The 115,343-nt window shown below is 56.3% G+C and carries 87 protein-coding genes (1 of these 87 running past the window's edge); 44 read left to right on the top strand and 43 right to left on the bottom strand.

What is annotated here, in order from left to right; all coding sequences use genetic code 11:
- Window positions 1-241: the final stretch of a glycosyltransferase family 9 protein gene (locus NHH03_RS09975; RefSeq protein ID WP_253155765.1), read on the top strand. 881 nt of this gene lie to the left of the window's left edge; 241 of the gene's 1,122 nt are visible here — the last part of the coding sequence; the start codon falls outside the window, past its left edge; the stop codon is at window positions 239-241.
- A gap of 26 nt (window positions 242-267) precedes the next feature.
- Window positions 268-627: a nucleotide pyrophosphohydrolase gene (locus NHH03_RS09970; RefSeq protein ID WP_390895550.1), complete on the top strand. Its 360-nt coding sequence runs from the start codon at window positions 268-270 to the stop codon at window positions 625-627.
- Here NHH03_RS09970 and NHH03_RS09965 read toward each other — a convergent pair.
- Entirely contained in the window at window positions 609-1,769 is a 1,161-nt protein-coding gene (locus NHH03_RS09965) for a GTPase (RefSeq protein ID WP_253155763.1), read from the bottom strand. The two genes, NHH03_RS09970 and NHH03_RS09965, sit on opposite strands and share 19 nt — an antisense overlap.
- A 91-nt stretch (window positions 1,770-1,860) precedes the next feature.
- Between NHH03_RS09965 and NHH03_RS09960 the strand changes: the two genes are divergently transcribed.
- Together NHH03_RS09960 and NHH03_RS09955 are read left to right on the top strand one after the other, a co-directional pair.
- Entirely contained in the window at window positions 1,861-2,883 is a 1,023-nt protein-coding gene (locus NHH03_RS09960) for a putative zinc-binding metallopeptidase (protein ID WP_253155762.1), read from the top strand.
- Window positions 2,880-3,908: a D-alanine--D-alanine ligase family protein gene (locus tag NHH03_RS09955; RefSeq protein ID WP_253155761.1), complete on the top strand. Its 1,029-nt coding sequence runs from the start codon at window positions 2,880-2,882 to the stop codon at window positions 3,906-3,908. The genes NHH03_RS09960 and NHH03_RS09955 overlap by 4 nt, the downstream gene beginning before the upstream one ends.
- 3 nt (window positions 3,909-3,911) lie before the next feature.
- Here the strand turns inward: NHH03_RS09955 and NHH03_RS09950 are convergent, their stop codons facing one another.
- Together NHH03_RS09950 and NHH03_RS09945 are read right to left on the bottom strand one after the other, a co-directional pair.
- Complete coding sequence (locus NHH03_RS09950) at window positions 3,912-4,643, bottom strand: CPBP family intramembrane glutamic endopeptidase (RefSeq protein WP_253155760.1); 732 nt, start codon at window positions 4,641-4,643, stop codon at window positions 3,912-3,914.
- Complete coding sequence (locus tag NHH03_RS09945) at window positions 4,630-5,808, bottom strand: ribonuclease D (RefSeq protein WP_253155759.1); 1,179 nt, start codon at window positions 5,806-5,808, stop codon at window positions 4,630-4,632. The genes NHH03_RS09950 and NHH03_RS09945 overlap by 14 nt, the downstream gene beginning before the upstream one ends.
- A gap of 7 nt (window positions 5,809-5,815) precedes the next feature.
- Here NHH03_RS09945 and NHH03_RS09940 point away from each other — a divergent pair, with 7 nt between their 5' ends.
- Entirely contained in the window at window positions 5,816-6,847 is a 1,032-nt protein-coding gene (locus NHH03_RS09940; protein WP_253155758.1) for a (5-formylfuran-3-yl)methyl phosphate synthase, read from the top strand.
- A gap of 607 nt (window positions 6,848-7,454) precedes the next feature.
- Window positions 7,455-8,402 carry a hypothetical protein gene (locus tag NHH03_RS09935; RefSeq protein ID WP_253155757.1) on the top strand — a complete coding sequence of 316 codons (948 nt, stop codon included), beginning with the start codon at window positions 7,455-7,457 and terminating at the stop codon, window positions 8,400-8,402.
- A 46-nt stretch (window positions 8,403-8,448) separates the two neighbouring features.
- Here NHH03_RS09935 and NHH03_RS09930 read toward each other — a convergent pair whose 3' ends face one another.
- The 7 genes from NHH03_RS09930 to NHH03_RS09900 form a co-directional block, all read right to left on the bottom strand.
- Window positions 8,449-9,141, bottom strand: coding sequence for a lysophospholipid acyltransferase family protein (locus NHH03_RS09930; RefSeq protein ID WP_253155756.1), 693 nt, complete (start codon window positions 9,139-9,141; stop codon window positions 8,449-8,451).
- A 114-nt stretch (window positions 9,142-9,255) separates the two neighbouring features.
- The gene (locus NHH03_RS09925) at window positions 9,256-10,266 is read right to left on the bottom strand and encodes a zinc-dependent alcohol dehydrogenase family protein (protein WP_253155755.1); all 1,011 of its coding nucleotides are present in this window, start codon (window positions 10,264-10,266) and stop codon (window positions 9,256-9,258) included.
- A 58-nt stretch (window positions 10,267-10,324) separates the two neighbouring features.
- Window positions 10,325-11,524, bottom strand: a complete 1,200-nt coding sequence (locus tag NHH03_RS09920; protein ID WP_253155754.1) for a hypothetical protein — start codon at window positions 11,522-11,524, stop codon at window positions 10,325-10,327.
- The gene (locus tag NHH03_RS09915) at window positions 11,524-12,609 is read right to left on the bottom strand and encodes an MlaD family protein (RefSeq protein ID WP_253155752.1); all 1,086 of its coding nucleotides are present in this window, start codon (window positions 12,607-12,609) and stop codon (window positions 11,524-11,526) included. Before NHH03_RS09915 ends, NHH03_RS09920 begins: the two co-directional genes overlap by 1 nt.
- Entirely contained in the window at window positions 12,606-13,355 is a 750-nt protein-coding gene (locus tag NHH03_RS09910; RefSeq protein WP_253155750.1) for an ATP-binding cassette domain-containing protein, read from the bottom strand. Before NHH03_RS09910 ends, NHH03_RS09915 begins: the two co-directional genes overlap by 4 nt.
- Before the next feature lie 5 nt (window positions 13,356-13,360).
- Complete coding sequence (locus tag NHH03_RS09905; protein ID WP_253155749.1) at window positions 13,361-14,245, bottom strand: ABC transporter permease; 885 nt, start codon at window positions 14,243-14,245, stop codon at window positions 13,361-13,363.
- Window positions 14,246-14,452: 207 nt separating this feature from the next.
- Window positions 14,453-15,760 carry a hypothetical protein gene (locus NHH03_RS09900; RefSeq protein WP_253155747.1) on the bottom strand — a complete coding sequence of 436 codons (1,308 nt, stop codon included), beginning with the start codon at window positions 15,758-15,760 and terminating at the stop codon, window positions 14,453-14,455.
- A 322-nt stretch (window positions 15,761-16,082) separates the two neighbouring features.
- Between NHH03_RS09900 and NHH03_RS28500 the strand changes: the two genes are divergently transcribed.
- Window positions 16,083-17,021 carry a fasciclin domain-containing protein gene (locus NHH03_RS28500; protein ID WP_253155746.1) on the top strand — a complete coding sequence of 313 codons (939 nt, stop codon included), beginning with the start codon at window positions 16,083-16,085 and terminating at the stop codon, window positions 17,019-17,021.
- A gap of 206 nt (window positions 17,022-17,227) precedes the next feature.
- Here the strand turns inward: NHH03_RS28500 and NHH03_RS09890 are convergent, their stop codons facing one another.
- The 5 genes from NHH03_RS09890 to NHH03_RS09870 are packed head-to-tail and all read right to left on the bottom strand — an operon-like array spanning window position 17,228 to window position 22,525.
- Entirely contained in the window at window positions 17,228-18,007 is a 780-nt protein-coding gene (locus NHH03_RS09890; RefSeq protein ID WP_253155744.1) for a DUF1295 domain-containing protein, read from the bottom strand.
- Entirely contained in the window at window positions 18,004-19,080 is a 1,077-nt protein-coding gene (locus NHH03_RS09885) for an SAM-dependent methyltransferase (RefSeq protein WP_253155742.1), read from the bottom strand. The genes NHH03_RS09890 and NHH03_RS09885 overlap by 4 nt, the downstream gene beginning before the upstream one ends.
- A complete protein-coding gene (locus NHH03_RS09880; RefSeq protein ID WP_253155740.1) occupies window positions 19,059-20,354 on the bottom strand; it encodes an SAM-dependent methyltransferase in 1,296 nt (431 codons plus the stop codon). The genes NHH03_RS09885 and NHH03_RS09880 overlap by 22 nt, the downstream gene beginning before the upstream one ends.
- A 20-nt stretch (window positions 20,355-20,374) precedes the next feature.
- The gene (locus NHH03_RS09875; protein WP_253155739.1) at window positions 20,375-21,196 is read right to left on the bottom strand and encodes a DUF1365 domain-containing protein; all 822 of its coding nucleotides are present in this window, start codon (window positions 21,194-21,196) and stop codon (window positions 20,375-20,377) included.
- A gap of 6 nt (window positions 21,197-21,202) precedes the next feature.
- Entirely contained in the window at window positions 21,203-22,525 is a 1,323-nt protein-coding gene (locus NHH03_RS09870; RefSeq protein WP_253155737.1) for an NAD(P)/FAD-dependent oxidoreductase, read from the bottom strand.
- A 264-nt stretch (window positions 22,526-22,789) separates the two neighbouring features.
- Between NHH03_RS09870 and NHH03_RS09865 the strand changes: the two genes are divergently transcribed.
- The 7 genes from NHH03_RS09865 (at window position 22,790) to NHH03_RS09835 (ending at window position 30,933) form a co-directional block, all read left to right on the top strand.
- Entirely contained in the window at window positions 22,790-23,653 is an 864-nt protein-coding gene (locus tag NHH03_RS09865) for a sigma-70 family RNA polymerase sigma factor (protein ID WP_253155735.1), read from the top strand.
- Window positions 23,654-23,655: 2 nt separating this feature from the next.
- Window positions 23,656-24,606, top strand: coding sequence for a SelL-related redox protein (locus tag NHH03_RS09860; RefSeq protein ID WP_253155733.1), 951 nt, complete (start codon window positions 23,656-23,658; stop codon window positions 24,604-24,606).
- Window positions 24,606-24,950, top strand: a complete 345-nt coding sequence (locus tag NHH03_RS09855) for a DUF1475 family protein (protein WP_253155731.1) — start codon at window positions 24,606-24,608, stop codon at window positions 24,948-24,950. The genes NHH03_RS09860 and NHH03_RS09855 overlap by 1 nt, the downstream gene beginning before the upstream one ends.
- Window positions 24,951-25,043: 93 nt before the next feature.
- Window positions 25,044-26,456, top strand: a complete 1,413-nt coding sequence (locus NHH03_RS09850) for an arylsulfatase (RefSeq protein WP_253155730.1) — start codon at window positions 25,044-25,046, stop codon at window positions 26,454-26,456.
- A 238-nt stretch (window positions 26,457-26,694) separates the two neighbouring features.
- Window positions 26,695-27,576, top strand: coding sequence for a PEP-CTERM sorting domain-containing protein (locus NHH03_RS09845; protein ID WP_253155728.1), 882 nt, complete (start codon window positions 26,695-26,697; stop codon window positions 27,574-27,576).
- A 672-nt stretch (window positions 27,577-28,248) separates the two neighbouring features.
- Window positions 28,249-29,064, top strand: coding sequence for a formate/nitrite transporter family protein (locus NHH03_RS09840; protein ID WP_253155727.1), 816 nt, complete (start codon window positions 28,249-28,251; stop codon window positions 29,062-29,064).
- A 42-nt stretch (window positions 29,065-29,106) separates the two neighbouring features.
- Entirely contained in the window at window positions 29,107-30,933 is a 1,827-nt protein-coding gene (locus NHH03_RS09835) for a bifunctional protein-serine/threonine kinase/phosphatase (RefSeq protein WP_253155725.1), read from the top strand.
- Between the two features lie 56 nt (window positions 30,934-30,989).
- Here the strand turns inward: NHH03_RS09835 and NHH03_RS09830 are convergent, their stop codons facing one another.
- Complete coding sequence (locus NHH03_RS09830; RefSeq protein WP_253155723.1) at window positions 30,990-31,634, bottom strand: class I SAM-dependent methyltransferase; 645 nt, start codon at window positions 31,632-31,634, stop codon at window positions 30,990-30,992.
- Window positions 31,635-31,731: 97 nt separating this feature from the next.
- Between NHH03_RS09830 and NHH03_RS09825 the strand changes: the two genes are divergently transcribed.
- Together NHH03_RS09825 and NHH03_RS09820 are read left to right on the top strand one after the other, a co-directional pair.
- Complete coding sequence (locus NHH03_RS09825; protein ID WP_253155721.1) at window positions 31,732-31,881, top strand: hypothetical protein; 150 nt, start codon at window positions 31,732-31,734, stop codon at window positions 31,879-31,881.
- 58 nt (window positions 31,882-31,939) lie between these two features.
- Window positions 31,940-32,422: a pyridoxamine 5'-phosphate oxidase family protein gene (locus NHH03_RS09820; protein ID WP_315861440.1), complete on the top strand. Its 483-nt coding sequence runs from the start codon at window positions 31,940-31,942 to the stop codon at window positions 32,420-32,422.
- A 9-nt stretch (window positions 32,423-32,431) separates the two neighbouring features.
- On the opposite strand, the gene NHH03_RS09815 is transcribed toward NHH03_RS09820, so the two are convergent.
- From NHH03_RS09815 to lpxD, 4 genes are all read right to left on the bottom strand, one after another.
- Window positions 32,432-33,739 (bottom strand): mechanosensitive ion channel family protein, encoded by a 1,308-nt coding sequence (locus NHH03_RS09815; RefSeq protein WP_253155719.1) that lies wholly within the window; start codon window positions 33,737-33,739, stop codon window positions 32,432-32,434.
- Window position 33,740: 1 nt separating this feature from the next.
- The gene (locus NHH03_RS09810; protein WP_253155717.1) at window positions 33,741-35,177 is read right to left on the bottom strand and encodes a mechanosensitive ion channel domain-containing protein; all 1,437 of its coding nucleotides are present in this window, start codon (window positions 35,175-35,177) and stop codon (window positions 33,741-33,743) included.
- A gap of 284 nt (window positions 35,178-35,461) precedes the next feature.
- On the bottom strand, window positions 35,462-36,409 hold the full coding sequence (locus NHH03_RS09805) for an LpxI family protein (RefSeq protein WP_253155715.1): 948 nt from the start codon (window positions 36,407-36,409) through the stop codon (window positions 35,462-35,464).
- Window positions 36,406-37,470, bottom strand: a complete 1,065-nt coding sequence (gene lpxD, locus NHH03_RS09800; protein WP_253155712.1) for a UDP-3-O-(3-hydroxymyristoyl)glucosamine N-acyltransferase — start codon at window positions 37,468-37,470, stop codon at window positions 36,406-36,408. The genes NHH03_RS09805 and lpxD overlap by 4 nt, the downstream gene beginning before the upstream one ends.
- A gap of 464 nt (window positions 37,471-37,934) precedes the next feature.
- On the opposite strand from lpxD, the gene NHH03_RS09795 reads away from it, so the two are divergent.
- From NHH03_RS09795 to NHH03_RS09775, 5 genes are all read left to right on the top strand, one after another.
- Window positions 37,935-38,657, top strand: a complete 723-nt coding sequence (locus NHH03_RS09795) for a hypothetical protein (RefSeq protein ID WP_253155710.1) — start codon at window positions 37,935-37,937, stop codon at window positions 38,655-38,657.
- 532 nt (window positions 38,658-39,189) lie between these two features.
- The gene (locus tag NHH03_RS09790) at window positions 39,190-41,604 is read left to right on the top strand and encodes a CehA/McbA family metallohydrolase (protein ID WP_253155708.1); all 2,415 of its coding nucleotides are present in this window, start codon (window positions 39,190-39,192) and stop codon (window positions 41,602-41,604) included.
- A 96-nt stretch (window positions 41,605-41,700) separates the two neighbouring features.
- Window positions 41,701-43,275: a sulfatase family protein gene (locus NHH03_RS09785; protein WP_253155706.1), complete on the top strand. Its 1,575-nt coding sequence runs from the start codon at window positions 41,701-41,703 to the stop codon at window positions 43,273-43,275.
- Window positions 43,276-43,342: 67 nt separating this feature from the next.
- Window positions 43,343-44,881: a sulfatase-like hydrolase/transferase gene (locus NHH03_RS09780; protein WP_253155704.1), complete on the top strand. Its 1,539-nt coding sequence runs from the start codon at window positions 43,343-43,345 to the stop codon at window positions 44,879-44,881.
- A 13-nt stretch (window positions 44,882-44,894) separates the two neighbouring features.
- Window positions 44,895-47,072 carry a glycoside hydrolase family 32 protein gene (locus NHH03_RS09775; protein ID WP_253155702.1) on the top strand — a complete coding sequence of 726 codons (2,178 nt, stop codon included), beginning with the start codon at window positions 44,895-44,897 and terminating at the stop codon, window positions 47,070-47,072.
- Window positions 47,073-47,095: 23 nt separating this feature from the next.
- Here the strand turns inward: NHH03_RS09775 and NHH03_RS09770 are convergent, their stop codons facing one another.
- Together NHH03_RS09770 and NHH03_RS09765 are read right to left on the bottom strand one after the other, a co-directional pair.
- Window positions 47,096-48,775 (bottom strand): hypothetical protein, encoded by a 1,680-nt coding sequence (locus NHH03_RS09770; protein ID WP_253155700.1) that lies wholly within the window; start codon window positions 48,773-48,775, stop codon window positions 47,096-47,098.
- A gap of 14 nt (window positions 48,776-48,789) precedes the next feature.
- The gene (locus tag NHH03_RS09765; RefSeq protein WP_253155698.1) at window positions 48,790-49,779 is read right to left on the bottom strand and encodes a hypothetical protein; all 990 of its coding nucleotides are present in this window, start codon (window positions 49,777-49,779) and stop codon (window positions 48,790-48,792) included.
- Between NHH03_RS09765 and NHH03_RS09760 the strand changes: the two genes are divergently transcribed.
- Window positions 49,778-50,524 (top strand): TVP38/TMEM64 family protein, encoded by a 747-nt coding sequence (locus NHH03_RS09760; protein ID WP_253155696.1) that lies wholly within the window; start codon window positions 49,778-49,780, stop codon window positions 50,522-50,524. The genes NHH03_RS09765 and NHH03_RS09760 overlap by 2 nt on opposite strands.
- A gap of 29 nt (window positions 50,525-50,553) precedes the next feature.
- A complete protein-coding gene (locus tag NHH03_RS09755; RefSeq protein WP_253155695.1) occupies window positions 50,554-52,119 on the top strand; it encodes a mercuric reductase in 1,566 nt (521 codons plus the stop codon).
- A 45-nt stretch (window positions 52,120-52,164) separates the two neighbouring features.
- On the opposite strand, the gene NHH03_RS09750 is transcribed toward NHH03_RS09755, so the two are convergent.
- A complete protein-coding gene (locus NHH03_RS09750; RefSeq protein ID WP_253155693.1) occupies window positions 52,165-53,085 on the bottom strand; it encodes a WD40 repeat domain-containing protein in 921 nt (306 codons plus the stop codon).
- Window positions 53,086-53,583: 498 nt separating this feature from the next.
- On the opposite strand from NHH03_RS09750, the gene NHH03_RS09745 reads away from it, so the two are divergent.
- A complete protein-coding gene (locus NHH03_RS09745) occupies window positions 53,584-54,285 on the top strand; it encodes a GntR family transcriptional regulator (protein ID WP_253155692.1) in 702 nt (233 codons plus the stop codon).
- 50 nt (window positions 54,286-54,335) lie between these two features.
- On the opposite strand, the gene NHH03_RS09740 is transcribed toward NHH03_RS09745, so the two are convergent.
- Entirely contained in the window at window positions 54,336-54,923 is a 588-nt protein-coding gene (locus tag NHH03_RS09740) for a hypothetical protein (RefSeq protein ID WP_253155691.1), read from the bottom strand.
- A gap of 208 nt (window positions 54,924-55,131) precedes the next feature.
- Here NHH03_RS09740 and NHH03_RS09735 point away from each other — a divergent pair, with 208 nt between their 5' ends.
- The 6 genes from NHH03_RS09735 to NHH03_RS09710 all read left to right on the top strand — a co-directional run bounded on the left by NHH03_RS09735 (window position 55,132) and on the right by NHH03_RS09710 (window position 61,913).
- Window positions 55,132-55,299, top strand: a complete 168-nt coding sequence (locus tag NHH03_RS09735; RefSeq protein ID WP_253155689.1) for a DUF1328 domain-containing protein — start codon at window positions 55,132-55,134, stop codon at window positions 55,297-55,299.
- Window positions 55,300-55,650: 351 nt separating this feature from the next.
- Complete coding sequence (locus NHH03_RS09730) at window positions 55,651-56,019, top strand: hypothetical protein (protein ID WP_253155688.1); 369 nt, start codon at window positions 55,651-55,653, stop codon at window positions 56,017-56,019.
- A gap of 191 nt (window positions 56,020-56,210) precedes the next feature.
- A complete protein-coding gene (locus NHH03_RS09725; protein ID WP_253155686.1) occupies window positions 56,211-57,824 on the top strand; it encodes a ribulokinase in 1,614 nt (537 codons plus the stop codon).
- A 501-nt stretch (window positions 57,825-58,325) separates the two neighbouring features.
- Window positions 58,326-58,469 (top strand): hypothetical protein, encoded by a 144-nt coding sequence (locus NHH03_RS09720; protein WP_253155684.1) that lies wholly within the window; start codon window positions 58,326-58,328, stop codon window positions 58,467-58,469.
- A 146-nt stretch (window positions 58,470-58,615) separates the two neighbouring features.
- A complete protein-coding gene (locus NHH03_RS09715; RefSeq protein WP_253155681.1) occupies window positions 58,616-59,827 on the top strand; it encodes a DUF1559 domain-containing protein in 1,212 nt (403 codons plus the stop codon).
- Between the two features lie 106 nt (window positions 59,828-59,933).
- Window positions 59,934-61,913, top strand: coding sequence for an FG-GAP repeat domain-containing protein (locus NHH03_RS09710; protein ID WP_253155679.1), 1,980 nt, complete (start codon window positions 59,934-59,936; stop codon window positions 61,911-61,913).
- Between the two features lie 63 nt (window positions 61,914-61,976).
- On the opposite strand, the gene NHH03_RS09705 is transcribed toward NHH03_RS09710, so the two are convergent.
- Both NHH03_RS09705 and NHH03_RS09700 read right to left on the bottom strand, forming a co-directional pair.
- A complete protein-coding gene (locus tag NHH03_RS09705; RefSeq protein WP_253155678.1) occupies window positions 61,977-62,816 on the bottom strand; it encodes a hypothetical protein in 840 nt (279 codons plus the stop codon).
- A gap of 99 nt (window positions 62,817-62,915) precedes the next feature.
- On the bottom strand, window positions 62,916-63,224 hold the full coding sequence (locus NHH03_RS09700) for a hypothetical protein (protein WP_253155676.1): 309 nt from the start codon (window positions 63,222-63,224) through the stop codon (window positions 62,916-62,918).
- Window positions 63,225-63,517: 293 nt separating this feature from the next.
- Here NHH03_RS09700 and NHH03_RS09695 point away from each other — a divergent pair, with 293 nt between their 5' ends.
- Window positions 63,518-65,575 (top strand): hypothetical protein, encoded by a 2,058-nt coding sequence (locus NHH03_RS09695; protein ID WP_253155674.1) that lies wholly within the window; start codon window positions 63,518-63,520, stop codon window positions 65,573-65,575.
- Window positions 65,572-66,426, top strand: coding sequence for a hypothetical protein (locus NHH03_RS09690; RefSeq protein ID WP_253155672.1), 855 nt, complete (start codon window positions 65,572-65,574; stop codon window positions 66,424-66,426). The genes NHH03_RS09695 and NHH03_RS09690 overlap by 4 nt, the downstream gene beginning before the upstream one ends.
- Here the strand turns inward: NHH03_RS09690 and NHH03_RS09685 are convergent.
- A complete protein-coding gene (locus NHH03_RS09685) occupies window positions 66,392-67,180 on the bottom strand; it encodes a YqgE/AlgH family protein (protein WP_253155671.1) in 789 nt (262 codons plus the stop codon). The two genes, NHH03_RS09690 and NHH03_RS09685, sit on opposite strands and share 35 nt — an antisense overlap.
- Before the next feature lie 125 nt (window positions 67,181-67,305).
- Between NHH03_RS09685 and pdxH the strand changes: the two genes are divergently transcribed.
- Entirely contained in the window at window positions 67,306-67,950 is a 645-nt protein-coding gene (gene pdxH / locus NHH03_RS09680; protein WP_253155669.1) for a pyridoxamine 5'-phosphate oxidase, read from the top strand.
- Window positions 67,951-68,111: 161 nt separating this feature from the next.
- Here the strand turns inward: pdxH and NHH03_RS09675 are convergent, their stop codons facing one another.
- From NHH03_RS09675 to NHH03_RS09660, 4 genes are all read right to left on the bottom strand, one after another.
- Window positions 68,112-69,419 (bottom strand): DUF3472 domain-containing protein, encoded by a 1,308-nt coding sequence (locus tag NHH03_RS09675; RefSeq protein ID WP_253155667.1) that lies wholly within the window; start codon window positions 69,417-69,419, stop codon window positions 68,112-68,114.
- Window positions 69,420-69,426: 7 nt separating this feature from the next.
- On the bottom strand, window positions 69,427-70,326 hold the full coding sequence (locus NHH03_RS09670) for a hypothetical protein (RefSeq protein WP_253155665.1): 900 nt from the start codon (window positions 70,324-70,326) through the stop codon (window positions 69,427-69,429).
- 45 nt (window positions 70,327-70,371) lie between these two features.
- A complete protein-coding gene (locus tag NHH03_RS09665; protein WP_253155664.1) occupies window positions 70,372-70,938 on the bottom strand; it encodes a YceI family protein in 567 nt (188 codons plus the stop codon).
- Window positions 70,939-71,090: 152 nt separating this feature from the next.
- On the bottom strand, window positions 71,091-72,416 hold the full coding sequence (locus tag NHH03_RS09660; protein WP_253155662.1) for a Gfo/Idh/MocA family protein: 1,326 nt from the start codon (window positions 72,414-72,416) through the stop codon (window positions 71,091-71,093).
- Between the two features lie 300 nt (window positions 72,417-72,716).
- On the opposite strand from NHH03_RS09660, the gene NHH03_RS09655 reads away from it, so the two are divergent.
- Window positions 72,717-73,466: an SDR family oxidoreductase gene (locus tag NHH03_RS09655; RefSeq protein WP_253155661.1), complete on the top strand. Its 750-nt coding sequence runs from the start codon at window positions 72,717-72,719 to the stop codon at window positions 73,464-73,466.
- A gap of 41 nt (window positions 73,467-73,507) precedes the next feature.
- Here NHH03_RS09655 and NHH03_RS09650 read toward each other — a convergent pair whose 3' ends face one another.
- Window positions 73,508-74,974, bottom strand: a complete 1,467-nt coding sequence (locus tag NHH03_RS09650; RefSeq protein WP_253155659.1) for a copper oxidase — start codon at window positions 74,972-74,974, stop codon at window positions 73,508-73,510.
- Between the two features lie 3 nt (window positions 74,975-74,977).
- On the bottom strand, window positions 74,978-76,444 hold the full coding sequence (locus tag NHH03_RS09645) for a TolC family protein (protein WP_253155657.1): 1,467 nt from the start codon (window positions 76,442-76,444) through the stop codon (window positions 74,978-74,980).
- A 268-nt stretch (window positions 76,445-76,712) separates the two neighbouring features.
- Here NHH03_RS09645 and NHH03_RS09640 point away from each other — a divergent pair, with 268 nt between their 5' ends.
- Genes NHH03_RS09640 through NHH03_RS09630 form a run of 3 tightly spaced genes read left to right on the top strand, consistent with a single transcriptional unit; the run spans window position 76,713 to window position 80,018 of the window.
- The gene (locus NHH03_RS09640) at window positions 76,713-78,530 is read left to right on the top strand and encodes a CotH kinase family protein (RefSeq protein ID WP_253155655.1); all 1,818 of its coding nucleotides are present in this window, start codon (window positions 76,713-76,715) and stop codon (window positions 78,528-78,530) included.
- 32 nt (window positions 78,531-78,562) lie between these two features.
- Window positions 78,563-79,345, top strand: a complete 783-nt coding sequence (locus NHH03_RS09635; protein WP_253155653.1) for a polyphosphate polymerase domain-containing protein — start codon at window positions 78,563-78,565, stop codon at window positions 79,343-79,345.
- Window positions 79,338-80,018: a DUF4956 domain-containing protein gene (locus tag NHH03_RS09630; RefSeq protein WP_253155651.1), complete on the top strand. Its 681-nt coding sequence runs from the start codon at window positions 79,338-79,340 to the stop codon at window positions 80,016-80,018. The genes NHH03_RS09635 and NHH03_RS09630 overlap by 8 nt, the downstream gene beginning before the upstream one ends.
- A 282-nt stretch (window positions 80,019-80,300) precedes the next feature.
- Here NHH03_RS09630 and NHH03_RS09625 read toward each other — a convergent pair whose 3' ends face one another.
- The 4 genes from NHH03_RS09625 to NHH03_RS09610 form a co-directional block, all read right to left on the bottom strand.
- Window positions 80,301-82,703: a serine/threonine-protein kinase gene (locus NHH03_RS09625; protein ID WP_253155649.1), complete on the bottom strand. Its 2,403-nt coding sequence runs from the start codon at window positions 82,701-82,703 to the stop codon at window positions 80,301-80,303.
- The gene (locus NHH03_RS09620) at window positions 82,700-83,335 is read right to left on the bottom strand and encodes a sigma-70 family RNA polymerase sigma factor (protein ID WP_253155647.1); all 636 of its coding nucleotides are present in this window, start codon (window positions 83,333-83,335) and stop codon (window positions 82,700-82,702) included. Before NHH03_RS09620 ends, NHH03_RS09625 begins: the two co-directional genes overlap by 4 nt.
- A 90-nt stretch (window positions 83,336-83,425) precedes the next feature.
- On the bottom strand, window positions 83,426-86,881 hold the full coding sequence (locus NHH03_RS09615; RefSeq protein WP_253155646.1) for a hypothetical protein: 3,456 nt from the start codon (window positions 86,879-86,881) through the stop codon (window positions 83,426-83,428).
- Entirely contained in the window at window positions 86,874-87,968 is a 1,095-nt protein-coding gene (locus tag NHH03_RS09610) for a hypothetical protein (protein ID WP_253155644.1), read from the bottom strand. Before NHH03_RS09610 ends, NHH03_RS09615 begins: the two co-directional genes overlap by 8 nt.
- Window positions 87,969-88,324: 356 nt before the next feature.
- Here NHH03_RS09610 and NHH03_RS09605 point away from each other — a divergent pair, with 356 nt between their 5' ends.
- Genes NHH03_RS09605 through NHH03_RS09585 form a run of 5 tightly spaced genes read left to right on the top strand, consistent with a single transcriptional unit; the run spans window position 88,325 to window position 101,055 of the window.
- Complete coding sequence (locus tag NHH03_RS09605; protein WP_253155643.1) at window positions 88,325-89,224, top strand: DUF4132 domain-containing protein; 900 nt, start codon at window positions 88,325-88,327, stop codon at window positions 89,222-89,224.
- The gene (locus NHH03_RS09600) at window positions 89,221-94,338 is read left to right on the top strand and encodes a DNA-binding protein (RefSeq protein ID WP_253155641.1); all 5,118 of its coding nucleotides are present in this window, start codon (window positions 89,221-89,223) and stop codon (window positions 94,336-94,338) included. Before NHH03_RS09605 ends, NHH03_RS09600 begins: the two co-directional genes overlap by 4 nt.
- A gap of 7 nt (window positions 94,339-94,345) precedes the next feature.
- The gene (locus tag NHH03_RS09595) at window positions 94,346-95,509 is read left to right on the top strand and encodes an ATP-binding protein (protein ID WP_253155640.1); all 1,164 of its coding nucleotides are present in this window, start codon (window positions 94,346-94,348) and stop codon (window positions 95,507-95,509) included.
- A gap of 13 nt (window positions 95,510-95,522) precedes the next feature.
- Window positions 95,523-99,218, top strand: coding sequence for a DUF5682 family protein (locus NHH03_RS09590; protein WP_253155639.1), 3,696 nt, complete (start codon window positions 95,523-95,525; stop codon window positions 99,216-99,218).
- Window positions 99,211-101,055: a hypothetical protein gene (locus NHH03_RS09585; protein WP_253155637.1), complete on the top strand. Its 1,845-nt coding sequence runs from the start codon at window positions 99,211-99,213 to the stop codon at window positions 101,053-101,055. The genes NHH03_RS09590 and NHH03_RS09585 overlap by 8 nt, the downstream gene beginning before the upstream one ends.
- On the opposite strand, the gene NHH03_RS09580 is transcribed toward NHH03_RS09585, so the two are convergent.
- From NHH03_RS09580 to NHH03_RS09560, 5 genes are all read right to left on the bottom strand, one after another.
- Window positions 101,036-101,752, bottom strand: coding sequence for a hypothetical protein (locus tag NHH03_RS09580; protein WP_390895548.1), 717 nt, complete (start codon window positions 101,750-101,752; stop codon window positions 101,036-101,038). The genes NHH03_RS09585 and NHH03_RS09580 overlap by 20 nt on opposite strands.
- Window positions 101,753-101,962: 210 nt before the next feature.
- Window positions 101,963-102,913, bottom strand: a complete 951-nt coding sequence (locus NHH03_RS09575; RefSeq protein WP_253155635.1) for a type II and III secretion system protein — start codon at window positions 102,911-102,913, stop codon at window positions 101,963-101,965.
- Between the two features lie 126 nt (window positions 102,914-103,039).
- Entirely contained in the window at window positions 103,040-108,652 is a 5,613-nt protein-coding gene (locus tag NHH03_RS09570; RefSeq protein WP_253155634.1) for a S8 family serine peptidase, read from the bottom strand.
- 245 nt (window positions 108,653-108,897) lie between these two features.
- Window positions 108,898-110,268 (bottom strand): sulfatase family protein, encoded by a 1,371-nt coding sequence (locus NHH03_RS09565; RefSeq protein WP_253155817.1) that lies wholly within the window; start codon window positions 110,266-110,268, stop codon window positions 108,898-108,900.
- Window positions 110,269-110,485: 217 nt separating this feature from the next.
- Window positions 110,486-111,094: an RNA polymerase sigma factor gene (locus NHH03_RS09560; RefSeq protein ID WP_253155632.1), complete on the bottom strand. Its 609-nt coding sequence runs from the start codon at window positions 111,092-111,094 to the stop codon at window positions 110,486-110,488.
- Window positions 111,095-111,275: 181 nt separating this feature from the next.
- Between NHH03_RS09560 and NHH03_RS09555 the strand changes: the two genes are divergently transcribed.
- Together NHH03_RS09555 and NHH03_RS28150 are read left to right on the top strand one after the other, a co-directional pair.
- The gene (locus NHH03_RS09555; protein WP_253155631.1) at window positions 111,276-111,851 is read left to right on the top strand and encodes a sigma-70 family RNA polymerase sigma factor; all 576 of its coding nucleotides are present in this window, start codon (window positions 111,276-111,278) and stop codon (window positions 111,849-111,851) included.
- A complete protein-coding gene (locus NHH03_RS28150; RefSeq protein ID WP_253155630.1) occupies window positions 111,848-113,587 on the top strand; it encodes a serine/threonine-protein kinase in 1,740 nt (579 codons plus the stop codon). The genes NHH03_RS09555 and NHH03_RS28150 overlap by 4 nt, the downstream gene beginning before the upstream one ends.
- Window positions 113,588-113,614: 27 nt before the next feature.
- Here the strand turns inward: NHH03_RS28150 and NHH03_RS09545 are convergent, their stop codons facing one another.
- Complete coding sequence (locus tag NHH03_RS09545; RefSeq protein WP_253155628.1) at window positions 113,615-115,078, bottom strand: arylsulfatase; 1,464 nt, start codon at window positions 115,076-115,078, stop codon at window positions 113,615-113,617.
- Window positions 115,079-115,343: the final 265 nt, after the last annotated feature.

Genomic DNA, 115,343 nt, shown 5'->3' with positions numbered 1-115,343 from the left:
TACCGGCCCATTGCACATGGCTGTTGCCGTGGGCACCCGCACCATCGGCTTGTATGGTGCCACCAAACCCGGTGACAGCGGCCCCTATGGTCAAACCGCGATCCAAATGGCGTACGAATCTGGATCGTCGCGGCAGCGCCGCAATGCATCCAATGCCGCGATGTGCGCGATCGGAGTCGAACACGTGTGTGCCGCAATCGACCAGTTTGAACAACAGCGCCAGCTGCCGGTCGCCGCCTAGATCCCAAGGAAATGAACCAACGACCAATGATCGATTCCAACAGCCGCGATGATTCGACCAGCGTGCAACAGATGCGCGCACTGGTCGAACAGTTCGTATCCGAGCGCCGTTGGCATCGCTTTCACAATCCCAAGAACCTGGCGATGTCGCTGGGAATCGAAACCGGCGAGTTGATGGAGCATTTTCAGTGGCTGACACTGGAACAGGCTGCGGCGGTCAAAGAGGACCCCGTGAAGAAACACGCCGCCGGCGAAGAACTAGCCGATTGCCTGGCTTATGTGTTGGCGATCGCCAACACGATGGAGATCGACCTGAGTTCTACGCTGGCCGCCAAAATGGTTCGCAACGCGGAAAAGTATCCGGTCGATCAAGCCGCAGACAGTTGACGTTTCATTCGTGAGGGATCGTCCGCCAGCGCTGCAATCGAGCGGATCCAATCCAGCTGGCGTTGATTGATCGGCACCGGGCTGCCGGCCGCGGGTTGGTCGACCAGCAACCTGGCGATGATTTGGGCCAACAGCTCACTGACACCCTGACCCGACGTTGCGACGGTTTTGAATGCCGCCTTTGCAGTGGACTCCCCCAAGTCGCTCTTGTTTAGAACGTCCAGAACGGGGACCGGATGCGGCAGTTGATTGATCGTGTCGGTCAGGATTTCGCTGCTGAATTCGATTCCCGGCTGACTGACGTGCAACACCAGATCCGCCGAACGAATCGCCTGGATGGCACGCTCGATTCCCTGTTGTTCGATCGCTTCGTCACTACGGTGCATTCCTGCGGTATCGCGTAGCCGCAGCGGCCATCCCTGGAACACCGTTTCGGCGTCTAACACGTCGCGTGTCGTGCCGGCGATGTCCATCGTGATGCTGCGATCATAACCCACCATCGCATTGATCAGACTGCTTTTTCCGACGTTTGGTGGACCGGCTAACACGATGTCAAACGGGCGTGACAAACGAATACCGATGCGGCCGGCAGCGGCGATTTCAACGGCTTGGTTTGCGATCAGGGCCGCCTGGGAGTCGTCGACGGCAAGTGCTGCGATGGATTGATCTCGCCAATCGCGTAGCGCCCCACGCACTTGATCCATCGCAATCGCTGCGGTGCGATCGGTCGTGCAGGCGACCAAGACCTCGACGGCTGCTACGATCAGCGGATCTTCGTCGGCCGCCACCGGTCCCGATGCAGATGCTGATTCGACAACGCCATGTGCCGCCAGATCGTCCATCACACGCTGCGTCGCGGCACGACCGCCGTGACAATGAATTTCAAACCGATCCGCGGCGATCGGCAGCACCACGATCGATTCCCCCGGATGCTGCTGGGCGGAATGAAGCTCGCTGCCGTCGGATGTCCCGACCGCTGCCCACGTGCCATAGCGAATCTGGGTCGGTTGAAGTGGTGCGTCGCCCGCCGGCCGAAACAACGCGGTCAACGTGGATGCGGCGTTTGGTCCCCACAGTTCAACCACCGCGACAGCCGCGCGTCCCGAACCGGTCAACACCGCGCATTGTGTCGTTTGTTTCATCGACCGATCGCAGTTAAACTCGCCGGACCGAATTGGTAACGTATCATTGTCGGGATCGGGCATTCGTTTCATTTCTCCTGTCGCAAGAGCCATGGCAAACGCAGCGCCAAATTTGTCGTCGATGACCGACGACGAATTATTGGACATGCGAATCTGTGATCTAAAGCTTTCCATTGCTGGCACGCCATTGGAAGCCCGGATCAAACAACTCGGCAGCGAATTGGCCCAGCGAGGCCTAAATTTCCGTCCCCACTGCTGGTTGAGCGACGACTGGTTTTCCCCAGACGGGATCCCAGGGATCGCAATTCCGTTCTATTTGGCGCACCCCCGCCTGATTCGTCTGGAACGCAAGCAATTGCTGGAAGTCGAAGGCGGTACCAAACAATGGTGCATGAAAATATTGCGGCATGAGGCCGGCCATGCGATCGACAGCGCCTTTCAACTGCGGCGAAAAGCCCGCTACCGAGCGCTGTTCGGCAAATCATCGCAGGCCTACCCCGAGTTTTACAAACCGAATCCGCAATCGCGAGATTACGTGCTGCACTTGGAAATGTGGTACGCCCAAGCGCATCCGCTAGAGGATTTTGCGGAGACCTTCGCGGTCTGGTTGCCAACCAGCTCGCGCTGGAAAACGCGATATCGGAACTGGCCGGCGCTGCGAAAATTACAATATGTCGACGAATGCATGACACAGATCGCGGGCAAGACGCCGCCGGTGACATCCAAAAGACAAATCGACAGCCTGTCCCAAATTCGCCGCACCCTGCGGACCCACTATCAACGCAAGCGCGAACACTATGGGATGAATTACCCGAACGTGTTCGACAAAGATCTTCGCAAGCTTTTTTCCTGCGATCGGAATCACCGTCGTAATCCCACCGCCGCCGCATCGCTGTCGCGCTGGCGTGGGGAGATTCGGAGGGTCGTCGCGAACTGGACCGGCGCATATTCTTACATGATCGACCAAGTGTTACAGGAAATGATCGAACGGTGCCGAGAATTAAAACTGCGGTTGGGCACCCCACCAGAAATCTGCAAACGTGATGCCATGATTTTGGTGGCCCTGCGGACAAGCAACTATCTCAATTCGGGCCATCGACGGGTAATGATGTGAGCAAATTGCGCGTATTGGTGCTGGTCCGCTCCGGGCATGTCCCACCGGAATCTCTCAAAGGCGTTTCCGAGAAAGACTTGGACGCTTGGAAAGCTGAGTTCGATGTCTGTGACACACTTCGCGGACTCGGGCATGAAGTGTTGCCACTGGGCGTCTATGACGACCTGGCGCCGATCCGCAATGCACTGACCGAATTCCAACCGCACATCACGTTCATGCTGTTGGAAGAATTCCACGGCGTCGTGACCTATGACTTTGCGATCATCAGCTACCTGGAACTGATGCAACAGCCCTACACCGGATGCAACCCGCGGGGGCTGTTGTTGAGCAAAGACAAGGCGCTGAGCAAGAAAATCCTGACCTACCACCGGATCCAAACCCCACGCTTCACCGTCTTTCCGGTCGGCCGTACGGTGCATCGTCCCAAGCGGTTGGAATTCCCGCTGTTCGTCAAATCGGTCTCCGAAGATGCTTCGTTTGGAATCGCCCAGGCTTCGATCGTCCACAATGACGAACAGTTGGGCGACCGGGTCGCATTTGTCCACGAAAAGACACTGGACGATGCAATCGTCGAACAATACATCGAAGGCCGCGAAATCTATGTCGGCGTGTTGGGCAACCAGCGACTGCAAACCTTTCCGCCCTGGGAAATGGACTTTGGAAAGATGCCTGCCGATACCGCCCGGATCGCCACCAGCCAAGTCAAATGGAATCGCAAGTACCAAGACAAGCACGGGATCACCACCCACGAAGCCAAAGACCTGCAGGAGGAGCTTGGCGATAAGATCAGCAAGCTCTGCAAACGGGTTTATCGGGCGCTGAACCTAAGTGGTTATGCACGCATGGATTTGCGGCTAAACGCCGCCGGGGAGATCTATGTGCTGGAAGCCAACGCCAATCCGAACATCGAGTACGGCGAAGACTTTTCAGAATCCGCCGAGATCGCGGGCGTGGACTACGAAACACTGATCCAGCGAATTTTGAATCTAGGACTGCGTTACAAAGCGGCCTGGATGACCAGCTAATACCTACTCGGTCGCCGTCTGCGCCTGCTCGGCTTCTTCCTCTCGCTTGGCCATCAAGAACTGCACCGCATCATAGGCGGCATGGGCCACGATTGGCACCAACAAACTGTCGGTGACGACCAGCAACATGGCAAAATAGATGCCCATCAATGTGGCCACCAGCACATACAGTTTGGTGATCGGATGCAGCATCCCGAATGCGATCGATGAAAACAGCACCGCAGTGGCCAACAGCGACGGGTTAGCCAGTTGAAAGGAATCGCCGACGGTGAACGGATTGATGGTCGTCGCGGTGGGATCTTGAAGTGCCGTCAACCAGGGCAACAGACAACCACGAAAGGCCAGTTCTTCGCCGATCCCCGCGCAGATACTTAGCATCAGCAACTCGGCGCGCGAGAGCGACAGCAGGACCTTCATCGTCGGGTTTTCACTCAGCCGCTTGATGGCCGAGATCGACTCGTGTGGGATCTTCATCAACAACGCGATCACGATCAACATTGGGATCGCCGCCAGCACGCCGATCCCGGATTGGATCGCGATCGAGCGCCAAGCGATTTCATCGATCCGATCGATGTACGCACGGGCATCAAAACCGACCACCCAGGCGATCGTCAATCCGACCAAACCGATCGCCAGTTCGAAACCGCAGGCCCACACGAACAGGAATTCGTCAGGCGGATCTTCGGCGGGGCTGGTGTCTTCGTTCAATTCAATCCCGGTCTCAATCCAAGTCAAAAAATTCGAGCGGTTGCTCTTGGCGAACATTGGCGACGCGGATCGCCGCCTGCCCGCTCAATAGTTTCCGAAACGTCTTGCCCACGATTTCACCCCGCCATCCGGTTAACAACGACGGTACCTGGTCGCCCTCTTTGGGATCCAATTCGTAGCCCAACACCTCTTTGACGTCATCGGCATTGCCGACGATCGACGGCGCCAATTTGTTCTGACGACTGATGCACGCCAGCGACGTCGACAGGAACTGACTGAGCATCGGCGAAATCACCGATCGAGAGCGGCGGGTTCGCCGCGGCAGGTCTTCGTCTGGAACTTCGATCGCCGCTTGGATCGCCGCCGAGATGTCATCGTAGTTGGAACTGTAACCACGCCAGTCCATCCCGCGGATGCTGCGAATTTTCTTCACATCGGATGATCCGCGTTTGGCCAATTCGACCATCAAATCATCTCGCATCACTCGACGGACCGGGCGATCTTGGGCCTCGGCGCGCTTGTCACGCCAACGCCACAGGTGTCGGATGATCTCCAATTGCCGTGGTGTCATTCCCGTGCAGCCACTGACGCGTCGCCAATTTTCGGTCGTCTCCTGTTCGATGACCTTTTGCTGGCGGATCTCGGTCTCCTCCACCAACCACTGCTCGCGATCGAGTTGTTTGATTGCATCGAGTTGCATCCGATACATCGGCTGCAGATCAGTCACGTCCTGCAGTGCATAACGCAGTTGGTCGGTCGACAGCGGTCGGTGCCGCCAATTGGTTCTCGATTCCCCTTTGGTCAGGGTCTTGCCGGTCAACCGATGGACCAAGTTTCCCAGTGAAATCGGGAACTCCATCCCGCTGAACCCGGCCGCCAGCTGTGTGTCAAACAGACCCGCAATCGGTTTGCCAGTGAACTGGTAACAAAACCGTGACTCTTCGCGAGCGGCATGGGCAATGACAGTCCGACCGGGTTGGATCAATAAATCCCAAAACGGATCGGTCGACTCCATTGCCAACGGATCAATAATTGCCAGCCGATCGCCGGCTGCGACCTGAATCAGGCACAACTGCGGGCGGTAACGGTCCTCCGAGACGAATTCTGTGTCAAAGCCGATGACGGGCGCATCCGCCAATTCGTCGCAGAATTGACGCAGCTCCTCACTCGTACTGATCGATTCATATTCCAAGGGAACGGTGGACTCTCTTTCTGCATTGAAACGGGCGGGCGGGCGGCAACAATCGCTAGCGGTGACCGGCCACAGCGATTTGCCGCAAGCGTGCTATAACTCTAACCGCCGCGAACTACAACGACCATCCGACATGACTCTAATCGATCGCCCCGCACCCGAATGGCTTGTCAGTGTCCGCGACCTGAATGAGGCCGAATTGGCCGTTCAATTTGGGGTTTCCATCCTCGATTTCAAGGAGCCCAGCGCAGGAGCATTGGCGGCGGTGGGCCCAGCGATCTGGCGAGCCGCCAGCCACCGGGTGCGGCAATTGGTCCACCCCGGCGATCAGCAGCCAGCCGGCCCCTCAGGCCCCCAGCCAGCTCGACCGCTCCGGCTCTCCGCAGCACTGGGCGAACTCCCCACGGCAGCCGCCCTGGCCGCTCAGCTGCCAAGCGAATTTGAGTTCGCCAAAGCCGGACCGGCGGGTTGTTCCGGCGAGGCCGAATTGCTAGGTCATTGGCGCGCGGTCGGCATGCAATTGCCGCCATCGGTGCAGCTGGTCGCCGTCGCCTATGCGGATCACCAGCATGCCGGTTGCCTGCCAGTGGAGACCATTCTGCGAATTGCCATCGACGCCGGTTTCCAGCGGTTCCTGATCGACACCAGCGGCAAAACGGGGCCGACATCGATTCAGATTCTAGGCCCGGATCGCTTACGCGCATTGGGGCGACTGGCCCACCAAAACTCCATCTGGTGGTCGTTGGCCGGTTCGATCAAGCTATCCCAACGACAGCATTTGGACGGCATTTTCAAGCACGGCAGCGATCAGCAACGCGCCCATGGCCCCGATTGCATCGCGGTCCGCGGCGATGTCTGTCGATCCGATCGCACCGGGACGCTTTGTCCCGATCGGCTGCGGGCGTGGCGTTCGTCGGGGTGGGTTAAACCCAATCCAAGCCTGTCATTTTCCGCAACCGCTCTTCAAAGTTCCCGATCAAGCCGCCCACCAACACCCATTCCGATTTCCGCCGCAATTCGATCTCGCCGAAGCGATTGATGCGGACAATCGAATCGCCAGTAACGCCAGCGTCGTGCAATTGCTTGAAATCGATTTCGCCTTCATTGACGACATCAAGCAAGGTTTTTCCGGTCAGTTCGATAAATTCCATGACTCTAAATTCCGTAACGCAAGGCTCAATCGGCGGCAGCAGGTCAATGGTGAGTGAAGGCCACAATTATTTCTAGACGGTTTACCGACATCCAACAACCATGCAACTCGGGCGACCGTTCCCCACCAATCGCGCCCGATTCCCCTCAAGATCGTCAGCAACAGTCACTGTCGTAGCGGATCCCGCCAGGGCCGGCGATTACCCACACGTTTTGTTTGATCATTCGCTAAATCCCTCGCTGACGCGGTTTGAAGTTGCGTTTTTTATCACAACCCGACGCGTGAGCGAGGGATTTAGGGTGTTCACGGGATCCCTCGCTAACGCGTCGGGTTACCAAGGAAGTCGGGTTACCAAGGAACACGTGTGCAAGGAAACGGAACCGTGGCCGGCCCAGCTACGGCAACACCGTCAATGAACCGTCCTAAGTTGCCGCCATCGGGCCGCCGCGCTATGCTACAGGTATCCGTTTCGTCAACAATTTGCCTGGGTTTTGCTATGCGTGTGATCATTCTGTGTCTGTTCGTTGCGATTGCCGGCGCTGGAGCGCTGCTGGACGCCGCTTACAGCTTCGCACAAACCGTCGTTGCCGGTACTGAAAAAACAGCGACGGCGGAAACGGCCAAACCTGCCGATGGCCAGGACGACGAAGCCGACGACCCGGTCTATCTGCGGATCAAGACGGACGACAAAGGCAACAAGGTCGCGCTGCAAACCGCCATCGTTCGCTACACCGGCAAACCAGGCACTCGCTACGACGGCGCGATCGTCGATTTGGTGGGCGTGGTTCACATCGGCGAAAAAGCCTACTACGACGACCTGGATAACCGACTGTCAAAATACGACTCCGTGCTGTACGAACTGGTCGCTCCCGATGGCACCCGGATCCGGCCGGAAGACCTGAAAGATCGCCGCTCGATCATCGCGTCGATGCAAACCGGGATGAAAGACATGCTGAAACTGGAATACCAGCTGGAGCGGATCGATTACATGGCCGAAAACTTTCGGCATGCTGATATGAGCCCCGAGGAATTCAGCAAAGATCTGGCGCGGCGCGGCGACAGCGTTCTAAAAATGGTCGCACGAATGATGGGCGCCGGATTGGCGTCCCAATCGAAAACCGGTGGCGACATGGGCGTGCTGATGGCAATGTTCAGCCAAGACCGTTCGACGGCAATGAAGAACGCCATGGCACGTCAATTGATCGACATGGAAGCGGTGACAACCGGGATCAACGACCACAACGGCGAAAACACTTTGATCAAAGGACGCAATGCCAAAGCTTTTGCGGTGCTCAAAGAAGAACTGGACGCCGGCAAGGTGAAACTGGCGGTGTTCTACGGTGCCGGACACCTGTCCGACATGGCCGAGCGGCTGGAGCAAGACTTCAACATGCAAGCCGGCGAAACGACTTGGTTGAACGCCTGGGATTTGAACGAAAAGTAAACCCGGATCGGAAACACAGCTCAACCGCGCTCAACCGCGCGATTGGCTATGCCGCGCGGTTTGCTGCGGTGTCAGACTTGATCGGCTCCGTAGCAGGCTGCTGAGCGATCGCGGCTTCGACCGGATCACATCGTCGCTCTAATTCCAACAGGGCCGCCTGGATTCGCAGCGCGTAGTCTTGAACCGATTCGTCCTGGCGAGGGTAGATCGGTTTCGCAAATGTGCCATCAATGCGGCTAAATGGCATTGGTAGCTGGGTGCGGTCCCACGTTTTTGGAAAAATCTTTCGCCAATGCGCGTATAACGAAATCGGCAACACCGGCGCCCCGGTTTTCTGTGACAGCAACGCGATCCCAGGGTTGACCACTCCGCGTGGCCCCTTGGGACCATCAACGGCCAGGCAGGCGGGCAGCCCTCCGGCAACATGATTGACCAAGCCACGCAGCGCCGTCACACCGCCTTTGCGTGCGCTGCCACTGCTGCCTCGGATCGGAACCGCACCGACGCTTTCGAGCGCCTTGGCAATCAAATCCCCATCCTTGCTGCGTGAAACCAACGAACCGGCACCATTTTCCGCGTAGGTCACCATGGCGATCTGTTGTGCATGCAGCCCGGCGTAAATATAGGGCTGGCCGGCGGCCCGCAGTTCATCTCGAGGATCGTCCACCGGGCGAACACGGCAGGTCACACGCAATAGTTTGATGAACGCCAAGACCAAATAGGGCATCACTCTTTTCATCGTCAGCATCCGAGCTGTTTTGCAAGCATTTACGATTGAGATCGGTTTGTGAAACACGTCTCAGCCAGTAAATAGGTGTCCCCGGCAGGCCAAGGCAAGATCGATTGCGACGAATCAAAACTCAATCACAACCTTGCCGACGTGTTTTTGCTGGGCAAAATAACGATAGGCTTCCAAGGCCTGATCAAACGAAAACGAGCGGTCGATGACCGGTTCGATCGCGTTTGCATCCATGGCCGCCAACGTCTTTTCGTGCATCGTGCGACTGCCGACATAAATCCCCCGGATCGTTAGCAGATTGAACACACTTAACATCGGGCTGATTTTTGCCGCTGGAGAATCGAGTACCCCGATCAAATGAATTTTCCCGGCGACGGCAGCGCTCTTGATCGACCGTTCCAGTGTGCCCGGTCCGCCGACTTCCACCACGTGATCGACGCCCTCACCGGCGGTCAAACGACGCACTTCTTTGTGCCAGTCGGGATGGGCTTTGTAGTTGACCAACTGGTCGGCTCCCAACGACTGAGCTTGTTCTAGTTTTTGGTCACTTGAGGAGGTGATGATTGTCCGCGCCCCGGCGGCTTTGGCCAGTTGCAGAGCGAACACCGAAACGCCGCCAGTCCCCAACAGCAAAACCGTCTGCCCGGCTTGCAGCTCGCCCGATTCAAACAGCGCGTGCCAGGCAGTCACTGCCGCACAGGGCACCGTTGCCGCTTGGGCAAACGACATTCCATCGGGAATCGCAACCAGCGACTGTTCGGGTAGGACACGGTATTCGCACAGCACACCATCAACGCCACCGCCGAGACTGGATTTCAGCTTGGCGTCGCTGGCCGGCCCATCGATCCAATCCCGCACAAAGATCGGGCTGACACGATCGTTTTCCTTCCAACGTGTGACTCCTGGTCCGACCGCGACCACTTCACCGGCACCATCGGACAACGGCACCACCGGCCGCGTGTCGTTGCGCAGGTAGCCGCCGGCGGCGACGCCCAGATCGCGGTAGTTTAACGATGCGGCGCGGATTCGTACTTTGACCTCAAACGGCCCCGGTTCTGGCTCCGCTGTCTCACGTCGTTCAATCGCATCGATGCCCTGGTCGGACTCTATCAAATATGTCTGCATGTGGTGGATTCCAATCAGCTCGATCGTGTGGATTCTGGACGGCTACGAAACAGCCGATTCATTCTAGAGAAAGGAAATCCCCCAAGACGGACTCACTGGCTGGCGGATCGATAGGCGCCGAATCGATAGGCGGCGGATCAACAGATGGTGGATCAACAGGTGGTGGGCATGGAGCATTGCGTTTGGCGTCGACCAATGCGTCCTCGATCAATTTTGCGGTCAATCCCAACCGGATTTCGACTGCTTCACAATCGTTCCACTGCACCAGTTCAGCCGCGTCGCGAATTCGTTGCCAGGCCTGTTCCAATTGACCGCGAGCCAATCGGATACGTGCCGATCGAATGATTCGATCGATTGCCAAATCGAGACGCTCGGCCGAGCAATAGGACTCGGCCGCCGCATCCAAGACATCAGGGATTTCACGATACATGCCGATGCAACGTAGCAATTTGACCTCACGATCGCGATGCGCGCCGGCCTGCAAGAAGTTGGCCTGTGCGTCATGGATCAGTGCTGCAACATCATGGCGATCTGCCTGCAAGGACAAATCACAGACCTCGGCGGCCAACTCGCTGGCCAGCGCCAGATGCCTGGTCGCGCCACCGACGTCGAACTGTTTGGCCGCCAGTTTTGCTCGCGTCAATTCCACGCGTGCCTGATAGCCCTGCTGGCAGTCGCGATCGGATTGCTTGTCACGTATTTTCTTTCCCACACAGGGGATGCGAACCAAACAGCATTCATCGCATTCCTCCGAACGGCAATCTCCCGCCGGACCGCACAAGCAATTTGCTTCGTCGATCTCACAGGGCGGACATGCCAAGGAGGCATAATTGACATAGCGCTCGGCAGTTTCGAAACAGTGCTGGGCCATTGCAATTTCGGCCGACAGCAACCAGGTGTTGCCGGCGGACGACTGGGCGCGACACAGTTCCACACGGGCATCGATCAACCAGTTCTCCGCTTGTTCCCACTGGGACCGCGCGGTCAAGCAAGCTGCCAAGTTATAGGCCATCGTGCCGGATTCGTAGGGATCGTCAATCGCCCAGGCGCGGATCAGCGCCCGTCGATACTTCTTTTCCGCTTCCTGCAAATCCCCTTCATCAAATGCCTCACGCCCCGCGCTGACTTGACGAATCAGTGCGGCATCTTTGGGGACAACTTGCTTCGGTTGCGAGGCGCATCCCGGGCAAAGCATCCACACCGCCAATAGTGCCAGGCGATGGAAACTCTCTCTTGACGTAAATCGTCGTCCACGCATCAGCGAACGCCCCCGCTGCGCAGGGATGATGGCGAGACCTGTTTGCTCGGATCTTGATCATCTCGTAACCGTCGCAGCAACCAATGATCGCGAATGTCACCGACCAAATCTTGCGTGTCATCCACCGTGTCGTTGACGCGTTCTGCCGTGCCCGGCAAATCGTCCGCCTCGCGACGCACAATCCGTACAACGTCGCGTGATTCATTGGTCAGACGCTGGACCAGCGTTGCCGTTTCACGCAACGTTTTTAGCGTCAGTGCCACATCGTCATTGGTTTGTTCACTTTTCGATTCGATCGTCGCAGCGGTCTTCTGCACGCTGGCCGCGGCCGCGGTGGCGGCCTGGGCGGATTGCTGGATCCTCGCGACGGTCGCACGAATGTCTTCGTCGACCAACTGGTCAATCCGTTCGGTCAACTGAGTCAACTGCAGTTCCAATTGCAGTGTGGTGTTGCGAATTTGGGCGAGCGTCCGGTCTGTTTCCTCACGTAACGTTTCGCTGGTTTCCAACCATGATTCAAAGGTTTTCGAACTCTGCTGGAACGCCGGATCGATCGATTGCTCCAATGACTCGGTCAACTTCTTGGCTGCGACGTCGATTGACCCGCCCGCGGTTTCGACGTCTGCGGCGATGTTTTCGATGGGGTCGCCGTCACCGCGAAAGGAACCGATCGCCTGGCCCGGTTGCAACGATCCAGCCGCCCCGCTGCGTTGCCCGGGCGGCTTGCGGCGGATCGAAAGCACGGGCGCCCCGACGCCGAACCGGCGTTTCAAAGTGACTTCCGAGTCACTTGTGATCTGATCACTAAACTGCGAATCGATAGCCAACTGAACGCGGACTTGATCGCTGTCGGGCACGTATCGCAATTGTTCGACCTGGCCGATCGTTTGTCCCAGCACGATCACGTCCGTTCCGGTTCGCAGTTCACTCGCTTCGGCTTCACTGACGTTGACAAAAAACGTCTCCTTGCGGACCAACAGCTGGCTAAACAACAACACCGCCACCGCAGTCGTGATGACAAACACGATCAACAAAAAGAAACCAACGATTTGGTTGGTGTAGCGAAGCCGATAGGGCTCATTCATGACGTGGCCCTCCCATCGCCGATCAACACATCATTGACAACGGGCCAATGCCGGATCGGTCCACGGAAGGCGAGTTCGTGATCGGCACCGTCGCCGGCGAACCACACCACCCCGGTCCCCTTGCTTCGCAAATCATCAATTGCCGTGACAAACCGGTCATACAGATCATCGACCAGAAACCGAAACGGACGTTCCAGTAACAGCAGACGTGGCTGGTTACAGACGGCTCGAACAAACTGGCAGATCTGCAGAATCGAGGGCTCCACAGATGACGGGCGTTTCCGCATCGCTTGGTGAACCAAAGCGCCCCGCGGACCAGCGAGTCGCTGGACCCATCGTTTCACGTTTACTTTGATTCGCCGAGTCGCCAGACCATGGTGTGACATCGAGAGCCAGAGGTTTTCACGCACGGTTAAATTGTGAATCCAAGCTGAACCGGCAAACACGCGACCGATTTGACTGCGCATCTGAAAGTGCCGTGTGTAATCTCGGCCCAGCCAATCCTGACCGGCATAGCGAATGGAGCCTGCCGGCGGATGGTGCAGCCCGATCAGCAACGAGGCGGCATCGCGCGGATCGTGACGCCGTTGCAAAGAGACTTTGACCAATTCGCCGGCGCCAACGGTACTTGAAAATTGATTCATCGAAAGCGACATCTCGCCCTGGCCTTCGAAACGAACCGCTTCGATCTCCAGGATAGCCGGACCCGCCGGCAACTCTCGTTTTAGATTGGAATGCTCGTTCACGACTACTATCCGAATTTGAACACTAGGAATTTGTCGTAGAACAAAATCGACAGAATCGCCGACACAGCAAACACCGCTGTCAACGCGCGAATCCCCGCACGGCTGGTCGCCCGCGGTACATCCGTGATCGCACCGTGAACGCTGATCCCTTCCAGGCAACAAATGACGCCCGCAAATCCGCCCGCGATCAATGTCTTGGAAGCAAAAAAGATAAGATCTTGAACGTCAAAGTTACGTGAAATCTCGCCAAAGAAATCGCTCCACGTCGTGCGAATCGCACCCATCATCGCGCCCACCGCGTACCCGGTCACCACCATCGTCACGGCGATCACCACGGCCAAACAAAACACACTTAACATCACCGCCAATACCCGCGGCATCACCAAGAATGTCATCGGGTCGATCCCCTGTGAATCCAACACTTCCACTTCGCCGCCGGCTCGCATCGTTCCTAATTCCGCGCTGATCGCGATTCCACTGCGACCGATCACAACCAGGCAGGCCAGCAACGGAGCGATCTCGCGCACGATCGAGCGCCACAGGAATGGCGCAATGATATCGATCGAGACGCCGACCATGTCGATCCACATCATGGTCTGCACGATCAACAACACGCCCACCGCGGCTGCAAATCGCAGGGCCGATGGGATGGCATCGACCGCGGTGAACAGCATTTGACGCAAAAACACCGCGCGGACGGGAACGGTCCAACTGCGGGGCTGCACCGCCAAGGCCAGCGTCGCCCACAAGGCGGCCATACTTGAAGCAATCTTGTTGGTTTGTCGCAGAAAAATCCCGCCGATCGTTCCCATCAATTGCCACAGCATCCCGATCGCGCGTGCAGCGATCAGGTCGACGCGTTTTATCGTTCGGGAGGCGGTTGCAGGCACGGCGATTTGGATCACTGAAGGGCAATAGGCATGCGAGACGGTCCAGTTGCTTCAATCGGCCGAAGCCGGACGATGATCCCGGGGAACCGTTCCAACTGTTGCATGCCGCACCCTGCACCAACGCGCAACCGTTCCAATCGCTACCACCGGACACCTTCACTCTTTGTACAGCCAGCTCGCCTGCTATCGCGAATCGACGGTGCCTCGTTAGGCGTGCAGCGGTAATTGATCCGGCCAAGAAACCCTGGGTGAATTCAAATAAAGCCCGCTGCCGGATTGAATCTGGTACCCCATGTCAGCGACCAACAATTCCTTGGCCATCAACGACTGCGCGATCTCGCCGCCCGGCGAATTGTTCAATACGCGGAACAAGTCGGAATCAATTTTTGACACTAACTGCGGTTGCCCGCCGCCGATCGTTTCAAAAATGTAGTTGTAGGCTTTAGGAAATGCGGCTTTGAAACAAGCCCGATGGTGCTCATTGATCCAGTAGCCGCCTTTCCCACCTTTGGTGTAGGTGTCCATTTTAGAGGTGGTGGCAAATTTTCGTCGACGAAACGAACCCTTTGCTGCACCACGTCCAGCGAACGTATTTTGGGTTTGGTACCGCTTGTGTTCCGACAGTGACAGGACCAGCCTCGCATAGGCCTCGGTCATTTTGACCGCGGATCCCAAGGAAGGTTTTGGTTTCTCGGTGAGACCGGTCCCCAGAAAGTTCAGAAATGCGTAGGCAAGGCTGCGTGTGATGTGCGCCGAATCAGCCGGATTACTTGCGATGACTTGGGCGTTGTGCACACCCGGCATCGGCAGCATGATCGCAGAGGTTGTGTTCGGGGAAACAGACAGCCTGCTCCAGTCCTGGGGTTTGAACGTCGACCGCATCTCGTGCATCGCCAAGATCGCGATGTAGTTTTTGACATTCGCATTTAGAATGCGAGTGTCCATCATCTTGATGCCTGCGTTTTGTCCGGCCACCGGATCTACCGCAAAGATGTTGCAGTCAATGGAGGTGCCAAACACCTGGTGCATCAACGCAGCGATGCGGATACAGGTCACTGCGCCGCGACTCCATCCAACCAGGTTGACCCGGTCGATCGCCTGGTTCTTCTCGAACTGTAAATCCTGCAAAATATTCACGGTGCGAATGACGTTTTCATCCCAACCGTGACCGCTAATATTGCCACGGATCTTAGCCAATGTCTCCTTGCCGCCAGTGTCCCCGACAAGATGCGATTTGAAGCTCGGTGACGAAAAGGGATTCATCCGCTTCTTTAAGGGTCGATTTCGCCGCTCATCACCGGTCATCGGATTGACGTTTTGCGGCTGTGCGATGCCGTTGCCCCCGTGGCCGGGTCCGTCATTGATCAGGTAGTTGCCGGCTGTGACCAGCGACCCCGACAAAGTTGCTTCAACGCCGATCGTGTGGTTGTGGAACCAAGCAACCAGTTCGTCACTTTGGCCACCTTTGATACGGTTAAAACCAGTGCCATGACAGTAAACAGTGAATGTGGCCAACAGACTGCTCCGAATGGTTCGAGATCATCATTAAGTCGCGGGGATCGCAGGTGGCGATCGCGTGGGCAAAACGCGAAACCAGATAATCTGGATCGGCTCAGCATTATCAGCCACTTGGCCGGGGATCCGCAACTGTTGCGACCATCGTATTGGCTACGACCCGATTCGCTGATCGGGTGTGAGCGCTCGACAAACGCGATCTGTTGGATGAATTGTTTTTATTTTGCTGGTCATTCCACTTGCGGTCTCTACCAACAAGTTGTCGGCCAGAGTTCACGGCCGACCGCACGACTGCCTCCACCCGTTCAAAGAGACTTTTGAGATGAAGAAAACAATCTGCCTAATCGCCATGCTTTCAACGACCAGCGCGATGGCGGGCGAAAAGTGCCCTCTATCAACTGCCGCCGCAAATCACCAAGCCACCGTGCTGGTGGCAACGGCCGCACAGCAAGACATCGTTGACACCGCTGCTGCCGCCGGCCAATTCAATACCCTGATCGCCGCGGTCAAGGCCGCAGGCCTGGTGGACACCCTGAAAGGTGATGGTCCGTTCACCGTGTTCGCACCGACCGACGCGGCTTTCGCAAAGCTTCCCAAAGGCACCGTTGAAACGCTTCTGAAACCGGAGAACAAAGCCAAATTGCAAAGCATCCTGACGTTCCATGTCGTGCCCGGAAAGGTGATGGCCGCGGACGTCAGCAAGCTCAGTGGCGCCACCACGGCCCAGGGCCAACAGGTGTCCGTCAGCACCAAAAATGGCAAGGTCATGATTGATGGTGCAAACGTCGTCAAAGCAGACATCGCTGCCAGCAACGGCGTGATTCATGTGATCGACCAAGTGTTGATGCCCGCTGACAAGGACATCGTGGCGACCGCTGCCGCCAACAAATCGTTCTCGACTTTGGTCGCTGCCGTTAAAGCAGCCGGCTTGGTCGAAACGTTGCAAGGCGAAGGTCCCTTCACCGTGTTTGCCCCCACCGATGAAGCGTTTGCGAAACTTCCCGAAGGAACGATCGCAACGCTACTGAAGCCGGAGAACAAATCAAAACTGGTTTCAATCCTCACCTACCACGTCGTACCTGGCAAGGTCATGGCCGCCGATGCCGCCAAGCTCTCGTCCGCTGACACGGTCAACGGCGAAGGTCTGGCCATCAAAACGTCCGGAGGCAAAGTCATGATCAACGACGCAACCGTCACCGCCGCAGACGTCGAAACGACCAATGGCGTGATCCACGTGATCGACAGTGTGTTGATGCCGTAAACAAAGTGCTGAATCATTTCGTCAAGCACTGATTACAAACGATAAGGGATCGATTAACACTCGGTCCCTTTATTGTTGGCAGGCACAGCCGCACAACAGTCCGCGTCAATCATCTAGGACGCGGCAGTGTCCAATTCTTGCGGCTCCGCAAGGCGGATAAGAAGAGACCGTGGTCCAGCGTCCAACGGCTGATAAAGCAGCCGCGGCTAGCGTGGAGGCCCGGGGAAAAAGGCATTGGTCCGTTCGATGTAACGCTGATAATCCGGCTTGCTGTCCTTGAGTGATTTTTCCAACAACGTGACTCCGGACACTCGCAACAGAAAAACCGAAATGGTGATCGGTCCGACCACTGACCACCAGACATGACTCGATGCGACGGCAACCAAATACAGCCCCCACCAAACCAGAAAATCGCCAAAATAATTGGGGTGTCGGGTGTAACGCCACAAACCGGTATCAAGTACCTGGCCGGCGTTGTCGGGATCAGATTTGAATCGAGCGAGTTGCCAATCGCCAACCGTCTCGAACCCAAATCCAACCGTCCATAGCAACAGCCCAATGCCTTGTATCCAGGCGCTGGTCGGTTCAGCACCAACAAACGCTGTTTGCAGCGGCAACGACACCACCCACATCACAGCGGCCTGCAGCAAAAATACAGTGAACAGGCTGACCAGCGGAAACGAGCTTCCCCAACGATCCCGCATTTTTCGATAGCGATGATCTTCCTCGCAGCCGTGGTTTCGATAGGCCAAGTAAGCGGCCAAGCGAACGCCCCACAACGTGGTCAGGCCAATAACCAGCCAACCACGGTCTGGTTCTGCATGGAACAGGAACGCCGTCCAGACAACCAGCACGAAACCCAAACCCCAGGCGATGTCGACAATACTGACGTCGCGAAGCGGCAGACTGATCAACCAGACACAAACAAACAGCGACACAATGGCGGCGGCGCAGGTCCACAAACTTTCAACAAGCGGAGCATTCATTTTTGAAACAATGTGTGCGAGACGAACCACTCACGCCCACCCCGGGTCGCAAAGAGTTCTTCACAGGCCATGAAAAACATTCGCCAGCGATGGTGCCAACGATTGGCATCGGGGCGTCCGTAGGTTTTTGCAAGAATCGGACGCAGCGTCTCTGTTGCGGCGTCTTGATTGGACAGCCACGCGCGACAGGTTTTGGCATAGTGTGTTCCATCCCACGTCCATTGCTCGGCCGGCGTCAGGGAACTGCTGCAGGATGACAGCCAATCGACGCTCGGCATCATCCCGCCGGTAAAGAAATGCCGTCCCATCCAGTCTTGGGATCCGTCCGTCTCAAACAAATAGGGCGTCGTGCGGTGGCAGAACACGTGCACCAGCAATTTCCCCTCTGGTGTTAACCAGCGATTGATTTGCGAGAGCAGCGCAACATGATTGCGAACGTGTTCGAACATTTCTACCGAGACGACCCGGTCAAATGTTCGGTCGGTTTGAAAATCGTTGATATCTGCGGTTTGAACATCCAGATTGCGCAGTCCCAGACGCTGGGCATGGGCGGTGATGAAGCGTCGTTGTGTATGCGAATTTGATATCGACGTGATGCTGCTGTCGGGAAACGCCTGGGCAAGCCACAGTGACAGCGATCCCCACCCACAGCCGAGCTCCAAGACGTCCATGCCATTTTCAATCTGGGCATGTTCGGCGGTCATTCGCAACGCATTGCGTTCGGCGTCGTCAAGTGTTTTGGTGTCAGCGTCCCAATAACAACAACTGTATTTCAGGTGTGGCCCGAGAATCTGCTGGAAAAACTCGGTCGGCAGCTCGTAGTGTTGCTCGTTGGCGTGATGCGTTGCCACGGCGATTGGTTGGCTGCGAATCTGATCGCGCAGTCGCTCGGCGGCGCTCTGCGGCGGTGTCGATTGCAATTCACGCAATCGTGTCCGCAACAGGCGTCGAATCCCCAAACGCACGATCCAATCGGGCAGACGCCCCTGTTCGGCCTGATCCAGTAGGCTTGAAAAGAAGCTCGAACCAGACGGTCGGACGGTGGCGTGATCTAGTTCGTTGGTTTGTCCCAAACAATCTGAACAACTCTGACGGTCTGTTCTCGAAACGCGGCTTCGCAATAACACAGGTAATACTCCCACATCCGAATAAAACGGTCGTCGAAACCGAGCGATCGGACTTCGTCGAGTTGCGACAAGAATCGCTGACGCCAATGCCCAAGCGTCTTGGCGTAATGAGTTGAAAGGTCTTCGATTGAGTCCAGTCGCAGCGTGGAAGCACGACCGACAGACTGTTGAATCGCAGCAACCGAGGGCAGAAAGCCACCGGGAAAAATGTATTTTTGGATGAAGTCGACCGACCGCCGATAAGATTCATAGCGTCGTTCGGGCATCACGATGGCTTGCAAGACACAGCGGCCACCCGGTTTAAGCAACCGGTCGCACTGGCGAAAGTAGGTGTCAAGATGTTGCTCACCGACCGCCTCGATCATCTCAATCGAAACCAGCTTGTCGAATTGCCCACTCAGATCGCGGTAATCGTCGCAACGTGTTTGAATCCTGTCGCCCAATCCGGCCTGCCTGACGCGGTCGCTGGCTTCACAGTACTGGGCTTTCGAAATCGTCGTGGTTGTCACCTGGCAACCGAACTGCTTGGCGGCGTGCAGTGAAAATCCACCCCAGCCCGTCCCCAGTTCGACGACGTGATCGGTCGACTGGAGATTCAGCTTGCGACAGACACGATCCAATTTAGCGATCGACGCATCTTCCAACGTTGTCGTTTCGTGGTCGAACCAGGCCGCCGAATACATCATGGTGGGATCGAGAAACAACGCAAAAAATTCGTTGCTCAGATCGTAGTGGGCGGCGATGTGACGCTGACTTCCGCTGCGCGAATTATCATCGAACCGAAACGCCGCATAACGCAGTCGCTGGGCCATCGCAGAGATCCTGGTGGTTGCCGAATCGGCTCGTTCCAAGTTGCGACAGAGCACTCGCAGCAGTGTCAGCAAGTCGTCACTGTCCCAGTGTCCGCGCAAGTAGGACTCTGCCATTCCCAAGCTGCCATCAAGTGCCATCAACCGATAGAAATCGTGGTCCGACACGTCCCAACTCGCTTGCAAATCGGTGTGGACCGAGCCGAACGTTTGCCGCAATGAACCATCGTTGAAATGGATTTGGCCTCCCCCCAGATCATTCAACCACGCGGCCATTTTGCGCCGCGTCAGCTTGCTGATTCCCGTGTGTTGCCACCAACCGACGGCGGCCTGACGCTGCAGATCACTGTGTGTGGACGTCGGCAACCTGTCTGACACTCGTTGCGTTTGACGTTTCATTCCAATGGACATGTTGCTTTTCAATCGATGAGTCAAAAAGTTCGACGGGATGGCATCGAAACAGGGTTGGCTGGATTCGCCGACGACGGGTTGGGGAAGACAGGCAGCTTCTTCAACCACAAACGCAGTGCCTGCCAATAGATTCCGACAATCGTTTGCCCGGTCATCCAAGGAAAACGAACGAGCGTCTTGGACAGCTGCAATGCCGTCAGCGGCTTTCGTTTCAAAATCAGGGTGGCGTCGAACATCCTGCCCTGCACATCATGATTTTCCAAATGAACCGACAGGTTGGTTTCTGGTGCACTCAGTTTCCATTGATAGTCCATCTGCATCGGCATGAAAGGAGAAACATGCAATGCCTTTTTGCACTGGTAGTGCTGCAACCGTCGCTGGCCAGGCTGGTCATTTCCCTGCCATGGAATCACATAGCAATGTCGTTGCCGCCACGGCGTGTTGGTGACCTCGGCCACCACCGCTTGCAGTGTTTTGCCGTCTGGATGAAAGCAGTAAAACAGAGAGATCGGGTTGAAGATAAACCCATAGCAGCGGACTTGGGCGAGCATCCGAATGGGGCCCCGAACGTCGAGGCCCGATTGCTGGCTGACGATTCGGCGAACCGCAGCCGCGAGCGACTCGTCGGCTGCCTCGGGATCGCCATCTAAATAATCACCGCGGCAAAAGCGAAGCAAACTAAAGCGTCGCTGCGACCACCAAGGGGCATTGGCAAAAACGTCATCAACCTCGTCCAAGTCCAAATAGAACAGGAACATACGGTTGATGAATGAATGCGACTTGGGTCGATAGCGGCGATGTCGGACCAGGCCTTCATACAGGCAGCTGTGTGTGGGATCCATTGGCAATCAACATGCCTCCGACACAAATTGCCTAGCAACGGCTGTCACGGAATCGTCATCGCCCGGGCCGGCATTCCATTGACGCACGCCAAATTTCCGACAGACCGCCAGCGCACTGACAACTCCGTCCTCGTGGAATCCATTGCGCCAATAGGCACCGCAAAACGAAGTGCGTCGTCGTCGAATGACCTCGTCGTGCCGCGACTGGATTGCTGCCCGCCGCGTGGTGAAGACGGGATGGGCATACTGAAATTTGGCCAACACGCGGGCGGGGTCGATGCGGTCGTCTTGATTGAGCGTCACGCAATAGGTGTTTGCACTGCGAATGCCCTGCAACAGGTTCATGTTGTAGGTCACCGCAGGTCTGATTTCCGGTTGGTCAGCAAGGCAATAGTTCCAACTGGCCCAGGCCCGGCGCCGTCGGGGCAACACGGATTCATCGGTATGTAGCACCGCCGAGTTCAAACTGTAGGGGAACGCGCCCAAGAGTTCCTGCTCCAACGCATCCGTATCCTCCAGGATCCGCAACGCTTGGTCGCTGTGGCACGCAAAAACGACTTCGTCAAACTGATCGACGCCTTGAGCATGTCGAACCAACACCTGTTGGTCCAATCGCGACACCGCATGCACCGGACAGGCAGTGCGAATTCGATCGCGAAACGGAGTCGCCAGGCGTTGGACATAGGACTGAGATCCACCGACGATCGATCGCCAAACAGGGCGATCGGTGACACTTAACAATCCATGATTGAGATAAAACTCCAGGATGAACCGAATCGGAAAGGAAGCAAATTCGGCGCGGGGGCAGGACCAGATCGCTGCGCCCATCGGCAACAAATAGTGATCGCAAAACTGTTGGGAGTAGTTGCCCTGACGCAGGTATTCCGCCACGGTCTGTCCAGCGGGAACGCGATCCCAATCGTCGGCACCACGGCGATTGAATCGCAGAATCTCACTCAACAGTTTCAGAAACTTGGGTCGAAGCAAATTCTGCCGCTGGGCAAACAAGCCGTTCAAAGAGGTTCCGTTGTACTCCAACCCCGTTCGATCACAGCGGACGCTAAAACTCATCGATGTCGGCATCGTATCGACGCCCAAGTCGGCAAGGATCCGGGAGAATTGGGGATAGGTGCGATCGTTGTAAACGATGAACCCCGTGTCGATCTGGTGCTGCGTTTCGCCATCGCGAACCGTCACCGTGTTAGCGTGACCGCCCAGACGCTGATCCGATTCGAACAGTGTCAGATCATGTCGTGCAGCCAACAGTCGGGCACATACCAGTCCGGAGATTCCCGATCCGATCACCGCAATTTTCAACGAGGATTCCACGTCGGTTAAGGTCGCATGAGTTGAAGTCCGTCCCTGTTCTAGGCATCTGCAGCGCGATGACCACAACATTCTGGATTTTTATCGGGCTGGATGACGTTCTGATCCGACTGTGCCAGATGCCGTGGAAAAATCACGGAAAAAACAGTGGTCAAATCCGTGACGCTGGCTACAAAGCTTTCGGTCCTAAAATCCGCTGATGCTGACGCCTGCCCACTTGGGCAGCTCCATTGACAAAAACCCATTATTCCCCGGGCGAAAGCCGGCTTGGTCGACTCCGACATCCCCTACGTTCCACATGCCGATTTCGACTCGGCCACAGAGCAGGATTTCGTTGAAATCGACTGCGATCTGTACGTAGACGAAGACGATCGCCCGTCGCAAAATTCGCAACACGCCGCCGACAACTTCATACTGGCGGTCGAAGAATGTCGCATCCTGACCTTCGAGGGAGAACAATTCCTGTTCAAGCGGCTGAATTTTTTGCGGTTTCGTGCCAGTGCGCTCAAGGCGACGCTGCGAAACCAACGACGCCCGGCCAAGACAGAAAAAGAGATCCAGCGATTGCTCGGTGAAGCCACTGACACTCGGGAATCGATCGCCAGAGCCAACCTGCGTCTGATCACCTTTGTGGCCAGAAAACGCTCGACCTCGAACGATGAATTTGACGAGTTCGTCGCAGAGGCCAATACGATCCTGCTGAACGCAATCGACAAATTTGACTTTGCTCGCGGCTACCGCTTCAGCACCTATTTGACCCATGCCGTCCAGCGACACTTCAATCGCTTGATCAATCGCAATTGCAAACGCCGTGTCCGGGAGTCGAACGACGCCGACGAAACCTTATTGGCAGCCGCCGATCAGAACGACGCCGACCAACCATCTTCGACAGAGATTTCCGTGGCAGCCGACACCGTGCTACAGCAACTTGACCAGTTGCTCGATCCACGTGAATGCTTCATCGTTCGCGGCAGGTTCGGATTAGATGGGTCGGGAAAGGGGAAGTCGCTGCGGGCACTGGGCGACGAAATCGGAATCAGTAAAGAACGTGCACGGCAGATCCTGTACCGCAGCTTGGAAAAACTCGCGAAAGTGGCTGAACCGTTCGAATCCATGTTTGCGGTAAAATGACAATGAACTATCAACCAAAATGGTGGATGCGGCTGGTACTGTTGCTGGGCGGTTTGGCAAACCTGTCGTGGGCGCTGCTGTCGCTGACAATACCCGGGACCGTGCTGAACTGGAGCGGTCTAGAAAACACTGCGACTACGATTTTACTGTGGCGATGCATCGGCATGATCATCGGCGTGTACGGCATCGGATTCTTAATCGCATCGCGACATCCCTATCGCCACTGGCCAATCGTCTTGCTTGGTTTTGTGGGCAAATTACTGGGAGCCATTGGTTGTTTGATAGCGATCCCCGCGATCACATCTGCCACCCAAGCCGGATGGTTGATTTTGGCCAACGAAGCCCTGTGGTTGGTCCCCTTCGCGGTCATTCTGTGGGGAGCGCTGCGTTATCAATACACTGCCAACTCGGCGTACGAGATGCCCGAGGCCGATGCACCGATCCAGGATCTAAGAACCAACGCCGGCCGACGGCTGGATGATTTGGCCAATCAACGACCACAACTGGTCGTGTTTCTACGGCATGCCGGATGCACTTTTTGTCGTGAGGCGATGGCAGAACTATCACGTCGTCGTGACCAGATCGAAGCCACCGGCTGTGGGATCGTGCTGGTGCACCTTGGAAAAGGCGATGGGGAATCGTTTTTCCAGCAATACGCGATGCAAGATGTCCCCCGGATCTCGGACCCGGAATGCCGCTTGTATCGGCAATTCGGTTTAGATCTGGGTGGGTTCCACCAACTGTTTGGACTGCGAGTTTGGTTGCGTGGCATTGTCGCTGGCGTCTTTCATGGCCATGGAATTGGGCGTGCCCAGGGCAACACATTCCAGATGCCCGGCGTGTTCACCTACTATCACGGCCAGGTGATCGAAGGCTACCAGCATGAACTCGCATCCGACCAACCCGATTATCTCGAGTTGGCTCGACGCGCAACCCAACCGATGGCCGCCTAGTGACTACCAAACGAGTGCTCGCAGTGGGGTTTGGATTTTTGTTCGTCTGTATGTTGGTTGCCACGCTGCGGGCCAGTTGGGTGCGCAGCGTTTTTGATAACCAAACGATGATCACGGACGTCTGGTTCCAAGCGACCCTGATCGATGCCTACATCAGTTTCACCATTTTCTACCTGTGGGTGGCATGGAAGGAACGAACGCTCGGCGCACGCGTCGCCTGGTTCGTGTTGATTGTTTCACTGGGGACAATGGCCATGACCGGCTATCTGCTGCTGCAACTGCTGCGACTGCCAGAGGACGCCGACATCGCGGATTTGTTGACTCAACGACATGCGTCGACTTAATTCCAAGGGCGGGGGCAACGGTCCATCTTTAGGATGACTTTGGTACGCTGGTGCAGATGAGATGCCACTTGATCAGATGCCCACCGGAACCCCATGACCGTGATTCAGAACTTTTCAACATCGCTATCCGTCCGTTGTCTTGTTGCCTGCTTCGCTTGGGGGTTGGTTTACCAGTTCGACAACACTGTTTTCAGCGATGAAACAGTTTCGACGCAGCCGCCTAACGTGATTCTGATCTTGGCCGATGACCTGGCGATCGGTGATTTGGCTTCCCAAAACGGTGGGATTAGTCGGACGAAAAACTTGGATCGATTGGCAACTGACAGTGCATCGTTCCGGCAAGCGTACAGTGGTTCATGCGTCTGTGCCCCGGCACGCGCGGCGTTGTTGACCGGGCGCTACCCACACCGCACCGGCGTTGTGACGTTGAACATGAACAAGTTTCCGAAACTGACCCAGTTGCGACTCGATGAAACGACGTTGGCTGACGTTTTGAAATCACAGGGCTATGCAACGGGTCTAATCGGAAAATGGCATCTCGGCAAAGGGGCTGAGTACCATCCGATGCGGCGAGGATTTGACGAATTCGAAGGCTTCAGCGGATCGCAAGAGCTGAGCTACTTTCGGTACACGTTGGATGTAAACGGCAATCTCCTAGAAGTAAGCGATCAATACCTGACGGACGACTTATCCAATCGAGCGATCGAGTTTGTCCGCCGTCATCGTGCGCACCCTTTCTTTCTCCACCTTGCACATTATGCGCCGCACCGACCGATCGAAGCACCGGAACCAAGGGTTCAGTTCTTTCGTGATCGAGGACTCGATCAAACCACAGCGACCATCTACGCGATGATCGAGAGCATGGACCAGGGGATCGGTCGACTGTTGGATGAACTGGAGCATTTAGGCTTGGCAGACAATACGATCGTGGTCTTTGCCAGTGACAATGGTCCCGATCCGGTGCCCGGAGAACGTTTCAATGGCTCCCTCCGGGGCACGAAGTACCAGGTTTATGAAGGCGGAATTCGAGTGCCACTCTTTGTCCGTTGGCCGGGAGTCGTTCCGCCGGGCTCCCGCGATGGGGTAGCCCACTTCGTTGACTTGATGCCAACGATTTTGGATTGCTGCGGGATTCCAATCGATCCCAAACTGGCGATAGATGGCGCGAGCTTGCGACCGCGATTAGAGAACCCCGCGCTAGATGCCCGGCCGAAACGGTTCTTTCAGTGGAATCGTGGTGTCCCCAATTACACCCACAACGCGGCCGTGCTTCACGGGCGTTGGAAGCTGGTCCGGCCGTTTGTCACACGCGGTTTAAAGCTTCAAGACTCTTTGCTTCCGCCCGAGTTGTTCGATTTGAAAAACGATCCGAGTGAATCGACCGACGTGACTTCCAATCACCCAGAGATCGCGGCTGCGTTGGAAAAAGACTTGGCGGCTTGGTGCGACCGGGTCGAGGCAGATCGCCTTCGCCCACAGCAGGCCGACGGATCGGCTGAGCATTAGAGACCTGCAAGCGTAGTCAAAGTGACTAAACGGGGGTATCCAGAGTCGACAGCGCAATCGGTTCGATAACGCTAAATGGCTTCTGTCAAACGACTTGCTCAGATTTTCTTATTTTTTCTGGGCGAATGACTTCCGATTAGGAGGACACCTGAATACTGTACATGCGCGACTTAGATTCACAGACCACCTGGGATCCATGAACCACTCAGTCGAGCGGTAACCCTGGTCGACTTATCCGATGAATGAACTCGCTGCGTGGAGTCGTCTTATGAAAACTGCATTTTGTGTTTTGCTCTCGCTGGTAATGACCAGCAACTGCTCTGCCGGCCTGATCGCCGATAGTGGCTTCGTCACCGACGTTTATTACGGTCACAACGGTCACGGCCATGGTGACGTTGTAGCGGCCAACAACGATCACCGATTCGATATCCATTCGTCTCGAGTGCAGGTCTTCGACGACGCCCTTGAGTTCACGATCGTGACCAATTTTGCCGCCACTCCAACCGCTTTGAATGCGCGATTGGGGGACCTATTTTTTAGCGTTGACGGTTGGGATCCGAACGGGACACCTGCTGACAATTACCTCTTCGACAATGCAGCCACGGGAACAACTTGGACACATGCCATCACTCTGAACGGAACGCCGAACAGCAATGGGAGTGCACTTCCAGCGTCCGGAGATGGGGCCCTCTATGATCTAAGGGGCCTTGATAGTACCGCGTACAACTCCGCCATCCTGACTTCGACCGAAGTCTGGACTTCGGGAGGAACCATTCGCGACGGGCAAGAAGTCCGGTTGGATACAAACGGGTTAACCAGCCTAAACGACCTCACAACCACTGCCAATTGGGCATTGGGGCAAGTTGATGTCGACGGAGTGATGAAGGATGCCCTCATGATCGTCCTCAACGGTGACATCTTCGCGAAACTCGGACTCTCCTCTTCGTCCAGTTTTGACCTTGCCTATCACTGGGCGATGACCTGTGGCAATGACACGGTCGAATCGGAACTTCGTTATGAAGCACCACTCGGAGATCCAGGCACGGTACCCGAGCCCGCCACCGCCGCGATCTTCGCATTGGGTATGCTGGGTGCCGGACTGGTTCGCCGTCGTCGCTAAGGCGACAACCTTCTAAAATCGAACAGCGCCATCAGAGTCGTAGCTGGGCCCGCCAGAGCTCAGAGCGACTGAACCCTGGTGGGCCCAGCTACGGGAAACACCCGCATTGGCAACATGCGTTGCTGGATCACGCCCGCCAGATTTCTCGACTCCCACCGCGTGCTCCATGCACGACAGTCGAGCCCTCTCCGTCGGCGGCTTCTCCGCCCCCTCTGATACGCCACCGATTGCCTAATAGTCGCGCAGTCATTGCTGACTAACTTGGCACAACAAATCTGTGAGGGCGTGAAAACACGAGCGAAACTCACTTTTCAGCGATTGGCATTGATTTTGCGTAGAGGCGTCGCGCGGGTTCTCGAAGAGTTGCGTTTCTGCGAAAGGCTTTGGTCTTTCCTGACCCGACGCGTCAGCGAGGGATTCTGTTAACAAACCGAATCCCTCGCTAACGCGTCGGATCGTGATGAAAAGGCAACTTCAAAACACGCGGGCGGTGCATACAGCAGACGAGTGGTGTGCATCGAAGGCGACCGTTTCTTTCATGGCGATGTGAGCGTGGTTGATCAGAGGCGGTCTCGAGTTACCGCCACCAACGATGCAAGTGCGAATTGCATTTTAAACCGGAACCTCACGCTCACCTTGATCACTCCCTTTCCAATCAGGATTTAGACCTAGATGTCCTACCTTGCTCCTTCTGAATTCGTGACCAAGATGGTCGATTCCGGCGAATCAAAAATTTTCATGTCGACGCGCGACACCGTGATCCGTGCCTTCATGGCCGGAGCTACGTTGGCGCTTGCGGCTGTGTTTGCTGTGACGATGACCGTGCAAACAGGGTATCCGTTGATCGGGGCGATCTTGTTCCCCGTCGGATTTTGCATGCTCTATTTGATGGGCTTTGATTTGTTGACAGGCGTGTTTGTTTTGTCGCCGCTGGCTTTGATTGACAAGCGTCCGGGGGTGACCCTCGGTGGTGTGTTGCGCAACTGGGGATTGGTCTTCATTGGCAATTTTCTTGGGGCGTTGATGGTTGCCATCATGTTCGCCATTATTTTCACCTTTGGATTCAACGAGGAACCCAACGAAGTTGGCAAGATCATTGCCGGAATTGGTGAAAAACGAACACTCGGCTACAAAGAATATGGTGCCGGCGGAATGTTGACGCTGTTCATCCGTGGTATTCTTTGCAACTGGATGGTGTCGATGGGTGTGGTCGGGGCAATGATCTCAACCACCGTCACCGGCAAAGTCCTCGCCATGTGGATGCCGATCATGTTGTTCTTTGCCATGACGTTTGAACACTCGGTCGTCAACATGTTCCTGTTCCCATCGGCGTTGTTGATGGGCGGCAAATTCTCAGTCATGGATTACTTGATTTGGAACGAGATCCCAGTGGTTTTAGGGAACATGATCGGAGGCATCGCGCTGACCGGGCTGACGCTGTACACGACCCACGTCCGCACCGCCCCCAACCGTAAGTCAGCTGCGTAGGCAATTGCCCGACACGCTCAAGCGTCAGCGGGGAAAGGTGGTATGGACATCGCTTTCCTCGCTGGCGTTTTTTTGATGGGTCTTTCGACGGATGCATTTCAGCGTCTCTCACTTCACGCCAGAGTTCACCACGCGATGCCCGATCAGCTTGACGTTGCCATCGGGCAGTTTTCTAGCAAGGGGCGCAAACCGACCAATCAAGATTTCCACGGGGCTTGCTTGCCCGGCCAGCCGCTGCGAACCACCAAAGGCATCCCGGTCGGACTGGCAGATGGAATCAGTTCCAGCGACGTCAGCCAAGTCGCCAGTGAAACGGTGGTGAAAGCGTTTCTGGACGACTACTTCTGCACGTCCGAGGCATGGTCGGTCAAGCATTCTGTCTATCAAGTCCTGACCGCAACCAACTACTGGTTGCATTCGATGACCCGCCAGAGCCAATATCGCTATGACCAAGATAAAGGGTACGTGTGTACGTTCAGCGGCATCGTTTTTAAATCCACCACCGCGCATTTGTTCCATATCGGCGACACAAGAATTTACCGGATGCGTGGTGAAAAAATCAAACTTCTGACCAGCGACCATCGGTTGAGAGTCTCGCAAGACACCAGCTACCTGACACGGGCGATGGGCTTTCGTGATGAACTTGAAATCGATTACCAAACGATCGCAGTGGAACAAGGCGACGTGTTCTTTCTGCTGACCGACGGAGTCTACGAATTCGCCGACGACGACTGCTTGCGGCAAGCCGTCGCCCAGCACGCCGCCGACTTGGATGCCGCGGCAAAACAGATTGTCACTCATGCACTCGATCACGACAGCGACGACAACGTCACGGCCCAAATCGTTCGCATCGAATCGGTCCCCCGACAAAGCCTGGACGAAGCGTTTCAAAAGCTGACCGAACTTCCATTTCCACCGGAGTTAATCCCGCGGATGGAGTTCGAAGGTTACAAGGTGATTCGTGAGTTGTATGCCAGTAGTCGCAGCCATGTGTACCTCGTGACCGATTTAGAAACGGAACAGCCATTTGCACTCAAGACATTGTCGGTCGAACAGCAAAATGACCCCGCGCATCTGGACCGATTCTTGACTGAGGAATGGATTGCGCGACGATTGAATCACGCCAACGTATTGAAAGCGTTTCCATCAAATCGCCAACGGCATTCGCTGTATACGATCACCGAGTTTATCGAAGGCCAAACGTTGACTCAGTGGATGATCGACAATCCCAACCCGAACTTGGAGACGGTACGATCGATCGTCGAGCAGATCGGAAAGGGGCTGCAAGCATTTCACCGATTAGAGATGTTGCACCAGGATTTGCGTCCAGAAAACATCATGATCGATGCACAAGGCACCGCAAAAATCATCGACTTTGGTTCGACTTGGGTTGCCGGCTTGGCCGAACGAACCACTCCAATCCAGCGCGATCACGCACTCGGCACGGTCCAATACATGGCACCGGAATACCTGCTAGGGCAATCAGGCACCTCGCGCTCAGACGTCTTCTCACTGGGTGTGATTGCCTATCAAATGCTGACCGGTCGGTTGCCGTATGGATCCAAACTGGCTCGTGCTCGAACTCGATCAGCACAAAACAAACTAAACTACGAAACGGCAATGGATGTCGAACGTGAGATTCCGGTTTGGATCGACGGAGCGCTCAAGAAAGCAGTGCAAATCAATCCCAACCGGCGTTATGAAGAACCGTCAGAGTTCGTCTACGATCTGCGACACCCCCGCAAAGAATTTTTGCGTGACGGACAACCGCTGTTGTTGCGAGATCCGGCAGCCTATTGGAAACGCGTCGCGCTGACACTGCTGTTCTTGCTGATCACTGTCTGTTTCGCTTGGATCATCACGGGTTAGACGCGGATGATTCAATTGCGATGGGGCGCAAGCTCGCGGCTGTGTCGGGCCATCGGTCAGCGGGCAGAGTTACGGTACATTCCGCTCTCAATTTTCTGCCAGGCGTAAACGTTCAAGGGCGGTATGTTCAACGGTACACTTTCGCGCCGCGAGGGACCAAAGTAGGGGCGGGCAAACGACTCGACATCGGAACGCAATTGATACGCGATGAAGGTTCCTCCGCAGTGCAGTGAAGCGTGGATTGACTGCGTGATTTTCTTGGCCGTGTCCGCTGGCAAAGCACTGAAAGGAATTCCCGACACCACGACATCGGCATGAGCAATTCCTTGATCCCGAAGAATCGTCACCAAGTTCACTGCGTCACCGTTGATCACGGTTAACCGTGGATCCTGAATTTGGTGCAGTGATTCCATGAACGCTTCCGTCTTCTCAATCGCTATCAGACGACTATCGGGTTTCATGTTTTGCAACAGAACCTCGGTCGTTCCGCCTGCCCCCGGGCCCAGTTCAACGACGATCTGCGCTTCGGCGATGCATTCCCTTTGACCAATGTTGTCCATTAAAAACGATGAACTCGGCAACACCGTCGCCACTTGCAAGGGCTGTTTTGCCCAGGCTTTCAACACACACAGAGCGCGCTTCAGAAACGAAGGCGTCGACGGTTCGGTCGGCGCCAACGGAGAGTGGATCGAAACGGCCATCGGTCAACTACCTCGGTGCGGTCATGTGGCTCTGGGAATGCAAATCAAACAACGCTGACCAGATTGTCAATCGTGGCTTTCCGTTTGAGCAAACGCCATGCCAAATCTTCGTTTCAAAGCACTGGCGTCCAATGCGCGACTGCTGCGCGACCAAGACGTCTTCGAATCGACCAACGCCAACGACCGCCGCACAGCAACCCAGACCAATTCTGTGCCGCAAATCACAAACGCTGGCAATGGCACGTGATCTGCAAACTGGACTGCTAAACCCATCTTCAATGAATGACATACCCAAGGACAACAACATGAATCCTCATGACAAACTCATCGATCTGATTCAAGATTTCGACAACGCCATGCTGATCACCAAAGCGAACGGCGGTAAACTCGACGCCCGGCCAATGGCAATCGCCGAAGCGACCGACGATGGTGAAATCTGGTTTGTCACTGATCGAAATTCGGGCAAGATCGCGGAACTAATGCTCGACAGCGATGTCGCGGTGACTCTCCAGGGATCAAAGACATTCGTTTCACTTAGCGGTGTCTGCCGCGTCGTCGACGATCGGGCAAAGATCGAATCGCTATGGAACGAAGCTTGGAAAGTCTGGTTTCCGGCCGGTAAATCCGACCCCGCGATCACACTGCTGAAGGTACAACCGGAGCGTGGCGAGTACTGGGACAACTCGGGATTCTCGGGATGGAAGTATCTGTTCAAAGCCGGCAAGGCTTACTTGCAAGGCGAGCAACCCGAGAAGGATGACTCAATCAGTGCCAAGGTGACACTGTAGGAAAATGAATCAATCCTCCACCGGGGCGTCGGCGTCCGCAGGGCTTTCCTCCGACTGCCGCTGCCCCGAGTGCTGAGGTGTCGCCTGCGGGGGTGTCATCGCCAGTATCTGCCTGGGGATCTCAGGATTTTGGAACGTGAGCGTGCGATAGGGGAATGGAATTTCAATGCCCGCATGATCCAACGCCAATTTGATTGCGGTGACCACCTCGTCACGGCTGCGGCGGATGTCGATCGGTTTGGAGCCGGTCCACCAAGCGACTTCGAAATTGATGCTGCTGCTAGCGAATTCCTTTGCAAACACTTCGACCGTGCGTTTGCCCTGCACCGAATCACACGATTGAACAGCGGCGGTGATGACCTGGCGTGACTGATCGACATCTTCACTGTATGCCACACCACAAATCACGCGAACACGACGTTGTGGCTGGCTGGTCAGGACGTCAACATTGTTCTTGAACAGCGTCGCGTTGGGCACAACGGCTAGCTCCCCATCCAGTTTGCGAATCATCGTGTTGCGAACCGTAATTTGTTCCACTTTGCCGCTCAGGCCGTCGCAACTGATAAAATCGCCGCGATCAAACGGGTACCCCCAAAGGATCAAAATGCCGGCAAAGAAGTTCTCGAAGATATCCTTGAATGCAAAACCGATCGCGACCGACCCGAGCCCCAATACGGTCAGTGCTTTGGAGGGCGTCATACCAGGAAACGCGACGACGGTTGCAATCAACAACCCGACGATCCAGACAGCGATCGAAGTCAGTTGAAAAACCAAGTCTTTTAAACTGTGGCGCAGCGATCGATTGTCGAGCAGGCGGTAGATCGACCAGCCGATCGCTTTGGCCAACAGAGCGGTGAGAGCAACGATCACGATCGCGGTAAAAATCAACGGGGACCGCACCAAAAAGTCTTTCCATAGACGATTCAGACTCTCGTGGACCACCAGCTTGGTGGATTCCAAGTCGACTTCGCCAGCGACCTCGACTTCGTTGATGACAACGACCACATCTTCGGTTTTCCGAGCGACATTGGCAGCCCACTCACGGTGTTCTTCGTTGTCGGCGATGCCTTCAAGGGTGACCACACCGCTATCAATCGTGACGTTCGTGTCGGTGAGCCAGCCGGCTTTGGTTGCGGCATCAAAAATCTTCGTCAGCCGTTCCAAAATCAGCGAGTCATCGGAAACGTTGTCGACCGCGACCGTCGCGGCGGGAGCATTGTCGGGCTCAGTGGTCTCCACCGCAGCCGGATCTTGCGCCGGCGCATTGGCAAGCACGACCAAAGAGACCCCTATCAGAAACAGCAGGCGTGTTTTCATTTCAGCTGATCAAGTTTGCTTCGTCGTCGATGGTCTGGTCATTCGCGGTTGCACGAATCACGTCGGATTGCTCGGTACCCAAATCGCCTTCGCCAACGTTCACAGTTTTCTCTGGCGCCGTGGATGACGGCGGCGATTCGATCGCTTGCGTGGTAGTGGTCGATTCCAACAGTTGCACCGGCACCCCGTGCGGGAACACCAACTCGCGAGCTTCGTCGGGCATCGTGATCTGAGCTTCTGTCAGCACCTGTTTGACTTGGCGAATGATCGAACTGCTAACTTTCAACGGCGAGAACTTGGTTTGGTCGAACCAGTAGTACACACACAGATTGACAGTCGCGGCACCCAGCGATTCCACGATCACCATCGGCTCGGGATCGTCAACGACCGCAACGTGTTCGCCCAGCACCTGCATGATCAATTGTTGCGCTTCGGTTACCGAATCATCGAATCCGATCCCCACGGTGAAGTCCAACCGACTGAGCGGCGTGGCTGTGAAGTTTGTGATCTTGCCTTTGTAAACGGTGCTATTGGGCAATTGAATCTGATTGCCCTGCAGTGTGTTGAGCACCGTGCCCCGCGTGGTGACCTTGCGGACGAATCCTTTGGCACCCTCGACTTCGATCAAGTCACCGACCCGAAACGGATGGTTGAGCGAGATCAGAATGCTGGCCAAGTAGTTTTCCGCGATATCCCGAAAGGCAAACCCGAGTGCCAGTCCGATCAGGCCGGTACCACCAAGTAGTGTCACGGCCAAACGCGTTAACCCCGAGACGCGCAAAGCAATGTAGATTCCGATCACAAACATCAACACACCCACCACGTTACCAGCGACCTGGCGCAGCAACGTGCTATCCAAGCGGCTGCGGGTCAGCCAGCGAGTCAGACGGGCACCGCCGATCGCTACGTAATACGAAAGCAATCCGATCAGCAGCGCGACGACCACCAGCGGCAGAATCCCCGTGGCTTCGCGACCGAGTTGCTTGAGTGATGCGATGGCCGGAGCGAAATTCCAAAGCGGTTTCTCTGCCACCTGAATGCGGTTGATCACGGCCACGACATCCGAGGTCTTCATCGCAGTCGCTTCGGCCCATTGCTGGTGCTTCTGCGTGTCTGAGGTGCCGGCTAAGAAGGCGACGCCACGATCGACGGTGACTTGGGGGGACACAAACCATTGCGTCGCTTCCAAGATTTCTTGCAACCGGTTTTCAATCTCGTTGTCGCTGCTGGTCGGATCAACTTGCACCCGTTCGGCGACGTCGATTGCGACACTGGAATCATCGGCGGCGGAGCCCGGGACCACTTCGGCGGCCACATCATCCGCGGTCGTCGTCGGGTTTGCGGCCGGTCTCGCAGTTGGCGGCGGCGACTGGGCTGCCAATGGCAGTGACGGCAGTGCAATCCACAACAAGGCCAACAAAGAGAGACAGACTGTCATGGACGCGAAAGGACTGTGCTATGGGGGGACGAGTGTTCGGCTGTTTAGCCGTCTTCATCAACCTGCAAACCACGTTCCAACAACAGAGGCCACGTCACGCCCATCACTCTATCAACACAATCGTCGCGGTAATGTCGGAATCGACCAGACGAAACCCTCGCTCCGGCTCCGCTCGGCGGACTGGACGTCTAGCGACCAGGCTGACGGAAAACCGCGCGTGAGTGGAGCGAGTCAGATGGTCGAAGAATGCTCAGGCCTTGTAGCATTCTGGCCTGGTCGTCGGCTCAAGCCGCGGCCACGCGCTGACTCGGATTGGTCAATGCGACAATCGTCACGCCATGTTGCTTGGCCAACCGCAGCGTCGTTTCGCGTTCGACCAGAATGGTTTTATCGGCTTCCACGGCGATCGCGACACCGCCGTTCTCGGCCACCCGCGTGACGGTCTGTGGGCCGATGGTGGGAACATCAAAACGCATGTCCTGATTCGGTTTGCTGACCTTGACCAATGTCCATCCGCCGCGCCGACACAACTGCCCCGTGCGTTCGATACAAGCATCGGTTCCTTCAACCGCTTCGACCGCCAACACCGTGGAGTCTTTGATGGTGATGGATTGGCCGATGTCCATGCCGCCCATCTGTTTCGCGACCTGCCAACCAAATTCGACGTCTCGAGACTGTTTGGCCGTCAGTGGTTTTCCAATCAAGTGTCCTTGGTTCACGAGTAGCTCCGGAGCGAAATCGGTGGCGGGACAAATTGTCAATGACTTTTTCGCATAGGTGTTGGTGACCGCTGTCAACAAACTGTCGTCGCGCGAATCGGGACGGCTACCCAACAGGCAGGGGCCGAAGGTGCGAATGGCCGTCAGATCGGGGCAATGCTTGATCCACACACTGCCTTGGAATAGCAATTCGGATTTGAACAGCTTGCCCGCCATCGTGACCTCGCGAACGCCATGCCGACGAAAGTACGCGATGTGTGATCCGATTTTGCCGACGCCTGACCATTTGACATGGTCACAAATCGATTCCAAATCGGATTGCGCGTGATCAGTAATCGCCACGCAGTAGATTCGCCGCCCGCTGGCAACCACTTGTTCCGCGACTTCGACAGGGAAACTTCCCCAGCCGGCGATCAATCCCAGTGGCGGCGGCTGGTCACTCGGGCGCGATGTCGAGAACCGTGACGTCAACTGCCGCAATAATTCTCGACCGTATCCTCGCCGCTGGATCATGCCGCCCGCCCCGTCTCGGTCTGGTCTTGATCCGAATCGGCTTCGGCGAGTTGCTCAGTCAGCGCTTCGAGCTGTTTACGAAGCTGTTTGAGTTCCCGGCGCATTTCAGGCAACCGACGTTGCACCGCAAAGATCTGCATCTGGTCACGCTGCGGCATCGCTGGTGAACCGAGATAGACTTGGTTGCCCGCACAGTCATCCATCACGCCCGCCTGGGCACCGACGATGGTGTGATCCTCCAAGGTGATGTGATCTTTGACCCCCACTTGGCCTGCCAAGATCACGTAGTCGCCGGTGGTGCATGAGCCCGCAATTCCGACTTGGCTGCAAATCAAATTGTGTCGACCAATTTGACAGTTGTGGGCAATCATCACTTGATTGTCGATCTTGGTTCCTTCGCCGATGCGAGTCGCGCCATAGGTGCCGCGATCGATCGTCACACTAGCACCAACTTCAACATCAGATTCGATGACGACATATCCCAACTGAGCGGTCGGCCGATGTCGACCCGATTGTTGTCGGTATCCAAATCCGTTGGCGCCGATGACCGTGCCGGCATGCAGCACCACGCGATCACCCAGTTCACTGTATTCGTAGAGCGTCACGCCAGGATGCAGGACACAATCGTCACCAATCTTGCAGCCGGGCAAGATCACCACGCCGGGCATGATCAATGTTCGTTGGCCGATCGTCGCGCCGGCACAAATCGTCGCCGTCGGATGGATTTTTGCTGAACTGGCAATCGATGCCGACGAATCAACCCCCACGCCGGGCAGCGCCGATGCGATGGGAGGGCGAAACACTGAAACGATCTTGGCGAACGCTGCGTGCGGATCCGCCACAACAATCTGCGGAAATTGGCAGGTTTCGATCTGCTGCGGCGTGATCAACGCCAGCGCCTGTGCGGCATGCAGTTGTTCGAGCTGTTGTGGATCAACGATCAGTGTGATCTGGTCGGCGGTGGATTGCCCCGGCGGATTCGCCCCGCGGCAAATCAGAGCTGGGTCGCCGTGAAGCGTTCCGCCAACGCTGTCGGCGATTTCGTCGAGTCGGATTTCCACGGCGAAGTCCTTTTCGCATGTTTTGTCGTCGATTCGGCCAATCCGAATCCTGCATCGGTCAGGTATACCGGCCGACCCGAGTTGACTGCAAGTGAAACTTTTCCGCCCCCCCACCCGTCTCAGATACGAACAACAGCGCAGTCATTCCGACAACACCTACCAGCAAAGCAGCAGCGCCCAATTGCTGCCACCCACCAATCTCCACTGCCGCTTCGACCTCATTAGCGTCAGCGAGGGAATTTGGCGGGTGATCAGAATCCCTCGCTGAAGTGTCGGGCTGGGAAAAACCAATGGCTCACGCAAACATGTGAGTAATCGATAGCTCATAGAGGCCAGCTACAGCTTCGACGCCGATGGAATCGTTCGGATCCCTGCGGTTGGCATGCCGAGTGCAATCATTTCCCCTGAATCAAGAACACAGGGCCGCTCCGCGTCTCAGCCATCATCTCCAGGGAGAAATCGAAGTGAGTCGACACCACCACCTCGCCATTGCCGTCATCACGTGCACGACCGTCTTCGTCGCAGCAGCACCGTCCGCCCGTGCCGGGCATGAATCACCGGTGTATTGCGCCGCCGACCAATATCGCGAAGCGGTGCGGAAATTTGAGCGATTGGTGCTACGGACTCGATACGTCGAACGATATGACGAGCGTCTTGCCGACGATTTGGAGGACAGTACGAGTCGGCTGAAAACCGCGGCTCGCGACCCCCGTCGGCTGGACCGATTGTTCGAACGATTTGCACACACCCAGATTCTGCATTGCCGTGTCGAAGAGGTCTTTTTCCTACGAACAGTCTATCCACCCAACCCCCAATGGGATGCCTGTTGGCAGATCGTCAACCTGACCTATCAAAATCTGGTTCAAGAAATGCGATGTCTACAAAGCGTCCGTCACGCCGGCCACGGACATGCGATTTATCAGGAACCGACCGAAATCAAGATCCAGGTCCCGGCGGTCCTCCCGCGGCCGCTTTATCAAAATGACTACCCCTATCAGTACCAATCTCAGCCGTCTTTACCGGCACCGGTTGCTCCGCCACGACCGGCTGCATTCGACACCCGCGGCGAGCCCTTGGAAGTCCGTCTGGATCGAGACGATTTGCCGTCGTCACGGCTGACGCGGCGAACGATTCAGACGCACCAGGAACTGCGAGAAGCGGTGATCGGAGCCCTGCTGGAGCGTTAGCCAATGGACGCCCGTTTATTTATATATTCTTTACAATCGTTTCACCCAGCTATCGACTTCAGCGGTGCCAACCAGTAATCTTTAGTTGGGTGCTGAGCAATGCTCGCATCAAGCGCTCGGGATGTTTTGCCCCAATGTCCCGGGCGCGCTTTTTCCACCCTCTCTGGTGATTTGGCGAGCCGGGATTCGTGCGTGTACTGGGATCGGTACGCGCTGCCCGCCTCCGCCTCGCAGTGGCGACTCGATCAGCCTGCGTTTTCATAAAGTCCGCATGAAGAATGCCTGATCCAGGCTGCTGTGCGCTTGGCGACTTGCGCGTGGCTTTGCGTTGCTCGATATGATGCCCTCCCATCACAGAACTGCTTCCGCTGATTCTCTCCCGCCACGGTGCCGCCCGATCATGAACGTATCGCGTCTTCTGTTCTCCTTCGCTGCAATTGCCAGCTGCCTATTCAACATCGCCCCGCCAGAGTTTTGTGCTGTGGGCACGGCCGCAGAACTGCACGTCATTTCCGCTGACGAACCTGCCCAAATGGATGGAAAGGAAGTCGATTGGATCTACGGCGATTATGAAATGAGCAACGACCTACTGTCGCTAACCATTGCGGCGCCGCTTGCGACCCGCGACGCCAATTTAACGGTTCGCGATATCGGCGCATCGATTCTGGACCTGACGCTCAACACGCCTTCCAACGATCAACTCAGTGCCTTCATCCCGGCCGCAGCACGTTACCAGTTTCATGATCCGTCGCTGGTCGAAACCGGGGGCGATGAACATGCCGTGTACTGGCGTTGTCAATCTTCGCGGTCATTAAAAGAGGACGAGACGACAGCCACGGTGACCTACCGATTGGTTGATGGAGAACCGTTCGTTCGCGTGATGGTAGTGATCGACGGCGAGACTGCATCGGCGGTTAAACCCTATGACGGTTTTCGCGCTGATCGGACATTCAAATTTGATTCGCTCGGCCGGATGGCGACCTGCAGCGATTCGTTCTTTCGACAAACATTGGGCGTCGCCGTCGAAGCCGCTTCGACGCCGCCCAGCTGGGTTTCCAAACGCCCCGCCGAACTGCACTACAGCGCCGCCCAAGTCCAAAAAAGTGACAACCAAATCAGTTGGTCGATCCGACTGTATCCGGCGACTTCGCTGCTCGATTTAAACTCCGTTGCCGACGCGGAGTCGCAACCGGTGGCGATGCAGACGCTGCAAGTCCAATCGGCGCTACCGGCCTTTGACGGCCAAGCCATGATGCGGGCGTTGTTGTCGGTCACTGGTCCCGGTCAAACCGAAAATGACCAAGCGTCGCGAACGCTGGAAACCGATGACCAGGGTGTTGCCCATGTTCGCTTGGCTCCCGGGACCTACAGCATCAAAACATCTGCGATCGGGTTTCAGTCATCGACCACCTCCATTGAAGTCACCGAACAATCCCAATCCTTCCCGCTTCCGCTATCGGGATTCAGTGGAATCATCGCCACGGCAACCGATGGCGATGGGCAATCCATTCCAACCAAAGCCACCCTGTACCGGGTCGATGGCGACGCCCCCGATTATGGGCCGGACAGCACTCGGACGTTCATCAAAAATGTCGTCTATTCGGTGCACGGGCGGATGCGATGCCCGCTGGATCCCGGCAACTACGAGATTTATTTCAGCCACGGACCGGAGTTCAACAGCGTCAAAAAAGCGATCACAGTCAAGGCAGGCCAGGTCAGCGAAATCGTGGTGCAGCTCCAGCGAGTGGTCGATACAACCGGTTGGGTCAGCGTCGAACTTCACAGCCACAGCAGTCCCTCGGGCGACAACGTTTCGGACCAATTCGGGCGTGTCGAGAACCTGTTGTGCGAGCATCTGGAATTTGCCCCCTGTACCGAACACAACCGGATCAGCAGCTACGTCCCCCACCTCAAAGCCATGCAACTGCTCGACCAGATGGCGACTTGCAGTGGAATGGAATTGACCGGCCGACCACTGCCGATCAACCACCAAAACGCATTCCCGTTGCACCACCATCCGCACACTCAAAACGGCGGTGGACCACGTACCGACGCCAACCCAGTGGTTCAGATCGAACGGCTCGCGATGTGGGACAACGGCTCTGATAAATTGGTGCAACAGAACCATCCCAACCTGCACCAAATCCACGGCGATTTAGACATTGACGGCACTGCCGACGAGGGCTTTCGCGGCATGCTGCAATGGATGGACGTTGTCGAAGTACACCCGCTGACCACAATCTTTGACGACATCGTCAGCAAACCGCCCAACGTGCGGGAAATGAAAATTCCATTGTTTCAGTGGCTGCAGCTACTCAATCATGGCTACCGAATCCCCGGGGTGATCAATACCGACGCGCATTACAACCATCACGGCAGCGGTTGGCGGCGCAACTGGTTCCTGAGCAGCACCGATGACCCGGCAACGATCAGTACTGAAGAAATGGTGCGGCAAGCCGAAGCCGGGCACATCATCATGTCGACCGGACCATTTCTAACCGTGGAAGCCAAACCCGCCGGGTCCGCTGTCACGGCGATCCCCGGTGACGATTTGTCGGCCGCCGGTGGCAAGGTCGCTATGAACGTGCGTGTTCAATGCCCCAACTGGTTGGATGTCAATCGCGTGCAACTGTTCATCAACGGCCGCCCGAGTGTCGATCACAATTGGACACGCAAGACCGCTCCCGGAATGTTTGCCGATTCGACGGCGGTGACCAAGTTCGATTTGTCGTTCGCGGTCAAACTTGACAGCGACGCGCACCTGATCATCGCGACCATCGGCGAGGGCATGACCATGGACAAGGTGATGGGACCACAGTACGGCAATCGTCCTCCGATCGCGGTTAGCAATCCGATCTTCGTCGACATCGATGGAGATGGCTTTCACGCCAACGGCGACGATTTGGGACTGCCTTTGCCCGGTGCGATTGCGGGGCATCAACACTAACAGACTGCGAATCGGCCGCGCGAGTCGCTGAATCGGGGTAAACTGTGTGCCCCGATTGGACCGCAACACGCCCCGCCCCCATTGCAGCGACTGAACATGATGGCTGATTCTGTTCGAACTCGACCACACAGGCTTCAAACTCTCCCGCGTGCACTCGCCTTGCTGTTGGTCGCGCTGGCCGGTGTGTTTGCTGCCGGCCAGACGCTGGCCGCCAAACCGAACGTTTTGATTTTGTACGCCGATGACCTGGGCTATGGCGACCTGCGAGTCAATCAACCGGATTCGAAAATCCCGACTCCGAATCTGAATCGACTCGCTCGCCAGGGGATGCGATTCAGCGACGGGCATTCATCGTCGGGTATCTGTACGCCCAGTCGATATGCGTTGCTGACCGGGCGCCATCACTGGCGTGACTTCCACGGCATTGTCAATGCATTTGGTTCATCCGTGTTCGCCCCGGATCGACTGACGCTGCCGGAAATGTTGTCCCGACAAGGCTACGACACCGCAGCGATTGGGAAATGGCATTTGGGCTGGGACTGGGCCGCCATTCGCCGCCCCGGCGCCAAGAGCAGCAAGCAAGGACGCACCCAGGTCTGGGGTTTTGACGCCTTCGACTGGACCCAATCGATCCCGGACGGGCCCCTGGCGCACGGATTCGATCATTACTTTGGCGACACCGTGATCAACTTTCCACCCTACGCCTGGATCGAAGATGATCGTTTGGTGACACCACCGGACACGATGATGGACACCACCAAATGGAAACCGATCAAAGAAGGCAACTGGGAGTGTCGTCCCGGTCCAATGGTCAGCGACTGGGATCCGTATCAAAACATTCCCACGATCACTCGCCGCGGCGTTGACTACCTGCGATCGCGCAAGGACACCGACAAGCCATTCTTCCTGTACTTTGCATTTCCATCGCCGCACGCACCGATCATCCCCAACGATCGATTCGACGGCAAATCAGGGGCGGGTCCCTACGGTGACTTTGTGTTTGAAACCGACGACGCCGTTGGACAACTGCTATCGGCACTGGATGAATCAGGACAAGCCGAAAACACCATCGTTGTATTCACCGCCGACAACGGGCCAGAAAAGTACGCTTATGCACGAGATGAAAAATACGACCACTGGTCGAGCAGTCCGTTTCGTGGACTCAAACGCGACACCTATGAAGGTGGTCATCATGTGCCCTTCCTGGTTCGTTGGCCGGGAGTCACACGACCTGGTTCTGTTAACGAGACGCTGGTATCCCAAATTGATTTGATGGCGACACTCGCGAACGTTGTTGAGTTTGAATTGCCGACCGACGCCGCCGAAGATTCGCATGATCTGACGCCATTATTACGGGGATCAACAAATCCCGTCCGATCCACTCACGTTCACAACACGCGCACGAACGAGTATGCGATCCGGGATGGTAAATGGTTGTTGGTCGCCGCCAAAAATGGTTATGTCAGCGGGCGCAATGCTGCTTGGGAAACAAAACACCAATATCCGGCTGATGATCAACAATCGGTTGAACTGTATGACATGCAAACCGATATCGGCCAGCGAAACAACGTTGCCAAGGATCACCCCGAAGTGGTGAAACGCTTGCAAACGCTACTCGCCAAGATCCGCCAGCAGGGATTTTCTGCGCCACGTTTGGTTGATGCGGAGTAAGATTCAGGATCAAATCAGCTTTCCCCGTTGATTCCTCCCGCTCGCTGTCCCACCGGAGATGTCTGCCATGCGTAGATTGGCCGTTTTGTTTTTTGCCGCCTGTGGATTCGTGCTGTCACTCGGCAACATCCATCCGGCCGTTGCCGACGACGCCACACCGAAGCGGCCGAATGTATTGTTCATCCTGGCCGATGACCAATCACCGTTTGATCTTCAGGTCTATAACAAAGATTCTATTTTAGAAACACCAAACCTGAACCAGTTGGCTGCGCGTGGCATGGTGCTCGACGGCGCCTACCACATGGGCGCCTGGTCGGGCGCGGTCTGCACTCCATCGCGTCACATGATCATGAGCGGTCGCAGTGTTTGGCACATTCCCGATCGCGGCAAACGCAAACAAAACCCAAACCACTCAGACCCCAAACTCGTACCACCGGGATTGGCACAGCAAACGATGCCAGCGGTTTTCAATCGCAACGGCTACGACACCATGCGGACGTGTAAACGTGGCAACAGCTATGACGCCGCCAACAAATTGTTCAGCGTGGTTCAAGAAGCCAGCAAACGAGGTGCGACAGACGAAACGGGCAGCGCCTGGCATGCCGATCGGGTGCTGGAATACTTGGATGAACGCCAGGCCGCCGCTGACAGCGATCCGTTCTTGATCTACTTCGGTTTCTCACATCCGCACGACACCCGCGACGGCAAATCCGAGTTAAACGCTAAATATGGTGCGGTCAATCACACCGACCCCAACCAGCCACCACCGGCCAACCCGAAACAACCTCGGTTGCCGATCAACTACTTGCCCGAACATCCCTTTCCCCATGGCCACCCAGGACTGCGCGACGAGGAGAAAGTCAGTGGGGTGTGGAAGCGACGCGATGAGCGGACCATTCGCAATGAACTGGGCCGCGAGTTCGCTTGCAGCGAAAACATCGATGTCCAAATCGGACGCGTGCTCGACAAACTGCGTGCCGCCGGTGAACTGGAAAACACTTACATCTTCTACACCTCCGATCACGGGATCGCGATCGGACGACACGGGTTGCAGGGCAAACAAAACCTGTACGAACACACCTGGCGCGTGCCCTTCATTGCCGCCGGCCCCGGCATCCCCGCTGGAAGTCGTGCTCAAGGAAACATCTACCTGATGGATGTTCTGGCCACCCTGTGTGATTTGACGGGTATCGATGCACCGACGACCAACGAAGGCACCAGTTTTGCGCCGGTGTTGCGGGGCAAACAGCAAACGGTCCGCGACACGCTGTACGGCGTTTACTGTGGCGGCACCAAGCCCGGCATGCGGAGTGTGCGTCAGGGTGATTGGAAGTTGATCAAATACGATGTCCTTGACGGTCAAGTCCGGGAAACTCAATTGTTCAACCTAAAACAAAATCCGAACGAATTCCTGCAGCAACATCACGCCAGCGATCTGGTTTCACAAGTCGGCATCTCCCCCACCGACCAACAAGTGAACCTGGCTGACGATCCGCAGTATGCCGATCGACTGGCACAGATGGAACAACTGCTGTTGCAACAAATGCAGCAGCACGACGATCCCTATCGATTATGGAATCAGCAAGATTCCCAATCCAACCCATAGCCGAACTGAACCGATGACCCAACTTGGCTTTCCACTCTCACTGTTGATGGCAACACTACTTGCCGCACAGGTCACTTCGCCGGTTGCAGTCGCCGAGGACGTTCTGCTGGCTGATTTCGAAGCCAGCAACTATGGAGATTGGCAAACCACCGGGACGGCATTTTCCGATGCGCCGGCCGAGGGCACTTTGCCGGGTCAGATGGATGTCAGCGGCTATCAGGGAAAACGGCTCGTCAACTCGTTTGCTGGTGGAGACCGGTCGGTGGGAACACTGACGTCACCGGCGTTTGAAATCAGCCGTGACTACATCCATTTCTTGATCGGCGGCGGAGGATTCGCCGGCAAGACGTGCATGCAACTGATCGTGGACGGCAAGGTGGTCCGCGAGGCCACGGGACCAAACACGGTGTCCGGCGGCAGTGAAACGCTGGCACCTGATTTCTGGGACGCGCGCCCCTGGCAAGGCCAAACAGCGCATATCGTGATCGTCGACTCGGCGACCGGTGGCTGGGGCCACATCAATGTCGACCAGATCGTGTTATCGGACAGGCGACCGGCGACGCGAGCGTTTGATCGCGAGTTCATCGTCGATCAAGACTACTTGCTGATTCCAATTCGAAATGGCGCAGCGAAAGTCAAACTGGAAGTCAGCGTCAACGGTAAAGCCGTGCGTCGCTATGACACCGAATTGGCCACCGACCCAAATCAAGTCGACTGGTTCGCCTTTTTCAACCTGAGTGAATTTCGAGGACAACCGGCGAGCCTGTCAGTTAGCCGTGCCACCGAAGAGGGCTTTGCTGCGATTCGGACCTCCAACGAGGTTCCCGCGATGGCTGTCGGCCGCGATGAACCCCAGCGCCCTCAATTGCATTTTTCGCAGTGGGTCGGCTGGATCAACGATCCCAACGGAATGGTTTATCTGGATGGAGAGTGGCATTTGTATTTCCAACACAATCCAGTCGGCTGGGCATGGGGCAACATGACCTGGGGCCATGCCGTCAGCACAGACCTGGTGCACTGGGAACAACTTCCCAATTGTTTGTTTCCCGGAACGATGGCCAAAGGCGCCTGTTTCTCGGGCGGTGCTGTGGTCGACAAACAAAACACCGCGGGATGGAAGTCAGGCAGCAACGACGTCTTGGTCGCTTTCCTGACCGACACCGGCGCCGGCGAGTCGGTCGTCTATAGCAATGACAACGGCCGCACGTTCACTTGGTACAACGACAACCCCATCGTTGAACACAAAGGACGTGATCCCAAAGTGGTCTGGTTTCGGTACCGCGAACAGGACACCCCGCTGGACCAGACTGCGTCTGACCTGGGCGGTCACTGGGTGATGGCAGTGTATGACGAAGACGATCAGCATGGCCAGAACACCAGCTTTCATACCTCAACGGATCTCAAGCAATGGACTTTCCAAAGTCGGCTGGCTGGCTATTTCGAATGTCCTGAACTGTTCGAGCTAGCCATTGATGGATCGACCGACAGATCGAAATGGGTCACCTTTGCCGCCGATGGTCGTTATGCACTGGGCAGTTTCGACGGACGGACGTTTACGCCCTCTCACGAGGGAAAGCACCAACTGCATTACGGAAATTTCTATGCCTCGCAAACATTTGAAAACGCGCCGGATGGTCGACGTATTCAAATCGGCTGGCTGCGTGGCGTTGAATTCAAAGGCGAGGCGTTCAACCAAGCGTTTTCGATTCCCAATGTTTTGACACTCAAAACGACGGGTGCCGGGCCAAGAATTTTTGCGGCACCGGTTCAAGAAATAGAACGCCTACGCATCAAAACAAACACCTTGGCCGATCAACCCCTTCCCAGCGGCAAACCGGCTGCTGTGCCGGTTTCGGGTGAACTGTTCGACATCACAGCAACCTTTGAAATCGGCGATGCCAAGCAGGTGGGTTTAGACATCGGCGGCAACCGTGTGGTCTATGACGTTTCCACAGGTACCTGGAATGGTGCCAAGACCCTGCCCACCGACGACCGCGTTTCGCTGCGGGTGCTGGTTGATCGTTCGTTGATCGAGATCTGGGGCAACGGCGGCGAGGTGGTGATCAGTGGTGCTCGAAATACACGGGGCATGGTTTCCGAAATCAAAGCTTTTGCCGACGGTGGTTCGGCGACACTGATCGATCTACAAGCTCACGAGTTAAAATCAATCTGGAAGCAGTCCACGAATTGATCGACGCAGCCCTCAACAACCATTCATTGCCGTTGAATCTCCAGCCAGATCGGTCGATCGGCGGGCATCGGTACGGTCACGCGAACGTTGGAGATGACTGCCCCACCGGGGATGGCAGCTTGAGTCCCCGGATAGACGGTTGCAGTTTGAATTTCTGCCTGGATTGCATCGTCGACTGATTGCCCATCGGTGACTTGCGCCCCGCGTCGTGGCAACAACCATTTCTGGCCGACCGGCAGCCCTTTGTAGTCCCACTGACCACGGGTACCTGCCGGGTAAGTGACTTGGGAAAAATCCGCGACGTCCGTCGTCAACTTCAGTTCGCTGAGAGCGTCTTCGTCGATCGTGTCAGGCGCCGTCGGCATTTGCTCGGCAGGGATCGCCTGCCACCCATTGGGCGATTTCTCTTGAGCCGCAAGTTTCTGGAGCGTGGTGACCTGCGGTACAAGCTGGCTTTCGGATTCCGCTACAGAGCCGTCTTGATTCACTGGCAGCAGGTCGATGCGTCGCCACTGGAACCGACTGTCAAATCGCGTCTCGAACTGACAGGCTTTGATCGGCGGGCTGCCTTGAATTTGATGCGGCAGAAATCCGATCCGATCGGGATGATCGCTGTCAAAAATCACTTCAACCGCGATGAGTGCTCCCGAAGGCAACGAGGAATAGTGGACGAACACTCGCATCACTTTCCCATTTTCCGAAATCACCCCGCTGGCCAAATTCCCCGAATCGCGTGCATCAGGTTGCAGTGAATTGGTGACCGTCAATGTTGGGATTTTTGTAACCGGTGAATCAGCCGACATGTTGTTCGTTGAAGGCTTGACCGACCGAGAATCATCAAGCAGCGGCCGAACCGATATCGCATTCAACACTTTTCCCCACCGGTTCCATCCGTCATCCATGATCGCGCGGGCGTCGGGTTGGATTCCCAGCAAACCATTCAGCTGATTGGTGATCCCCACGACCAGTCGCGTGCCTTGGCGATTGCCCCAGGTGTTACGAAACGCCCCATTTTTTGGCGTGACAAACCGTGGCGCCGGTCGAGAGACGTAGCCACGCGGCACCAAGCACAGCAGGTTTCCCTTGGCATCGTATTCCTGCGGCGAATTGAAGGAACGGAATCGTGTTTGTGGATTGGATTCTATCAAACGCATCTGACGCAAACAGACCGGCTTGTCTAGCGGAAACGCCTCCGAGGTGGACTCGACCGGACTGCCACTGCTGGTACTGCCGGACGATTCAAGCCATTGCTCGGGATGAATTTGGCGCAGGACCTGTTTGTCATCCAAAAAGACCTCTGTGATGTATTCGCGATCGTGAGAACGAGTGTTTTTTAGATGGACCGTGTGGATGCCACTGGGCACGTCGACCGATTGAAATTCTTCCGGGTCGCCTTGACTGTTGATGCCTTCGGTAGCAAGTCGCAACTCCATTTCAGCACCGGCGGGCAAATAATATTTCCAGCCGTGGATATTGTGCCAGATTCCAGGCAGAGTTCGGATGCTCCACTCATTTTCATCAATGATCGACAAGTCACTTGTCAACGCCCGCATTTGTTGGACCTGATTTTCGAGCGATGGTATTTCCCGCGCAGCAAAAAAGGTCGGCAACCATACAGCAACTATTCCGGTGACCACCATCAGTTCCAACAAGCTGAATCGCAGACCGCGCCGCTTGGGCGTCGCTACCGGTTGATCGTTCATGTCCCCTGTATCCGTCACGGCTGGACCTCCGGCATTTGATCGACCCTTCCATTAGCCCATTGCTCGAATGCGGCACGGCGATCGGTTTCAATCAGATAGGTGACCAACCCGGGGTACAGATCTGGCTGGCCGGGCTTTGACGGCTTTGGCTCGGTTGCCCGCACGCGCAGTAGGCAGATCGGCTGATCAGCGGAGAACGATTTCGATGGATTCTCGGCGGTGACGACGGTTTCGACGATCCATTGTTCCATCGATTCAAAATCCAACTCATCGGATACCGACGATGAGCTGGCTGACCCTTGGTTGTTGCGACTAAAGAGCCAACCGGTTTCCGTCTTGATCAACGCAACCGTCAAATACGTTTCCACGGGATCCGGTTTCTTGCCGCCCCAACTACTGTTGCTGCCACCATCGCTGCGTGGCGAATCCGCAGTCACCGCACCACTGCTGCTGATAAAACAGGGGCTATATCCGGCTGGCAAGTACAACCGAAACTTCCAGAGATGCGCCGCCTGTACGCCAGGTGGAATGTCATCCGGTCCAGTCGGTATGCGGCTGATGTAAACACGGCTCGGATCAGCAACCTCCAGCGTCCCGACCTGTACCGCCAGTTTGTTACGCTGTTGCCGCAACTGCACCAACTTGCGGTTATAGATCAGCGAACTCACCATTCCGCTGATGGCGATCAGCACCAGTATCCAGACCAAGGGACGACGAAGCGGAGAATTCGAAGGCAATGCGGCGCCCCAAACGAAGAATAGAAAGGGTCTCGACAGTCCTGGTTCGGCAACGGTCCTTTGCGTCCCAACCAGCACAAACCACAAACGAGTCAACCAGTGATGTCGTACCACCAGTGTAACGCCCAGCCGTCCGTCGTTGTCCCCGCCTTCGCCAACTGCCGATGTGGCTCGAGATTTCGGCTGGGCGGCGGAGCAGTGGGCTGAAACTTCATTGACGTAGTAGAATGCCGCGGATTCGATCGACTTCAAAAAAACAGCAGACATGGAAAACACGGCTGACTCGCCAGCAAAAAACCGATCGGCGACCTTGTTGCGCTGGGCAATGATCGTGCTGGCGATCGTGGCGCTGATGGTGCTGCTGCGTTTCTTACCGCTGGATCAACTGATCGTTTCTGTCAAAGACTGGATCGCAGGACTGGGATTCTGGGGTCCCATTGTATTGACGGTCTTGTACATCGTAGCGACGGTACTGTTCGTCCCCGGCACTCTTTTGACACTCGTCGCGGGCGCTCTGTTTGGATTGGCCATTGGCACCGCCATTGTCTCCATTGGGTCGACCGTGGGAGCGGCACTCGCATTTTTGATCGCCCGTTATGCCGCCCGTGACAAAGTGGCGGCGATGGCAAAAGGCAACCGACACTTCAGCGCCATCGACCGCGCCATCGGGGAAGGCGGTTGGAAAGTGGTGGGGCTGTTGCGGTTGTCGCCGGCGATCCCGTTCAACGTCCAGAACTACCTGTATGGTTTGACGTCGATCAAATTTTGGCCCTGCGTCCTAACCAGTTGGATCGCCATGCTGCCCGGAACCTTTCTCTATGTCTATTTGGGACATGTCACCGGTGCGGCGATCGGTTCCGATCGGCAACGCACGCCATTGGAATGGGTGATGTTGGCCATCGGACTGTTGGCAACCGTAGCCGTCACCGTCTATGTCACTCGACTGGCAAACCAAAAGCTAAAGGACCAGGTTGACGATCTCGACTCGGTTGATTCATCCAACGACCACTAATCGCACAACTTGGAATCGCACCTCCTTCTATGAAGACTCAACCCGCCGACGACGCCGCACCAGTTCCAGACTTGACCCCACTGCAACCACTGGACGAATTCAATCGGCAATTGCAGGCCAACGTTCATCCACCGACCTGGAACAATCCAACGCCCACCCAACCCTATCATTTGGTCGTGATCGGTGCTGGAACGGCGGGTCTGGTCACCGCTGCGGGTGCCGCCGGTTTGGGCGCACGCGTGGCACTGATCGAACGCGAACTGATGGGCGGCGATTGTTTGAACGTCGGCTGTGTCCCGTCGAAAGGATTGATCAGCTGTGCGCGAAACGCCGCGGCGGTCAACAACGCCTTGGATTTTGGCGTCAATGTACCCGCGGCCCCATCGGTCGATTTTGCAGCTGTGATGCAGCGAATGCGGCGGCTGCGGGCCGGCATCAGTCACAACGACTCCGCGGCACGATTCCGTGATTTAGGCATCGATGTCTATTTCGGCCAAGCGAGTTTCGTCGACAATCAAACCATCCAAGTTGATCAGACCAAGTTGCAGTTTAAGCGTGCGGTCATCGCAACCGGCGCTCGTGCTGCGGCTCCGCCGATTGACGGTTTAGCCGACGTCGACTACTTGACCAATGAAAACTTGTTCTCGCTGACCGAATTGCCCAAGCGTTTAGGCGTGATCGGCGCCGGTCCGATCGGTTGTGAATTGGCCCAGACGTTTGCCCGCTTTGGGTCGAAAGTGATGTTGGTTGAAACCGATCACGGCGTGCTACCGCGTGAGGATCGCGACGCGGCCGAGATCGTTGGCAAGTCGCTGCAGGACGCCGGCGTGCAGGTGTTGTGCTGTGGACGTGAGCTGAAAATCAAGAATGACGGCGGAATCCGTTTGACGGTCCAGTCACACGACCAAGCTTATGACGAACCGGTCGACCAACTCTTGGTCGCAGCCGGTCGCACGGCCAATGTCGAACACTTGAATTTAGCAGCGGTCGGCGTGCAGTTTGACGACAAGGGTGTGACGGTCAACGACCAGCTACAGACGACAAACCCGCGAATCTTTGCCGCCGGAGATGTCTGTTCCAAATACCAATTCACGCACGCAGCCGACTCCATGGCGCGAATCGTGATCCAGAATGCCCTGTTTGCGATTGGCCCGTTTGGCAAAAAGAAAGTCAGTGATCTGGTGATTCCCTGGGCCACGTACACATCGCCTGAAATCGCCCATGTCGGCATGTACGACCAGGATGCCGCTACAGCCGGGATCGAAATCGACACCTACGTTCAACCGCTTAGCGAAGTCGATCGGGCAATCCTGGATGGCCAGGACCAAGGGTTTGTGAAAGTCCACACGCGAAAGGGAACCGACACCATCGTGGGCGCAACGATCGTCGCCGAAAATGCCGGTGACCTGATCTCGGAAATCACGATGGCAATGACCCAAAAGATCGGCCTGTCCAAAATCGCCGCTGTGATCCATCCCTACCCCACGCAGGCCGAATCGATTCGCAAGCTAGGCGATCAATTCAACCGGACACGATTGACGCCGCTGAACGAAAAACTGCTAGGAGTGTTGCGACGTTGGAATGTCGGAAAGTAGCGATCCACAACTGTCGCACCAACTTCGGCGATTGATGGTTCAGTTTCAATCGGGCGACGGAACCGCTGCGACACGGCGGATCAGTCCGCTTTCCCCTGCCAAGATCACAGGAAGCCCGCGCCGATGGAGCGTTAGGCAATAAGCCGGTCCGTCCAGCACTTTCAGCGGTTCGCCGGTTGTGACCGTTTGGGCATCAATTTGCACCAGCGAGCCATCCTCGCAACTGGCCAGGATGGCTGAACCATCGGTCGTCCACGCGATATCCAACGGAATCGATTCCAGTCTGGCGAATCGAACCATCCGCCCGATCGTCGGTTGCCATAAACGGACGCTTTGGTCGCGAGATGCCGATGCAATCATCGGTAACTCGTCGGCGATTGGACGTACCGCAAGACTGGTGACAGCACGGGTATGGATCGTCAGGCTGCGTGTGAGTTCTCCGGACTGCAGATCCCAAACCCTCAAACTGTTGTCCAAGCCGCCACTGACCAATAGCTTCTCTTCGGGCAGCAAACTCAACGCGCAAACGCCGCCTGAGTGCCCTGCCAAGGTCTGCTCAACTCGCTTGGTTTCAAGATTCCAAATGCAGACTTGGTGATCCAGCGAAGCGGAAGCGAGACGGTTTTCTGCAAGCCATTGCAGCTTGATGACACAGTCACTGTGTCCATGCAACCGTTGGATCATCTCACACTGCGGCCAATTGAGAATCTCGATTGACCCCGACTCGCCGGGTTCTCCCCCAGCAATGGCAAGTCTCGAGCCATCCGCGGAGAACACCAGATCGTGGACGTTGTCGGCGTGAAGCTCGACCCGTTTCTCCAAGCCAAGTCCCGGCCAGCGAAACACCTGCAGCCCTGCTTGCGAACAAGCAACGACCGAGTTGCCATCGGGCGCAAACGAAATCGACGTCAACGGAGGATCAACGGCATCCACCGAGGAGAACGAAAGCAGTGCAGCCAGAAGCATCCCAATAATTCGAACCATTCGTTGCCTGTGGATGGATCAGGAATCGAGACGCTGTCGCAAACCGCCGCGTCGGTTCGTCTGGGCGTCGATGGTGGCGACGTTCATGTCGATGTTCTTTGAACTTGGAGAAAAGAGCGATTGAGTCTGCCAGAGCTCAAGCGATCAGAAGGCATCGCGACGCAGGTCAGCGCAACAACCAACACGATCGAAGACCAGGAAAAAAGTTTCTGTGGTGTGAAAAAGTCATTTGCAATGGCCCTGTGTGGAGGTCGCCGTCTCGCTGGCTGATGAATCCTATCATCATAGGTGAAAATCAGCCAATCAGTACGATCGGTCGCGGACCAATCCGCGGCGGTGAGGTCCCCTGGCTGAGGAACGAAAACCTGGTGGGAGTTTTGTTGCCGCACCCTCCGCAAAGATGGCTGGAAAAGCTAGACTTGGAACGACCGCTTTCGGTCGCAGGAAGTGAGATTTCCGTAGTTTTGATGGACAAATCGAATGACGATTGAGACCAACGCCAGCCGTGCCTATCAGCATTTGCGCAACAAGCTGATCGCTGGCGATTTTGAACCCGGGTCTCGATTGCTGTACGGACCAATCGGCAAAGAGATCGGGGTCAGCGCGACCCCCGTGCGGGAAGCCGCCGGGCAACTGGCAAAAGAAGGCTTGGTCGACTTGGTCCCCAACATGGGCGCCATCGTCCGTAGCTTGGATCGCAATGACCTGATCGAAATCTACGAGTTACGCGAGATCATCGAACCGGCCACGGCATCGTTGGCCGCCCAGCGGGCCAGCCCAGATCAGGTCGCGCAAATTGAATCGGAACTGGAGACCATGCGCGAGTTGACCGCTGAGCAACGAAAATCGAAGCAGCAGGTTGCAGGAAAGCGGATCATGAGCCTGTTCGATAAAGCCGACTACCAGTTTCATATGCTGGTCATCGAAGCCACTGGGAATCAAGCGCTGGTTCGAACCGCTTCCCAATCACATGTGTTGACACGGGTCTTTGGCATCCGTCGACACGTCTACACGGCCAAGGGGATGCAGCGAACCTGCGACGAGCACAAACGCATCATCGATGCAATTCGAAACGGCAATGCAGATTCCGCGCGGGCTGCTGCGGCTGCCCACATTCAACACGGCCTGATCGACTCGCTGGCAGCCATTGACGCACACACCGAAAGTGAGAACGTCGGCTGATCAACACGCTATTCAACAACTCAGGCGATTGCTGATCGGCGCCCGCTTAGCTAGGCGTCTTCGACCGGGGGTTGCTCTGGTTGACTTGCTTTGGCGTCCAAGTCATTTTCGTCGGCAACGCGATCCTCGTCGGCGACGTCAATTTCGTCGCTGGCAACACCGTCATCGGATTGCAATTCAGGATCGGCATTTTTACGTTCGACGCGACGCTGTCGTTTCTCCTCGGCCTTGCGCTTCTTGTCCATCTCACGCTGGCGTTTGGCGAATGCATTTTGATTTTTTCCGATGATTCCACTCGTTGGTAGCAAGACAATCTGAAGCGCGACAGAAATGGAAACACGAGCTTCCGATCGGGATTGCAATTCTCGGTCGACTTCGACCTTTGAGGGAGAAACGGCGCGCCGGTCGTCCTGTACGTCACCGAGCAGCATGAGCTCGTCGGTCCAGTGGGCCAATACCAATTGCAAAGAAAGATTGGTATTAAACCTGCGATGACTCGTATCGGCCGCTTTTTGCATCAGCGGCAATCCTGGGCATTTTGAAAGATATTTCTGGAAAACGGAGTGAAAGTACGACAAACTGCGATTGGACGATTTGCTGCCATGACGTTCGGTTGGCGATCGGAGCGACCAGGGCATCGCGAAACACGTCCTTTCGTGACTCGCAATGCCGCTCTGAACCCATCCATTGCCCGGCCTTGAACTGTAGTGGTGGATCGTGCGGGACAGAATTTTTGTTGCCCCTACGCGGATTGGCACAACATTCGCTTCCCTGCCTAGGGTTCGACCGCGTGGAGAGTGATGTTCACACCACGTGAAATCGCTTTTTCAACACCAAGGAAACGTCATGTTAAGCTGGGCACTCACCTTTTTAGTCATCGCTTTGATCGCCGGCGTACTCGGATTCGGCGTGGTAGCGGGCACCGCAGCCTACATCGCAAAGATCCTGTTCGTCGTGTTTTTGATCCTGTTCATTATCGGACTGATCATGGGCCGACGTGGACCGGTTGCGTAACGACGGTGCGCGGCGGGGGCGGGCGAACGATCTGCAAGCAGACCAAAATCCACGACTCCCGCGCTTCCTCGCATCACTTGGTTCCGGGCCTTGGTCAGCGTCGCGCTTGTACTCGTACTCAGCATCGCGGCGATGTATTAGCGCGGATCAGTGCAACAATGGGTTTCTGTCGACAACCGGCAGAAACCGGATCGATCGATTGGAATGTTGGCTCGCTTGGTACGCGTTTTGCCTTTGCAGCCCCTTCTTTGACATTTCGCTCTTGCCCCGTAACGCCAAACTAGTTTGACACTGTCAGATCGGTGGAAGGCGAGCGGCGCAGCCAGCTATCAGCCACGGATAGGTACTACAGTGGGATTCCTCCAAACCGTAAAGGATAACTACCAGACACTTCGCGAAGGAAAACCCGGCGAACGCTTTCGAGGGTATGTCCACCAGCGACGAAAACGACGTGGTGGCAACTTCACCATCGGACGCGTCCTGAACTTCGGTGGCGGCATCGCCTTGATTCTCACTGGTCTGGCGATTGGCTGGCTGCCCGGCCCCGGCGGATTCCTTGCCATCATCGGACTCGCATTGATCGCACTGGAATTACCGTTCATCGCCGACATCCTGGATCGAACAGAAGTGGTGATTCGCAAGCTGCTGAATTCGGTCAAACGATTCTACCTGGCGATCGTCGTCAAATGCCGTCGACTGACCGCGCGAAGTAAACCTTAGATCGTCCGCGCGTCAGTGTGAAAGTTGCAAGTTCTCGGAAGATCGCTAAAGAGTCTTTGGTACGAATGGTTGCAGCAAACCACCAACGGTTGCCAGGCAAAAATCTATAGATTACGGTCGGTGCCGTCGCACAGCAGTAGCGCGACAAATCAGAATTGGAATTCAACTTGGACTACGGCGGAGCAATCGGAATGAGTCGACCTATTTCGTTGGGACTAGATTTTGGCACCGAATCGGTGCGCGCAATCCTTGTTGATGCCGCTGGCAACCAGTTGGGCCTGGCCACCAGCGACTACACCAGTGGCCAGATCACTCAATCATTGCCTGGATCCAGCGAACGGTTACCGGCGCGTTTCGCACTCCAAGATCCAGCCGATTGGATCGAGTCGGCTGCGGTTGCCACCCGTGCCGCACTGGACCAAGCGGGTATCGAAGCAAAGGCAGTGGTTGGAATCGGCGTCGACTTTACAAGTTGCACCATGTTGCCAACGACTGCGGCGGGCGTCCCGCTGTGCCAACTCGATTCCTTTCGAGACACGCCGCTGGCATGGCCCAAACTGTGGAAACACCACGGTGCATTGGAACAAACCGAGCGAATGAACGCCGTCGCAACGGAGCGGCAGGAATCGTTCCTGAAACGCTATGGCGGCATCATCGGACTGGAATGGTTGCTGCCCAAAATCTTGGAAACGATCGAGTGCGCCCCGCAAGTGGCCGAGGCCGCAGAGGTTTGGCTGGAAGCGGGTGACTGGTTTGTCTGGCAACTTGTCGGCGGTCCAGCCGAGACCCTGACACGGTCAACCTGCCAAGCCGGATACAAAGCGATGTGGTCAGCCAGCGAGGGATATCCGCCGGCTGACTATTTCAACGCCGTTCATCCGCTGTTGGCCACCGTAGTTGCCCAGCGCTTGCCCGGCGTGATGCGATCACCGGGTCAACCCGCCGGCGGATTGACCGCGGCGATGGCCGAGCAGTTTGGACTGTATGCCGGCACACCGGTCTCGACCGCGATCATCGATGCGCACGCGGCTGTCCCGGGTGTCGGCGCTGCCTCGCCCGGAACCCTGGTGATGGTCATGGGCACCAGCAGTTGTCACATGCTTAACGCCGAAAAATTGGTAGAAGTTGCTGGGGTCGCCGGCGTCGTTGACGGCGGGATCCTGCCGGGATTGTTCGGCTATGAAACCGGACAAGCGGCGGTCGGTGATGCGTTCGCCTGGTTGCTGCGTCTGTTGAACCTAGACAGTTTTGACGAACTGTCCCAAGCGGCGATGAAGCTGCCGCCCGGTGCCGAAGGCGTGCGCTGCATGGACTGGATGAATGGTTGCCGGACGCCACTGATGGACGGCGGGCTGCGCGGCGCCTTTGTCGGCCTGGGACTCGAGCATGGGCCAGCGCATCTGTACCTGGCACTGATGGAAGCGTCCGCGTTTGGACTGCGCTGGATCGTGGAATTGCTGACCACTGGTGGTGTACCGATTGATCGCCTGATTGCCACCGGCGGACTGCCACATCACAACCGCGCGTTTGTCGAGGTCTATGCCGACGTGTTGGGAATGCCGATCGAGATTCATCCGGCGACCCAGGGCACCGCCGTGGGCGCAGCCGTGCTGGGGATGGTCGCGGCGGGAGCAGAGCGAAGCGGGTTCCCAACGGTGGCCGATGCTGCGACCGCCATGGCCGGCGGACAGGGCGACACGATCACGGTCGAGCCCCGGCCGCAGCGTCACCAGGCCTATCAGGCACTCTATCAAGACTATCGTCAACTCGCCGCCGCGATCGAATCACATTCTGTGCCCCAGTGACCCCGGGCTAAGCTATCGAACGCCGTTGGCGCAAAGATGAGATTGAGTGCATACGACTCTGCCGATGGGTGGCACGCCAAGCCGCACGACCTCCGGGGCGGGAGAGTGAATCGCAACAGCGCAACCCGAAGCGTGAGCGAGGGATTTTGGGTGTAGACGGGATCCTTCGCTGACGCGTCGGGTTACCAAAAAACCTATGCCCCACGCGAAAACGCTGGCTTCCAAACGAACGCGTCGGGTTGGGAAATCCCAGGCCTTGGGCAAGGCGCGCGGCAGTGTGAATTCCTAACTGGCACGGCCTCGTGGGATCGACGCTGCAATCCACGACATGGATTCCCCACCTGTCCGACAAAATTTCTTTGCGGATTTATTCCCCCTTGACCTGAGTTTGTGTTGCACCGGCCCCCGTCAGCGCATAGTCTATAGAGATGCATTAAGTCTATAGACCTGTTCTTTGCAGATCAGGCGACGTGATTCGATCCCTTCTCCCCGGAGGAATTCATGAAGAGTTTTCATTTGATCCTGTTGCTTTTCACGCTGTCATTGGTCGGGTGCGGTGACGATTCGGAGCCGCAAGTGATTGAACGTGCCGCACCGGAAATCACCGACGAGCAACAAGACGCAATGTATGACGGCGACGAATAGCGGAGCAGTTTCGACGCCCACGCGAGGCCGACTCCGCTGGCTGCCTGCAAACAAATTGCCGATCGTTCGATCAGCAATCGATGACGGCGACTTCGGTCGTCTGAATTGCTTTTTCTCTCTTTTCCTTTTCTTACTCAGGCGTTGTCATGAACACACATCAACACGTTAGAGGTCGATTGGCATTCACACTGGTTGAACTGCTGGTGGTGATTGCGATCATCGGAATCCTTGTCGGCCTGTTGCTACCGGCCGTTCAAGCGGCCCGAGAAGCTGCGCGACGGATGAGTTGCAGCAACAATTTCAAACAACTCGGATTGGGGATTCACAACTATCACTCCACCTACAAAGCGTTGCCCACGCATGGCGGAGGGACCGGTCCAAACGCGATGACCGGCAACAATGACTCAAGCCGGTTCCACTTGAGTATGCACGTCGGTTTGACTCCGTTCATCGAACAGCAAGGGCTATGGGAACTGCTTAGCAATCCGCTGGTTGATGGCGGGACGACTTGGCCCGCATTCGGTCCGGTGCCATGGCGTGACGCCTATGAACCTTGGAGAGCGGAAATTCCAACCTACCGTTGCCCGAGCGATCCCGGCCGTGGCCTGCCCGCCTTGGGACGATGCAACTACGCTGCCAATCTTGGCGACAATATCTATTTGGTTCATCACGGTGCGAGAAACCGGCGCGGGTCTTGGACATGTTCCTGCAACGGAGCCAACAATCCAGATCGACGCGAGGGCAGCACATTCAGCAGCACCACCGACAACCCGACCGGAGCAGCCTTGGGCCGCGGGACCAATCGAGGCTTCTTTTGGGCGCGAAACGAAATGAGATTCCGCGATTGTCTGGACGGTCTATCCAATACGATTGCGATGGGCGAGATCTGTACCAGCCTGGGACAGAACGAGGTCAAAGCGGATCTATCCGAAGCCGGCGACGCTGAACTGGTCATCAATCCGTTGTTTTGTGACTCGGTGATTGATCCGTCTCGCCCTCAATTTTTCACCGGGAGCGCGGCCGGCCAGAATGATTCATCGGGTCGTGGGTTTCGCTGGGCCGATTTCCGACTCTCCTACACCAGTTTCCAAACGATCCGCCCACCCAATCGCCTGTCTTGCACCTGGGGCGCTGGTGCGGTCAGTGACAACGGGCACGCGCTGAGCACAGCTGGGAGCCGTCACCCCGGCGGCGCGCACATTTTGATGGGCGACGGTGCGGTGACCTTCGTTACCGAAAGCATAGACGCCGGAGATCAATCGATGATGCCGGCCTCCAACGGCCAACCAAGCGCCTACGGTTTATGGGGCGCGCTCGGAACGCGGGCTTCGGGCGAAATCATCGACGAGGCATTGTGATCCCTCGACCTTCGATCTGATGTTTTCAGGGCAGTGCTTTGTCGGCCATCAACCGACAAGCACTCGCCTCAGATTCTTGTGTTCCTCCCCCCCATGATCTTGCCAAATGACGCTGCGACCACTCACGATCCTGGTGACCTTTTTTGTTGGATTCACGAACCTGGTCTACTCCCAATCGCCCGCACCAAAACCTGACTGGCCCGCTGGCCAGGAAATTGGGTTGGCGGTTGACGTGGGGCCACTTGGCGCGACCCGTGACTTTGAAGTCCAGCCGAGTGGAGTGGCGAACGTTTTCGGCAACGGACCCTATGATTTGCTCGTCAGTGGCCGAACTCTGTTGCCATTCAAACGTTTCACTCGGCAAGGCGTGCCGGTGTTTGGACACCCCAGCATGTTGGACGTTCCCCGCGGCAGCCTGGCTGTGTTCTCCGCCGGCACAACTTCCAACGCCCTGGTTTACAACGGCAAAAAGATTCAGCTTTCGCGTTTCGATCGCAGCCGCCAGCGGTTCGAAATCACGCCAGACTTTTCTGCGACGGTCCCCGGTGGTCTACGGACATTGGCAGCGTTCCCATTGACCGACGATCGACTAGCAGTGCTATTCACCAAAGGAGATGGCAAGTCGCGCGGCGTTGAAGGGGCGCATCCCCATTCGGCTGACTATCGGCCGTTTGACGGATCAGGAATTTACCGCGGCAAACTGTCTTATGCCGTGTTGGGCGCGATGACACTGGAGAATGGCAATTCGGATCCGGAGATCCAATTCCCCATCTTTCCAGCCCAGCGTGATTTTTTGATTCGCTGCACCGGTTTGACCAAAGTGGACTATCCAAGTCTCAGCCGACAGGGCGTGATGGGAGCGGCATCCCAAGGCATGTTCTACTACTTTCAGAATGATTCCGAATCGGCATTGGATTTGAAACCGGGGGTGTTTTTAAGCGGCGCCGACGATAACGGCATGCGACACCCCGGAATCTTCCCCGGACTGGTTGCGATACCGGACCCGGTCACGGGCGATTCGAATCTGTTGGTGGGTGATACCGGTTCGTTGTGGTTCTATCGCTTTGCGGGACGCTTCAATCAGCGTGGTGGCCCCATTTACGATCCACCGGTGCGCGCCCTGATTGAAAACCCGATCCTCACACTCGGTGCGCTCCCGGTACTGACATCAGGCGACCTGGACGGCGATGGTTTGATTGACATGGTCGCGGGAAACGATGCGGGACATTTTCTTTTTGTTCGCAACATCGGAACACCGGAGAAGGCAGAATTTGATGCGCCGGTACGAATCAAAGCGGACGGCGAAATCCTGAAAATCGATGGCGGCTACACGGGAATTCAAGGTCCACCGGAATCGCGTTGGGGCTACAGCTGCCCGACAGTGGTCGACTGGAATCGCGACGGTTCGGCCGACATCATTTACAACAGCATCCAAGGCGACCTCTCGGTGTTGTTGCAACAACCCGGTTCCAGCCCTCCCTCGTTTGACAAACCGGTCATCCTAAAAAGCGACACGATGGAGATGCATCTGGTCTGGCGGACGCAACCCGCCGTGACCGATTGGAACGTAGAACAGGGGCCCCAGTGCATCATCGTCAATGACGAGAACAACCAGTTTCGTCGCTATTGGCAAATTGATGATTACAACGTCACGCCCGGTGAGGTGCTGCGTCTGACGACAGGTGAACCGATTCAAGCCCATGGCAAACGCTTTGCCGGCCAATTCGGACGCACCAAATTGCAAGCGACCGATTGGGACGGCGACGGCAAAATCGATTTACTGGCGGGGACCGGGCGAGCCGCGTCCATTCCAGGACCCGGCGGTATCCCCGACGACACCTTTGAAGGAGATCGCCGCCAGGCAAGTGTGCTGTTCCTGCGTAACGCAGGAACAAACCGGGAGCCCGTTTTCGATTACCCCCGCGTGATGCATTTTGATCAGCAGAAATTAGAAATGGGTGTCCACACCTGCTCGCCGCTGGCAATCGATCTGGGCCGCGGGAAACTAGACCTGCTGGTCGGCGAAGAGGATGGCTGTGTGATCTATTTCCCACGCGAACGGTTGTCGTGGGTCGACGTCCGCTGAGCCAACGTCCGCCGAGCCGACGCTCGCCGATTTCCCGTCGAGGCTCACCGGCACGCGCTCAAATCACTCGGCGGACTTTTCCAGAATGGGGCGGATGGGTTGATGATCGATTCCATGTTGGCTGACATAGCCAATTTGTTTTGATCGGTCGCCAAATTCCCAGATCGTTTCATTTTGGTGCGTCAACTTCAACGGATCAGCGGCAAACCGGGCGGCGGCGTAATGCCATTGTGGATCCGTGCTCGTTTTCAAAGCCGAAATCACAAGCAACAGTTCAGGATCGGTCCCCATCACAAAGGCAAAAATCGCTCCGTCATCTTCAATCTCGCTGCCGGTAAAGCGATAGATCGGCTGGGCCAATGCACGCAGCGGCTGGAAACCACTCTTATCCATGCAAAAGGCTTGGAATTGGCGTGCGAGACGGCGCATTTGAGTGAGCCGATAGACGCTGCTGTCAGCCGGAGCCGGTGCATCAGGGATCGGCTGAAACTTCAATCCAGGCCCGGGAATCTGGAAGTTGCTGCCGCCTTGGTATTCACAATTGATCGGCTCGGTGGTCAACGATTGAAATTGATGCGCCACCCGTCGACCGTCACCGCTGTGATAGGAGAACAACGAACCGACCAACACACCACGGCCGTTGTGTGTCCACACGAATAGGTCGCCGTGTGTCCCGGGCCGAAGCGGATTGCTCCATCTCAATTTGGCATCCGGCAAATCGAGCGGTTCTGCCGGGCTGGACGCCAGCGCAAACTTATATCGTGGCAGCTGGGCCGCGTAGTAGTCGCTCCATTGATCGCGAATTTCACCTTGCAGATTCTGTGTTTCTTGTGCCTGACCGACGGACGTTGTCAGGCAACAACCCCCAAACAGCAACACAACAAACGCTCGTATCATTCTCATTGGTTTCAACACGGTTCGTGGAACACCTTAATCTAGACAGATTGTCTCATCTGTATCTGCCCCTGTCAAGCAAATCGATTGGCCGGCGAAAAGGCAGAATTACAGGCCGCTTTCGCCGGCTGGATTATCGATCCAGACTTGAAAACAGGGGGCACACAGGTGCAGACGGCGGCGACAATGCACTTGGTTTTCCGCATCGACCTGCGGCGTGGACTCCAATTGTTCGATCAGCTTTCTCCATTGCTGATCCAGTTGATGCTGATCGAATGCGGTGGGAGAATCCAGGATCGGCGGCGACGAATCCACTTTGGCTTGGATATCGATTTCATAGAACTCGCCACGACCACCGACCAATTCCTTCAAACACCGATCGCACAGTGCAGGCATTTCTTCATCAAAATGGCTCATGAAGCTCAGACCGATTCGACAAGGAGAAAAGAAACAGGCGGTCGCCCGCTAGTGTACCGCATCTTCCCCGGGCGAACTCCGGTCGCAAAATCCGGTCGCCGGGTTGGCCCAAAATTTGACAGGCCGCCGCCAATCCGCCACGCTGCATCAATGCCGGCGGGCGTTTTATCGATCATTGTTCTTTTCTTCCCTTTCGCCGGTTGTCCACGCCAGACTTGAATCGACACCGCTACACGGCTCAGCACGACATTCGTCGCCGCCGCGTTCGGACGCCCCCGTATGAGACGCGCGAAATGGACCCTGATCCGCAACCGCCGGTCGTTCCGTCACGATTCCGCAATCGCCGCGACGGATTCCGATACCCAGGCGCCCCACCGCTGGCAGCGACGTCGGCCAAGCTGCTGGATGGAATTGAAGTCGTGCCGCGACATCTGAGCGACACTAGCAAACAAGAATCCGCCGGCTGGTTGAGTTCGGCGATTCTGCATGGCGGGTTGCTACTGATGATCGCGTTGATCGTGTCTCCGGCCGATCTGGGCGGCCAGGGCATGCGGACACTGCGATTCAGTTTCAGTCAGGACGTCGGCCAGATGCAGGGACCGATCGCGATCTTGGATGTGGTTGCGGTAGAAACAAATACCGAACCGGATCCGTCGCCGCCGGATCCTCAACCGGCAACGAAACCGAGTGACGATGTGGCGGAGAAAGTGGTCCAACAGCAGCAACCACCGGCCGTGCAGCGTAGCGGCGGCGCCCTACCGTCCGATGCCGCACACGGATCCTTTTTTGGGATCGAAGCATCGGGGCACGAATTCGTGTATGTACTGGACATGTCAGGCAGCATGAACGGGATGCGCTTTCGACGTGCTGCCAGGGAACTGGTCCGCTCGGTTGAAACACTTGATGCATCGCAAAAATTCTATGTGCTACTGTTCAACGATTCGACCACTCAGTTGCTCGGCAGCACATCAATCGCACCCAACATGATGTATGCGACCCGCGAGAACAAGAATCGACTAGGAAACTGGCTCAACACCATGAATCCCAGGGGTGGCACCGACCCACGATCCGCGTTGCATCTGGCGCTACGCATGAATCCGAGCGCCATCTTCATGTTGTCCGATGGCAAGTTTTCTGATGACAAGAAGCGATCAAAATCAATGCCCTTTGCCACCGCTGGCGACACGTTTGACGTCGTTAACTCTGTCGTATCGACCAGTCCGATTCACACGATCGCCTACGAAGATCCAGAAAGCTGCCAAAACATGCAACGGCTGGCCAATCTGACCAGTGGCGACTATCGATTCATCCAGCAGAAACCGGTTAGCGAACAAGAATTAGTTGCCATGGCTAAAGTTGCGCTCGCTCAAACATCGCCAGAGATCAGGTCCTCCCTTCTGGTCGAACTGCGAACGGAACTGGCAAAGGGTGCAAGCGATGAAACCAACTCAAAGATCGCCGAGAGATTGGCGGCATCCTGTCTGGAACTGCTGGCCATCCCTCGTGTCGATGATGCCTTTGAACTGTTCGTCCAATCGGTCCAACTGAGAGACAGACAGGCTGTCCCCCTGCCGGACCAGATCGATGCGATTGAGAAACTGACCCAACAATCGATGGCCGATGGCAACGACCTCACACGGCATCGGTTGTCCAGGTTGGCCAAGCGAATGATTGGCAGCCCGATCGCAACACGGATCAACGACGCGATTGCCGAAACGCTACTGGTCGAAGGACAGCAACTGGAAAATGATCGCAAGCCGCTATTGGCTATCGATCGCTATCTTCAGATCGTTCAACAGTATCCAAAATCCGACCTGGCCGCGACAAGCCGTTTGAAAAGCGATCGTTTTGAACAACAGGTCCGTGAAACAGCGCTGCGTCTGCAACAACAGCAAGATGTGTCTGCTGCGATTGTGTTTTTACGTGGATTGGTTTCACAATCCAAATCATCAGCGGCTCAGCCGTTGGTAGCAACGATCCTCCAGGAGCTGACCTTTCAAACGCTGGTACGCTATCGCGATGCCGGGATGGCGCATGACCGTGTCGAGAAAAACAAGGTCTTGGATCAATTGGAGAAAGGGTTTCAGGACGATCCATTGTTCGATGAACTTCGCACGCAGTTTGCCAGCCAAGAGCGAGCGGCGCGACGACAGTTCAGCCGGCTCCTTGAAACACAACACCAGACGGCATTGCCCCAATGGAAAGCACAACTGCAACAGATCGTCGATCAATTCCCGGATTCGATCGCCGCAGGGTTTGCCCAGCGACACCTCGACGCAATGCAACCACGAAACCATTCAGCCGGCAGAGTGATGGGTAGCGGAATCAATGAAAGTGTTTCGCTTCCATGACCACATCATTGCCCATCGATCGCTTGGCAAACCACACGACGCCATCGACCACACGGATCTGTCTAACGCTGCACTTGGTCGCCTACCTGTTGGTGACCTGTCCGACATGGTTTCTGACCAGCGGGACTCGCGACATTTTGATGATGCTTCCAGTTGCTCAATGTGCGTTGATCGCGATCTGGGCCGCGACGAGTTCGGCGCATAATGCGTTGCGTTTTGCCGGCGCGATTGCGGTTGGGGTCGCAGCCTGGATCAGTCTCTCGCGAATCAGCGTGATGGGTTTCTCAGCCACCGGATCCGCATGGGCAGGAGTCTTGCTGAGCGTTCAGCTGATATCCACACTGTTCGCCGTTTACACGATCAAGTGTCTGGGAATCGGCGTGCCATTGCAGAAAGACGAAAACAACGCAACGGAGTCTCCTGAACGGTTCTCCTTTCGACTGCAGACTCTGATCTTGTGGACCGTCGTGTTTGCAATGGTGTTTGCGATCCTTCGCATCACTCAGGGACACTGGGGATGGATGAGTGCCCCGCAAACACAAAAATTATGGTTGCCGATCGTCATCATCGGTTTTTCCGAGATGTTGATCCCCACGGCGCTCTACTATTCGCTAGCACCGCACAATTGGACGCGGCGCGGATTGCGATTCTTCGTCGCGATCCCACTGGCGCTGGTTGCGCTACTGGGCATCAATCGCTGCCTCGAATGGAGTTACCCTGGCACAGTGTTCCTGCCGCCCGGCCGCGCGCTGATGCTGACTGCGATCAAAGGGGCCATCATTGCAATCACACTCTTGCTGTGCCGGCGCCCCGCGATCAGTTCACTTCGGCTGCAAACGGCGAATCTTTGATCGCCAACCAACGAGCAAGCGATTTGGTGGTGGCGCGGCGAATGACCGAAGGCCACAGATCTTGATCGCCGACAAACACGTCGTCTTCGGTGGCATCGATCAAGTGCCAGAACCCGGCGTCGATTTCAGATTGAAGCTGATCCACCGACCATCCCAAGTGACCGACAATCAAACGAAAGGAGCTGGGTTTGTGTTTGACCAAGGTCTCCAAGAGGTCGCGTTGGGCCGCAACATAGACACCTTTTCCGGCCACCGCTTCGGCATGTTCGCTGGAGTTATGGACAGCGACCACAGGGCCCGACAACGGCCCGCCGAAATGAATCGTGCCCAGAGTTTTGGCAGCCTGCGCCGCCGTGATTTCTGCAACTGTTTGGTCTGCAAATGTCTGGTCGGATGACGCCGGCACCGGCGCGTCCGGCGTGTTATCGGATGCGGCAGCAACACCGTCGGGAAAATTCGTCGGAAACGATTGCACCTGGTTTAATTTCCCCTTGCGCAATCGGTTGGGGTGAGGCCGTTGGCTAGGCTTGGCGGTCGGGTCGCCGTCACTGACGCCAGCCGCATCAAGCAACTTGGCCAGTCCCGGCGGGGCACTCATCGGACGATTTAGCAGCACCGCAAAAATGTTTTCGGCATCTTGATGGACCACCAGACAAACCGACCGCGCGAGCAATGGATCTTGGACGGTGGTCGATGCCACCAATAATTTTCCGATCATCGAATCGGACGGTTGAAGCGGGTTAGAATCCTGCATGATTTGCCTATAACAAGATGAACGAACTGCCAAAACGGCAGTTGCGTGATTCGTCAATCAGTTAGAATGCATCGCGTGTGCCAATGGGCCCCTCACAGCATCACGCGGAAATTGGAAATCGGTTTATGAGTCTGTACGAAATGCGACAAAGCTATCGACTCGGTAGCCTGTTAGAGAAAGACGCGGATGCCGATCCGATGGTTCAGTTTCACACCTGGCTGGGTCAAGCGATCGAAGGCGACCTGCCCGAATGGGTGGAAGCCAATGCGATGACTCTGTCCACCTGTGACCCCAATGGGAATGTCAGCAGTCGCGTCGTGCTACTGAAAGGATTAGACGACGGCAAGTTCTGGTTCTACACCAACTATGATTCGGCCAAAGGCCAACAAATGGAAGCCAACGCGAACGTCTCGCTGTGCTTCCTTTGGCAACACGTCCAACGCCAGGTACGAATCGAAGGCCACGTCGAAAAAGCCTCTCGCGAACGTTCCATCAGCTATTTCCACAAACGACCACGCGACAGCCAACTCGGTGCCATCGTCAGCCAACAATCCAGCGTGGTCGCTTCCCGAGAATCGCTGGAAAAGCAGCTCGACACTCTGAAGACTCAATATGCCGACGGGGAAATTCCCTGCCCCGAAAACTGGGGTGGCTACTGCGTCACCCCGACAACCATCGAATTTTGGCAGGGTCGTGAGAGTCGCTTGCATGACCGGTTGCGTTATCGCCGCGAAGGTTCGCAGTGGGTCATCCAGCGGCTCTCGCCCTAGTGGCGCGTCCAGATTTTGTTTTAGGGTCGACAATTCGTGGCGTACGCTTCCAGCTTGCGATTCACCCGGTGTCGTGATGGCAAGCTGGAAGCTCTTACCCACTTTTAATCTTAGGATTGACGGCTGTGCGTACGACGGACTTCCGGTCCGGCACCACCGCACTATCGCGGCAGCGCGTCGAAATCAATCACGGGCATTGCGTCGGTGGTCGTGGTACGAGTGAACGTCTCGCCTGGCTGTCCGGTTTCATCAAAGAACCCGCCATTGCGCAGATAGAACACGTCGCCGTCGACTCCTCCACTAAAATCCAATCGGTGACGACCACCACCGGTCGCATCGACGCTGAATCGTGCGGCGGTGCAGGCAGACCATTGCGATTGCGTGTCACAAACCCAAACATTGCCGTACAGCGCACGTCGGCCGATGTAGCCATACTGTGGCGCAAAGTTTTCCAAGAAGCTGTGAAAACGGGTCAGATGAGTGTCCGTTTGCGGACGTCGAAAACTTGCGACCAGCCGCCACGAATCAGATTCTTTTTCAGAAAACCATGACGTGTAATGGGTGCCACCTTGGCCATCCGGTTTGACCTCCGTCAGAAAGCGATACGTCGTACCGGCTTTCCAAGGGTAGACGAGATAGCTTTGTCCACCAGAACCTTCATTCCCAAACTGGCCGATGTGCACGTCGGGTCCTTTGCCCAGTGTCGTGATCTGCTGTTCCGGCGGAATATCCTGCGGATTGTCGGTTTTGAAAGGACTCCAAACCGAGAACAGGATGCGTCGCTCGTCTTCCGAGTTGACCTGAATTCCAAAATAGCCCTCTCCAAAACCGTTGGCCATGAAATACGATCCGATCGGATCTTGCCCCACCGGCACCGTGACTTCGCTGTAGGCATAACGCAACGATTTGTCCTGGGGGACTTGATAGCGCAAGTGAACCGAAGGCCCACGTCGCCCCCAGTAAAACATGTTGCCCTGGTTTGTTTTGACGTAATCCAGTTGCAATGACTCGGTCGACGACGAAACCTGCAACGATTCAATCTCGGCATACACGTTGCCGGATCGCTCGCTGCCCTGCAGATCCACACGGACATAGCCGGCCTGTGACACATCCACATCACCGACTGGGTGTTCCGCCAGATCGGCACCCTCGACCGTGGTTTCAAATGCCTTGTCACCGACCTTTACCGCCAAGATCGATTTTCCTTCCCTCACACGCCCTTTGAAGGCGATCCGAAGTGTGGCCGGTCGATCGACATGAAAATAGATCGAGAACACTTCCTGGGGATCGTTCCAAGCAAGCGTGCCACCGCGACGAAGCCCATCACGGCCTGGACCGGGAGCGGTCCGAAACGCGTTCCCAGCCACTGGAACGGACCAGTCCGCTGCCCTGGACGACTGAGCCACGATCAGCTGTGGCAACAACGCAAACAGTAATACAAGACTCAGACGGGGGGCTGCATTCATCATCAGGTTTTCAAACGGAGCATTTAGCGTACATCAGGACATTCCCACTGGACGCATATTCGTCACTGCTGCCCGATTCAGCAACCACTGCAATTGCGACGGCAATCACCAGCACCAACAGCGGCAATGCGATCCGAACCGCCAACGCCTTGGCCCCGGTCAATCGCGACAGAGGCCCCGCGACCGTCAACCACAGGGCCAGCGGTGCGGCGGGCACTATCGCGTAAGAAACCATTGGTACATCGCTGAAGGAATTGACACGGCCGATCATCAACAATCCAACCGCCGCCATGGCAAAGGCAAACACGCCCCCGGTCACGACGAATCGGTCTGCCAACCAGCCGCCGACCACAGCGATCGCAAACAATGCGAATGCGGCCGCAATTCCAATCTGTGCAAACCGCATGCTGCCACTGAGTGCCAGGACAACCGCGGCCGCCGTCATGGTCAACCACATCACCGCCGGCAACAGCGGTCCTTTGAATCGAACGGCTAACGGTTCCATCAAACCGGTCAAGACGACCAGGTAGATCGACAATCCGATCCAATACGAAGTTCTCGATGGCTGCAGGTCTTCCCAATCGGGCACCAAGAACCAACCGGCGCCAATTGCGACCACCAAATACAACAACGGACGCTCGAATAACCAGACTCCCTCGGCACAGGCAACCGGGCCAGCCACCGCAGCGGCCAACACGGCATAGGGCAGCCAGTGCCAATGTGTCTCGGCCAACCAAGGGCCCAGGTCAAGCAATTCGTATCCGGCAAACAGTCCCAAAGCCAACGCGGCCGCAGCGGAGTACCGCCGCGCGAGAGAATGCGGCAGCACCCAAAATGCCACCAAAACGACCGCCGCTGCAACAACGGCCGGAACCAACCCGCCGTACAAAATGTCCTGAATCGAAAACACGTAAGGCTCTCAAAAAAGGGGCTGGATAGATGAAGTGACGAAAGCCTATTTGGACTTCGTCGCTTTGCCGATCGTAACGATCAACTGCACCTCGTTGGTGACCTTGCCTTGCCCATAGTTCATGCCGAACTTGGTGCGATCAATTTTGAAATCACTGACCAGCGTCAATCCTTCGGGAGTGGTCTGAACCGTCGCCGGGACTTTGATCTGCTGGGTATTTCCCAACAGAGTGAACTCACCGGTGATCACCACTTCTCCGTCCGCTTTGCCGGCGGCGACCGCGGTCGAACGAAAGGAAGCCTTGGGGTTTTCACGGACGCCGAAGAAATCAGGACTCTTCAGGTGTGCGGTCAGCTTGTCAATTTCGGTCCACAACGAACCGGTTTCGATTTCAAACGCCACGGATTCCAACGCCCCATCGTCACCCACGCTGGCTTTGCCAGAAAACTTTTCGAAACCACCTTTCCGCGGATCAGGTTTATCCCCTTCGTGGGTGCCGACAAAGTCGATTCGTGAATTGGCCGGTGCGAGCGTGGCAACACCGGAATTCAAAGGAACGGGTTTTAGTTGGCTGGTGGTCGCGGTTGCTTGGCCGAAACAGGGTACGGCCATTGAGCAAAGAATCATCGAGCAAAGAGCCAAGGTCGGAGCAAAAACTTTCATCATTACACTTTCAATGGAGTGAAGAAGCAGAAGGGAAAGAGACATTTGCTGGAATAGCCAGCGGTCGGCTGCAACCGCCGATTCCAGTTCAAAATTATAGGTTAGGCCCAATCACGAGTCGCTCGAGAACAGAGTCGATTGGCTTCCTCGTCGTCGACAAAACGCTCGGTTTTCGGATCAATGGTCAGCGATCGATTCAGCATCCAGGAGAGGGCCGCGGCATGACAAGCGATATGTGATCGCCGCATCACCGTTGGATTGCAGACCGTTTGCTGACGATTTTTGACACAATCAAAGAAATTTCGGGCATGTGCCGACACGTCCAATCCACGCACCCGATTGACATTGCCAAGTTTGGCTTGCAACGCTTTCGAACTGGCCACGATTTCGCCTTCGTCACCGGTTTCCACCGATCCTTCGTCACCAACGAATCGCACCGGACAAGTCCCCAAACGTGTGATCCAACGCGGCCCACGGTCACCAAACGGATCGCTCAAAAAATCGATCACCAGTTTGACGCCATTGGCGTAGGTGCAAACGATATTCTCTGACGACGGCTCATAGGTCACCGGTATGCTGTCGTCGGAATCATTGGCCCACTGGCACAAATCAACCGTGTGCGCGCCCCAGTCCAGCAACCTTGCACCACTATCAAAATCGTATTGGTCGCGCCAGCGGCCTTGGACATATTGTTCGTTGTAGGGGCGCCAGGGTGCCGGCCCCAACCACATGTTCCAATCACACACTGCTTTGTCCGGCGTTGGTTGAGCCGGCAGCCATTCGTTTCGCAGCGAAGGAATGTACACAGTGGCGTGCAGCGTTTCGATTTTCCCCAACCCGCCACTGCGAGCCAATTGGACCGCCTGTTGGAAATTCGGGACGCTGCGGCGCTGCGTTCCCGCTTGGAAAATACGACCGGTCCGATCAAACACTTGGGCGATGTTTTGACAATCGGCGATCGTGATGCCGCAAGGTTTCTCACTGTAGACATCCTTGCCCGCTTCGGCGGCCATGATCGAAGCGGCGGCATGCCAGCGGTCACCGGTGGCAACGATCACCGCATCAATGTCATCGCGGGCGATCAATTCACGAAAGTCGCGATGAAGGTCACAGTCCTGGCTCGCATAATGATCGTCAACCAGTTTTTTTCCGGCATCACGCCGTGACTGCTGCACATCCGCAATGGCGACACACTGTACATCATTCAACTGCAAGATCGACTTCATGTCATAGGTACAACGTGGTCCAATCCCAACGACACCCAAGGTGATTTTTTCCGATGGCGGCACACTCTCCCCCGCCCCCATCGCCTTGGAGGACACAAAATAGGGCACCGAGACCGCTGTCGCAGCGGCAGCCGTGGAAGTCAGGAATTCTCGTCGACTGGGACCAGGCGTGACCGTTCGGTTGGCACGAATACGATTCATAAAAGTGGCTCGTCAAGCAGGGGGAACACCGACTGGGGTACAGTTAAACACCGCCAAACAGTCCAGTGTATACAACAAAACGAGTCCGATCGTTCAATCTTTCCTCTGTGCCGAGCTACGGTGCCGAGCTACGGTGCCAAGCCACCGTCCGATCGGCAATCGCAGTTCTGGGGGGCATTTGAACGAGGCATTTCGACGGGGCTTTGTAAGGTTCTACAATCTTGATGGTATTCCCCGCCGAGCCACCCTGCGAGAGATTTCGCAATTCACCCAACCCTTTCAAAACCGGGAAGCAATCCAATGGCATTTGACGTAAAAGGCAAGACAGTGTTGGTCACCGGCGCCAACCGCGGAATCGGATTGGCAATCGTCCAGGAAGCGATCGACCGCGGCGCAGCCAAAGTTTACGCGGCAGTTCGCAAGCTCGATTCGGCCGCTCCGCTTGTGGTTCAATATGGTGACAAACTGATTCCAGTCCATCTGGATCTGGAGGACCCGGCAACAATCCAATCCGCGGCCGGTCAAGCGTCCGACGTCGATGTGGTCGTCAATAATGCGGGCGTGTTGAAGACGGCCAGCGCGCTCAGCGACGATGCGATTGAGTCACTGCAGTATGAGATCGACATCAATGTGTTTGGTTTGATGCGCATGGCTCAAGCCTTCGCGCCGGTTCTGAAGAAAAATGGCGGCGGCGCCCTGGTGCAACTCAACAGTGTGGTGTCGGTCAAGACCTTTGCCGACATCGCCACCTACTCGGCTTCCAAAGCAGCCAGCTATTCCATCACCCAAGGGCTGCGTGAATCATTGGCCGATCAGAGCACTCAAGTGGTCAGCGTGCATCCGGGACCGATCCAAACGGACATGGCACATAATGCGGGGCTCGACGACGTCGCCGAATCGCCGTCGCTGGTCGCCTCTGCAATTTTTGACGCCATCGCAGACGGTCGCTTTCATGTCTGGCCTGATTCGATGGCCAAACAGATCGGCGGCCAGTACCAAAGCTTTGCCGAAAACGTCGTCGAAGCCGAGATGCAGGAAAACCCGGCGTAACGCTAATCGTTCTGGCAATATACCCGCTGTTATGAACCGGCCTACATACCGCCCATTTTGGGCGCCGGTTCATAGCTTCCCGGATCACCAAACCGATTGACGATCTCGGCAAAGATCGCTCCCTTTTCCACGTTCTGGTGATCCTCCATCACGCGGTGATAAAGATCATCGGGCAGCACGCGCAACACGGTCATCAATCCTTTGACGGACATGTGATAATTGTCGCGCATGCCGGCAACTTCTTTTCGATTCCAAATTACCTTCATAAACTCAGGCGACATTTCCATCCCCTGCATCTTCTGTGGATACCCTGGCGTCCCCATCGACTGGTCGGATACGACGTCGATCGCTGGACGCTGATCCACGTTGGCCAGGAATTGGTCGACCGAATCGTTGGCACGAATCCTCGGCCCCACCTGGCGGACCATGTGATTCATCATGTGGTGAACCATATGGCAATGAAAGATCCAGTCCCCTGGATTGTTGGCAATGATTTCGAAACTCGATGCCTGGGCCACACCGACAAGTTCATTGTTCCGCGGAACCCAGGCGCTCTTGGGTATCCGAGCACCCTCGTGCCCGGTGACCCAAAACGTATGCCCGTGCAAATGAATGGGATGGTGTTGCATCGGCGCAAAGTTCAACAACCGAACCCGAACGCGTTCTCCATGCTTGCACACCAACGGAGTCGTAAACGGGCCGCTACGGCCGTTGATCGTGTGCCAGTTCCAATCCATCGACCAAGAATCGCTGACCGTATGAGTCGGTGGAATACTGAAATTCTGGAAGATCAGCCCAAAATCGCGATCGACCGGTGGATCAAAGACCTTCTGCGGATGCACGATAAACCAACCGACCTGGCCAAACGATTCTTGCATCGGCACGTGTGCGTGATAAAAGAACGTGCCCTCCTCATGAATATCGAACTCGAAAACCATTGTTTGACCGGGTTTGATCGGGTTCTGGGTCAATGTCGCTGCACCGTCATACTGAACCGGTAACTCGAACCCGTGCCAATGGACAAACGTGTCCTCGGGTAACTGATTGGTAACCACGATCCGCACCCGATCGCCTTGAGTGACTTCGATCGTCGGTCCCGGCATGCTGTCGTTGTAGCCGTAGACGTTCATTTTGTAGCCCGGCAAGAACTCGCGTTCGACGGCCATCGGCACCAGCTGAAACTCCTTGGCCCCATTGACCATTTTCCATGGCAGCTTGTCCAAATCCGGCGCAACAAACGGCGCCGGACCGTCGTCAACACTGCGGAATCCAGGAACCGTCTTGCCAAGATAGAACGGTGAATCAGGATCGTTGCCCCGCGACGGTTTAAAACGCGAGAACCCGTCATAATCCGTGCGATCATCCGCTGGAGTGGTCCTCGGCTCCGCCGCCGCGCCGGTGGTTTGCTGGGCGGTTGCGTTGGATGTCCACATCGATCCCAGCAACGAACCGACTGCGGCAAGCGATCCGGTTTGCAAAAACGTACGGCGTTCGTTCGACTTGCTCATGACTTACCTTGGTTTGGGCACTGAATCGATGTGGCCGACGGGGGTCGGTCCGGGCGCCGCCATCAAGCCGCCGTGTAGCAAGAAGCCCCGAACCAGAACCTCTTGCGACCGAAGTTCCTGCAACTGTTCGATTTGTGTTAATCGGACATCAAAGTAATCGTGTTGCGCTTCCAAGACGCTCGGCCAATCGACTCGGTTGTCCTTGTAGCTCTGCAACAGTTCTTGATAGGCAAGCCTGGACTCCGGAACGATGACGCGTTCATACTCGGTGACCATTTGCAATGACGTCAGGTAGCGTTGATAAACGTCAGCCAACCGTTGCTGTAGTTCCAATTCGGTGCGGCGAATCTCTTGTTCCTGGCGGCGCAAATCCATTTGGGCCTGGCGAATCGTGCCCTGGTTGCGGTCGAAAACAGGAAGCTCGATCGTGATACCGGCTGTCGCCGTTGTTTCCTTGGCTTCGAAATTGTAACCCGCTCCACCGCCGGCCACGATGTCAGGCACCCATTCAACTTGTTCGCGCTGCACGGTGACACGGTCAGCAGCCAGCTTGGCCCGCGCTGCCAACAATTCCGGGCTTTGCGCCAAAATCCTGCCCCACGCTTCGTCATAGCCGACCGCCGGTTGGTCCGGCATCAGTCGGCCTTGAAGTGGTTCGATCGACAAATCCACACCCACAATCGCTGTCAGCTGGCGAAAGGATTCACGGTACTGGTTCTCGCTTTTTAAAACTGCCAGCCGGGCGCGCTGCAGTGAAATATTCGATCGACGAACATCGGGCCGCGAGGCCTGGCCCAGATTGTAAAGCTCACGGGCGGTCACACCGGCGTCTTCGGCAGTCTCCAACAACTCCCGCCGAATCGCAACGATCTGGCCAGCGGCCAGGGTTCGATAGAAATGGATACGAACATCGTTACAGACACGAAACTGTTGTGCGATCGCAAGGTGCTCGGAAACATGCGCGCGGCGCAAGTATTTTTCACGACTGAGACCCAATTTACCGGCGGTCACAAAACGTTGTGACAGGATCATCCCCTGGAACTCACCCGCCGTGTCGGTGTCACCGGCGGTGTCGACACCGATCTGTTCGCCGCTGTATGCCAGTGTCGGATTGGGGTACAGACCGGCCTGCAGCGCGGTGGCGGTTTGAGCCGAAACCTGCAGTCGAGCTTGGCGAAGTGTCGGATTATTTTCCGCAGCCAGGGTCAAGACATCTTGCAACGACATCCCGATAGCCGCAGTGAGGCCAGACGCCGAATTCCCAGGCTCGCTCTCGGTGTTCGGATCGAGCTGCTCCCAACCATCCGCAGCAGCAGGCGGTGACGGTGGTGGCAAAAATCGCCTTCCGGTCGCGGCGGACGGGACCAACGCGGACTGACCCCATGCAGAACCGCCGCCGCTCCACAACGGCTGGACGCTCAACAGCGTCAGCACAATCAATGCGTGACGTCCTGCGCGATGAAAACACATGGTTGATCCGGTTCCCTCCGATTCTGCCCTCAGCCAATGTCCCTCTGACCGACGTACCGAATGATTCGACTAGATACCCCTATCCAGTATCCTTTGCGTGCTCTGAACCTGAATAATCCCCCAAACCAAGACCGCTCGTCCGGCCTCGGCCGAGTTTAACGGGGCAACAAAATCGTCAGGTCGGTTGAAAATTTTGTGGCGGTTTTGACGCGCCAGGGAAACAGGTGTTGTAGCGAATTGTTTTCCCTGCCGTTCCCGAGGCCCATCGATGCCATTTCGAGCGATCCGTTTTTCGATCTACTTGAGCTTCTGTGCGTTGTCCACTTCCGCACTCGCCCAGCCCCCCCGAGGCGGCCCGCCAGGAATGGATGGTGAAGAGCGCAAATTGGTGGATCAATTTGACACCAATCAAAATGGCTGGCTCGAAAATGACGAGCGAAAAGTAGCCCGCGAATTTCTCAAGCAAAACCCGACTCCCCATCGCGGACCCGGCGGTCCTGGATTTGGCCCGCCCCCTGGATTTGGTCCGCCGCGGGGTTTTGGACCTCCGCCTGGATTCGGTCCTCCACCTGGATTTCCGCCGGAAGATTTTGATCGACAGCAGCCTGAGTCAGATCGACCAGACGAAACAGATCGTAGAGCGGAACGTGGCCCCGGCGGCAGAGGCGGTCCCGGCCAACGTGGACGCGGTGGTCCAGGCGGACGCGGTCCCGGTGGACGTGGTCCGGAAGCGGATCGCCCGGCAGCCACACCGGGAATTCAGATCGAAAAATCATCGGTCCAACCGCTGTCCAACGATCTGTATGACACCACGGTACTGCGAACCATTTTTATCGATTTTGAAAATCAAGACTGGGAATCAGAGCTAGAAGATTTTCATGGCTCCGATGTGGATGTTCCGGCCACGGTGACGGTCGACGGAGTCGCCTTGGCCAATTGTGGAATCCATTTCCGCGGCATGTCGTCGTATGGAATGGTGCCGGCCGGCTACAAACGCTCACTCAATCTGTCGGTCGACATGGCCGATGAAAAACAACGGTTGCTCGGATACAAGACGTTGAACCTGCTAAATGGCAGTGGAGACGCATCGATGCTTAGCACGGTGCTGTACTCACAGGTTGCACGCCAGTACATCCCGGCACCCAAAGCCAACTTTGTTCGTGTTGTCATCAATGGCGAAAACTGGGGCCTGTACACCAACGTCCAACAGTTCAACAAAGACTTCTTGAAAGAGAACTACGGTTCGGGCAAAGGCGCTCGCTGGAAAGTCAGCGGGTCACCGCGTGGTGGAGGCGGTTTGGACTACCGGGGTGATGACCCAGCTCAATACGGCCATCCCTACGAACAGAAATCGGGTGACGAAAAATCGCTCGACAAACTCATTGAATTGTGTCGGGTGCTGGACGAAACACCAACCGCGCAATTACCTGCCGCGCTCGAACCGATCGCCGACGTTGATGGATTGCTTTGGTTTTTGGCCCTCGACAACGGTCTGATTAATTCCGACGGCTATTGGATCCGGGCAAGTGACTACAGCATCTACCTAGATAACGACGACAAGTTTCATTTCATTCCGCACGACATGAACGAAGCCTTCCGCGGTGCGGGTGGCCCGGGAATGGGCGGTCCAGGCCGGGGTGGTCCGGGTAGAGGCCGCCCAGACATGCGGAATCAAGATGCAGACGATGCAAACCGCCGACCGGCTATGAATTCGCCCCTCGAACTCGATCCATTGATCGGCCTTGACGATGCCAGTAAACCGCTTCGCAGCAAAGTTTTGGCAGTGCCGCAATACCGTGACCAATACCTACGCAATCTGCAACAGCTTGCCGACCACTCGCTCGACTGGAAAACACTCGGCCCGTTTATCGCATCGCAGGTCGCGTTGGTCGACGACGTCGTGAAAACGGAAACACGCAAACTGGGCTCCTATGAAGCATTCGTCAACGCAACGTCCGAATCCACTGGACGGGACGGTGAACCAGAACAGGCAACACGTGGAGGCCATGGCGCAATGAACCTGCGTGAATTCGCCGAGGGCCGCGGAAAGTTCTTGCTCGAATACACGACCTCTCACACCAAGTGAAAATGTCAGAAAATAGCCTTCAACGAATCGAAATGAAGTTCTTGCTCGATGCCGAGCGGTCGGCCCAGGTCAAATCCTGGGCTCGTGAGCACCTCGACAGCGATGCCCACTGCAACAGTGAATCCGATGATTCCTATGACATCAACACGCTGTACCTGGACACACCCGAACTGGACTTATTTCATCGCACCGGTGTGGTCGGCAATTCGAAACACCGTATCCGGCGGTATGGAAACGATGCCATGCTGTGGCTGGAAACCAAACGCAAAAAACAGCTGGTCGTGCGCAAAAATCGCACACCGGTTTCGCCAGACGATCTGACCCCGCGGCTGACCGCGATCAGTGCTGGGACGGCCGATCAAGCGTCGCCGAATACCGAGCACCCCGCCTGGTGTGGCGATTGGTTTCTGCAGCGGGTCACAGAACGCCACCTGTTGCCGGCAATTCAAATTGCCTATCGCCGATTCGCGCGAACCAGAGTGGTGGGACAGGAAACTTTGCGTTTGACCATCGACAGCCAGATGAAAGCGAGGCCCATCGACGGCTGGAACGTGGCAACTGAATCTGGCGCCCCCTTATGTCCCGCGGTCTCATTCGGCCACTATGAAGTCCTGGAGCTGAAATTCCACGATCAAATGCCCTCGCTTTTTAAACAATTGCTCACTCAGTTCGTGATCCCTGGCACCGGGTTTTCCAAATATCGGGCGGCGTTGGTTGCCACCGACATCGTGCCAGAGATCCCCCATTCGCTCTACCGAGCGATTGCAGCGGCGCCACAACAACAACACGCTTCGGAGTACACGCTCGATGCCTGAGTGGTTCACTACCTTTTCAACCACCGATGTTCATCCCGCAGTTCCGGTGTTAGCCACGCGACTGGTGCTGGCCTGGTTTTGTGGCTATTTGGTTGCCCTGCTTGCGCGCAGCAAGAAACCTGCTGGAACACCGGACACGTTGACGCTGACGCTGGTGCTGATGAGCATCTTGATTGCGATGGCTACCCAGATCATTGGCGACAACATCGCCCGTGCGTTCAGCTTGGTTGGGGCGTTGTCGATCGTGCGGTTTCGCACTGCCGTACCGGCGACCCGCGACGTGGCATTTGTACTCGCTGCGGTGGTCGGCGGGATGGCGATCGGCGCTGGACAGTATTGGGTCGCTGCAATCGGGATGGCGGTGGTGGCATTGGCAACGTACATCAATTCACCGTCTGTCGATCAGCTTGACTCGGAAACCGATGGGCCAGACGGCAGCGATAACTGGCGATTGACGATGCAGGTCGGATTGAGCGCCAATCGGGGATGGGAACCAGAACTGCAGCGACTCTCCAAACGGTTTCAGTTGATTTCGGCCGAGACGACTAGGCGTGGTGCAGCCATGGAACTGGTCTATCGCATCTGGCCACAACCGGAAACCAACCCCGTCGAATTGATCGCCGCGATCAACACGCTTCCAATGGTCGAATCGGTGGCGACCAAAGTGTTGTAGCGCAGTGTCGTGGATCGCTCCGTCGATCCCACGCTTTAGTAAAACCCGCCGGCCTCACAGGACTGGCGATCGGATCGGTTAGCATCAATGGGCTGTGTCCCCCTGTTAGTTCGCTGGTGTTGGTGTGGAGGATTCATCCGACCGGTTAGCAAGTCGGATAAATCCTCCACACCAGCGGGGCTTGGCCAGTCACCGTTGGAGTTCACGCTTCAGCGTGCCGGAACGAAACCGGCGCAGCAATTCCAACCGACCGGCCTCGCAGAGGCCAGTGACAGCAAAGGGTCAACGCGATCCGCCCGCGTCATCATCGAATGGCTCGCCGATCAACTCGTTCCAGGTGGCTCGCTGCTGAGGCGTCAAAATTTTCACGATCTCCGCCACCGTGATTTTCGTTGCTGCTAAACGCACCGATTCTCGCAGTGGTGGTCTGCGATCATCATGACTTCGCTGCGGCGGTCCACCCGGTGGGCCCCGATCGTCAAATCCCCGATCGTCAAATCCGCGGGGGCCTGGACCGTCCGGAGGACGCCGACCGCCAAATTCCGGTCGCCAAGGCCCATCGGGCGGGCGGCGGCCGTCGAAAAATTCCGGTGGTCGCGGCCCCTCTGGCACCCTACCCGACGGCGGGCCGTCGCCCGGCGGCGGCCGTCGGCGAAATTCCCCTGGGCGATCACCCCGTGGACCGTCCCTAAAATCATCCGGTCCATCGGGTCTGCCGCCGGGGTTCGGACGCGTCTGTTCGATGATGCGATTAATTTCATCACGTTGCTGACGTGTTAAACCCAGCGCCGCAACCACCTCGGAAGTCTTAAACGTGAATGGCAACCGCCGCTGACGCGAGATTTGGCGCAATCGGTTGAGCTGTTGGTCTGAGAGTTTGTCGCTGATGAACGCATCAAAATCGTTGACCAACTCAGACATCTGATCATTTTCGCCGGCGAGTCCGCCAACGTAGCGATTGGCCAAGGACTCTCGCTGGTCGCGGAACTGGTCAACACCTTGTTCAATCTGATAGGCCAACTGATCGTCGATCCCCAGCTCGTCTTGAACGCTCCGCTGATTCAGCTGCAACAGCGGTGCAATATTATCCAGCACCTGCAACTCGTCCACCATTTGCTGCACTCTTGCCGAGCTCGCTGAGAGTTCCTGAGCCAATGCCGGATCATCAGCGCGGTCATTCAAGAAATCCTTGTAGAACGCCAACGACGTTTCCAAAAAACTACGTCGTAAATCTTGCAGATCCGGATGATAGGCCAATTCACTTTCGCTGAGATTGCTGAACGTATCGACTGCCGAGAGGGCTTGGTCAAAACTCCGTTGGGCTTGGATGCGTTGCTGCATCTCGCGACCGAGTGCCTGGGCGGTGTGTCGCTGTTCATTCCAAATCACCAACGTGGTGGCCAACAAACCGAGTGTTACCAACAACAACAATCCGCTGGCAACAGCCACCAGTCCACTGTTGCGGCGTCGCCATTTGGCCAGGCGTTCCAACAACGATGGCGGCTTGGCGGCGATCGGTTTGTCATCGATCCAGGCCTGCAAATCGTCGGCCAGCGCCCCGGCACTGCTGTAGCGTTCAGAGGGGGTTTTTGCGATCGCTTTGCGGACGATTGTGTCGAGTTCGGTCGGCAGTTGAGGATCGATCGACCTCGGCGCGGGCGGATCATACAACGCGACCTTGTTTAGCATTTCACGATAGCCGTCGCCGTCGATGGCCGGCTGCAAAGTCAACAATTCATACAGCGTCACACCAAGGGAATAAATGTCGGTGCGATGATCCAGTTGATCACGACGCCCGGCGGCCTGTTCCGGGCTCATGTAACGCAGCGTTCCCATCGGGTCACCGGTGCGAGTCAACTGAGTCTGGTCGGCTTGGACCTGTGCCAATCCAAAGTCCGTGACCCAGATCTTGCCGCTGGAATCCAGCAACAAGTTCGCCGGTTTAATGTCTCGATGAACGACGCCGTACTGGTGCGCGTGTTCGATCGCCATGGCAGCCTGCTGAACCATCTTCACCACCGAACGGTAGTAGCGACCGCGGCTCGCCGTCCCATCGCTCAGTAGTGTCGAATGCCGTGCGATCGTATCGTTCTGCGGCCCCGATTTCGACGACTTCTCGCCGCCCGCGCTGTTGGCGGCCGATCCGGCCCCCGATTGGGCATCCAACATCGTTGCGATCAAATCGGCCAGTGTGCTGCCGTCGATCAACTGCATCGCGTAGTAATGAATCCCACGATCGCTGCCCACCGCGTAAACAGGCACAATGTTCGTATGATGCAATGCAGCCGCGGCATGTGCTTCGTTTCGGAATCGCTGCAAACGGATTTCATCCAACCCGCTCGCCATTGGCAATACCTTCAACGCCACGTGGCGCCCAAGCGAAAGCTGGATCGCTTCGTAAACCACGCCCATTCCGCCGCGGCCGAGTTCACCGACGATTTGAAAATCGCCGATCGGTTTGGCCATGAACTCCGCATCCGGTGCAATCAAACCTGCCGGTTTGGGATCGGCAGCGCGATGGACCATCATCAATCCTTCGAGCGCCGGCCGCAGCTTGTCCGCAATCTCGGTGTATTGCTGCAAGAATGATTCCGTCGACGGAGCATTCCCCTCCTCCTGCAACTGCATGTAGTACTTCACCGCGGCGATCACACGACCATCATGAGTGTCGTCCAATTGGTTCATTTTGCACCCATCGTCTGTTTCAATTTGCTCAAGCCTCGCACCCACAGCTTTTCAACGCTGTCAACACTGCGATCCATTTGTTTTGCCACTTCGGAAAACGGCAGCCCATCGACGTGACGCAGCACGATCACGCGGCGGTAATCTTCAGGCAGTGCTTCAAGCGCATCAGCCAACTGCAGAAAGGCCTCGTGACGGGCAAAGTGCTGGCTTGGCGATGTCGCGTCGCCGGCGATCTGCGACTGCAGAAAACCTGTCGCATTGGACAGACTTTGATTCAGCTGCCGTTCCAGTCGTGGATCCCGTTTCTGAGTCCCCAAAAACTTCCGCACATGCATTGCCAGGATGTTCGACAAAATGCCTCGCAACCAACCGGCAAATTCCTCGGCGGTTTGGCCGCGAAAATCGGCGATGTTTCCATGCGCCGCCAGAAAAACTTCCTGAGCAAGGTCCGACGGATCCGCTTTGCCCTGCAGATGGTGATGCCACTGGCTGCGGGCCAAAAAGACCACGTATTTGCGATAGTTCGACAACAATTCGCCGAGCGCATCGGCATCTCCCCCCCGCGCAGCATCGATCAGTCGCTCCATCCGACTCGGCGACTGGTCTGGATCCGTTGGTGAATTTAATTCCAAAACGATTTCATCTCATGGCAACTGTTGCCGGCAGGGGATCCCCACCGCCGCGGAAAACAACAATTTTAACGAGATTCTTCCGCCGCTGTATCAATCGACCAACGAGGTCACGATCCCTGAAACAATCAACAACTTCCGTGACTCATTCTCATGCAGATGATTGTCGAACAAATTGTCGATCAAACCCACGGTCCAATCGGGATCGATCGCCGCGGCCGCATGCAGTGGCAATGCTTGGGCAAACATGACCGACTGATCCCGGTCGGCAAACAGCCAAGACCAATCCTCAAAACAGGGCTCGACGAGCGCCTTGGCCAATTGCTGATTGACCGGAGCAAGCAAGATGGCCAATGTCGCAGTAGGAAAAAATGGTGTGATGCGACTGGACGAGTTTTCCACCCAAATCGATGCAAACAGGTACTCTTCTGCCAATGCAACATCCCACTTGGCGACGTCGCCGATCCGCTCGGCCAGCCAATGCCGTGGCTGCAGGATCATCGCTCCGTCAACGGGCTGCTGCATGATCTTCAGCGCCTGGCGAGCCAGTTTTTTCTTCGTCGCCAGATCCGCGTCGGACGTCTTGGCCAGTTCAAACAAGAAATCGGCCTTGCCCAATCCATCGTCACAAAGCTCAGCCAAAGCCAAACCTCGCTGTGCGTCGCGATGTTTCAGTTGCATGTGACCACCGGTCATCCCACGCGAGGACAATTGATCCAAACCCAATTGTTTGCACAATGACTGTGGTGACTGATCACCGTATTCAGTGGCAAAGCGAACCGCCAAAGTTTGCAATCGATCGATCTCATCGGCATAGGCCGTCAATCGAATCAACTCCGATGCTCGCTGGGGATCGACCACGGCATAGACCGGCAAAAATACGCGAGCCACACCAGCATCCTTCTTACGCTCGCCGGCCGATAATATTTCAGCCAACTTTGGATGATCGGTGTAGGCATCGCTCAAGAGTTCTTTCGCCATCTCGGTTTCACCGAGCTCCAATAATTTGGACGCCAATCGCCCCATCGAGGCCAACGCGTTGTCGCCGGTCTGCTGGCGCGCCAACACCAACGCCTCACCGAGCAATTCAAGACGTTCCTCTGACTCGACCGACCGATCAGCCAGTGTCATCGAATGGTAGAAAGAAGCGTCATCACCGAGCAACGGGAACACACGCTTCCTCTGCGCGGCGTCCAACCAGTCCATCTGTGTCAACAACATACCGACGGTGGATTTCAGATTAGGCGACTCCGCCAGCACCGTGAGTTCGCCCAGTGCGGTTTCAAAATCTGCGATCGAAAGTGCACGGTAGTAGCTTGAAATCCGGTGAACGGTGTCGGTTGGCCCCGGTTTCGAAAACCGTTGTAATAGCCGGCCGGCCAAACCAGCCGCGTCGACTTGCCGGCTTTCCGATTCGGTGGCTATCAGCGGTGGCGAAAGCGGCCCCGCATTCGACGCTTTCAACTCGATCGGACCAAGCATTTCACCGGCCTGCCGCACCAAGACTGCCGGATGGTATCCGTCCTGATGAATCGCAAACACCGCGGTGCTGTCGGGTATGGAAAAACGAGCCTGGCCGTCAGCATCGCTGTGTTGACGTTGGTGTTCGACATACGCGCCGCGGCAAGCGATTTTTGCATTCGCGAGTGGCTGTTTTGAATCCGCATCAATCACTTGAATGTTTTGATCGACGGTTTTCCATTGCGGATACATCGTGATCGTCCCCAAATCCAAATCGGTTTCGCCTTTCCCAGCGACCGATGCGTCTCGCCAGTAGGTGGCCGCGGTGCGATAGCCCGCCGCCTGCAGTTCGACGGACACCTCGCGTTGCCAATCGATCACATCTGGCGAGACAAAGATGCCATCGTCATCGGTGACAATCGACACGTCGGCGTCGAACAGATCCGCCGCGGTTGAATCGCGTCCATTGTAAAGTTCCTGTTGAAAGACCTGGGGCGTGCGGACGGTCACACTGACGTGATTGATCGGACGACCGTCGACTGTCACGACACGACCACGAATCGCGACACCGTGGCGTGGCTTGATTGCTAGCTCCACCTCGGCCTCGGCAGACAACTGCACCGATTCAGGCTGCTCCGTCATCGCTCGGCCAGTGCGTGCGGTCAATTGCACCGCTGCATTTTCTAGCACGCCGAGAAACGGAAAGGTGCCGTCGGCGTCACTGAACAACGTTTGCGTCTTTGTAAAACGTTCATCTTTGTATTCACAATCGATCTCTGCCGCGGCAACCGGATCCCCCTGGTGATCGATGACTTTTCCGATCGCTGCCGAACAGCGTTGCAACGGCTGGGGTTCCAGTTGCAGTTTGCCATCGGTCGGCAACTCCTGGGGGTACAGATAAAATCCACCGGCCTTGATGTGCCGTCCCAAGTAGTCCGATGGAAAATAGCTGATCCGCTCGCCCGGCGCACACCACAATTGAAATGTTCCGTCATCACCGGTGATGGCATCACCGTGAGAAAAGGAGAACTGCAAAATGGCGACACCGGATAACGGATCACCGGTTTGCTCGTCCACGATTTGTCCGCGGACACGAATGCCATCGATCCACTCAATGACATAGGGTTGGACATCATCGATCGCACGAACGGAACTGAGCTGATGTTTGGTTGTCAACGAGACGCTGTTGGGCATCTGTGAATTACAAACCAATTGCCCCCAGGCGATTCGGATCGGTTCCAGCGTGCCATCGGTTCGCTGTCGTGTGGTTCCCCAGCTGTACGATTGCTTGGCACCTTGAGTGAAAGTGAGTTCCAGCGGTGACGAAACAACCGTGATCTCTGTTTTGAAAAAATCCGAATCGGCTGCCGGTTCGGTTTCCGCGGTCCAGCGTCCCTCGGTTTCTCGGGTCGGAATCGTCACGACACTCAGTTCCCCCTCATCGCTGCGAGTGATCGGCAATCGCTGGTACCCGATTGATTCGCCCCATGCGTAGACCATGGTCAGCGGTGCATTGCCAACCCAAGTCGCGGTCGTCGTTCCCTGGTCGTCGGTGGCAGCCGCCCCCGGCATCCCCTCAAATTTGGGTATCGCAGTGCTGCCCCATACCGCTGGTGCAAGCTGTACACCGACAACCGGTTCCCCCTGATCGTCCACCACCTGGATTTTAGTCGCTGGATGTTTGTCAAGTTCGATCTCGATCGGCACGCCACAACGCAAGCGTGTCTGCAAAACTTCGCGGGCGATCATTCCACGTTGCGGTGATGCGACAATCAATAGCACGCGGTCATGGTGCAAGAATTGTTCGTGGCTGCGATCGATCGCAACCTGGTAGTCACCACTGTTCTCCGCTGGCACCGCGAGAGTGCCCGGTGTCTGATGCCACATGCCGACATCGGCTCGTGCCACCAACCCCACCAAACTGACCGCCGCGTCGCTAATGGATTGCCCCGATTCATCGACCACACGCACAGTCACCACCGTGGAATTGCCGGAGTCGACCTCGGCGACTGCTGATGCGGCCTGAGCGACCATCCAAAACATCAACGTCAGTGCCGCCAAACCGCGGTGCCTAACCGAACTATTCATCTTTTGTCCTTTTGGTCAATTCCAATAAGTCGTCCGCATTTCCCATTCGTTCGTAACCTGGCAACCGCACCGGAGCCACATGACGGATCACGCCACCGAGCGGACCGATATCAAAGCGCAACGCGACATTCATTTGCGGATCAATTGCTTGATGGGCTTCAAAGGCGACCGGACACAAGGACCCACAGGCAAAACCCGAATTGCGTCGATCGATCACTTCTTCGGAATTGGCAAGATCCACGAGCGACGCCGTCAATCGACTCTCGTCACTCGGCTCTCGCTGGCCGACCCGGCAACGCACCAGCGTCAGTCCCGTCTCACTGACGAACCGCGGCTGCACCGTCAGCTTGCCTTTTAGATACGCGCCGCCGCTGAATTTTGCATCCAGCTTCAAGGGCCCCAGCAATTCACACGGTGTGATTTGATCCGCGGTCACCTCAATCGAATACGCCAGTCTACTGTCGAAGTTACTGAACCCAATCGACCAATACCGGCCGTCACCGGCTTCGACCAAAACATCCTCCAAACGATAGCTGCCGACGGGGATTTCAATCGGTTCGTTCAACGATTCGATGATACGATGGATTCCACTTTGCGACACCAAGGTCGCTTCCAGTTTTGAAATCACCGCGTCATCTCGCAGCACCTGCAATTGGGCTTTGACAGCGCCCATCCCTTGAATCGGGATCAACCGAGCCCGCCAGGGGTTTTCCAATAACAGCAACTCGTAGTGTTCCGCCGCGTCGAACCCACGCAGTCGCAGCGGGCGATGCGCGGCATACAACTCACGTAAAGGATGAAAGCGTCCGTCGCCGTCCAAATCGATCATCAATCGATCGGCACTGCCCCGGTAGTCGCCATCCTGATCTCGATCGACCAGTTGCATCGCCAATTCGCGACCCTCAATCGTGACTTGCCCCGTCAATCGATCCGAATCATCCGCCACCAGCTTCGCAAACGGTTCGTCGCAGAGCGCGATGCCAGCCATCACTGCCATCATCAAGAAACTACAGAAGAATCGAATCATCACATCATTCTCCGTCGCTGTGACTGAATCACTTGAATGTTCCAAGCCCGGATTATTCATCAGCCGCTGGGCGCTGGCTCACGATTTCTCGTTGCTTTACCAACGATGAATTTGCGTCGATCGATGTCAATGTGATGAACCATCCGGGCCAGAACAGGTGCACCACCGCAATAGTACAGCAGCCGGTCATGCAAGTCAATTTTTGGCGGACACCCTGTAGAGCAGCTAGATGCGTGGATTTGTTTTGCAAACCTGAAAAATAGCGCCAAAAAAATCAGTTGCTCACAATTACCAAGCGGATCGTGTTTTCCTGAAACGGTGATCGACCTGCGCAACCCACTCGTGTCGCCCACGCGTGAACTCCATTATGCAACAATCTGACTCTCGTCGGCGGTTCGAACTTTTCCGAGAGAAACATGATGTCAGCGATTGCTCAGCAAGATCAGGCTTGGTTGGATGCCGAGCGAGAGTACAAGTTAGCACTCCAGGACGGAAAACTGGTCTGCCAAAATCCGAAGGGTAAAACGCTTGCTTCGGTGCCAAAGTGGCTGAAGCAGAGCGAGGCGGCGGAGTCGTTGTTGGCGTTGGCGGATTGGTTGGCCGAACATCAATCCGAGTGCCGGCATAGCGTCGAGCGTTGGATGCTGCGATCGTTGGCGATCCCGCGTGAGGTGCTGTTTGAAATCTGGATCGACCCCGATTGGCAATCCTGTCTTCAGAACATGGTGGTCGTTCCCGCCGACACCCGTGGCAAATTCAACCTTGAAAAATCAGGTCTGCTGCGTGACGTCGACCGCAAACGCGGATTAGGCGTGATCGATTTGGATGGTGAAACGCAGTGGATCAAGACAGCATCCTTCGGCGTTCCGCATCCCATTTTAATCGGCGACTTGGATGAACTGCGAGAACTGGCCGGTGACCTTGGGATCAAACAGACGATCGATCAGCTGTACCGTTCGGTCCATCAAGCCGATGAGTCTCAATCGACGTCGAATCATCTGGCCGACTACTCGGGCGGCCATTTCGAACAACTCAATTTTGCAACCGCGCTCTGCAGACGGTTGGGCTATCCGGTACGCGGTGGCTATGCGACTTGCCGTGTTTGGGAAAACAATCAGATGATCGAAGCCCGCTATTTCGTCGGCGACGACTATCCGGAATCGGCGACTTGGACCGGGCATCTGATTTTCGTCGACGAAAACCAAGTTCCTCTAAAACTCGGCGAAGTCGGCCCGGTCACCTACAGCGAAGGCGTGCGCATGGCATCAGCCATCTATGCCAAGCGAAAGATTGATTCATCGGAGCAAGATCAATGAGCAAGACGAACAAGGCAGTCGAGTCGCAACTTGCCGCCGGTGGAATGCTGCCGATCGGCACAAAGGTCGACCCCAAGAGCACTGAGAAAGTCGTTGCCCGGACCTATGGCGGAGCGGCGCTGGGGGACAGAAAGGTGGTTCGCCTGGGCGCAGAACGACTGGGGCCGGCCGAAGATTTGGCGATGGAGTTCTTGGGACTGGAACCAGCCGGTGAAAGCAAGCCGATTGCGATCCAAAGCCGTCGCGCAATGGGCTTTGCCAGCTGGGCACTCATCACCCATCCCGAAAATGCCAAAGATGCGTTGGTGTTGGTCAAGCGGATCAAGGCAGCGGCGCGAAAAGCAAAATCGAAACCGGGACATGCCTGGGACGCGCTGACAGAGATGGCTGAGGAACTGAACCGTTCCGTTCGCCACTTCTTGCCACCGTTCTGGGAGGAGGCCGCGAGGATCTATAAAGACCTGGGCAATCACAGCTATGCCGGACGTGGATTGGGCAAAGCCTTGGAGGCCGAACGGGTGCATGCGTTGGATGTCGATCGCACTCGCCGTCGCGACGCGGTTTTGGAATTCGCGCTCAGCGGTTGCCTGTCTGGGAAAGCCTTGGGCGAATACACCAAAGATCTCGAACAACAATTTGAACCGGCCGAGGCGTTTGAAACCTTCCGCGACTTATTGGTCCGCCGCACACTCGGCGGCATGCCACCGATGGCATCCGCCGCCAAAGACTTGGTGCGGTTGGCCAAGCTGGCTGGCAAAGATCCTGACGCGGAAACCGACGCGTTGTTGACCGAGATCATTTCCTCCCCGGCGATGGCGCGTGCGCCAAAACTGTTTTGGAAATCCGTCAGCAAACGTGTCTCACATTTAGTTCAACAATCTGATTCGTTCGGACTGTGGTTGCTGGTGCATACCAATTGTGACGACGACTATTACAACAACAGCCCCGCCTGGGATTGGCTGGATCAACTCGATCGGTGGAAAGTACTGCCGCTGTTGGCCAAACCGGTCGCCGAACTGCCCAGCGATGTCCAGATTCCTGGCGGGCGAGCGGGATGGTTCAGCCGGCTTGCATCGGCCGGTGTCCCGCCAAAGAAACGCTTTTTCGAACTCCTCGAATCGGCCGCTGCTGCGCTTCGCGAAGAAGCCCAACCACTCAACTTGGGCACGCAGCGCGGGTACGCATCCAAGCCGGCCGACGTGGACGTCCTGGAAGCCTGTTTGGACCTTGGGATTCCGGTTGCGGAACTTCCGGCCAATGCCGGCATCGGGTTTTCCGGCTGGTTGCAAACCAATCCCGACCACACGCGTCGCAATTCGTCGTTGAAACACGTTTTGGATGACCAACGATTCGCGGGGATCGTTCGCGAATCGATTCCCTCACTGATCTGTGGCGAACAACGCGGGTCCCGCCGTTATTTCCGTACGCACGGCGCGGACACACAACGATTTGACAAAGCCGCTACCGGACACGACGCGATCAAAGATATCTGGTGGCAATTCCTGGACCAACAACTTTCTCAGCTGGAAAAGGGTGGACTAGCCGACGTCGAAGTCGCCTTGAATGTTTTGCGGACGGCGATCGGTCGGGCGACGATCCAAGAGTTCCCGGTGGTCATGGAGCGATTGAAAAAAGTCAGTTTTGCTGCCGCACTGCAGCGAACGCTGATCGCCGGTGTGATCGATGAATACGGCTGGGACGCGTTGGACCAAGCCGATGATGTGCAAGCGCTCGTCAGCATCAAAAAGAACCAAGACGAAACGCTGATTGATGAATCCTTTCCCACGATCACAATCGCTCGCGGAGGAACCATCGAAGTCATCGGGGCACAGGGATCCAACGTTGTCGGTGAATTCGTCTTTGACAAAACCAAACGCGCGGAATCCGTCCGCCAAGTTCAAAACGATGTCTTGGTGGGCTTCCGTGATGTCACCACCTATGCGTCAAAGATTTGTTGGCTGAGTGATCCCGACCAAATCTTTCCGGCTGAATACAACTATTGGAATCGCCAGATGTCCGCTTGGATGCCGCTGCAAGACGGTGTCTTCTTTGGCACCCGCCTGGTCAAACCCGGCGACAGCAAAATCCCCGAAGCCCGCGTCTGGTTCAGCGACGGAGACCGGTTTTGGAATCTCAATCAGAACGTCTTCTCCCCCTACACCTATCTAAATTTCGAGGACGCATCAACAGCGCCAAAGTTGGTCGAAATCGATCCGGTCACCGGAAAAAAACAGCGTGAAAGCATCCCGCCGTGGTTTGAAGATCAGTTGTCATCAAGCGACAAGATCCACTGGACGCATTGCAGACTGATGCCGGCACCGGCAACACTTGATGATTCTCCGCTGGGAATTGCCAATGGCATGGTCGGCTGGCGGGTGATCGGCAAACGTGACGGCAGTGTTGTCGGCTTGGGCATCGACGGAAGAACCTGCACCTTGCAGCCCGACCCGCACGGATTCACCGAACCCCGATTGCCTGTCGCGATGATCAACCGTCCGGCAACGGATTCGTACTGGATCCTCACCGCCGACGGAACGGTTCTGGACCAAGACACCGGGATCGCATTGGCACTGCTGCCTGGTGACAAAACCCGCTACTGCCTGGGGCAACCCAAAGCACTGCCGGTCGAATTCTTTCATCTGTTTTCCCTGCGTTGCCTGACGTCGTCCACCAAACTGCGCAGCACCACTGCCAAGCAAGCCGCGGCGTTGTTGGATGCAGGTGATCGTCAACACCAAGCCCTGCGCAAGAAAAAAGAAGAATCCGAGACCGACCCGGATCGCGATGCCGTTTCCCAAGCAGTCGCGAAATGGTTACCAAAGGCTCCCGAGCGATTGGCCAAAGGGGTCAGCAAACTGATCGCCATGACAGCAGCCGAACAGGCCTCGTTGAATGCCAAGATTCAGCGGCTTTCCGAACCTCCGAAAACGGATGAACAAAAAAACGAAGGCAAACAAAAACCGTCGTTTGGCCCGTCCGCCGCCGGCGTCAGCAACTTGGCCCTTTCCTGGTTCGGTGACAGTCGCGCCGACATCTATCGGTATGGCAACAACAGCGCACCGAGCATTCATGTCGAAGCGGTGATCCAATTTTTGCAAACCGGCACCGTCGATAAACTTCACAAAGGTCAACCGGATTGGATTTCCGCCGTCGATGACACCTGCACCGCCGCCTGGAATTGGTTCTGGAAACAATCCACCAACGGAGCGGATGTGGCAGAAAACCAGGACCAGCCAGTGCATCATCGGTTCGAAGATTCCTGGGGGCTGAAAGGGCTGGCCTATTTGGCCGAATCCGGAATCTTGGACTGGGACGGCAAATTGGTTTATTACATCGCCCAACCGTTCAGCGAAAGCGATGCGGCCTTGGCAAAAAACAAACCGTACGCGCCCGATCGAGAGAAACCGATTGCGTTTGTCGATGGCAAAAATCGCTATGTCGCCTATCCCTTCGGCGGCTACCGTGTCGAACAGATCCACGTGCTGGAGTATTCACCCAACGGAAAACCCAAGCCCCCCAAACCCTACAACATCATCGATGCAGTCGAACTGCAACGCACGTGGAACTCCAAACAAGTCCAAACCTTCGTCGATGCTGTTCGCCGTCTGGAAACTCTGCCATTGGTCGATGGGGAATTGTTAGCCAAAGCCGCTGAAAAACTTGGCGCTTCGCCGGTTCAAGTCGGGTTGGCATGGATGTCTAATTTGCGAACCGCGCGATATGGTCAAGAGAAATTAACCAAGGAACTGCGGGGACACTACGGATGGAAGGTCAACGAAATCAAAACCGCGATCTCCGGGCTCGACGGCGAAGCGCTGCCGTTATCGCTGCTCGCAACCGGGTTACGGGACGATCCTGACGGCGCGATCGGCCAACGCATTGATGCCGCTTTTGAGCGCATGATTGCGGCTTGGCAAAAACGCCGACAATCGTCCGTCGCGTTGCCGCCGGAGTGCGCCGCACAACTAGAACACATTGGTGGCGGCTACCCCCAGTTCGACCGGAAAACCTTTCTGAGTTTGTTGTCCGACCCCGTCGCGTCGCGAGTGTTTGAATCGCGCGAGCTGACATTTGGATACGTGCAAAATCCTGATCGCCATCAACAGCACGCGCTGAATCTCATTCAGGATCCCGAGCCACCGACCAATTTGGGATCCATCTTGCCCCAGTTGCTCGATGCATTGGGCTGGGTGAATTATTCGTTGCCCTTTGGTGATCCGGCGCGGCGACAAATTCCCGCCGTGATCGAATCGGCGCGTCAGTGGATCGATGACCCGGTGTCCAAATTAGAGTTCGGTGCGCCCTGGACGATGCGCGACTGGTACGGCAACAAGTCGATTGACACGGCCGCCGTCGTCGATCAATTCAGCAAGTTGATTGCACCCTGCAATCAGCAAAAAGAAGGCCACTACACATTTGACGGCGGTCTAGTGCTGGGCGCGCTCTATCCACCGATCTGTCAGCTTGCGTTCCGCACGTCGAAACTTCATACGACACAGGAACTGGAATTACTGTCCGCGGCGGCGCGATTGACATTCAACTACGAAGGCGACGGAGCCGACCAAGTCGATTTCGCTCGGTTCGTTTTGGAAATGCGATCTGATATCGCCGATCAATTGATTCATTCCAACTCAGGCGATCAGCTGGCCGATGGCGTTTGGGAACAAGACCCACGCTGCAGCGTCCCTGACTTGGTAGACGAAGTCAGCAAAAAATGGAAGCTCGATCAGTCTGCAGCGACACTCTATCTACAACTTCTCGCGCTACCGGATCCGACAAACAAGAACCTCCAACGGTGGAACCACTGGAAACCCGCAGAACTGAAATCCGCTGTCGCGACCTTGGCTGCCACCGATCTGGTCGTCACAGCCAAACGCAGTCGCGCCGGACGCGAGTTGTTCCTGCCAGGTGGATGGGAAGCACTGAAACTACCCAATCTGCCGGTTGAATCATGGAAACTGGCGCAGTTGGGATACCAAAACACCGACCGATTACGCGGCGGCAATGCCGCGTTGTTGGTTTGTTCACGCCCGCTGCCCAATCAGTTTCGGTTAGCTTGGGATCGCACCCAGTCGGGCGACGCTCCACGCTACGAAGAATCTCTCCAAACTTAAATCGCAAATGGCAAAGAAAAACGTCCGTCCCTCTGCGGCTGCGACAACGCCCAAGGTGCAATCCCCGCCAGCGGAACTGCGTTACGCCGACGAACTAGCGGTCATGCGCGAAGCAGATACTGCGGCGCGACCGGAGGGATGGAAACTGTCGCCGACGTCGGTCGTCGATTTCATCTGTGGCAGCGATGGCGAAAAAGTCGGTGCAAGAAAATCGGATGCATTGGTGATCAGTGAAAAATTCGTCGGACCTCGTGACATCGTTCAACGTTGCGTTGTCACCCTGGCCGGTGAGCGGGGATTGATGTTAGTCGGCGAACCGGGCACGGCCAAATCGATGCTCGGCGAACTATTGGCCGCGGCCATCAGCGGATCGGGCGGGTTGGCAGTTCAAGGGACCGCCGGGACAACTGAAGACCAAATTCGTTATGGCTGGAACTATGCGATGCTGCTCGATCGCGGCCCGACGCCCCTGGCCCTGGTGCCCTCGCCGGTGATGCAAGCGATGCGCAGGGGCAGCATCGTTCGATTCGAAGAAATCACTCGCTGCCTGCCGGAGGTTCAGGACGCTCTGATCTCGATTCTCAGCGAACGCCGGATGATGATTCCGGAATTGGACGATGAAGATTCCAGCCTGTTTGCGGCACCGGGTTTTTCCTTGGTTGCCACAGCCAACCTACGCGACCGGGGTGTTTCCGAAATGTCCGCCGCGTTGAAACGCCGCTTCAATTTTGAAACCATCGCTCCGATCTCCGACGCCCAGCGTGAATGCCAACTCGTCGCCTCGCGAGCGGCAACGATGCTAAGTGAAACAGGGGGTGATCAGGCGATCGATCAAGCGTTGGTCGAACTGTTGGTGACCGTGTTTCGTGATCTGCGCAGCGGTCGCACCGACGAAGGTTGGCAGGTCAATCGTCCGAGCACGGTGATGAGCACCGCTGAAGCCGTCGCGGTGGCCACCGCCATCATGCGAGAAAGCGTGTTCTTTCCCTCCGGGTTTGATCCAGTTTCCAGAATGCCGGGACACTTGTTAGGCGTCGTGTTGAAGGATGACGAAAAAGACCGTGAGCGATTGTTAACTTACTGGGACGGCCCCGTTCAACGCCGTGCCAAGTCCGGTGGCCAATTGTGGAAACGCCTGGCCGAGGCGCGCGGCGTGCTGGAGGATGCGTAACACGCGATCGACAATGCCCGCTGAATCGATTGATCCCGTCGCCGAATGCGCGCGACTGCACCTGTGTGACGCACCCTTGCTAATCGGTGTCCGCCATCATTCGGCGATGCTGGCGCGAGCGATGGGCTCGATTCTGGATCGCTTTTCACCCCAGCGAATCTTGATCGAAATGCCGTCGGATCTATCGGATTGGATGGTTCATATCGCTGATCCATTGACACAGCCGCCAATCGCAATCTCTGCGGTGGGTTCCGATGGCAACATGATGTTCTATCCGCTGGCTGAGTTCTCGCCGGAATTCGTCGCCATCCGCTGGGCGTTCGCCAATCAGGTGCCGGTGAAAGCCTGTGATTTATCGGTCTCGGCAAAGTATGCCGTGGAGTTCGATACAGCTGAGTCGTCCAGCGACCTATTGCAGTCGATCATGCAGCGGACCGGAGCAAACGATGTCGGTGATTTGTGGCAGCGGATGGTCGAGTCCCCCGGCTGTGATGCCGACCCCGAAACCATTCGCCGCGCGGCGCTGACATTCGGTTGGGCCGTTCGCAGCGACAGCCACCGAATCAGCCCACGTGACTTGGTGCGCGAAGCTGCGATGCGACAAGCGATTCGAGAAACCGACCAGCGGACGGCTGCCATTGTCGGTTCCTACCACGCCGCCGCACTCCTACCGGAACGGGTCCACGAAACCGAACATTCTGACCCAACATTGCTGGCCACCGTCGATGCGAATCCCGAATCGGTCGGTGTCTCGCTAATCCCGTACTCGTTCGAGCAACTGGATGAACGCAGCGGTTACCCGGCTGGCATCCTGGACCCGCAGTGGCACCAACGCATGGTCCAGTCCGAATCCAACTCAGAAATGGACCAGGCCGCTGTGGAACTCGCCACCGGTGTCTGTCGCCAATTGCGCCGCGCCGGGCATGTCGCGGGGACACCCGATGCCAGCGAAACCATCCGTATGATGCGTGACTTGGCACGACTGCGGGGACTGGGCGTTGCCGGTCGCGGCGAGTTGGTCGAAGCACTGCAATCCTGTTTGGTCCATGGCGATGTGATGGGTCGTGGTCGAGCCGTCTCGATCGCAGCCGCCCAAGTCTTGGTGGGCGATCAAACAGGGGTCGTCACACCCGCTGCACCACGCTGTGGTTTGGCGGTTTCGATCGATCAATTGTTCGAACAACTTGGTTTGCCCGGACGTGACTCACTTGGCAAAGCGAACAAGCGTCCGGAATCGGCACGCTGGCGCGCCGGGCTATCGCCCGATGACAAGGAACTGCGTCTAGATGTGCTGCGCAGCCCCAAAGATCGTGCTCGTGCGGTGGTCCTGCGCCGGCTAGATGCCGCAGGAATTCCCTACGCCCGACGTTTGGACACGGTGGAACAAGGACTGCGAGAAAATTTGATCGAACGGTGGAGTGTGCAATGGCTGCAATCCACCTCAGCAACCATTGAAAGCGTTTCTCGTTTCGGTGTCACCTTGGATCAGGCCAGCGAACAAATCCTGCGCAGCGGGAACACAGCTGACACCGAACAACTGCCAACGAAGATTCTAGAACGATTGCGGATCGCTAGTGAATGCGGTTTGCAGCAACTGACCAACCAAACACTGGCGCAGCTAGATCAGACGTTTCAACACAGCGCATCGCTCTCGGATTTGGTCCAAGCCACGTCGCTGATCGTTCGGATCGCTGCATCCCATCTTCCCGGTCTGCCGTTAGATCCCGCCGACGCAGCGCCGCCGATTGTGCCGGTCTACCATCTGCCCGATGCAATCGTATCGCCTGCGAAACTACTGCACGCCTGCCTGCTACGACTGGGTGGGTTACGTGGAAGTTCGGACCGGAACGACGCCATCGCAGTGGCCGAGTTGGTCGATTGGTTCACCGGTGACCTCTATCAAACATTTCTCGGCAGCAATGCGGACGTGGACCATGCAGACGACGATCCCGTCACACCACAACACTTGATCAATTGGTGTAAACAAACCCTGCGCGACGGCAGCAATCTGATGCGTGGCGTTTCCGCCGGCGGTCTGTGTGTGTTAGGCGAAATGGATTCTAAAACACTCGGCGGATTGCTAACCGGATGGATCGACTCCGCGTCGGATCGCTCGGGGCGAGAGCGATTGCGCGATGGACTCTCGGGATGTGTGCAACTGTTGTTGTCACGCATGCAAAACGATGCGCAGTGGTTGGATGGATTCGAAGCAACGGTGAACGAGCTCGATGACGCTGATTTTTTGACGCAATTGCCAGCACTTCGGGGCGGTTTCCAGCCCTTTTCGCCGGCCGACCGTCAGCGTGTTCTCGATATCCGCTTCCAAGGCTTGGACGACCGCAGGTCTTCGATCGAGGAAAGCAGTGATGATCCGTCGCAACAGCAGGTTGTCATTCAACAGGTGGCCCGGCTTCGCCATTGCGATCTGGCAGGACAACGCGCTGTGGAGGCATTGTTCCCAGAACTTCAATCGATGCTCGAACAACCGGTTTCCGACCGATCGAAGACCTCTGCGAATGCAGACTCGAGTTCAGAGCTCGACACCGTGATTCGCCCAGTCGCAAACGGCCAGATCACAACAGCAGATCGCTGGCGGTTGATCTTGGGGCTGCCACCGGAAAGTCCTCAGTCACGCGTCCAGTCCGCAGCGCGCTCTTTGGACCAAATGTTCGGCCGCGGTCGCGGCGAGGGATCACGCAGAGAGTTTGCCGAGCGCCGCGGGTCGACCGGCGGACAGGAAGCTCCATCGCCAAGTAGCGCACAGTGGGCCGACGACTTGGAAGCTTTGTTCGGCAGCGACGTCTGCCAAGAGGTGTTGGGAACGGCCGCAGCGGCTGGCAACCCAACCCTGATTCAACATCTGGATCCTGACAGTGTCACGCCATCGGTGGATTTGCTGCAACAGGTTCTTAGCCTGGCCGGTGCGATGCCGGAATCACGCATGCACCAATTGCGACGACTTGCAAAACGCATCACCGACCAATTGGCACAGCAATTGGCAGTGCGATTACAAACTGCACTCAGCGGACTGTCGACGCCGCGGCCCACCCGCCGTCGCTCGCGTCAGCTGAACCTGCCACGTACGATCCGTGAAAACTTGCGAAATTGCCGTCGACGACCCGACGGTCGGGCAACCATCATTGCCGATCGTTTGATCTTCAACGCACCGGCGCGCCGTGAAATGGATTGGCATGTGACGTTTGTCGTCGATGTCTCTGGATCGATGTCCGCATCGGTGGTTTATAGCGCTTTGGTGGCAGCAATCTTTGATGCATTGCCCGCACTCTCGGTGCGTTTCCTGGCATTCAGCACCGAATTGATCGATTTGAGCGATCAAGTCGCTGATCCTCTGGCACTGCTGTTAGAAGTTGATGTCGGCGGCGGTACCGACATCGGACTTGGGCTACGCGCCGCCAGGGCCGGCATCAAAGTGCCCTCGCGTTCGATTGTCGTCTTGGTCACCGACTTTGAAGAAGGCGTGTCGATCCCATCGATGTTGGCGGAAGTCCGTGCCTTGGTTGATTCAGGAGTCCGTTGCCTGGGGCTTGCATCGTTGGATGATTCAGGGCAAGCACGCTACCACGACGGCTTGGCACAAATGATGGCGTCGGCTGGTATGTCGGTCGCAGCGGTCAGTCCTGAAAAACTCGCCCGTTGGATCGGTGACCAGATTCGCGGCAATCCTAGTTCAGGACAAATCGATGGCTGATCCACTGCGGCCCAACGTTTCGGCGGAACTCGTCGCTCGATTGATCGACCAGGCGCCGACGCGTGTCCAAAAACGTTTGGATAAGAATCCGTTGGTGGCTGATACCTGGACTTGGTCGCGCCAAGACAACCAAATCACCGTCGTTGCGGGCGAAGAAACGGTGCGGCTTGTTGTGAACCCGGAATCGAACAGTATGACAGAGCTTCAGCAACTCTCATGCACCTGTTTACTGGCTCCCAAATGCTTTCACCTACTGGCCTGTGCCAGTCGACTTCCGTTGGAACAAACAGTCGATTCGTCAGCAACCACTGATTCTGTAACCACATTGATTGACGACGACCAAACGGCATCGGCCGTCGAAGTCACCGCAGTGATGCGCCAGGCAGCGTCCAATAGCATTGGCGCGATCGAAACAGTACTTTCCGTCGGATCGCGGAACTGTGGTGTTGTGGTTCAATCCACTCTACTGCGCGCCGCGCACCAATGTCGGCGACATGGATTGATCCATCTTTCGGCAGCCTTGATACGCAGCGTGCAGGGGATTCGCCAGTTGAAATCTGGCTCCGATGGCACCGATACCGAGCAACTAAAAACCGACCTTGCCCGCACCGTTGTCTTGGCACGTGCGGTTCTGCGACACGACACACTGGAAGTCGATCAAGTGGGACAAGTTCGGCGCCCCTTCACCGCAGTCGACGTGAGTCGCTTGCAAGGTGTGTTGGCGGAACCGATCGTGACACGCTCTGGTTTCGCCGGAACAGTTGTGCATTTCATCGCCAACGACACAGCGTTTTACGAAGTTGGCTTGGTACGGCCCGGCGAACCCTCGCTTGCCAGCCAAGCCTATCAAGGCGGAATCGACCTGGGATCGACGACCCTGTCTGCGTTTGAACTTTGCCGAGCGACCTTGGACGTACAGAACCTGACCGCATCACCCGATCACCGCTTGGGCCGCGGCACGAAAACCCGCTGGGCACGACGCAAGCCCGTCTCTGCCAGCGACTCAACTGCCGACGACGGTCAATCGACCGCCCACGACTGGAACCTGTCGTTCGCAGCACCCTTTGCCGAACAATTGAAACGCCTATTTGACGCCCAACAAGATCCGGGCCAGGCAACCGCCAACCGACACCGCCTCGTCGGCTTTGAATGCACGGTGCTTGGTCCCCATCACTGCTCGGTCGCCGTTTCCCTCACGGAACTCGATGCGCCGCTGTTCTTGGAAATCCCGCTCGACATTGATGCACTGCCGTATCGCGCCAATTTGGAACTACTTTCGCGCAGTGCCGGCCTGAGACTTAGAGTGGTTGGTCGACCACGCCCCGGACAATCCGGCTCGATCGACCCACTGATGATCTGCCCGCTTGCCCAAGACGATGCAACGCCCCGGTTAGAACTACCGGAATCGTGGCGCGGTGTTTGCCAACTGGGGCTTGACCGACTGGAGCGTCATTTCTTTAGTCACACCGACCAATTCGGCGACACCGACACTCTCAACGGAACCGGTTCACCCGGCGGTCTTTCCTTGTCGAATTCTGATTTGTCGCCAGGTCTAACGCGTCAATTGTCGGCATTGGTTTTAGGCGGACGGCGCAGTGTGGCTGCGCTCGGTTCACGTTCTCATCGCCGCCAGGTTCGTGCGTTGCAGCGTCGCAACCAAACCATGGCTGCCAGCTTGGCTGAAACAATCGCCTCACAGGCTTCACTCGCTCGGCCCACGTTACAACTGACGGATCTACTGGCCGCGGCAAACGAATACGAAAAAGCTTCGCTTCAGGACTACCAACGCCAGGCTTGGAACGACTGGCTGCACCCGGTCACGCCAGCCGACTTTTGAACTTGCGATCCAGTGCCGATAGCACAGCATGCGTGGGCAGGAACACCAGCAATGGCAGACCGCAAAGCAGGCAGCCAAGCCAGGCCCAGGCTGGCATCCACGTCTGTGCCGTGTCACCATTCGGGCCAAACACATAGTTCACATTGTGCGGCTGATTGGGAAATGACAATGCATCGGTCGGACCGGGCAACAGAAAATAGCAGATCAACATCAGCGCCCATGCCAATACCGTCCAGGCAAAAAAGGCTCGCCGATCGTAGCCCAGCCGATAGACCAGATACAACAACAACATCGGCAACCAAAAGTGAAAGAACGACAACCCTCGCGCAAACAACGAGATCCCTGAATCAAACATGTAATCCGTCATTCCAACCAACGATGATCCGGCAATCGAGCTGATAAAATCAACCTGCCAAAGCAGCTGAGGAATGGTGATGCCAACGACAGCCATCGAGGCGAAGATTGGTTTTTCTGTCCAGACCGCTGCGACCCCCAGGAATAGCGCCACGTCACAGTAGTACAAGAAATTTGTCGGCCCGTATTCTTTCCAGTAATAGACGGCCAGTACCAATGTGAACGCCGTGTACGTCCATTTCAACAACGACGGTACGCGACTCGCAGATCCAACCGACAGCGGCTTTGATGCACTTGGCAATTCTTTGGCGTCGTGACGCGAGTCGATCATTTCTAGGCTCATGCCGGTCTTCACTGGTTCGAGACAATTGCGGATCTGAGCGGATCGGTAGGTCCTGCTCTCACTCTCCTGCAACAAGAACCTGTTGGTGCGTGAATCACACGCTGAAAACGTCTCTTTTTGTGAAAATCACGGAATCGCATTTAGCTGGCGTGGAGGATTTATCCGACCGGTCGGATAGATCCTCCACACCAACAACACCCCGCACCTGCATTAGAGTTTCTTCGCGGTCAACAACACGATCAGATTCTGTTGTACCTGCTCCGTCTTCTTGCTCGATCGAAAGCTCCGATTCAAGTAGGGAATCGGAGTGCCAACTTCGGTTTCGTGAACTTTGACCGTTTGGAAATAGGGATCCAATAGAAACGTTTGATTTTCCGTCACGATCTGCTTGGCCTTGGCAATGCGGACCTGATGCGTCGGAATTTGAAGCGTTGTCTGGCTGGGGCCGACACCGTAAACGCTGTATTGCTGGACGTCGGTAATCGTTGACTGTTCGATCCGGGTGGTCAGTTGCAAACCGTCCTGCACGACATCGGCTAGCACGGCAAATTTCACTCCTTCGTTCAACACTTGAATCCCCGGGGTTGCGGCGGCATCCGGATCATTTTCGACCGGCTCCAATTCCGCCAAAAAGGGACGTTGAACCTGTTGTTGAAGTCCAGCGACTTGACCATCCGCGGCGATCATGACTGGTCGTGCAACAACCTTGCAATGTTCACGTTGAGAAACCATCTGCAATATTTCGGCACGCTGTTGTTTTGACATCACCGCTGACGTCACCACACTTGCCGATGTCGTCTGATGCTGGCTGTCCAATTCCGATTCACTGGCGATGACTTCGCCGGATTGGGTTGATTCGGTTGTCGGCTCATTCACGCGAGTGACTTGGGTGTGAATGTTTTCCGATCCGATCGATTCATACAGCTTGTCACGCATTTCTGCATCAACGTACAACAACTGAATCTCGAATCGAATCTGGCTTTTCACCTGCTGATAGCTTGCTTGGTTCAGCATACGCGAGGCAACCGTTCCGCTACCGACCGCCTGAATCACTTGGCCGTTGGCGTAAGGGCCAGAATCCGGGGGCGATGATTGAGCCGACACCATGGCCGTGGAACCACAGACCAAAGTAATGATGCTAACGATTCGAAGAATGAACATTGACCCTTCCTGGTAGCTGATTTTCGCCAGCGGACGTGAAACCACCGCTAACGATTCAAGTCAAACTGGCGCTGCCCAGTTGGGTATGTACTCCAAACGGGCCGTTTAGGGGAAGACGAATGCCAATCACTTTCCGCGCAACTGTACCGCGTCAATTTCTTCGTAGCTAAGCGAATGATTGGTATCGACTGTGATCCGCAACGCATCGACCAAATAGGATGTCGCATTCCAGGACACACTAAAATCGACGGGTGTCCCGGGTTGGCTATTGTCAGGTCCGATCGACACGATTTCAAACTCTCCGGTCGCTGCATTGCGAACTTCGACCTGACGGACAAATCCATTGCCGAATGTTTCGCGGATGATGGCACCGGTGGCAAACACCGGCGTCTGGAAACCAACCGTCAAAAATTCGCTGGTTCCATTTCGCGATTTCGGAACCCACGCGGTGCGCTGGTCGGCATACACAAACGTGTCGGCGGGACCAACGGCCTGGGCCGCGGACCAGGACGATGTGCTGTACTGAGAACTAAAATCGACGACGCTCGCGGCGTACTGCCAAAGCTCTAGATCAAATTGCAGTTCAAACAAATCGTCGTTTTGTCCGCCGATCCCATCGCCATTTTGGTCCAACAAGTTGCCTGCCAAGTCAGTGACCTGCGTTCCCAGCACCAACTGATAACTCCCAAACTGCGTTTGCCGGTCAAAATGGATGCGGAATTGATCTGCCGCGAGCGTTTCGACTCCGTTGACGGGGATCGCACCATTGGGCCCAGAGAGCGCTACGATGTCGCCAGCGGTCAAACTGCCTTCAGCAATCGGTTCACTAAACAACAGATCAATCTTGTCGATCGATCCCGGATGACCGTCTTGAGGATTCGTCTGGATCACTCGCGGCCCAACGACATCGGGTGCGACCACACCTCGCAAGCGAACCGAATCGATCTGTTCAAAGCCAAGTGAGTGATCGGTGTCGATGGTGATGCGGACGGCATCCACTGCGAACTCGGTCATCGGCCAAGAAACATTGTAATCAACCGGGGTTCCAGGTTGGCTGTCGTCTTCGCCAATGTCCATCGTTTGGAACAACCCCGTCTCGGCGTCGCGAACTTCGACGGCACGAACAAATCCGTTGCCGAACGTTTCTCGGATGATGGCGCCGGTCGACAGGACAGGCGTTTCAAATCCGACCGTCAATGTTTCCACGGTTCCATTGCTGGATTTGGGAGTCCAGGTTGTCCGCTGGTCACCATAAACGAACGTGTCGGCTGGACCCAGCGACTGCGCCGCGGACCAGGAAAGTGTGCTGTACTGGGAACTGAAATCAATCACCGTTGATGCGTCCTGCCACAACTCCAAATCAAACTCAAGTGCGAAGCGATCGTCGACCTGACCGCCGACCCCGTCTTGGTTCTGATCCATTAAGTTGCCCGCCAAGTCGCGAATCGATGGATCGACCAGCAATGAATACGTGCCAAATTCGGTTTGCAGGTCAAATCGTATTCGATACCGGTCTTCGGCCAACTGATCGATTCCAGCAATCGCGATCGGCCCGGTCGGTCCGCTTAACTCGATGACATCTGCGGCGGTAAACGTTTGAGGGTCGATCGGTTCACTAAAAATCAAATCAACTTGTTCGATCGATCCCGGATGCCCCTGCTGGGGATCTGTTGCGATCACGCGCGGACCACTGACATCCGGTGCAATTACACCTCGCAATTGAATGGCGTCAATTTCTTCGAACCCGAGGGAATGGTTGGTATCAATCGTCACTTTGACCGCATCGACAGGAAAATCCGTCAATGGCCAGGAGACGTCAAAATCCACCGGCGCGCCGGGCTGGCTTTCATCGATCGTCATCGGCATCTGGTGAAACAATCCGCTCTCGGCATCGCGGACTTCGATCTGTCGCACAAATCCATTGCCATAGGTCTGTCGGATGATCACACCACTGGACAACACCGGCGTGTCAAAACCGACGGACAGCCATTCCGTTGTGCCATTGCTGGATTTCGGCGTCCACGCCGTGCGTTGATCGCCATAGACAAAGGTGTCGGGCACTCCCAAAGCTTGATCGGCGGACCAGGACGTGGCACTATATTGTGAACTGAAACCGAGCACCGTCGAGGCGTGCTGCCAAAGCTCCAATTCAAACGACAAATTGAATCGATCGTCCGTTTGACCACCGATCTGGTCTTCGTTCTGGTCCAGCAGGTTGCCGGCTAAATCGGAGATCTCGGAACCGATTTCTAACGAATACGTTCCTTTTGTCGTCTGGCTAGCGAATGCAATCTGAAACGTCGTCTCACTTATTGCCTGGACCGAGATCGGTTCGATGGATCCGACCGGCCCGTCCAGACGGAGCACATCCGCGGTGGTAAAACTTGAGACAGCGATCGGCTCACTAAACGTCAGTTCGATATGATCGATCGGACCAGGGTGTCCCAAGTCTGGCGTGGTGGAAATGATTCGCGGACCGCGTAAGTCAGGTGCGGTCACGCCACGCAATTGAACCGCGTCGATTTGTTCGTATCCGGCCGAATGGTCGGTGCCGATTTGAATACGAACCGCGTCGACCGGATAACTTGTTTCCGGCCAAGCAACCAAGTGATCGACGGGTGATCCAGGCTGACTACCATCGCTGCCGGTTGAAACAATTTCGAAAACACCGGTTTCTGCGTCGCGGACTTCGACTTGAGTGACAAAACCATTGCCGAATGTTTCGCGGATCACCACTCCACTGGCCAAGACCGCGGTGGGAAACGCGACCGTCAAATTTTCGGTCGTACCGTTACGATTGCCCGGTGTCCACGCGGTTCGACTGTCGCCATAGACAAACGTATCAGGATCGCCGATCGCTTGTGCGGCCGACCAAGACGTCGTGGCGTATTGTGAACTGAAATCGACGACGCTGCTGGCGTATTGCCATAACTCAACACGGAAATCAAGTTCGAATTGGTCTTCGATCGATTCGCCATCGGTGCCATCTTGATCCTGGTTCATCGGCAACCCTTGAAGATCCAGAATCTGAGGACCGATCACCAGCGAGTAGTTTCCGAATGTGTCCTGCGGTGGGAACAAAATTTCGTAGACACTGCTCGACAAACGGTTCACCGCGGTCGCCGTGACGTCACCTGCTGGACCGCTGAAATGCGTCAGATCGTCTAGCGCAAACGTGCCATCCTGAATGGCTTCGTCAAACTCCAGTTGAATGCGACTGAGGGGCGCCGCGGCGCTGCCGTCGGGTGTCCAGTCGATCACGCGAGGTCCATCGACATCGGGCACGGTCACGCCACGCAATTGAACCGAGTCGATTTCTTCATAGGCATCCAAGTTGTGGTCGGTATCGACAGCGATGCGAACCGCGTCGACCGGAAACTCCGTTTGCGGCCACGACAGCACGTAGTCCACCGGTTGATTGGGCTGGCTAGGATCCGGGCCTGTGGACACCGTGACATAATGGCCGGTCGTGGCATCACGTACTTCGACGCCACGCACAAACCCGTTCCCGTAGGTCTCCCGAATCGACACTCCACTCGCCAACAACGGTCTTTCAAAACCGACGGTCAGAAACTCATCGGTGCCGTTAGCGTACAGGGGTGCCCAGGCGGTTTCGATGTCTCCATAGGCGAATGTATCCGGCGGCCCCAACGATTGCTCTGCTGACCAATCGGTTGAACTGTACTGGGAACTGAATTCGACAACATGATCGGCATACTGCCAGACTTCTAAGTTGAACTGAATCTCAAACGCGTCATCATCCGTTTCTCCGCCGACTCCATCGCGATCCTGGTCCATGGGATTCCCGGCGCGGTCCAAAATCTGTGGGCCGATCGTCATCGAGTAGTTTCCCAAAGCATCTTGGTAGGGGAACTCGATTTCGTATCGTCCATCACTCAGTGCCTGTAATCCAATGATCGGGATCGGACCACTGGGACCGTGGAACGCCACGATATCCTCTACCGTAAAGGAATTGGCGTCGATCCTTTCGTCGAACGTGACTTGAACCCGACTGGTTGGCAGATTGGTCGGACCGTTGGGCGTCGATGTGACGATCGCGGGCCCGACGGTGTCTGGGATGATTCGAAAGGTTGCGATGTACTGGTCGTCTGGAACTTGCCCCGCCTCCGCATCCCCGTTTTGATCCATCGGGTTAGCGGACGTGTCCAAAATATCGGGACCAATCGTCAGCGTGTAATCACCGAGCGCGGCCTGTTCGGCAAAGACGATCTCGAACTGGCGTCCGCCGCTGTCGGTAACCAGATTGATTTCGTCAACTGTGATCGCACCTTGTGGTCCTTGAAATGAAACAACATCGTCCGTTGTAAAACTTGTCGCATCAATCTTCTCATTGAATGCCAGCGTGACCCGACTGACCTCATGCATTTGATCCGTCGCCGGCGTACTCGCGATCACTGCCGGCCCTAACAAATCGGGGCGCACTGCGGCAGCAGCATTCAGCCGGCCTCCGGTCGTGGTCTTGCCCTGCAGTGCCGGCACCAAGTCGACTGTATCGAAGATGCGATCCCGCACCTCCTGGTAGCTCCACTGCGGATACTGGCTTTGCAAAAGTGCCACCGCACCGGTCACGTGTGGCGTCGCCATCGAAGTGCCGTTAAACGTGCTGTAGGTGTTGTTGCGTGTCGTGCTATAGATGCCGACACCGGGAGCTCCCAAATCCACTTGGGTGTGGCCGTAGTTGGAAAACGAACCCAATTGGTCGTTGTGATCGGTTGCTGCGACCGATAATAGATTGTCGTGCTCGAAGGCACTCGGATAAAAAGGGAACTGGTCGTTGTCGTCGCCAATCCCATCGCCGCCGCCATTGCCCGCGGCGGCGACAACGACGTGTCCGGCGCTTTGTGCATAGCTGATCGCATCGGCCAATGACTGAGAATAGCCACCGTTGAAACCCCAACTATGGTTCGACACGGTTGCGCCGTTGTCGACCGCGTAGTGGATCGCCGAAACAGCGTCCGCGATTGAACCACTGCCGCGGCTGTTCAAAAATTTGACGGCCATGATCTGCACGTCCCAGTTGACGCCGGCGATCCCGATTCCATTGTTCGCGACAGCGCCGATCGTTCCGGCGACGTGGGTTCCATGGTTGTGATCGTCCAACGGATCGCCGTCGTTGCCGGCAAAGTCATAGCCGTGAAGGTCATCGACAAAGCCATTGCCGTCGTTGTCGATTCCATCGTCGGCGATCTCGCCAGGGTTGACCCAGATATTTGCAGCCAGATCTGGATGCCGATAATCCACTCCTGTGTCGATCACCGCAATCAGTGTGCTAGCGCTGCCGGTGGTGACCTCCCAAGCCTGTTCCACGCCGATGTCGATACCGGGCGTCCCACCGGTCTGCCCAAGGTTCCTCAGGCCCCACAGCCGATCGTAATCGGGATCTGATGCGGTGGCCGACAGTTGCACTTGGTAGTTGGGCTCGGCATAAATCATGCCGGGATAGTTTTCGAAAAACTGAATCGATTCGTCGACGCCCAATCCCTCCGGCACGCTCATTCGCCACAACCCCGGCAGCACTTCGACGGCCTGATCCACGTCGCTTGCCGGGGCCGCCGGTCGCGCCTCTGGATGCAGACGCACCAACACGGTTGACGTGTCCACGGCACTGTCACTGACCGACAACGACGCAGCCAGCAACCATCGCGGCTCGAGTCTTTCCAGCAACGTCAGCAGTCGACGGCGCGCTCGCGGTCGACGTCTTGGTCGATACAAACTCATCTCGTTGCAATCCCGTTGGGTAACGACAAAGCCAGGGCGGCCACCGAATAACCCACCCCTCTATTGCCGGTGCCATTGTATGCAACGAGATCGCGTCCGCAGGCCACCTCGCAGCCCTGACCGCGGTTTGGCAGAAGCTTCCCTTTGGGTAAAACACGAAAAATGCACCTGCCACGGCCCCTTGGGCGAACCAGACGGGCGAAGCACTGATTGCAGAATTGCCACGTCGCGCCGCAGAGAGCCGACTACTTTTGCCAGGGCTCGCGAGCGTTGGCGGTGATCTCGGCATCCAGCTCGGTCATCCTCGTTTGCATTGAATCGACCCGCTGTTGATTGCTGGACGCCACATTGTTTTGCTCGCCGACGTCCGCCGTCACATCAAATAGCAAGACTTCTGGCGGTGGGAGCTTGGCATTGGGACGGTTGCGTGGCGGGCGTGGGCGTTTGACCAACAGCTTCCAATCGCCGATGCGGATGCCTTCGATTTCGCCCTGTGAGGTGTAATACAGATATTCCTCTCGCGGCGACTGTGTTGCCGTCCCATCCAGCAAGCCGGAAACATCCATACCATCAATCTTGTGATCTTTCGGCAACGCGGTACCGGTCAGTGCAGCGATCGTTGGCAACAGATCAATTGTGCCGACCAATTCATCACACTGGCTGCCGGCCGGAATCCGCCCCGGTCCCCACATCACGCAAGGCACACGCTGGCCGCCTTCGAACGTCGTCCCCTTGCCAGCGCGCAGCGGACCTGCCGAACCACCGTGGTTTTTGAATTGCAACCAAGGCCCATTGTCCGAGGTGTAAATCACATAGGTATTGTCGGCTAAGTCCAATTCACGAATCGTCTGCATCACACGGCCGACCTCGGCATCGATGTGCTCGATCACACAGGTGTATGCGTTTTGTGGATCTGGATCATATGCATCCGCCGGGACATACAGCGGGATGTGAGGCATTGAATGAGGCAGGTAGAGAAAGAATGGTTTGTCTTTGTTGGTCTTGATAAAGTCAACCGCGCGATCGGTGTAGCGGCGAGTCACTGTGCGTTGGTCGACCGGCAGTTCAACGATTTCTTCATTTTCCATCAGTGGCGTGTTCCACTGGGTCACTGCTGATTCTTGATTCCGCCACAGCTCATCCGACGGCACTCTGGGCTTGCCTTTGTTGTCGGGATAATTCATGTCGTTGGAATAGGGGATCCCAAAGTACGTGTCGAAACCATTTTGCTGTGGCAATGTTTCCGGGTGATGCCCCAAGTGCCACTTGCCGAAACAGGCGGTGGCATAGCCCTGGTCACTCAAGTGATCCGCAATCGTATGCTCGCTGGGGTTGAGCCCCTTGGTCGACGACGGGAACAGCACATGTTGATGCATGCCAACGCGTTTGGGATAACAACCCGTTAGCAAGGCGGCGCGCGACGGCGTGCAGACCGGTGATGCAACCATGAAGTTCGTGAACCGCCTGCCTTCGGCCGCCATTCGATCAATGTTGGGCGTTTTGATCTTGGTCGATCCGAAGCAACCTAAATCGCCATAACCTTGGTCATCGGCAAAGATGATGACGAAATTCGGTTTCGATTCGGCCGCTGCGCCGCGCATGGACACGGCCAGCATCAGCCCAACCACCGCTACGGCGCAAACCACCTTTCGAATTTGCCGATCAACTCGACTGACAGCACGGACATTGGGCGGAGCAATCGGAAACGACATTGGCGGGGTCTCGAGACAGGGGGGAAGATCTTAGCAATCAGAACGGAATCCGATCACACAGGATACATCACCTGCCCCCTCGCTGCCGCTGTGGGTCGGCGACGGCGACTTGATCCGCATTTCACTCGGCGTAGGATTCCAGTTCCACTTTCAATCGAGCCCGCGCCCGCGAAAGTCGGCTGCGAACCGTCCCCATGTTGATCTCCATGATTTCACCGATCTCGCGATAATCCAGGCCATCAAATTCACGCAGCAGCAAAATGCGACGATAGTGTTCAGGCAACCGCTCCAGCGCGGCGCGGACTTGTTGACGAGCTTCACAACGGGCCGCACTAGCAGCAGGACAATCGGCCGATTCGGTTCGCAGGCTTTCCGTCAGCTCGCCCACCGAGTCCAGTGCCAGCAGCGCCCGGTGCTTGCGAAAATGCGATCCACGGACGTTCAGCGCGATCCGATAGAGCCAACTATAAAATTGGCTCTGCATGCGAAACTTCTTGATAAATCGAAAAGCGCGCCCGAAGGTTTCTTGCACGATGTCTTCGGCCATCATCGGACAGCCGACGACTTCTGACATCGAATTCAACAAACGGCCTTGATAGCGAGTGACGAGCTGTGAAAAAGCTGCATGGTCCCCAGACTGCGCCGATTGGATCAGATCAGAATCCGCCCCCCGACGATTGCGCCCGGCCGAACGCTGAACGCCGAGATTAAACCGGGCGCTGGCTTGCATCGTGGCGTTGACCTAAAGTAGGGGGGGGTAGAAAGTCGGGTCCTGTCATGTAAGCGACAGAACCAACCACTATCCGCAGCACTTTTCAGGCAAATTTCCGCAACCACGCGGCAATCAACTACTCTGGCATCTGTCGTGCCGCCGCCCTCTGACTCTTGATTTCGAGCCAACTGAACTGACCATGAGTACCGAAAAAGGCGATATTTCGGGGGTTCTGACCGAGCTGGCCAAGGGCGATCCGGACGCGTTCGATCGCATCGCGCCGTTGGTTTACAACGAATTGCACCAAATCGCCCAGCGTTTGCTAAAAGACGAATCGCCGGCCCACACGCTGCAACCCACCGCGCTGGTCAATGAAGCGTATCTGCGGATGGTCGATCTGAATCGCATCGATTGGCAGGGCAGAACACATTTCTTTGCCGTAGGTGCAACGATGATGCGGCGGATCCTGGTCGACCATGCCCGCCATCGGCTGCGTCTCAAACGTGGCGGCGGAATGCGTCGGATTTCGCTGACCGATGACATGAAGGTTTCGGCGCGGCGCGATGAAGACATCTTGGCCGTCGAAGAAGCACTCGAAAAACTCTCGGGACTGGACGACCGACAGGCCAAGATCGTGGAGATGCGATTTTTCGCCGGCTTGACCGTCGAACAGGTCGCCGAGGTGTTGGGCATCTCGAAACGCACTGTCGAATCCGACTGGACAATGGCACGCGCATGGCTACGACGTGAACTGTCGCTGGAGGAAACCGAGTGACACCGGCGATGTACCTGCGTGTCAAAGAAGTGTTTGCAGCGGTGGTCGCGCTGCCACTCGATCAACGCCAGCAACGGATTGACGACGAGTGCGGGTCGAACACCGAATTGCGGAACGAAGTGCAGTCGCTGTTGCGTTATCACAGCGAAAAATCGTTGATCGAAACCGCATCAACCATTCCCTCCGCAGCCACGTTCAAAAACACACGCGACTTCTCGCTTGATCCTCGAATCGTCGTCGATCCAGCCAAACCACCGCGCGCCGGTGTCGGCGACCTGGGCATTGATCGCTCCAGCGAACTGGAGTGGCGGTTTGCCCAATCGACACAGCATCTGCTGCGCAGCCGTCTGATCGCCGCGATTGGCTTGGTCGTGTTGGTGGGAACGGCGATCACCATCTTTGGTATCGTCGGCGGTACGATCACCTCGGTCGCGGTCATCATCCGCAGCATTGTTTTCTTGATCCTGGCGGGCACGCTGTACCTATTGCGATTCCGAGAACGCCTGTCATTGAAACAGCTCCGCTGGCTCGAACTGCTAGTCGTAGCGGCACCGATGTTGGAACTGATGTGGATCTTAGTTCGCGGCACGAACCTCTCGGTTGCCACCGGGAACCACGATGACATCGACACCTTGCGGGCCATGGTCAGTACGGCAACGGCCATACACATCGCCATCTATGGCATCCTGATCCCCGCGACATGGCAACGCACCGCAGCGGTCACGGTCACCGCTGCGTTGATGCCGTCGCTGGTCGTCATGCTACACGAAGTGTTCCAAGACCATGTGGCGGTCGATGACTTCATGCACTACGCCAATCCAATGCTGACATTGCTGATGGCCATGGTGGCAACGATCGGCGCCCACATTGTGCATCAAGTCCGTCATCAGGCCGCCGCCGCCCAGTTGTACGGACAGTACCGACTGACCGAAGAAATCGGACGCGGCGCAATGGGCGTCGTCTACCGAGCCGAACATCAATTGTTGAAACGGCCGGCCGCCATCAAATTGATCCGTTACGAATCAGCCACTGACGAATCCGCGATCCGGCGGTTTGAAGACGAAGTCCAGATTTCAGCCACGTTGACCCACTGGAACACGGTGCAAATCTATGATTATGGACGCACCGAAAGTGGCGATTTCTATTACGTGATGGAGTACCTGGACGGCGAATCCGTCGCGCAACGACTGATTAAAAAAGGCACGCTGTCACTGGAGAAAACCATCTCGATCATTAGCCAGACCTGTGCCGGACTGGCCGACGCGCATCACCGCGGCATGGTCCACCGGGATATCAAACCCAGCAATCTGTTTCTGGCCCAGGTCGGGGGCATTGCCGACATCGTCAAAATCGTCGATTTCGGACTCGCCACTTCGATGACCATGGCAGCCGATGGCGGCCACAGCGAAATCTGTGGAACCCCCAGCTACATGTCTCCCGAACAGATCCGCGGTGATCGACTCGATGGTCGATCCGACCTGTACGCCATCGGCTGCGTCGCCGTCGAATGCCTGACCGGGGCGCCGCCGTTTTCGGGGCTGACTACATCGATGATGCTGAGCGAACAACTGTTCCGCGTGCCCGATTTATCGTCGATCAAAGAGATTGATCCTCCCATGGCGGAAGTCCTGCAACGATGTTTGGCCAAAGACCGCAATGACCGCTTTGACACGGTTCTGGAATTGCAATCCGCCTGTGAGAAAATTCTGCGCGACCGCCCGTCCACGGAACGCTAGCGTCGATCGATGCCAGCGGCGTCAAGATCAGTCGCGTTTTGGAACGGAACCGCGGGCCTGCCAATTCGGGTGTTCGGTATGCGCCTGATCCATCATCGCTTCCAAACGTTTGACAGTGCCTGGGTTTTCACTCGCCAGGTCCGTTGCTTCGCCAATGTCTTGACTGAGATCGAACAGCTCGGTGGCACCCGTTTGCCATGGCATTCGAATGGCTTTCCATTTCCCCGCGCGAACGGCTTGCTTGCCGCCCTGTTCATAGAACTCCCAGTACAGATACTCGTGATCGACTTGCTGATCAGGGTGCCCCGTGATCGTCGGCACAAAACTGATCGAATCGGTATGGTCGGGGCATTTCACTCCCGCCAGTTCCGCGGCACTGGCCATCAGATCTCCGAAATAACTGATGTGATCGCTGGTCGTTCCCGCCGGCGTGGTCCCAGGCCAGCGGACGATCAATGGAACACGAATCCCACCCTCGTACAAATCTCGCTTCATGCCCTGCAGCGGACCAGCCGGATCGAACCGCTCGGTGTCATGCCCACCCTCGTCATGTGGACCGTTGTCACTGGAGAACATCACGACCGTATCGTTGGCGATCCCCAATTCATCCAAACGATCCAACAACCGACCGACGTCACCATCCATCCGAGTGATCATTGCGGCCTGTCCCTTGTCTTGATCACTCCAATCCTTGTCGGCATAGGGAGCAAAATCGGGGATTTCCTGACCGTTGCCGGTCCCACCGGACGCTTCGTTGTTGGCGTGGGGAATGGTCAGCGACAAATACAAAAAGAATGGCTTGTTCGATTCGGCGGCCGCTTGATCAATGAACCCCAGCGCCTCTTCGGCAATCAGGTCATGGCTGTAATCAACTTTCTTAGTCGCCCAGCCACCGGTGAACCCACCATATGACTTGTCAGCACGCTGGACCACGTTTCGCAGCGGTGACTTGGTCTCATTTCGCCACAAAAATTCCGGGTAGTAATTGTGAGCGTGAACTTGGTTGAGATAGCCATAGGAAAAATCAAACCCCTGGCGACGTGGCAGTCCCTCGCGCCCGCCGGGTGCTTCATCGCCCAGCCCCCATTTGCCACACAGACCGGTTTCGTATCCCGCGTCTTGCAAGACCTCGGCAACCGTCACGTCTTGATCGCGCAGTGACTGTTTGGACATGTCCGGACCGCTGGCGTTGCCGCGCACATGCGTGTGCCCCATGTGTTGTCCCGTCATCAGCACGCTGCGTGACGGAGCACAGACGGTGTTGCCGGCGTAAAAATCGGTGAACCGCATGCCCTCGGCTGCCATCTGGTCCAAACGCGGAGTTTGAATCAGTTGCTGTCCATAGCATCCCAAATCGCCATAGCCCAAATCGTCCACCAAAATGAAAACGATGTTGGGATGTTGGGCTCGCTCGGCCGACGTCGCAGTACCGTTCCAGCCCAACAGCAGCAAACAACAGGCCAACAGAATATGAGGAGATGGGGTATTCATGGTGCTCAACACGACTCCGATTCAATCAGACGGGGAAACAGCCGACGAGTATAAACAATCTTGTCTTCCATGACGGACCATCGGCGATTGAATGCGCCGGCGCGCCAACTCGACTAGAATGAACACCCCACCCTACAAGTTTTGAAGTTGCGTTCGTTGTGTGAGACATTGGTTTTCGCTAACCCGACGTCTGAGTTTTGAAGCCAGCGCTTTTGCGTGAGGCATTGGTTTTTGGTAACCCGAAGCGTCACTTCAACGGCGCTGG

The organism is Stieleria tagensis (genome assembly GCF_024129865.1).
GTDB classification, from domain to species: domain Bacteria; phylum Planctomycetota; class Planctomycetia; order Pirellulales; family Pirellulaceae; genus Stieleria; species Stieleria tagensis.
The sequence above is the reverse complement of the archived record's forward strand: the minus strand, read 5'-3'. Positions and strand labels throughout refer to the sequence as shown.

Bases quoted from the DNA above. Each gene is read 5' to 3' on its own strand.
- NHH03_RS09970 (WP_390895550.1), top strand. From the start codon at position 268: ATGATCGATTCCAACAGCCGCGATGATTCGACCAGCGTGCAACAGATG.
- NHH03_RS09965 (WP_253155763.1), bottom strand. From the start codon at position 1,769: ATGAAACAAACGACACAATGCGCGGTGTTGACCGGTTCGGGACGCGCG.
- NHH03_RS09960 (WP_253155762.1), top strand. From the start codon at position 1,861: ATGGCAAACGCAGCGCCAAATTTGTCGTCGATGACCGACGACGAATTA.
- NHH03_RS09935 (WP_253155757.1), top strand. From the start codon at position 7,455: ATGCGTGTGATCATTCTGTGTCTGTTCGTTGCGATTGCCGGCGCTGGA.
- NHH03_RS09930 (WP_253155756.1), bottom strand. From the start codon at position 9,141: ATGAAAAGAGTGATGCCCTATTTGGTCTTGGCGTTCATCAAACTATTG.
- NHH03_RS09925 (WP_253155755.1), bottom strand. From the start codon at position 10,266: ATGCAGACATATTTGATAGAGTCCGACCAGGGCATCGATGCGATTGAA.
- NHH03_RS09920 (WP_253155754.1), bottom strand. From the start codon at position 11,524: ATGCGTGGACGACGATTTACGTCAAGAGAGAGTTTCCATCGCCTGGCA.
- NHH03_RS09915 (WP_253155752.1), bottom strand. From the start codon at position 12,609: ATGAATGAGCCCTATCGGCTTCGCTACACCAACCAAATCGTTGGTTTC.
- NHH03_RS28500 (WP_253155746.1), top strand. From the start codon at position 16,083: ATGAAGAAAACAATCTGCCTAATCGCCATGCTTTCAACGACCAGCGCG.
- NHH03_RS09890 (WP_253155744.1), bottom strand. From the start codon at position 18,007: ATGAATGCTCCGCTTGTTGAAAGTTTGTGGACCTGCGCCGCCGCCATT.
- NHH03_RS09880 (WP_253155740.1), bottom strand. From the start codon at position 20,354: ATGTCCATTGGAATGAAACGTCAAACGCAACGAGTGTCAGACAGGTTG.
- NHH03_RS09875 (WP_253155739.1), bottom strand. From the start codon at position 21,196: ATGGATCCCACACACAGCTGCCTGTATGAAGGCCTGGTCCGACATCGC.
- NHH03_RS09860 (WP_253155733.1), top strand. From the start codon at position 23,656: ATGAACTATCAACCAAAATGGTGGATGCGGCTGGTACTGTTGCTGGGC.
- NHH03_RS09850 (WP_253155730.1), top strand. From the start codon at position 25,044: ATGACCGTGATTCAGAACTTTTCAACATCGCTATCCGTCCGTTGTCTT.
- NHH03_RS09845 (WP_253155728.1), top strand. From the start codon at position 26,695: ATGAATGAACTCGCTGCGTGGAGTCGTCTTATGAAAACTGCATTTTGT.
- NHH03_RS09840 (WP_253155727.1), top strand. From the start codon at position 28,249: ATGTCCTACCTTGCTCCTTCTGAATTCGTGACCAAGATGGTCGATTCC.
- NHH03_RS09835 (WP_253155725.1), top strand. From the start codon at position 29,107: ATGGACATCGCTTTCCTCGCTGGCGTTTTTTTGATGGGTCTTTCGACG.
- NHH03_RS09830 (WP_253155723.1), bottom strand. From the start codon at position 31,634: ATGGCCGTTTCGATCCACTCTCCGTTGGCGCCGACCGAACCGTCGACG.
- NHH03_RS09825 (WP_253155721.1), top strand. From the start codon at position 31,732: ATGCCAAATCTTCGTTTCAAAGCACTGGCGTCCAATGCGCGACTGCTG.
- NHH03_RS09820 (WP_315861440.1), top strand. From the start codon at position 31,940: ATGAATCCTCATGACAAACTCATCGATCTGATTCAAGATTTCGACAAC.
- NHH03_RS09815 (WP_253155719.1), bottom strand. From the start codon at position 33,739: ATGAAAACACGCCTGCTGTTTCTGATAGGGGTCTCTTTGGTCGTGCTT.
- NHH03_RS09810 (WP_253155717.1), bottom strand. From the start codon at position 35,177: ATGACAGTCTGTCTCTCTTTGTTGGCCTTGTTGTGGATTGCACTGCCG.
- NHH03_RS09805 (WP_253155715.1), bottom strand. From the start codon at position 36,409: ATGATCCAGCGGCGAGGATACGGTCGAGAATTATTGCGGCAGTTGACG.
- NHH03_RS09790 (WP_253155708.1), top strand. From the start codon at position 39,190: ATGGATGGAAAGGAAGTCGATTGGATCTACGGCGATTATGAAATGAGC.
- NHH03_RS09785 (WP_253155706.1), top strand. From the start codon at position 41,701: ATGATGGCTGATTCTGTTCGAACTCGACCACACAGGCTTCAAACTCTC.
- NHH03_RS09780 (WP_253155704.1), top strand. From the start codon at position 43,343: ATGCGTAGATTGGCCGTTTTGTTTTTTGCCGCCTGTGGATTCGTGCTG.
- NHH03_RS09775 (WP_253155702.1), top strand. From the start codon at position 44,895: ATGACCCAACTTGGCTTTCCACTCTCACTGTTGATGGCAACACTACTT.
- NHH03_RS09770 (WP_253155700.1), bottom strand. From the start codon at position 48,775: ATGAACGATCAACCGGTAGCGACGCCCAAGCGGCGCGGTCTGCGATTC.
- NHH03_RS09760 (WP_253155696.1), top strand. From the start codon at position 49,778: ATGGAAAACACGGCTGACTCGCCAGCAAAAAACCGATCGGCGACCTTG.
- NHH03_RS09765 (WP_253155698.1), bottom strand. From the start codon at position 49,779: ATGTCTGCTGTTTTTTTGAAGTCGATCGAATCCGCGGCATTCTACTAC.
- NHH03_RS09755 (WP_253155695.1), top strand. From the start codon at position 50,554: ATGAAGACTCAACCCGCCGACGACGCCGCACCAGTTCCAGACTTGACC.
- NHH03_RS09750 (WP_253155693.1), bottom strand. From the start codon at position 53,085: ATGCTTCTGGCTGCACTGCTTTCGTTCTCCTCGGTGGATGCCGTTGAT.
- NHH03_RS09745 (WP_253155692.1), top strand. From the start codon at position 53,584: ATGACGATTGAGACCAACGCCAGCCGTGCCTATCAGCATTTGCGCAAC.
- NHH03_RS09740 (WP_253155691.1), bottom strand. From the start codon at position 54,923: ATGCCCTGGTCGCTCCGATCGCCAACCGAACGTCATGGCAGCAAATCG.
- NHH03_RS09735 (WP_253155689.1), top strand. From the start codon at position 55,132: ATGTTAAGCTGGGCACTCACCTTTTTAGTCATCGCTTTGATCGCCGGC.
- NHH03_RS09725 (WP_253155686.1), top strand. From the start codon at position 56,211: ATGAGTCGACCTATTTCGTTGGGACTAGATTTTGGCACCGAATCGGTG.
- NHH03_RS09720 (WP_253155684.1), top strand. From the start codon at position 58,326: ATGAAGAGTTTTCATTTGATCCTGTTGCTTTTCACGCTGTCATTGGTC.
- NHH03_RS09715 (WP_253155681.1), top strand. From the start codon at position 58,616: ATGAACACACATCAACACGTTAGAGGTCGATTGGCATTCACACTGGTT.
- NHH03_RS09710 (WP_253155679.1), top strand. From the start codon at position 59,934: ATGACGCTGCGACCACTCACGATCCTGGTGACCTTTTTTGTTGGATTC.
- NHH03_RS09705 (WP_253155678.1), bottom strand. From the start codon at position 62,816: ATGAGAATGATACGAGCGTTTGTTGTGTTGCTGTTTGGGGGTTGTTGC.
- NHH03_RS09700 (WP_253155676.1), bottom strand. From the start codon at position 63,224: ATGAGCCATTTTGATGAAGAAATGCCTGCACTGTGCGATCGGTGTTTG.
- NHH03_RS09695 (WP_253155674.1), top strand. From the start codon at position 63,518: ATGGACCCTGATCCGCAACCGCCGGTCGTTCCGTCACGATTCCGCAAT.
- NHH03_RS09690 (WP_253155672.1), top strand. From the start codon at position 65,572: ATGACCACATCATTGCCCATCGATCGCTTGGCAAACCACACGACGCCA.
- NHH03_RS09685 (WP_253155671.1), bottom strand. From the start codon at position 67,180: ATGCAGGATTCTAACCCGCTTCAACCGTCCGATTCGATGATCGGAAAA.
- pdxH (WP_253155669.1), top strand. From the start codon at position 67,306: ATGAGTCTGTACGAAATGCGACAAAGCTATCGACTCGGTAGCCTGTTA.
- NHH03_RS09675 (WP_253155667.1), bottom strand. From the start codon at position 69,419: ATGATGAATGCAGCCCCCCGTCTGAGTCTTGTATTACTGTTTGCGTTG.
- NHH03_RS09665 (WP_253155664.1), bottom strand. From the start codon at position 70,938: ATGGCCGTACCCTGTTTCGGCCAAGCAACCGCGACCACCAGCCAACTA.
- NHH03_RS09660 (WP_253155662.1), bottom strand. From the start codon at position 72,416: ATGAATCGTATTCGTGCCAACCGAACGGTCACGCCTGGTCCCAGTCGA.
- NHH03_RS09655 (WP_253155661.1), top strand. From the start codon at position 72,717: ATGGCATTTGACGTAAAAGGCAAGACAGTGTTGGTCACCGGCGCCAAC.
- NHH03_RS09650 (WP_253155659.1), bottom strand. From the start codon at position 74,974: ATGAGCAAGTCGAACGAACGCCGTACGTTTTTGCAAACCGGATCGCTT.
- NHH03_RS09645 (WP_253155657.1), bottom strand. From the start codon at position 76,444: ATGTGTTTTCATCGCGCAGGACGTCACGCATTGATTGTGCTGACGCTG.
- NHH03_RS09640 (WP_253155655.1), top strand. From the start codon at position 76,713: ATGCCATTTCGAGCGATCCGTTTTTCGATCTACTTGAGCTTCTGTGCG.
- NHH03_RS09635 (WP_253155653.1), top strand. From the start codon at position 78,563: ATGAAGTTCTTGCTCGATGCCGAGCGGTCGGCCCAGGTCAAATCCTGG.
- NHH03_RS09630 (WP_253155651.1), top strand. From the start codon at position 79,338: ATGCCTGAGTGGTTCACTACCTTTTCAACCACCGATGTTCATCCCGCA.
- NHH03_RS09625 (WP_253155649.1), bottom strand. From the start codon at position 82,703: ATGAACCAATTGGACGACACTCATGATGGTCGTGTGATCGCCGCGGTG.
- NHH03_RS09615 (WP_253155646.1), bottom strand. From the start codon at position 86,881: ATGAATAGTTCGGTTAGGCACCGCGGTTTGGCGGCACTGACGTTGATG.
- NHH03_RS09610 (WP_253155644.1), bottom strand. From the start codon at position 87,968: ATGAATAATCCGGGCTTGGAACATTCAAGTGATTCAGTCACAGCGACG.
- NHH03_RS09605 (WP_253155643.1), top strand. From the start codon at position 88,325: ATGATGTCAGCGATTGCTCAGCAAGATCAGGCTTGGTTGGATGCCGAG.
- NHH03_RS09600 (WP_253155641.1), top strand. From the start codon at position 89,221: ATGAGCAAGACGAACAAGGCAGTCGAGTCGCAACTTGCCGCCGGTGGA.
- NHH03_RS09595 (WP_253155640.1), top strand. From the start codon at position 94,346: ATGGCAAAGAAAAACGTCCGTCCCTCTGCGGCTGCGACAACGCCCAAG.
- NHH03_RS09590 (WP_253155639.1), top strand. From the start codon at position 95,523: ATGCCCGCTGAATCGATTGATCCCGTCGCCGAATGCGCGCGACTGCAC.
- NHH03_RS09585 (WP_253155637.1), top strand. From the start codon at position 99,211: ATGGCTGATCCACTGCGGCCCAACGTTTCGGCGGAACTCGTCGCTCGA.
- NHH03_RS09580 (WP_390895548.1), bottom strand. From the start codon at position 101,752: ATGAGCCTAGAAATGATCGACTCGCGTCACGACGCCAAAGAATTGCCA.
- NHH03_RS09575 (WP_253155635.1), bottom strand. From the start codon at position 102,913: ATGTTCATTCTTCGAATCGTTAGCATCATTACTTTGGTCTGTGGTTCC.
- NHH03_RS09570 (WP_253155634.1), bottom strand. From the start codon at position 108,652: ATGAGTTTGTATCGACCAAGACGTCGACCGCGAGCGCGCCGTCGACTG.
- NHH03_RS09565 (WP_253155817.1), bottom strand. From the start codon at position 110,268: ATGCTGGCCGTGTCCATGCGCGGCGCAGCGGCCGAATCGAAACCGAAT.
- NHH03_RS09560 (WP_253155632.1), bottom strand. From the start codon at position 111,094: ATGCAAGCCAGCGCCCGGTTTAATCTCGGCGTTCAGCGTTCGGCCGGG.
- NHH03_RS09555 (WP_253155631.1), top strand. From the start codon at position 111,276: ATGAGTACCGAAAAAGGCGATATTTCGGGGGTTCTGACCGAGCTGGCC.
- NHH03_RS09545 (WP_253155628.1), bottom strand. From the start codon at position 115,078: ATGAATACCCCATCTCCTCATATTCTGTTGGCCTGTTGTTTGCTGCTG.